At 70.3% G+C, this 102605-nt stretch carries 99 protein-coding genes and 1 riboswitch; of the genes, 43 read left to right on the top strand and 56 right to left on the bottom strand.

Going from position 1 to position 102605, the window contains the following annotated elements; translation table 11 throughout:
• Positions 1-286: 286 nt before the first annotated feature.
• Positions 287-2317 carry an ATP-dependent zinc metalloprotease FtsH gene (gene ftsH, locus G531_RS20895; RefSeq protein WP_081683881.1) on the top strand — a complete coding sequence of 677 codons (2031 nt, stop codon included), beginning with the start codon at positions 287-289 and terminating at the stop codon, positions 2315-2317.
• Between the two features lie 2 nt (positions 2318-2319).
• Entirely contained in the window at positions 2320-3066 is a 747-nt protein-coding gene (locus G531_RS0106230; protein WP_035757827.1) for a cobalt-precorrin-6A reductase, read from the top strand.
• Here the strand turns inward: G531_RS0106230 and G531_RS20890 are convergent.
• Positions 3038-5791: a cation-translocating P-type ATPase gene (locus G531_RS20890; protein ID WP_035757820.1), complete on the bottom strand. Its 2754-nt coding sequence runs from the start codon at positions 5789-5791 to the stop codon at positions 3038-3040. The genes G531_RS0106230 and G531_RS20890 overlap by 29 nt on opposite strands.
• 61 nt (positions 5792-5852) lie before the next feature.
• Here G531_RS20890 and G531_RS20885 point away from each other — a divergent pair, with 61 nt between their 5' ends.
• Entirely contained in the window at positions 5853-6563 is a 711-nt protein-coding gene (locus G531_RS20885; protein WP_162143151.1) for a TetR/AcrR family transcriptional regulator, read from the top strand.
• Here G531_RS20885 and G531_RS20880 read toward each other — a convergent pair.
• The 3 genes from G531_RS20880 to G531_RS20870 all read right to left on the bottom strand — a co-directional run bounded on the left by G531_RS20880 (position 6526) and on the right by G531_RS20870 (position 9675).
• Positions 6526-8118, bottom strand: a complete 1593-nt coding sequence (locus tag G531_RS20880; RefSeq protein ID WP_035757818.1) for an ABC transporter permease — start codon at positions 8116-8118, stop codon at positions 6526-6528. The two genes, G531_RS20885 and G531_RS20880, sit on opposite strands and share 38 nt — an antisense overlap.
• Positions 8115-9032 (bottom strand): ABC transporter ATP-binding protein, encoded by a 918-nt coding sequence (locus G531_RS20875; protein WP_035757817.1) that lies wholly within the window; start codon positions 9030-9032, stop codon positions 8115-8117. Before G531_RS20875 ends, G531_RS20880 begins: the two co-directional genes overlap by 4 nt.
• A gap of 64 nt (positions 9033-9096) precedes the next feature.
• On the bottom strand, positions 9097-9675 hold the full coding sequence (locus tag G531_RS20870) for a histidine phosphatase family protein (protein ID WP_051215135.1): 579 nt from the start codon (positions 9673-9675) through the stop codon (positions 9097-9099).
• A gap of 147 nt (positions 9676-9822) precedes the next feature.
• On the opposite strand from G531_RS20870, the gene bioB reads away from it, so the two are divergent.
• Positions 9823-10959 carry a biotin synthase BioB gene (gene bioB / locus G531_RS20865; protein WP_081683879.1) on the top strand — a complete coding sequence of 379 codons (1137 nt, stop codon included), beginning with the start codon at positions 9823-9825 and terminating at the stop codon, positions 10957-10959.
• 23 nt (positions 10960-10982) lie between these two features.
• Here the strand turns inward: bioB and crcB are convergent, their stop codons facing one another.
• The 6 genes from crcB to G531_RS0106170 form a co-directional block, all read right to left on the bottom strand.
• Complete coding sequence (crcB, locus tag G531_RS0106195) at positions 10983-11369, bottom strand: fluoride efflux transporter CrcB (protein ID WP_026926578.1); 387 nt, start codon at positions 11367-11369, stop codon at positions 10983-10985.
• Positions 11366-11836: a Fluc/FEX family fluoride channel gene (locus tag G531_RS0106190; protein WP_081683878.1), complete on the bottom strand. Its 471-nt coding sequence runs from the start codon at positions 11834-11836 to the stop codon at positions 11366-11368. Before G531_RS0106190 ends, crcB begins: the two co-directional genes overlap by 4 nt.
• 10 nt (positions 11837-11846) lie before the next feature.
• Positions 11847-12317, bottom strand: coding sequence for a universal stress protein (locus G531_RS20860; protein ID WP_051215134.1), 471 nt, complete (start codon positions 12315-12317; stop codon positions 11847-11849).
• 61 nt (positions 12318-12378) lie between these two features.
• Positions 12379-13140, bottom strand: a complete 762-nt coding sequence (gene cobA / locus G531_RS0106180) for a uroporphyrinogen-III C-methyltransferase (protein WP_245630433.1) — start codon at positions 13138-13140, stop codon at positions 12379-12381.
• A gap of 203 nt (positions 13141-13343) precedes the next feature.
• Complete coding sequence (locus G531_RS20855; RefSeq protein ID WP_035757815.1) at positions 13344-14735, bottom strand: cobyrinic acid a,c-diamide synthase CobB; 1392 nt, start codon at positions 14733-14735, stop codon at positions 13344-13346.
• Complete coding sequence (locus G531_RS0106170) at positions 14732-16786, bottom strand: putative cobaltochelatase (RefSeq protein ID WP_081683876.1); 2055 nt, start codon at positions 16784-16786, stop codon at positions 14732-14734. The genes G531_RS20855 and G531_RS0106170 overlap by 4 nt, the downstream gene beginning before the upstream one ends.
• A 123-nt stretch (positions 16787-16909) precedes the next feature.
• Between G531_RS0106170 and cbiE the strand changes: the two genes are divergently transcribed.
• The 3 genes from cbiE (at position 16910) to G531_RS20850 (ending at position 20443) form a co-directional block, all read left to right on the top strand.
• A complete protein-coding gene (gene cbiE, locus G531_RS0106165) occupies positions 16910-18166 on the top strand; it encodes a precorrin-6y C5,15-methyltransferase (decarboxylating) subunit CbiE (protein ID WP_026926574.1) in 1257 nt (418 codons plus the stop codon).
• Positions 18163-18915 (top strand): precorrin-4 C(11)-methyltransferase, encoded by a 753-nt coding sequence (gene cobM / locus G531_RS0106160; protein ID WP_026926573.1) that lies wholly within the window; start codon positions 18163-18165, stop codon positions 18913-18915. The genes cbiE and cobM overlap by 4 nt, the downstream gene beginning before the upstream one ends.
• Before the next feature lie 178 nt (positions 18916-19093).
• Positions 19094-20443 carry an MFS transporter gene (locus tag G531_RS20850; RefSeq protein WP_051215133.1) on the top strand — a complete coding sequence of 450 codons (1350 nt, stop codon included), beginning with the start codon at positions 19094-19096 and terminating at the stop codon, positions 20441-20443.
• Between the two features lie 20 nt (positions 20444-20463).
• Here the strand turns inward: G531_RS20850 and G531_RS0106150 are convergent, their stop codons facing one another.
• The 7 genes from G531_RS0106150 to G531_RS0106120 form a co-directional block, all read right to left on the bottom strand.
• Positions 20464-21279, bottom strand: coding sequence for an energy-coupling factor ABC transporter ATP-binding protein (locus tag G531_RS0106150; protein ID WP_051215140.1), 816 nt, complete (start codon positions 21277-21279; stop codon positions 20464-20466).
• 2 nt (positions 21280-21281) lie between these two features.
• Complete coding sequence (gene cbiQ, locus G531_RS0106145; protein WP_026926571.1) at positions 21282-22049, bottom strand: cobalt ECF transporter T component CbiQ; 768 nt, start codon at positions 22047-22049, stop codon at positions 21282-21284.
• Positions 22049-22486 (bottom strand): energy-coupling factor ABC transporter substrate-binding protein, encoded by a 438-nt coding sequence (locus G531_RS20845; RefSeq protein ID WP_081683875.1) that lies wholly within the window; start codon positions 22484-22486, stop codon positions 22049-22051. Before G531_RS20845 ends, cbiQ begins: the two co-directional genes overlap by 1 nt.
• Positions 22479-23180 carry an energy-coupling factor ABC transporter permease gene (locus tag G531_RS0106135; protein WP_026926570.1) on the bottom strand — a complete coding sequence of 234 codons (702 nt, stop codon included), beginning with the start codon at positions 23178-23180 and terminating at the stop codon, positions 22479-22481. Before G531_RS0106135 ends, G531_RS20845 begins: the two co-directional genes overlap by 8 nt.
• An 8-nt stretch (positions 23181-23188) precedes the next feature.
• Positions 23189-23334: riboswitch (adenosylcobalamin (AdoCbl) riboswitch) on the bottom strand.
• A gap of 53 nt (positions 23335-23387) precedes the next feature.
• Complete coding sequence (locus G531_RS0106130; protein WP_026926569.1) at positions 23388-24947, bottom strand: precorrin-2 C(20)-methyltransferase; 1560 nt, start codon at positions 24945-24947, stop codon at positions 23388-23390.
• Positions 24944-25600 (bottom strand): precorrin-8X methylmutase, encoded by a 657-nt coding sequence (locus tag G531_RS0106125; RefSeq protein WP_026926568.1) that lies wholly within the window; start codon positions 25598-25600, stop codon positions 24944-24946. The genes G531_RS0106130 and G531_RS0106125 overlap by 4 nt, the downstream gene beginning before the upstream one ends.
• Before the next feature lie 65 nt (positions 25601-25665).
• Positions 25666-26829, bottom strand: coding sequence for a hypothetical protein (locus tag G531_RS0106120; RefSeq protein ID WP_026926567.1), 1164 nt, complete (start codon positions 26827-26829; stop codon positions 25666-25668).
• Positions 26830-26966: 137 nt separating this feature from the next.
• Between G531_RS0106120 and cobN the strand changes: the two genes are divergently transcribed.
• Positions 26967-30599, top strand: a complete 3633-nt coding sequence (gene cobN, locus G531_RS0106115) for a cobaltochelatase subunit CobN (RefSeq protein ID WP_026926566.1) — start codon at positions 26967-26969, stop codon at positions 30597-30599.
• A 33-nt stretch (positions 30600-30632) separates the two neighbouring features.
• Here cobN and G531_RS24405 read toward each other — a convergent pair whose 3' ends face one another.
• Together G531_RS24405 and G531_RS0106105 are read right to left on the bottom strand one after the other, a co-directional pair.
• Complete coding sequence (locus G531_RS24405; RefSeq protein WP_051215132.1) at positions 30633-31502, bottom strand: DUF5808 domain-containing protein; 870 nt, start codon at positions 31500-31502, stop codon at positions 30633-30635.
• The gene (locus tag G531_RS0106105) at positions 31499-31846 is read right to left on the bottom strand and encodes a PadR family transcriptional regulator (RefSeq protein WP_051215131.1); all 348 of its coding nucleotides are present in this window, start codon (positions 31844-31846) and stop codon (positions 31499-31501) included. The genes G531_RS24405 and G531_RS0106105 overlap by 4 nt, the downstream gene beginning before the upstream one ends.
• A 270-nt stretch (positions 31847-32116) precedes the next feature.
• Here G531_RS0106105 and G531_RS20835 point away from each other — a divergent pair, with 270 nt between their 5' ends.
• Positions 32117-32503, top strand: a complete 387-nt coding sequence (locus G531_RS20835; RefSeq protein WP_051215130.1) for a VOC family protein — start codon at positions 32117-32119, stop codon at positions 32501-32503.
• Between the two features lie 19 nt (positions 32504-32522).
• Here the strand turns inward: G531_RS20835 and cobF are convergent, their stop codons facing one another.
• Positions 32523-33311, bottom strand: a complete 789-nt coding sequence (gene cobF / locus G531_RS0106095; RefSeq protein ID WP_026926564.1) for a precorrin-6A synthase (deacetylating) — start codon at positions 33309-33311, stop codon at positions 32523-32525.
• A gap of 94 nt (positions 33312-33405) precedes the next feature.
• Between cobF and folE the strand changes: the two genes are divergently transcribed.
• The 7 genes from folE (at position 33406) to G531_RS0106060 (ending at position 38393) form a co-directional block, all read left to right on the top strand.
• A complete protein-coding gene (folE, locus tag G531_RS0106090) occupies positions 33406-33975 on the top strand; it encodes a GTP cyclohydrolase I FolE (RefSeq protein WP_035757811.1) in 570 nt (189 codons plus the stop codon).
• A gap of 62 nt (positions 33976-34037) precedes the next feature.
• Positions 34038-35225: a cutinase family protein gene (locus tag G531_RS20830; RefSeq protein ID WP_051215129.1), complete on the top strand. Its 1188-nt coding sequence runs from the start codon at positions 34038-34040 to the stop codon at positions 35223-35225.
• Positions 35222-36064, top strand: a complete 843-nt coding sequence (gene folP / locus G531_RS0106080) for a dihydropteroate synthase (protein ID WP_026926562.1) — start codon at positions 35222-35224, stop codon at positions 36062-36064. The genes G531_RS20830 and folP overlap by 4 nt, the downstream gene beginning before the upstream one ends.
• Positions 36065-36128: 64 nt before the next feature.
• A complete protein-coding gene (folB, locus tag G531_RS0106075; RefSeq protein ID WP_026926561.1) occupies positions 36129-36509 on the top strand; it encodes a dihydroneopterin aldolase in 381 nt (126 codons plus the stop codon).
• The gene (gene folK / locus G531_RS0106070) at positions 36506-37060 is read left to right on the top strand and encodes a 2-amino-4-hydroxy-6-hydroxymethyldihydropteridine diphosphokinase (RefSeq protein WP_026926560.1); all 555 of its coding nucleotides are present in this window, start codon (positions 36506-36508) and stop codon (positions 37058-37060) included. The genes folB and folK overlap by 4 nt, the downstream gene beginning before the upstream one ends.
• A 14-nt stretch (positions 37061-37074) precedes the next feature.
• The gene (locus G531_RS20825; protein WP_051215128.1) at positions 37075-37578 is read left to right on the top strand and encodes a DUF3180 family protein; all 504 of its coding nucleotides are present in this window, start codon (positions 37075-37077) and stop codon (positions 37576-37578) included.
• A 131-nt stretch (positions 37579-37709) separates the two neighbouring features.
• Entirely contained in the window at positions 37710-38393 is a 684-nt protein-coding gene (locus G531_RS0106060; protein ID WP_145978592.1) for a hypothetical protein, read from the top strand.
• Between the two features lie 318 nt (positions 38394-38711).
• On the opposite strand, the gene G531_RS0106055 is transcribed toward G531_RS0106060, so the two are convergent.
• Positions 38712-39857, bottom strand: coding sequence for an NADH-quinone oxidoreductase subunit D-related protein (locus G531_RS0106055; protein WP_145978593.1), 1146 nt, complete (start codon positions 39855-39857; stop codon positions 38712-38714).
• A gap of 209 nt (positions 39858-40066) precedes the next feature.
• Here G531_RS0106055 and G531_RS0106050 point away from each other — a divergent pair, with 209 nt between their 5' ends.
• A complete protein-coding gene (locus G531_RS0106050) occupies positions 40067-40375 on the top strand; it encodes a histone-like nucleoid-structuring protein Lsr2 (protein WP_026926557.1) in 309 nt (102 codons plus the stop codon).
• Positions 40376-40384: 9 nt separating this feature from the next.
• Positions 40385-41308, top strand: a complete 924-nt coding sequence (locus G531_RS20820) for a hypothetical protein (RefSeq protein WP_051215126.1) — start codon at positions 40385-40387, stop codon at positions 41306-41308.
• Here the strand turns inward: G531_RS20820 and lepB are convergent.
• Both lepB and G531_RS0106035 read right to left on the bottom strand, forming a co-directional pair.
• Positions 41298-42068, bottom strand: coding sequence for a signal peptidase I (gene lepB, locus G531_RS0106040; protein ID WP_026926556.1), 771 nt, complete (start codon positions 42066-42068; stop codon positions 41298-41300). The two genes, G531_RS20820 and lepB, sit on opposite strands and share 11 nt — an antisense overlap.
• 47 nt (positions 42069-42115) lie before the next feature.
• Complete coding sequence (locus G531_RS0106035) at positions 42116-42502, bottom strand: hypothetical protein (protein ID WP_145978594.1); 387 nt, start codon at positions 42500-42502, stop codon at positions 42116-42118.
• 336 nt (positions 42503-42838) lie between these two features.
• On the opposite strand from G531_RS0106035, the gene G531_RS0106030 reads away from it, so the two are divergent.
• Together G531_RS0106030 and G531_RS0106025 are read left to right on the top strand one after the other, a co-directional pair.
• Positions 42839-45391, top strand: coding sequence for an ATP-dependent Clp protease ATP-binding subunit (locus tag G531_RS0106030; RefSeq protein ID WP_026926554.1), 2553 nt, complete (start codon positions 42839-42841; stop codon positions 45389-45391).
• An 89-nt stretch (positions 45392-45480) separates the two neighbouring features.
• Positions 45481-46008 (top strand): DUF3592 domain-containing protein, encoded by a 528-nt coding sequence (locus G531_RS0106025; RefSeq protein WP_026926553.1) that lies wholly within the window; start codon positions 45481-45483, stop codon positions 46006-46008.
• Here G531_RS0106025 and G531_RS0106020 read toward each other — a convergent pair.
• The 15 genes from G531_RS0106020 to G531_RS0105950 form a co-directional block, all read right to left on the bottom strand.
• The gene (locus G531_RS0106020; RefSeq protein WP_026926552.1) at positions 45999-47363 is read right to left on the bottom strand and encodes a tyrosine-protein kinase domain-containing protein; all 1365 of its coding nucleotides are present in this window, start codon (positions 47361-47363) and stop codon (positions 45999-46001) included. The genes G531_RS0106025 and G531_RS0106020 overlap by 10 nt on opposite strands.
• Positions 47364-47378: 15 nt before the next feature.
• Entirely contained in the window at positions 47379-48797 is a 1419-nt protein-coding gene (locus tag G531_RS0106015) for an O-antigen ligase family protein (RefSeq protein ID WP_145978595.1), read from the bottom strand.
• Between the two features lie 98 nt (positions 48798-48895).
• Entirely contained in the window at positions 48896-50170 is a 1275-nt protein-coding gene (locus tag G531_RS0106010) for a lipopolysaccharide biosynthesis protein (RefSeq protein ID WP_026926550.1), read from the bottom strand.
• Complete coding sequence (locus tag G531_RS0106005; RefSeq protein WP_026926549.1) at positions 50167-51219, bottom strand: glycosyltransferase; 1053 nt, start codon at positions 51217-51219, stop codon at positions 50167-50169. Before G531_RS0106005 ends, G531_RS0106010 begins: the two co-directional genes overlap by 4 nt.
• Positions 51216-51824, bottom strand: coding sequence for a sugar transferase (locus tag G531_RS0106000; protein ID WP_026926548.1), 609 nt, complete (start codon positions 51822-51824; stop codon positions 51216-51218). Before G531_RS0106000 ends, G531_RS0106005 begins: the two co-directional genes overlap by 4 nt.
• A 6-nt stretch (positions 51825-51830) precedes the next feature.
• Positions 51831-53000 (bottom strand): aminotransferase class I/II-fold pyridoxal phosphate-dependent enzyme, encoded by a 1170-nt coding sequence (locus tag G531_RS0105995; protein ID WP_026926547.1) that lies wholly within the window; start codon positions 52998-53000, stop codon positions 51831-51833.
• Positions 52997-54856, bottom strand: coding sequence for a polysaccharide biosynthesis protein (locus tag G531_RS20815; protein ID WP_051215125.1), 1860 nt, complete (start codon positions 54854-54856; stop codon positions 52997-52999). Before G531_RS20815 ends, G531_RS0105995 begins: the two co-directional genes overlap by 4 nt.
• 540 nt (positions 54857-55396) lie before the next feature.
• Complete coding sequence (locus tag G531_RS0105985) at positions 55397-56311, bottom strand: A/G-specific adenine glycosylase (protein ID WP_174522470.1); 915 nt, start codon at positions 56309-56311, stop codon at positions 55397-55399.
• Entirely contained in the window at positions 56304-57341 is a 1038-nt protein-coding gene (disA, locus tag G531_RS0105980; protein WP_051215124.1) for a DNA integrity scanning diadenylate cyclase DisA, read from the bottom strand. The genes G531_RS0105985 and disA overlap by 8 nt, the downstream gene beginning before the upstream one ends.
• A 111-nt stretch (positions 57342-57452) precedes the next feature.
• The gene (radA, locus tag G531_RS20810) at positions 57453-58859 is read right to left on the bottom strand and encodes a DNA repair protein RadA (protein WP_035757807.1); all 1407 of its coding nucleotides are present in this window, start codon (positions 58857-58859) and stop codon (positions 57453-57455) included.
• An 89-nt stretch (positions 58860-58948) separates the two neighbouring features.
• On the bottom strand, positions 58949-60097 hold the full coding sequence (locus tag G531_RS0105970; RefSeq protein WP_026926544.1) for an MFS transporter: 1149 nt from the start codon (positions 60095-60097) through the stop codon (positions 58949-58951).
• Positions 60098-60205: 108 nt separating this feature from the next.
• Positions 60206-61138 (bottom strand): LGFP repeat-containing protein, encoded by a 933-nt coding sequence (locus G531_RS20805; RefSeq protein ID WP_051215123.1) that lies wholly within the window; start codon positions 61136-61138, stop codon positions 60206-60208.
• A gap of 87 nt (positions 61139-61225) precedes the next feature.
• Positions 61226-62320 (bottom strand): histidinol-phosphate transaminase, encoded by a 1095-nt coding sequence (locus G531_RS0105960; RefSeq protein ID WP_026926543.1) that lies wholly within the window; start codon positions 62318-62320, stop codon positions 61226-61228.
• Entirely contained in the window at positions 62320-62952 is a 633-nt protein-coding gene (locus tag G531_RS0105955) for a VOC family protein (protein ID WP_026926542.1), read from the bottom strand. Before G531_RS0105955 ends, G531_RS0105960 begins: the two co-directional genes overlap by 1 nt.
• A 90-nt stretch (positions 62953-63042) precedes the next feature.
• Positions 63043-63837: a DUF3109 family protein gene (locus G531_RS0105950; RefSeq protein ID WP_026926541.1), complete on the bottom strand. Its 795-nt coding sequence runs from the start codon at positions 63835-63837 to the stop codon at positions 63043-63045.
• A 69-nt stretch (positions 63838-63906) separates the two neighbouring features.
• On the opposite strand from G531_RS0105950, the gene G531_RS20800 reads away from it, so the two are divergent.
• The 3 genes from G531_RS20800 to G531_RS0105935 are packed head-to-tail and all read left to right on the top strand — an operon-like array spanning position 63907 to position 65289.
• Positions 63907-64392 carry a DUF2975 domain-containing protein gene (locus tag G531_RS20800; protein ID WP_211221783.1) on the top strand — a complete coding sequence of 162 codons (486 nt, stop codon included), beginning with the start codon at positions 63907-63909 and terminating at the stop codon, positions 64390-64392.
• Positions 64392-64598: a helix-turn-helix domain-containing protein gene (locus G531_RS0105940; protein WP_026926540.1), complete on the top strand. Its 207-nt coding sequence runs from the start codon at positions 64392-64394 to the stop codon at positions 64596-64598. Before G531_RS20800 ends, G531_RS0105940 begins: the two co-directional genes overlap by 1 nt.
• A gap of 25 nt (positions 64599-64623) precedes the next feature.
• A complete protein-coding gene (locus G531_RS0105935; RefSeq protein WP_026926539.1) occupies positions 64624-65289 on the top strand; it encodes an IMPACT family protein in 666 nt (221 codons plus the stop codon).
• A 28-nt stretch (positions 65290-65317) separates the two neighbouring features.
• On the opposite strand, the gene G531_RS20795 is transcribed toward G531_RS0105935, so the two are convergent.
• Positions 65318-66037 (bottom strand): FadR/GntR family transcriptional regulator, encoded by a 720-nt coding sequence (locus G531_RS20795; RefSeq protein WP_051215122.1) that lies wholly within the window; start codon positions 66035-66037, stop codon positions 65318-65320.
• A 132-nt stretch (positions 66038-66169) separates the two neighbouring features.
• Here G531_RS20795 and G531_RS0105925 point away from each other — a divergent pair, with 132 nt between their 5' ends.
• The 6 genes from G531_RS0105925 to G531_RS0105900 all read left to right on the top strand — a co-directional run bounded on the left by G531_RS0105925 (position 66170) and on the right by G531_RS0105900 (position 71913).
• The gene (locus tag G531_RS0105925; RefSeq protein ID WP_026926538.1) at positions 66170-67015 is read left to right on the top strand and encodes an alpha/beta fold hydrolase; all 846 of its coding nucleotides are present in this window, start codon (positions 66170-66172) and stop codon (positions 67013-67015) included.
• Between the two features lie 18 nt (positions 67016-67033).
• Positions 67034-68563, top strand: coding sequence for a flavin-containing monooxygenase (locus tag G531_RS20790; RefSeq protein ID WP_051215121.1), 1530 nt, complete (start codon positions 67034-67036; stop codon positions 68561-68563).
• 111 nt (positions 68564-68674) lie between these two features.
• Positions 68675-69235 carry a maleylpyruvate isomerase N-terminal domain-containing protein gene (locus tag G531_RS20785; protein ID WP_051215120.1) on the top strand — a complete coding sequence of 187 codons (561 nt, stop codon included), beginning with the start codon at positions 68675-68677 and terminating at the stop codon, positions 69233-69235.
• Positions 69236-69263: 28 nt separating this feature from the next.
• Positions 69264-70244: a Ppx/GppA family phosphatase gene (locus G531_RS20780; RefSeq protein WP_081683870.1), complete on the top strand. Its 981-nt coding sequence runs from the start codon at positions 69264-69266 to the stop codon at positions 70242-70244.
• A 9-nt stretch (positions 70245-70253) separates the two neighbouring features.
• Positions 70254-71102 carry a sugar phosphate isomerase/epimerase family protein gene (locus G531_RS0105905; protein WP_035757803.1) on the top strand — a complete coding sequence of 283 codons (849 nt, stop codon included), beginning with the start codon at positions 70254-70256 and terminating at the stop codon, positions 71100-71102.
• Positions 71095-71913 carry a CPBP family intramembrane glutamic endopeptidase gene (locus tag G531_RS0105900; protein ID WP_245630427.1) on the top strand — a complete coding sequence of 273 codons (819 nt, stop codon included), beginning with the start codon at positions 71095-71097 and terminating at the stop codon, positions 71911-71913. The genes G531_RS0105905 and G531_RS0105900 overlap by 8 nt, the downstream gene beginning before the upstream one ends.
• Before the next feature lie 39 nt (positions 71914-71952).
• Here G531_RS0105900 and G531_RS20775 read toward each other — a convergent pair whose 3' ends face one another.
• The gene (locus tag G531_RS20775) at positions 71953-72954 is read right to left on the bottom strand and encodes a cation diffusion facilitator family transporter (RefSeq protein WP_245630428.1); all 1002 of its coding nucleotides are present in this window, start codon (positions 72952-72954) and stop codon (positions 71953-71955) included.
• A 96-nt stretch (positions 72955-73050) separates the two neighbouring features.
• Between G531_RS20775 and G531_RS0105890 the strand changes: the two genes are divergently transcribed.
• From G531_RS0105890 to G531_RS0105870, 5 genes are all read left to right on the top strand, one after another.
• Positions 73051-74085: an aspartate-semialdehyde dehydrogenase gene (locus G531_RS0105890; protein WP_026926535.1), complete on the top strand. Its 1035-nt coding sequence runs from the start codon at positions 73051-73053 to the stop codon at positions 74083-74085.
• Positions 74086-74087: 2 nt separating this feature from the next.
• Positions 74088-74879: a pyrroline-5-carboxylate reductase gene (gene proC, locus G531_RS0105885; protein ID WP_035757800.1), complete on the top strand. Its 792-nt coding sequence runs from the start codon at positions 74088-74090 to the stop codon at positions 74877-74879.
• Between the two features lie 42 nt (positions 74880-74921).
• Entirely contained in the window at positions 74922-75587 is a 666-nt protein-coding gene (locus tag G531_RS0105880; RefSeq protein ID WP_035757797.1) for a sirohydrochlorin chelatase, read from the top strand.
• Positions 75588-75635: 48 nt separating this feature from the next.
• Positions 75636-76787: an acetoin utilization protein AcuC gene (locus tag G531_RS0105875; RefSeq protein WP_026926532.1), complete on the top strand. Its 1152-nt coding sequence runs from the start codon at positions 75636-75638 to the stop codon at positions 76785-76787.
• A gap of 124 nt (positions 76788-76911) precedes the next feature.
• On the top strand, positions 76912-77160 hold the full coding sequence (locus G531_RS0105870) for a helix-turn-helix domain-containing protein (RefSeq protein ID WP_051215119.1): 249 nt from the start codon (positions 76912-76914) through the stop codon (positions 77158-77160).
• A 74-nt stretch (positions 77161-77234) separates the two neighbouring features.
• Here G531_RS0105870 and trhA read toward each other — a convergent pair whose 3' ends face one another.
• Positions 77235-77849, bottom strand: a complete 615-nt coding sequence (trhA, locus tag G531_RS20770; protein ID WP_211221781.1) for a PAQR family membrane homeostasis protein TrhA — start codon at positions 77847-77849, stop codon at positions 77235-77237.
• Between the two features lie 237 nt (positions 77850-78086).
• Between trhA and G531_RS0105860 the strand changes: the two genes are divergently transcribed.
• Positions 78087-78932 carry an isoprenyl transferase gene (locus G531_RS0105860; RefSeq protein WP_051215118.1) on the top strand — a complete coding sequence of 282 codons (846 nt, stop codon included), beginning with the start codon at positions 78087-78089 and terminating at the stop codon, positions 78930-78932.
• A 159-nt stretch (positions 78933-79091) separates the two neighbouring features.
• Here the strand turns inward: G531_RS0105860 and phoH2 are convergent, their stop codons facing one another.
• Both phoH2 and G531_RS0105850 read right to left on the bottom strand, forming a co-directional pair.
• Positions 79092-80405, bottom strand: a complete 1314-nt coding sequence (phoH2, locus tag G531_RS0105855; protein ID WP_245630429.1) for an RNA 5'-3' helicase PhoH2 — start codon at positions 80403-80405, stop codon at positions 79092-79094.
• Between the two features lie 379 nt (positions 80406-80784).
• A complete protein-coding gene (locus tag G531_RS0105850) occupies positions 80785-81327 on the bottom strand; it encodes a gamma carbonic anhydrase family protein (RefSeq protein ID WP_035757796.1) in 543 nt (180 codons plus the stop codon).
• A gap of 221 nt (positions 81328-81548) precedes the next feature.
• On the opposite strand from G531_RS0105850, the gene G531_RS20765 reads away from it, so the two are divergent.
• A complete protein-coding gene (locus G531_RS20765) occupies positions 81549-83942 on the top strand; it encodes an FtsX-like permease family protein (protein ID WP_145978597.1) in 2394 nt (797 codons plus the stop codon).
• A gap of 9 nt (positions 83943-83951) precedes the next feature.
• Entirely contained in the window at positions 83952-84746 is a 795-nt protein-coding gene (locus tag G531_RS0105840) for an ABC transporter ATP-binding protein (protein ID WP_081683867.1), read from the top strand.
• Here G531_RS0105840 and G531_RS20760 read toward each other — a convergent pair.
• The 6 genes from G531_RS20760 to G531_RS0105810 form a co-directional block, all read right to left on the bottom strand.
• Positions 84689-86248: a PH domain-containing protein gene (locus G531_RS20760; protein ID WP_081683866.1), complete on the bottom strand. Its 1560-nt coding sequence runs from the start codon at positions 86246-86248 to the stop codon at positions 84689-84691. The two genes, G531_RS0105840 and G531_RS20760, sit on opposite strands and share 58 nt — an antisense overlap.
• The gene (locus G531_RS0105830; protein WP_081683865.1) at positions 86245-86874 is read right to left on the bottom strand and encodes a PH domain-containing protein; all 630 of its coding nucleotides are present in this window, start codon (positions 86872-86874) and stop codon (positions 86245-86247) included. Before G531_RS0105830 ends, G531_RS20760 begins: the two co-directional genes overlap by 4 nt.
• Before the next feature lie 9 nt (positions 86875-86883).
• Positions 86884-87462 (bottom strand): TetR/AcrR family transcriptional regulator, encoded by a 579-nt coding sequence (locus G531_RS20755; protein ID WP_035757794.1) that lies wholly within the window; start codon positions 87460-87462, stop codon positions 86884-86886.
• Between the two features lie 69 nt (positions 87463-87531).
• Positions 87532-88422: a F510_1955 family glycosylhydrolase gene (locus G531_RS0105820; protein WP_026926525.1), complete on the bottom strand. Its 891-nt coding sequence runs from the start codon at positions 88420-88422 to the stop codon at positions 87532-87534.
• Entirely contained in the window at positions 88422-89918 is a 1497-nt protein-coding gene (locus G531_RS0105815) for a multicopper oxidase family protein (RefSeq protein ID WP_026926524.1), read from the bottom strand. The genes G531_RS0105820 and G531_RS0105815 overlap by 1 nt, the downstream gene beginning before the upstream one ends.
• A 24-nt stretch (positions 89919-89942) precedes the next feature.
• Entirely contained in the window at positions 89943-90167 is a 225-nt protein-coding gene (locus G531_RS0105810) for an SHOCT domain-containing protein (protein WP_026926523.1), read from the bottom strand.
• 160 nt (positions 90168-90327) lie between these two features.
• Here G531_RS0105810 and G531_RS0105805 point away from each other — a divergent pair, with 160 nt between their 5' ends.
• The 3 genes from G531_RS0105805 (at position 90328) to G531_RS0105795 (ending at position 92793) form a co-directional block, all read left to right on the top strand.
• Positions 90328-91041, top strand: coding sequence for a response regulator transcription factor (locus tag G531_RS0105805; protein WP_026926522.1), 714 nt, complete (start codon positions 90328-90330; stop codon positions 91039-91041).
• The gene (locus G531_RS0105800) at positions 91038-92141 is read left to right on the top strand and encodes a sensor histidine kinase (protein ID WP_026926521.1); all 1104 of its coding nucleotides are present in this window, start codon (positions 91038-91040) and stop codon (positions 92139-92141) included. The genes G531_RS0105805 and G531_RS0105800 overlap by 4 nt, the downstream gene beginning before the upstream one ends.
• A 97-nt stretch (positions 92142-92238) precedes the next feature.
• Complete coding sequence (locus G531_RS0105795) at positions 92239-92793, top strand: DUF4245 domain-containing protein (RefSeq protein ID WP_026926520.1); 555 nt, start codon at positions 92239-92241, stop codon at positions 92791-92793.
• A gap of 1 nt (position 92794) precedes the next feature.
• On the opposite strand, the gene G531_RS0105790 is transcribed toward G531_RS0105795, so the two are convergent.
• Genes G531_RS0105790 through xseA form a run of 3 tightly spaced genes read right to left on the bottom strand, consistent with a single transcriptional unit; the run spans position 92795 to position 94942 of the window.
• The gene (locus tag G531_RS0105790) at positions 92795-93451 is read right to left on the bottom strand and encodes an HAD hydrolase-like protein (protein ID WP_026926519.1); all 657 of its coding nucleotides are present in this window, start codon (positions 93449-93451) and stop codon (positions 92795-92797) included.
• Positions 93448-93684: an exodeoxyribonuclease VII small subunit gene (locus G531_RS0105785; protein WP_026926518.1), complete on the bottom strand. Its 237-nt coding sequence runs from the start codon at positions 93682-93684 to the stop codon at positions 93448-93450. The genes G531_RS0105790 and G531_RS0105785 overlap by 4 nt, the downstream gene beginning before the upstream one ends.
• Positions 93677-94942 (bottom strand): exodeoxyribonuclease VII large subunit, encoded by a 1266-nt coding sequence (gene xseA, locus G531_RS20750; protein ID WP_051215115.1) that lies wholly within the window; start codon positions 94940-94942, stop codon positions 93677-93679. The genes G531_RS0105785 and xseA overlap by 8 nt, the downstream gene beginning before the upstream one ends.
• Before the next feature lie 69 nt (positions 94943-95011).
• Here xseA and G531_RS0105775 point away from each other — a divergent pair, with 69 nt between their 5' ends.
• Positions 95012-95989, top strand: a complete 978-nt coding sequence (locus tag G531_RS0105775) for a 4-hydroxy-3-methylbut-2-enyl diphosphate reductase (RefSeq protein WP_026926517.1) — start codon at positions 95012-95014, stop codon at positions 95987-95989.
• A gap of 2 nt (positions 95990-95991) precedes the next feature.
• A complete protein-coding gene (locus tag G531_RS0105770; RefSeq protein ID WP_026926516.1) occupies positions 95992-96792 on the top strand; it encodes a carbon-nitrogen hydrolase family protein in 801 nt (266 codons plus the stop codon).
• Here the strand turns inward: G531_RS0105770 and G531_RS0105765 are convergent, their stop codons facing one another.
• The 4 genes from G531_RS0105765 to G531_RS26890 form a co-directional block, all read right to left on the bottom strand.
• Positions 96793-98199 carry an MFS transporter gene (locus G531_RS0105765; protein WP_026926515.1) on the bottom strand — a complete coding sequence of 469 codons (1407 nt, stop codon included), beginning with the start codon at positions 98197-98199 and terminating at the stop codon, positions 96793-96795.
• A 193-nt stretch (positions 98200-98392) separates the two neighbouring features.
• On the bottom strand, positions 98393-98995 hold the full coding sequence (locus tag G531_RS0105760) for a TetR/AcrR family transcriptional regulator (protein WP_051215114.1): 603 nt from the start codon (positions 98993-98995) through the stop codon (positions 98393-98395).
• A gap of 5 nt (positions 98996-99000) precedes the next feature.
• Positions 99001-100248, bottom strand: a complete 1248-nt coding sequence (ilvA, locus tag G531_RS0105755) for a threonine ammonia-lyase IlvA (RefSeq protein ID WP_245630430.1) — start codon at positions 100246-100248, stop codon at positions 99001-99003.
• Between the two features lie 91 nt (positions 100249-100339).
• Complete coding sequence (locus tag G531_RS26890) at positions 100340-101944, bottom strand: DNA recombination protein RmuC (RefSeq protein ID WP_051215113.1); 1605 nt, start codon at positions 101942-101944, stop codon at positions 100340-100342.
• Between the two features lie 378 nt (positions 101945-102322).
• Here G531_RS26890 and G531_RS0105745 point away from each other — a divergent pair.
• The coding region (locus G531_RS0105745) for a transposase (protein ID WP_035757792.1) at positions 102323-102605 on the top strand (283 nt) is incomplete at its 3' end.

Raw genomic sequence — 102605 nt, 5'->3', positions numbered from 1 at the left:
GGGTGCGCGGGTCCTGCAGGGGCCGCGGGAGGTACGCCGGCCCGCCGCACGGCACGCGGTCCCGCGAACAGCAGTTCGGCCCGCGGACAGGCACTCCTGCCCGCGTACCGCGCCCCGGGCCCGCGGACGGCACCCCGGCCCGCACACCGCACCCCGGCCCGCCCGGCCCCGGAGACCGCCAACACACCATCGCACCCGAGACACGACCAGCGTCAACCCCGGATTCGGCCGGTCTTGGCGCGGCCGGGTAGGGTCAACATGCCCCTAGTCGCCCAATAGGTAGGTCATGAACGCTTCCCGCATCTTCCGCGGCCCCACGGTCTGGATCATTCTGGCCGTGATCGCCGTGTTCGCCGGCTTCCAGCTGCTGAGTTCGGCCGACGGTTTCGAGGAGAAACCGACGTCGGAAGTCGTGGCGGTGATCAACGGCTCGGACAAGCTCCAGTCGGTCGAGCTGATCGACGGTGAGCAGCAGATCCGGGTGATCGGGGACGGCGGGAAGTTCCGCTACAAGGCGACCTGGGTCGGCACGCAGAGCGAACAGATCATCCCGCGGCTGCAGCAGCGGGTCGACGAGCACACCCTGGATTCGTGGAAGGGCACCAAACCGCAGCCGGGAGTCCTCGACTATGTCGTGCCCTTCCTGCTCCCCCTGCTGATCATCGGTGGCCTGTTCCTCTTCCTGATGAACTCCGTCCAGGGCGGCGGATCGCAGGTGATGCGGTTCGGCAAGTCCCGGGCCAAGGTGGCGAACAAGGACACCCCGAAGACGACCTTCGACGACGTTGCCGGCTGTGACGAGGCGATCGAGGAGTTGGAGGAGATCAAGGAATTCCTTGCCGATCCGGCCAAGTTCCAGGCCGTCGGCGCGAAGATCCCCAAGGGCGTGCTGCTGTACGGTCCGCCCGGCACCGGCAAGACCCTGCTGGCCCGCGCCGTCGCGGGGGAGGCCGGCGTACCGTTCTATTCGATCTCGGGGTCGGACTTCGTCGAAATGTTCGTCGGCGTCGGCGCCTCCCGAGTCCGCGACCTGTTCGAGCAGGCCAAGGACAACGCGCCCGCGATCGTGTTCATCGACGAGATCGACGCCGTCGGTCGGCATCGCGGCGCCGGAATGGGCGGCGGCCACGACGAGCGGGAGCAGACGCTGAACCAGCTCCTGGTCGAAATGGACGGCTTCGATGTACGCGGCGGGGTGATCCTGATCGCGGCGACGAACCGGCCCGACGTGCTGGACCCGGCCCTGCTGCGCCCCGGCCGGTTCGACCGGCAGATCCAGGTCGACTCGCCCGACATGGCGGGCCGGCTGGCGATCCTGAAGATCCATGCCCAGGGCAAGCCGATGGGCGATGTGGACCTCAAGGCGGTGGCCCGGCGTACCCCCGGGTTCACCGGCGCCGACCTGGCCAACGTGCTCAACGAGGCAGCCCTGCTGACCGCCCGCACCGACCAGACCGTGATCACCAATCAGGCCCTGGACGAGGCCATCGACCGGGTGATCGCCGGCCCGCAGCGCCGCACCCGCCTGATGAGCGACCGGGAGAAGCTGATCACCGCCTACCACGAGGGTGGCCATGCCCTGGTCGCCGCGGCGATGCCCGGCACCGATCCGGTGCAGAAGGTGACCATCCTCCCGCGCGGGCGGGCGCTGGGCTACACCATGGTGCTGCCCGAGGACGACAAGTACTCCAACACCCGCGGCGAATTGCTGGACCAGCTGGCGTATATGCTCGGTGGCCGGGCGGCGGAGGAGATGGTCTTCCACGACCCCACCACCGGAGCCTCCAACGACATCGAGAAGGCGACCAATGTGGCCCGCGCGATGGTGACCGAGTACGGCATGAGTGACCGGATCGGGGCGATCCGACTCGGCTCCGGGGACAAGGAACCGTTCCTGGGCCGCGAGATCGCCTCGGGGCACCGGGACTACTCCGAAGAAGTGGCCGCGGTCGTCGACGAGGAGGTCAAGACCCTCATCTCGAACGCCCATCAGGAGGCCTTCGACGTCCTGGAGACCAATCGCGCCATTCTCGATGAGCTGGTGCGGCAACTGTTCGAGCACGAAACCCTGGATCGGGCGCAGGTCGACCGGATCTTCGAGCCCATGCAACGCTGGCCGAAGCGGCCGGCCTGGACCGGGTCCGACTCCCGGCAGCCCTCCGACATTCCGCCGGTGATGCCGCCGCCCAGCCCGACCGAGGCCGAGGACGAGCCGCATCCGGCCGGCGGACTGGAGCTTCCGCCGGGCCAGCCGGGCAGTACCGAACTGCCGCCGGTGCCCGGGGACGGCCCGCAGCACCCCGGCCTCACCCACTGATCGTGCCGACCGGTCCCGCGGTCCTGATCCTCGGCGGCACCGGGGAGGCCCGGGCGCTCGCCCGAGCCCTGGTCGACCTCGGCGTACCGACGCTGTCCTCCCTCGCCGGCCGGGTCTCCCGGCCCGCGCTGCCGGTGGGCGCGGTCCGCAGCGGCGGGTTCGGCGGGGTGGCCGGCCTGGCCGAGTTCCTGCGGAGCAGCGCGACCCCGTTGGTGATCGACGCCACCCACCCGTTCGCCGCGACCATGTCCGAGCATGCCGTCGCCGCCAGTACACAGGCCGGCGTACCGCTGCTGCGGCTGTTACGACCCGGCTGGGAGACCGACCCCCGGGCCGTCTCCTGGACCTGGGTGCCGGACATCTCCGGGGCCTGCCCGGCGCTGGCCGAACTGGGCGAACGGCCATTCCTGACCACCGGCCGCCAGGGCCTGGCGCACTATCGGGCCTGGGCCGACCGCTGGGCACTGGTCCGGCTGGTCGAACCGCCCGACGAAGCCTGGCCGAACTGGACGATCCTGCAGCGCCGCGGCCCGTTCGACCACGCCGCCGAACGTTCGCTGTTCACCGAGTACGCCGTGGACGTCCTGGTCACCAAGAACTCCGGCGGCTCCCTGACCGCCGCCAAACTCGACGTGGCCGCCGAACTGGGCGTCCCGGTGGTCGTGGTCGACCGCCCGGCCGAGCCGGCGGCCGAGCGGGTCGCGACCGTCGAAGCGGCGGTCAGCTGGGTCCGGGCCCGGCTGGGCTGATCCGCCGCGAGGCTCGCCCGGGCAGGTGGCGCAGCACCGCCTTGACCGCTTCGGCGAGCAGGAACACCACGACCGCCAGGACCAGGGTGAGACCCCAGCCGTGAGGACCGATCGGGGTCGTCTCGAACCACAGGTTCATGAACGGGGCGTAGGTGAAGGTCAACTGCAGCACCAACAACAGCCCGGCGGAGATCCAAATGGCCCGATTGCCGACCAGCACCCGCCAGGTGAGCGCGGAATTGTGCAGGAAGCGGCAGTTGAACAGGAACGCCAACTGCCCCAGCGCCAGCATCAGCACCGCCGTGGTCTGGGCCACCGCATAGTTCCCGGTTCGGGCGAACTCCAGCAGATACACCCCCAACGTGGCCCCGCCGATCAGCACCGACGCGCTCAGCACCAGCGCCAACAAGCGCCCGGTCAGCACCGGTTCCCGCCGTGAGCGGGGCGGGCGGCGCATGATCCCCGCTTCGGCCGGTTCACCGGTCAGGGCCAGGGTGAGGGTCAAGGTGGTGACCAGATTCACCCACAGGATCTGCAGCGGCGACAGCGGCAGGGTGATCCCCAGCAGCACCGCCACGATCACCACCAGCGACTGGGAGCCGTTGGACGGCAGCAGGAAGACCACCGACTTGCGGATGTTGTCGTAGATCCGCCGCCCCTCGTGCACCGCCCGCTCGATGGTGGCGAAGTTGTCGTCGGCCAGCACGATGTCGGCGGCGTCCTTGGTCGCCTCGGTGCCCTTGATCCCCATCGCGACCCCGACATCGGCCCGGGTGATCGAGGGAGCGTCGTTGACCCCGTCGCCGGTCATCGCGACCACCTCGCCGTGCGACTGCAGCGCCCGGACGATGCGCAGCTTGTGCTCCGGTGAGGTACGCGCGTACACGTCGACCTCGCGGACCACCCGCCCCAGCCGGTCCTGGCTCAGCTGCGCCAGGTCGCTCCCGGTCAGCGCGGCAACCTCCCCGGTGGCCGGGGCGATCCCCAATTCGCGCGAGATCGCGATCGCGGTCCCGGGGTGGTCCCCGGTGATCATCTTCACCCGGATCCCGGCGCCGTGGGCCTCGGCGATCGCCGCGGTGGCCTCCGGTCGCGGGGGATCGAGGATCCCGACGATCCCGAGAAAGGTCAGGCCGCCCTCGAGTTCGACCGGAGTCAGCGTCGTGGTCTCCCCGGCCGGTTTCGCCGCGGCTGCCAGCACCCGCAGACCGCGGCCGGACAGATCCTCGATCCGGGCCTCCCAGGCGGGTCGGTCCAGCGGGACGGGGGCCGCGGTGGGGCCCTGCTGGGTGGCGCAGCGGTCGAGCAGCCGGTCCGGCGCCCCCACCAGGTGGATCAGCCGGCGGACCGGGGTGCCGGTGGGTCCGGGCAGTTCGGCCAGCGTCGCGGCGTACTTGTGCGCCGATTCGAACGGCAGATGGGCGATCCGGGCCGCCGCGTGCACCGGAGCGCCGGCCTTGCGGGCCAGTACCGCCAGGGCTCCCTCGGTGGGCTGGCCGACGACCCGCCAGCCGGTCTCGGTCTGCTCGAGCCGGGCATCGTTGCAGACCCCGACCGCCAGGGTGAGGGCGGCCAGCTGCGGATGGTCGGCGAGTTCGGCCGGCTCCCCGGCGGCGGTCAGGATCCGCCCCTCGGGCGCGTAGCCGGTGCCCTCCACGCGATAGCTCGCCGCGGCGGTGACCACGACCCGGGCGGTCATCTCGTTCTGGGTGAGCGTGCCGGTCTTGTCCGAGCAGATGGTGGTGACCGCGCCGAGGGTTTCCACCGCCGCCATCTTGCGGGTGATCGCCTGGTGCCGGGCCATCTGCTGCACCCCGAGGGCCAGGGTGATGGTGACCAGGGCGGGCAGCCCCTCCGGAACGGCGGCGACCGCGAACGCGATCGCCGCCGACAGCAGTTCCTCGCGCGGCCAGTCATGGGTGAGCCGGCCCACCAGCAGCATCACCGCGGCGAGCAGGCCGATGATGATCGACATCTGTTTGCCCAGCCGCCCGAGCTGGCGCGACAGCGGAGTGTCCAGCTGGTCCTGGGTGGCCACCAGCGCGGAGATGCGGCCGATCTCGGTGCCGGTCCCGGTCGCCACGACCACCCCGGCGCCCCGGCCGCCGGTGACGATCGTCCCGGCGTACAGCATGCCGCAGCGGTCACCGAGGCCGGCATCGGCCGACACCGGCGCCGGATCCTTGCTGCTCGGCTCGGCCTCCCCGGTGAGCGCGGACTCATCGAGCTGCAGATTGGTCGCGGTGTGCAGGCGTACGTCGGCCGGCACCCGGTCCCCACTGCGGACCCGGACGACATCACCGGGTACCAGAGTTGCCGCATCGACGATGCCCCAGGCCCGCTCCCGGCGTACCTGCGCATGCACCGATTGCAGTCGGTGCAGCCCGGCCAGGGCCGATTCGGCCCGGCCCTCCTGGATGAAGCCGATCAGTCCGGTGGCCAGGATCACCACGGTGATCACGGCGAAATCGATCCATTCCCCGGAGATCGCCTTGAGGACGGCCGCGCCGATCAGGATGTAGATCAGCACGTCGTCGAAGTGCTTGAGCAGGCGCCGCCACAGCGGCTGTCGGGCCGGTGGGGGCAACTCGTTGCGGCCGGTCCGGGCCAGCCGGGTGGCGGCCTCGGCCCGGGTCAACCCGTCGGCGGAACTGTCCAGCGAGGTCAGCACCTCGGTCGCGGACCGGGCCCAGGGTTCGCGCTGCGCGAATTCCGGCTGTTGCATGTGGCCCTCGTCACATAAGATATGGGACGTATCTTATGTCTTTGAGGGTAGCATCCCGAGAATGGCTGTACCGGGAAATCGCCCAGCCTCGCCGGAGGTCCGTACCCGCCGCCGCGGCGAGGCGCTGGTGGCCGCCATCCGGGCGGCCACCCGGGCCGAACTGGGCAGTCGCGGCTATTCCGGGGTGACCTTCGAGGGGGTGGCCCGCCGGCTGGGCACGAGCAAACCGGTGCTGTACCGGCGCTACCGGAACCGGGCGCACCTGGTCGCCGACGCGCTCGCCGCGGAGTTGGCGCCGGCGGTCGGAGCGTTGCCGCGGCCGGGATCCGGGAGTGCACCCTCGCTGCGCACCGACCTGCTCGCGCTGCTCGGCCGGAGCCTGGCCCGCCGGGAGGAGATCGGCCCGGACACACTGCGCGCGCTGCTCGGCGATGCCGACGCCGACCTGCGCGCCGACCTGGTGGACCGGTCCCGGCGCAATCTGCTCACCGCGCTGCGCGGGGTGGTGGACGCCGCCGTGGCCCGCGGCGACCTGGGGCCCGGACCGATCCCCGACCTGGTCCTGCTGACCCCGGTGACGCTCAGTCATGCCGAACTGACCGCGGCCGGGCGGGGCAGCGACCCGGAGTTCCTCGCCCGTGTGGTCGACGAGGTCGCGGTGCCGCTGTTCCGCGCGCACGCCGGACCGGCCCGACCCGAGGCCGGCCGGCCCGCCGAGCAGGCTCCGGCTGCGCTCAGGTCGCCGGGAGATCGCGGCGCCGAAACACGCTGAAGGCCAGCGCGAGGAAGGCCACCCCGATCACGATCAGGCCGAGTTCGGGGGCCCAGCGCATCGACTCCGCCGGGAGTTTCGGAACGTGCCGGAACGGGGAGAGACCGGCGATCCAGTCCGGCAGCTTCAGCAGCCCGACGAACTCGACCAGAATGATCGCCAGGGTGAGCGCACCCCAGCCGATCGCCGAGGCCAGCCGCGGCACCAGCGCGTACGCCGCCACGGTCAGCGCCGCCAGCACCCACGCGGCCGGGATCTGCACCCAGAACGCGGTCAGCGAGGCGACCAGGGAATGATCCTCACCGCCGGACAACCGCCCCAGATAGTCACCGACCGCGGCCAGTGTCAACATCACCGGTACGCCCACCACCGCGATCAGCAGGTGCGACAGCAACAGCGCGGTACGCCCGACCCCGGCGGCGAGCACCTGCTCGCTGTGCCCGTCGGCCTCCTCGGTCCGCAGCCGCAGCACGGCCCCGATCGCGAACGCCGCCGCCAGGTAGCCGGTGATCAGGGCGTACACCGAGGTCAGCAGCGCGGCCACGTCACCGGCGCCGCCCAGGCGCCGCAGCAGGTCGATGGTCTCGGGGGTGAGGAAGCTCCCGATGGTGCCCGACAGGCTGCCGACGACCAGGCCCATCGCGCTGAACACCAGCGCCCAACCGATCACCCCGCCGCGCTGCAACCGCCCCGCCAGGGCGTACGCCGAGCCGATCCGCGAATGCGCCGGTCCGGGGCGCTCGTGCAGCAGTCCCGAGCCGATGTCGCGGGTGGCCAGCAGCCGGTCGGCGACCAGCAGCGAGACCACCAGCAGGCCGAGGGTGAGCAGCAGCGGCCACCACCGCTCCCCGTTGTAGGGGCGCACCTGCTGCGCCCAACCCAGCGGGGACAGCCAGCGCAGGAACTCCCCGGGCCGGCCCTGCCGCAGATCGCCGACCATCCGCAGCAGAAATGCCAGCCCGAGCACGCTGAACGCGATCACCCCGCAGATGCGATTGCTGGCGCTCACCTGGACCGCGACCGCGGTGAGTCCGGTGAAGGCCCAACCGACGGCGGTGACGGCCAGCCCGAGCGCCCAGGCGCCGGTCCAGGGCAGGCCGGACAGGCCGACGAACAGACCGGAACCGAGCCCCAGGACCACCGAGACCAGCAGGGCCAGGCTCACCGCCGCGGCCAGCGGCGCGCGCCGCCCGACCGGGGTGCCGGCCAGCAGCTCGGTGCGTCCGGCCTCCTCGTCGGCCCGCGTGGTGCGGCGCACCAGGGCGATGACCAGGATTGCGATCACGATGAAGTCGATCATCTGCAGCTTCGCGGTGCCGAGGCCGCCGAGGGAATCGGGGAGGTCGACATGACCGTAGAAGGCGACCACACCGGTGGTGGCATTGCCGACGGCGTTGGCCAGAACGCGCTCGGCCTCGGTCGGATAGAGATCCACGGTGGCCACCCCGGAGGCCCAGGACAGCAGCCAGGTGCCGAGGGTGATGATCAGGATCAGCCAGCGGGAGCGGCGCAGGGCCTGCCGCAGCAGAATGCCGGTTCCGGCGAATCCGGTCATGACCGGCTCGGTTCGGGCAGCCGCGGCGTGGCCGGGGCGGGCGTCTCGTACTGGGCCAGGAAGAGCTCCTCCAGGCTGACCGGCTCGCAGGTCAGCGAGCGGATTCCGCGCACCGACAGCTCGGCGATCGCCCGATCGAGGGCATCGGTCGCGACGGTGAAGCCGACCTCGCCGTCGGTCTCCACCAGATCCTGGATGCCGGGGACTTCGGCCAGGCCGGGGCGCGGGTGGGCCAGCTCCGCCCGGACCCGGGTGTTGTGCAGATGCCGCAACTGCGCCAGGGAACCGGTCTCGATATTGCGGCCCGCCCGCAGCAGGGTGACCCGGTCGGCCAGGGCCTCCACCTCGGACAGGATGTGGCTGGACAGCAGAACGGTGCACCCCTCGGTCCGCAGGTCGCGGACGTAGTCGGCGAACACGGTTTCCATCAGCGGGTCCAGCCCGGAGGTCGGCTCGTCCACCAACAGGAGCTCGGCGTTGCTGGCCAGGGCGGCGATCAGGGCCACCTTCTGTCGGTTGCCCTTGGAGTAGGTGCGGGCCTTGCGGGTGGGGTCGAGGTCGAAGCGTTCCAGCAGGTCGGCCCGGCGCGCCGGGTCGAGGCCGCCGCGCAGGCGGCCGAGCAGATCGATGATCTGGCCGCCGGTCAGATTCGGCCACAGGCTGACATCACCGGGGACGTACGCCAGGCGGCGCTGGACCTCGGCCTGCCCCGGGCTCTGTCCGAAGATCCGGCAGGTCCCGGCGCTGGGGCGGACCAGCCCCAGCAGAATCCGCAGTGTGGTGGATTTCCCGGCCCCGTTCGGGCCGAGGAAACCGTGGATCTCTCCCGCGTGCACCGCGAGGTCGAGCCCGTCGAGGGCCCGGACGTGTCCGAAATTCTTGGTGAGACCGCTGATCTCGATGACCGTCGTCATGAAATTTACGGTACGCCGATCCGGCGCGCCCGGAGCGGTGACGTGTGCCTCAGTTGATGGGGCCTCAGTCGGTGGGGGCCGTGTTGTCGAAGGATTCGACCTGCCAGCCGGCGCCGACCCGCAGCAGGACGGCCCACGAGCAGGTCTCCACCTCCGGGGTGATTCCGGGGCGGATGCTGGTGAGCAGCGGGCGAATGACCGCATCGTGGGTGACCACGGCGACGGTGCCGGTGTCGGTGAGGGCATCGAGGCCGTGCCGGGCCCGGTCGAGCACCGCCGCGGTCGGCTCGACTCCGGGGGCGGCGTCGATGCTGCCCCACTGCTGGAGCACCTCCGAGCGGAGCCGACCGGTACAGGCACCGTAGTCGCGATCCAGATAGGCCGGATCGACCGACTGCGGTACGCCGGACTCCGTGGCGATGATCTGCCCGGTCCGCACGGCCCGCTGCAGCGGGCTCGTGACCACCCGGCCGAGCCGATACGCGCGCAGGGCCACGGCGGTCGCGTGCGCCTGTTGCAGGCCGACCTCGTTGAGCTCCGGATCGGCCCGGCCCCGGATGCGTCCCTCGGCGTTGAGGGCGGTCTGGGCGTGGCGTACCAGCAGGACGCGCAGTTGCTGGTCCGGTTCGGTCGTAGCGTTCATCGAAGTTCCTCTCGGCAGGATGGCCCGTGCCGAGTCTGCTCCACGGCTGCAAAGCGGCGTCGGCGGGATCCGCACAGCACGGATTGAACGGTGTTCAAAAACTGCTAGGGTGCCGACAAACACCGCTGCCGACCCGAAGGATGCTCGATGACCACGCTGCCCACCGCCCCCGCGAAACCGGCCGAACCGATCCAGTCGCGGGGCATCGCCGAGATCGTCGCCCGGCTGCTGAACGGTGGGGCGCCGCTGGATCGGGCGGAGGCACTGGCGGTGTTGGCCACCCCCGATGCCGACACCTTCGCGCTCGTCGCCGCGGCCGCGGCACTGCGGCGCCGGTACTTCGGAACGACGGTCAAGGTGAACTATCTGGTCAGCCTCAAGACCGGGCTGTGCCCGGAGGACTGCAGCTATTGCTCCCAGCGGCTCGGCAGCACCGCCGAGGTGCTGAAGTACTCCTGGCTGGACACCGCTGAGGCCGTTCGCCAGGCCGGGCTGGGCATCGCCGGTGGTGCCTCGCGGGTGTGCCTGGTCGCCTCCGGCACCGGCCCCTCGGATCGGGATGTCGCCCGGGTCGGCGCGCTGGTCGATGAGTTGAAGCAGCAGCATCCCCGGGTCGAGGTCTGTGCCTGCCTGGGGGCGCTGCGGGACGGGCAGGCCGAGACGCTGCGGGAGCACGGGGTCGACGCGTACAACCACAATCTGAACACCGCGGAGTCGCGGTATCCCGAGATCTGCACCAGCCACACCTACCAGGACCGGGTGGAGACCGTACGCCGGGCCGGCGCGGCCGGGTTGTCCTCCTGCTCGGGGTTGATCGCCGGCATGGGGGAGCGTGACGAGCAACTGGTCGAGGCCGTTCTCGCGCTGCGGGAGTTGGATTCGGACTCCATCCCGATCAACTTCCTGATGCCCTTCGACGGAACTCCGCTGCAGGGGCACTGGGAGCTGACGCCGCTGCGCTGCCTGCGGATCCTGGCGCTGGTCCGGCTGGCCTGCCCCGACAAGGAGGTCCGGATCGCCGGGGGCCGCGAACTGCATCTGCGTTCGCTGCAGCCGGTCGCCCTGCAGGTGGCGAACTCGATCTTCCTCGGGGACTACCTCACCTCCGAGGGCCGCGGCGCGCAGGAGGATCTGGAGATGATCCGCGACGCCGGCTTCACGGTCCTGGGCCAGGACGAAGCGGGGGCCGGTCCGGCCACGGGCGCCGGTGCGTCGGCCGCCGGGGCCACGACCCCGCCGATCCGGCGCCGCGGGGCCGGGACCGACCGGGACCCGAACGCCTGAGCCGCGTGCTCAGCCCAACCCGGTCAGCCCAACCCGTCCAGCCCGCCCAGCCACAGTCCCGCGGCGGCTGCCGCCGTCGCGAGGACCGGGACGCCCAGCCCGGTGAGCGCGGCGGCGCTCCACTGCCGCTGCTGCACCAGCCGGACGGTCTCGAAGCTGGCGGTGGAGAAGGTCGTGTAACCCCCGAGGAAACCGGTGCCGAGCACCAGCCGGACCGGTTCGGGGAGCACCTGAGCGGCGGCGAGCCCGAGCACCAGGCCGAGCAGGAACGACCCGGTCAGGTTGATCACGATGGTCCCCCAGGGCAGTGGACCGGTGCTCCGGGCGCGAATGGCGCCGTCCAGCAGCAGCCGGCAACAGGCGCCGAGTCCGCCGACCAGGGCGACCGCGACGAACAGCAGCGGGGTCATCGGGTGCGCCTGCCGCGCTGGGTCAGGGTCGCCAGGACGATCCCCAGCCCGGTGGCGAGCGCGCCGAGCAGCACCGTGGCCAGGGCGTACGCCGGGCCCGCGGCGGGGGTACTGCCGCCCAGCAGGGTCGCGGTATCGGTGGCCAGCCCGCTGTAGGTGGTGTAGCCGCCCAGGAGTCCGGTGCCCAGCAGCAGCCGGAGTCGGCGCCGATGTCCGGCGTCGGGGCCGCTGCGGGCGAGTGCGTCGAGCAGGAATCCGAGCAGGAACGCCCCGGTCACGTTGATCGCCAGGACCACCCAGGGGATTCCGCCGGGGACGGGCGGGAACACCAGCGAGAGGGCCTCCCGGATCGCGACGCCGACACTGCCGCCGACGAACACCAGCGTGAGCGAGGACAGCCGGCGATGCACCGGCGTGGGGGCGGCCGGCGTGGTCGGTACGGTCGGGGGCTCGGCGGAGGCGGCCATCGATGCGGGACTAGTCGGTGCCACCGCGCCGGGACAGGTCCGCGTCCACCGGGTGCTGCGGGATCACCACCACCGGGCGATGCTGGCGATGGGCGAGCTGGACCGCCACCGACCCGTTGATGACCTCCCGCAGCGATCCCCGCAGCCCGGCATTGCGGGTGCCGACGACGATCATCGTCGCGGCCAGTTCGGTGGCGATGCGGGAGAGCTCCTTGGCCGGGTTGCCGGCCAGCGCCCGGGTGCTCCAGCGGACCGGGCGTTGGGCCAGGACCTCGGCGATCCGGGTCCGGATGACCTCGTCGAAGTGGAGGACCCCGTCGTCGGCCAGGTCGGAGTCGATCGAGGCGGCGGTGACGGTGCCGTCGGGATGGCGTTCGATCGGGTAGCGGGAGGCATCGACGCTGACGCACACGAGTTCGGCGTCGAAGTGTTCGGCGAAGGTGGCCGCGCCGGCCACCACGTCGGGCGACTGCTTCGCCACGACTCCGACGATGACGTACCTGGGTGATCTCATTCTTGCCTGCCCCGGACCGCGGTGCGGCTCACTCCAGCCGGAGCCCGGCCACCGCCCCGATGATGGTGACTGCGGGAGCACCGAGGCCCTCTCGTTCCACGGTAGCGGCGATTTCCGCCAGCGGGGCCCGGATCGTTCGCATGCTCGGCAGCCCGGCGTCGGCGACGGTGATCGCCGGGGTGTCGGGGGACAGGCCGTGTTCGATCAGCGTGGCGCAGATCTTCGGCAGCGTACCGACCCCCATCAGGATCACCAGCGTGGTCCCGGTGCGGGCCAGCGCCGCCCAGTCCAGATCTCCGCGCGGATCCCCCGGGGCGACATGTCCGGAGACCACGGTGAAGCCCTGGCTCAGGCCGCGATGGGTGACCGGGACCCCGGCGAGTTCGGCGGCGGCGATGGCCGAGGAGATCCCGGGCACGGTGCGTACGCCGATCCCGGCCTCGGCGCAGGCCAGCCATTCCTCCCCGCCGCGGCCGAACACGAAGGAGTCGCCGCCCTTGAGCCGGACCACCTTCCGGCCGGCGGCGGCGTGCTCGATCAGCACCTGGTTGATCCGCTCCTGCGGGGTGAACTCGCCCCGGGGGATCTTCCCGACGTCGATCAGTTCGGCCGACAGCCCCTCGAGCAGCGCCAGCGGCGCGAGCCGGTCGTGCACGACGACCTCGGCGCTGCGCAGTTCGTGCAGCCCGGCGACGGTGATCAGGTCCGGATCGCCGATGCCGCCGCCGACCAGGACGACCTCGCCGCGCCCGGACGGGGGCGCCGGCGCCGCGACCGCCCGGGTCTTCAGCACCACATCGAACGCGGCGGGATCGGCGTCGGGGACGTGCGCGATCAGGCCCCGCTCGACCAGGTCCCGCACCGAGGTGGTGAGTTCGCCGGCGCGGACGCTCACCCGGGCACCGGCGGCCAGCAGCGACGAGATGGTGGCGATGGTCGCCGGGGTGCAGTCGGTGATCAGGACCTGGCGTCCGGCCACATCGACGTCGAGGCTCATCGGGATACTCCTGTGTTCTGGTGGGCGAAGACCGCCGTCGCGAAACGGTACGCCGACTGCGGGTGGCCGGCCCAATGGGTGTGCAGATAGCTGGCATGGACACTTGGTACGCCGGTGGGCGCCAGCGAGAAGCCCTCCGGGGTGCCGTCGAGCAGCCAGGCCGGATCGGGGCCGGCGCCGGGATCGGTGCGGGTGCGGTGGAACTCGTGCCCGCGGAGGCGTTCCCCGGCCCGGGCCACCAGGGTGTCCGCCGGCGCGATCGCGGTCCGGTAGCCCAGCGTCAGCCGGCGGTGCATCGCGGCGTCGGTGGGCAGGACGCCGGCCATCGGCTGCCGGTCCAGAGTGCGGCTGAGGTACAGCAGGCCGGCGCATTCGGCGACGGTGGGCAGACCCGCGGCGACCCGAGCGGCGATGGTGTCGGCCAGAGCGTGGTTGGCGCCGAGGGACTCGGCGTACACCTGGGGGAAGCCGCCGCCCAGGTAGAGCCCGCTGGTGCCCGCGGGCAGGTCGGGGTCGGTGAGCGGATCGAACTCGACCACCCGGCAGCCGGTCGCGGTCAGCAACTCGGTGGTCTCCGGGTAGCGGAAGGTGAAAGCCCGCCCGGCGGCGACCGCGACCACGGGGGCGGAGTCACCGATCCGGGCGACGGCCGCGGCCGGGTCCCACGGGGTACCGGTCAGCGGGGCCGCCTGCTGGGCGATCCGTTCCACGGCGGCCAGGTCGATCGCGCCGGCGATCTGCTCGGCCAGCAGCCCCAGCGACTCCTCCGCCCGGTCACGTTCGGCGACCGGAACCAGCCCCAGATGCCGCGACGGTGCGGTGATCCCGGCATCGCGCTGCAACACCCCCAGCACCGGTACGCCGGTGGCCGCCATCGCCGCGACCGCCTCGTCGCTGTGACGCACCGAGCCGGCCTTGTTGAAGATCACCCCGGCGATGTGCAGCCCCGGTTCGAAGGTGGCCAGGCCGTGCACCAGGGCAGCCACGGTGCGGGAGGTGTGTGAGATGTCGACGACCAGGATGATCGGGGATCCGGTGAGCTGGGCGATGTGCGCGGTCGAGGCGTACCCCTGGGTGCCGAGCTGGCCGTCGAACAGACCCATCACGCCCTCGATCACCGCCAGATCGGCCGGCTCGGGGGTGCGGCTGCCGTGCAGCAGCAGCGGGGTGATCAGGTCCCCGGGGCACAGCACCGGGTCGAGGTTGCGCCCGGCGCGCCCGGTGGCCAGGGTGTGGTAGCCCGGATCGATGTAGTCCGGGCCGACCTTGAACGGGGCGACGCTGCGCCCGCGCGCCCGCAGGGCGGCCATCAGGCCGGAGGCGACGGTGGTCTTGCCGTGTCCGGACGCCGGGGCGGCGATCACGAACCGGGGGAGCGGCCGGCTCATGCGGCCGGCCGGTGGGCGGCGACCGCCGAGAGGATCTGGTCGGCGCCGACCGATTCCAGGGCGACATGGTCCGCACCGAGTCGGTGGGCGAGGCGGCCGGCCAGGCCCAGCCGCAGCCGGCCGGACTCACAGTCGATCACCAGGCAGTCCACGTGCTGCTCGCGCAACAGGTCGGCCACCCGATCGGCCCGGGCCAGGGCGTCGGGGCCGCTGGTGGCCCGCCCGTCGGTGATCAGCACCAGCAACGGGCGTCGTTTCGGATCCCGGATCCGCTCGGTCCGCAGCACCTGTGCGGCCTGCCACAGACCTTCGGCCAGCGGCGTACGGCCACCGTGCGGGAGGTCGGCGAGGCGGCGCGCGGCGGCATCGACCGACCCGGTCGGCGGTAGCAGCAGTTCGGCGGTCGAGCCGCGGAAGCTGACCAGGGCGACCTTGTCCCGGCGCTGATAGGCGTCCAGCAGCAGGGACAGGGTCGCGGTCTTCACCGCCTCCATCCGGCGCCGGGCGGCCATCGATCCCGAGGCGTCGACGCAGAACAGGATCAGGTTCGATTCCCGGCCCTCGGTGATCGCCCGGCGCAGATCGGAATGGCGGAACAGCATCTGGGTCTGCCGGCCGCGCCGCTGCTGGTGCGGGGCCGCGGCGAGGATCGTGGCCGGCAGATGGACCGGGCCCTCGGCGTGGGTGGTGGCGCCGATCCGGCGGCCCCGGCTGGTCAGCGCCCGGGAACGGCGACCGGCCTGGCCCGAACCGATCCCGCGGGCGGTGAACAGCTTCGTCCGGTACGCCTGCCCGGGCGGCGCGATCCCGACCGGGACGGTGGCGCCGGCACCGGGCTCCGGGTCGCCGGACGTCGGCTGCTCAGCCGGTTCCGGACCCCGGTCGGCCGGGGATTCGGGTCGGGGACCGGCGGGGTCGGGTGCCCCGTCGGGGCGATCGCCGTCGGCGCCGTCAGTGGGGCCGGTCGGGTCGGGCTCGGTCGGGTCGGGCTCGGTCGGGTCGGGGGCGTCCGGCTCCGGTTCGGGCTCGGGGTCGGGCTCCGGGTCGTCGTCACCGAGCAGGCGATCCAGCAGATCCTCGTCCAACCCGGGGGCGTCGAAGGGGTTGCGCCGGCGCCGGTGCGGCAGGGCCAGTCGGGCCGCGGCCCGGATGTCAGCGCGGGTCACGGCGGTTCGTCCGGACCAGGCGGCGTGGGCCAGCGCGGCCCGGGCGGTCATGATGTCGGCGCGCATCCCGTCGACCTCGAAGCCGGCGCAGACCTCGGCGATCTTGATCAGTGCCGCCCCGGACAGCGTCACCTGCGGCAGCAGTTCCCGGGCCGTGGCGATCCGGGTCGCCAGGTCCTGTTGCGCCGGGGCGTACGCCGCGACGAACCCCTCGGGATCGGCGTCGAAGGCCATCCGCCGCCGGACCACCTCTGCGCGGACCGCCGGATCGCGCGGCGCGGACACCTCGACGGTCAGGCCGAAGCGATCCAGCAGCTGGGGGCGCAGTTCGCCCTCCTCGGGATTCATCGTGCCGACCAGCACGATCCGGGCCGCGTGGGAGACCGACACCCCGTCGCGTTCGACGGTGTTGCGGCCCATCGCGGCCGCGTCCAGCAGCAGATCGACCAGGTGGTCGTGCAGCAGGTTTACCTCGTCGACGTACAACAGGCCCCGGTGCGCCCGGGCGAGCAGGCCGGGTTCGAAACTGGCCCGGCCCTCCCCGAGGGCGGACTGCAGATCCAGCGACCCGATCACCCGGTCCTCGGTCGCGCCGACGGGCAGTTCCACCAGTTGGGCCGCGCGGCGGGTCGCGGGCGCGTCGGCGGGGTGCGGGCCGTCGGGGCAGCCGGGATCGGGGGCGGCCGGGTCACAGCCGAATCGGCAGCCGGTGACCACCTGTTGCGCCGGAAGCAGTTCGGCCAGGGCGCGGACCATCGTGGACTTCGCGGTGCCCTTCTCGCCCCGGACCAGCACGCCACCGACGCTCGGGGAAATGGTGGTCAGCAGAAGGGCCAGCGCCATGTCGTCGGCACCGACCACTGCGGCGAAGGGGAAGCGGGTCACTGGGCTCCTGATCTGTGATCACCGTGGCTCGGCGTTGCGGGATACCGCCGTCGATCTTCTCACTCCGGTTCCGCCGGTGTCAAACATGACCGGCGGGCGGCCGCGGGCCCGTAGGCTGTCGGGGTGCATGAAGAGGTCGGGATCGACGTGGTCGGAATCGGGGCCGATGGTCCGGACTCCCTGCGACCGGCGCAACGGCAGTTGCTCGAGCGCGCCGACGTGGTGATCGGCGGGGCCCGTCACTTGGCCATGCTGGCCCCGCGACCCGGCCGCGAAGACCTGCCCTGGCCCTCCCCGCTGCGGGCCGGGTTGCCCGATCTGCTGGCGCGGATCGGGGATCGCCGGGCGGTCGTCCTGGCCTCGGGCGACCCACTGATCTCCGGTATCGGCAGCACCCTGATCGAGTTCCTCGGCGCCGCGGCGGTGCGGATCCACCCGGGCATCTCCTCGGTCGCGTACGCCCGGGCCCGGATGGGCTGGTCGGCGGAGGAATCGGTCGTGGTCACCGTCGTCGGCCGGGATCCGCAGCGGATCCGCCGCCACTTGGCGCCGGGGGAGAAGTTGATCGTGCTGTCCACCGGCCCGCAGACCCCGGGCGAGTTGGCGGCGCTGTTGACCGAGGACGGCTACGGCGGATCGGCGCTGACGGTGCTCGGCGACCTCGCTACGCCCGCGGAATCCCGGCTCGACCTCCGGGCCGATGCCTGGTCCGCCGACGGTCCCGGAGTGCCGGCAATCCCGGGACTGAACATCGTCTGCGTGGACTGCCGCCTCGATGACCGGATCCCGCTGGGCAGTGCACCAGGACTGCCCGATGAGGTGTTCGACCATGACGGCCAACTGACCAAGCGGCAGGTCCGCGCCGGGGCGCTGGCGATGCTGCGACCGGGCCCGGGAGTGCTGTGGGACATCGGGGCCGGCGCCGGGTCGATCTCGATCGAGTGGTGCCGGGCGCATCCGCGCGCGATGGCCTACGGGATCGAGCGGAACCCGGACCGGGCCCGACGGGCCGAGGCGAACGCGCGACGGCTGGGCGTCGGTCACCAGGTGCGGATCGTCGACGCCGATGCCGGCGATCCGACCGCGCTGAGCGACCTGCCAGCACCGGATGCCGTCTTCGTCGGTGGGGGAGCCGGCAGCGAGCTGATCGAGCGCTGCTGGGCCGTGCTGCGGCCCGGTGGCCGGATCGTGGTGCACGCGGTCACCGTCGAGACCGAAGTGCTGCTGCACGAGTCCCAGGCCCGCCACGGCGGTGAGATCACCCGGATCGGGGTCGAACAGCTCGACCGGATCGGCCGCTACCACGGCTGGCGGCCGGCCCGCCCGGTCGTGCAGTGGTTCGCGACCCCCACCAGCAGCTCGAATCGGGAGGATTCATGACCGTCCACTTCATCGGTGCCGGACCCGGCGCCGCGGACCTGCTCACCCTGCGCGGGGCCCAACTGATCCGCACCAGCGAGGTCTGCGTGTACGCCGGCACCTATGTCCAGCACGCGCTGCAGCACTGCGGCCCGGACGCCGAACTGGTCGACTCCCAACACCTGAACCTCGACGCGATCATCGACGTGCTGGTCACCGCCCACCGGGCGGGGAAGGATGTGGCCCGGCTCTGCTCGGGGGATCCGTCGATCTACTCCGCGGTGGCCGAGCAGACCCGGCGCCTCGATGCCGCCGGGGTGCCCTGGGACATCACCCCGGGGGTGCCCGCCTATGCCGCGGCGGCGGCGCTGATCGGCAAGGAGCTGACCGTCCCCGAGGTCGCCCAATCGGTGGTGCTGACCCGGGCGCAGCGGGACTCCACGCAGATGCCGCCGACCGAGGTGCTGGAGAACTTCGCCGCCACCCGGGCCACCCTGGTGCTGCACCTGGCGATCCGGCGTACCCGCGAGTTGGCCGAGCGGCTCATTCCCGACTACGGCCCGAACTGTCCGGTGGTCGTGGTCGCCAACGCCACCCAGCCGAGCGAGCAGATCCTGCGCGGCACCCTGGCCGATATCGGCGAACAGGTCGAGGCCGTCGGGCTCACCCAGGCGGCGGTGATCCTGGTCGGCTGGGCGCTGGCCGCCGAGGACTTCGTCGAATCCCACCTCTACGCCAGCCGATCGGGCCGGGTTACTGACCCCGAGTGACAGGCAGCCGACAGCGGTTGCCGAAATCACCCCCGACACGCCGCGGGACAGCGCACGGATGTCGCCTCCCTGTCACTTGCCCGAGTAAAGGTTCCTCCACTGTCCGGTGAAGGGAGCCGGCTGGTGAACTCCTGCCGATCAATCGGGGCACCCCGCCCCGGGTGCGGCAAGGAGTGTCATGACAATCAACAACGAGGTTGAGGCGGTCGATCCCGGCACGGGAACGGTGCAGCCGGCCGAGCGGCGCAAGCAGGCGCAACGGGCCCGGGTTTCGGGCTTCATCGGCTCGACCATGGAGTCCTACGATTTCGGGCTGTATGCCGCTGCGGCGGGGCTGGTGTTTCCGAAGGTGTTCTTCGCGGGCCTCGAACCGGGCCTGGCCTACACCTTGTCCTTCGTGATCCTGCTGTCGGGCTACATCGCCCGCCCGTTGGGTGGCCTGTTGTTCGGCCACATCGGTGACACCCTCGGTCGCCGCAACGTGCTGGTGGTGACCCTGGGCCTGATGGGGGCCTCCTCGGTCGGCATCGGTCTGCTGCCGGGTTCGGATTCCTGGGGTGCGGCGGCCCCGATCCTGCTGGTGGTCCTCCGCGTCGTGCAGGGCCTGGCCTATGGCGGCGAGTACGGCGGTGCGGTGCTGATGTCGCTGGAGCATTCGTCCTCGGGCCGGCGGGGTTTCAGTGCCTCCCTGGCGATGGCCGGCGGACCCTTCGGTGCCGTTCTGGGCACCCTCTCCTTCGGCCTGGTCGCCCTGCTGCCGACCGAGCAGCTGATGTCGTGGGGCTGGCGGGTGCCGTTCCTGCTGTCTGCGGTCATCGTGATCTTCGGCCTCTACATCCGGCGCAAGCTGGAGGAATCCCCGGAGTTCACCAAGATCGTCGAGGAATCCGAGCAGGCCGTGGTGCCGGCCGGACTGGTGTTCACCAAGTACCCCCGCCAGGTCCTCCTGGGCGTGCTCGCCGGGACCTGTTCGCTGTTCGTCCAGGGCCTCCTCGGCAGCTACATGGTGCCCTTCCTGGTGAACAATCACGGCATGGACCGCAGTCAGGCGCTGCTGCTGCTGTCGCTGTCCTATGTCTTCCACACCGCGGCGATCCCGTTCTTCGCCTGGCTGTCCGACATCATCGGCCGGCAGCGGATGATGCTCATCGGCATGGGCGCCTCGCTGGTGCTGATCTGGCCGATGTTCGCGCTCTTCCGGCACGGCGGCACCCTGCCGGTGGCGCTCGGCTTCCTGCTCGGCAACGCGGTGATCCAGGCCTCGATGTTCGGCCCCCTCGGCGCCTTCCTCAGTGAAATGTTCGAGGTCCGGGCGCGCTACACCGGACTGTCACTGAGCTTCGTGCTGGCCACCGTCGCCGGGGCCGGGGTCGCCGCGCTGATCGCCCAGCAGTTGGTCGTCGGGCTGGACACGACCAAGCTGGCGCTCTACCTCAGCGGGCTGATCGTGCTCGGCCTGATCGCGGTCGCGCTCGCCGGCCGGTTCCTGCGCTTCACGCAGAACGAGGCGGTCACCGCGACACAGTGAACGCTCCGGCCCGGGTCGAATCAGTGCTCGGGGCCGGCGTCGAGAACGCTGATCACCTCTTCCAGGGTCCGCGGCCGAAGTCCCGGGGGGACCAGGCCGCGGACCGCGAGACGGGCACTGAGCTCCAGCGGCCAGGGGCGGTGCAGGCGGGCCCGGGTGAGCAGGTCGACGTCGTTGAGCAGTTCGGCCGCCGGGCCGTGCACCACCCCGCCCCCGCTCACCACCGCCGCCTGGTCGGCCCAGCCCAGCGCCAGGTCGACGTCATGGGTCGCCATCACCAGCATCGTCCCGTGCGCTTCGAGCCCGGCCAGCGTCGCCAGTAGTTCCCGCACCCCCTGCGGATCGAGCCCGGAGGTCGGCTCGTCCAGCAGCAGCACCTGCGGCCGCATCGCCACCGCCCCGGCGATCGCGGCCCGTTTGCGTTCCCCGTAGGACAACTGGTGGGTGGGCCGTTCGGCCAGGTGAGTGATCTGCAGCAACGCCAGCGCCTCGGCGACCCGGTCGTGCACCTCGGCTTCGGGCAGGCCCAGGTTGAGCGGACCGAAGGACACATCGGCGGCCACATCGGCGGAGAACAACTGGTCGTCGGGATCCTGCAGCACCAGCTGCACCTGCCGGCGATGGGCCCGCAGCCCGTCCCGGGTGTGCTTGAGCCGGGTCCCGCCCACCAACACCTCGCCGGCCAGCGGACGATGGGCTCCCGACAGCACCCGCAACAGGGTGGTCTTGCCCGAACCGTTCGCGCCCAGCAGCACCGTCCGCCCGGTCAGGCACAACGAGACCTGCGCGAGCACCGGATGATCCAGGTACGCCGCATCGATCCCGCGTACCTCCATCGTCACCGCCACGGCAGCACCGCCAGCACCACCAGGACCACCAGCAACCCGACCGACCCCGCGACGAAGCGGGCCGAGTGCCGTTTGGGGCGGGCCAGCGTACGCAGGGCCCCCTCGTAGCCCCGCCCGGCCAACCCGTCCTCCATCCGGCGAGCCTGGTCCCAGGACCGGAGCAGCGTGCTGGACAGCAGCGTGCCCAGCGACCGGTAGCCGCGCCGCAGCCCGTCATAGCCCAGCCGGGCCTCCTGGGAGGCCCGGATCGTGCCGGTCATCGCCGACAACAGGAACAGCAACCGATAGGTCAACGACGCCACCTCGAGCAAGGGATCCGGGATCCGCCACCGGCGCAGCGCCTGCAGCAGATCCACGATCGGGGTGGTCGTGGCCAGCAGCAGCACCGCGGCGGTCCCGGCGAAACCCCGGCACAGCAGCAGAAACCCGTCGCGTACGGTCTGCGCCGACACCGAGACCGGCCCCGCCTGCCACAGCGCGTCGGTCGGGGCAGCCCCCACGGCGAACAACACCGAGACCGCACCGATCCCGATGAACGTATAGGGCGCGGCGACCGAGCGGGCCCACAGCTGCGGGCGGATGCCGGCCGGTCCGAGCGCCAGCACGGACGCGATGAGCAGCACCGCCACCGCGACCGGCCACTGCGGCGCGGCGATCGCGACCGCCAGCAGCCCGAAGCACAGCAGGGCCTTGTCGCCGACGCTGCGCTGCCGCCACGGGCTGCTCCACGCGGCCCGATCGACCGCGGGGCCCGCCATCAGCGGTTCTCGGTCTCCGCAGCGAGCTCGGCCCGAACCGCGGCGACCGCCTGTTCGGTCCGCCGCCGGGCCGACAGCCGGCCAACCGCGATCCCGAGGATCAGGCCGCCGAGTCCGGCCTGCAGGGCGAACAGGCCGGACTCGATCTCGCCGCTGCCGAGGTTGATCAGCGGGGAGGCCCAGGGCGTGTAGCCCTGCTCCTCGACGAGCTGGCTGGCCGTGGCGTCGGTCCCGCCGAACCCTTCCTCACCGGCCGGGGGAGCGGGTGCTATCAGGAACGGGATCACCACCAGTGCGACCAGCGCGACCAGCAGCGCAATCGTCACCGCCCCCGAGTATTTGGCGCGGCCCGGCTGCGACTCGGTTCGCTCGGCCGGCCCACCCGTGGAAGGGGGCACCGCGACCGAGGGCTGCTGGGGCGAGGGCTGCTCAGGCATGCGCGGATTCCTTTCCGGTGGTTTCGGCGGCCGGCGGTTGCAGGAAGCCGATGCTGATCAGTTCGGGTCGGGCGATCCGGAAGAGGGCCCGGAGCAGCAGTACGCCGAGCACCCCTTCGGCCAGCGCCAGCGGAATCTGGGTGATCGCGAACAGGCTCGCGAACTTCACCAGCGCGCCGGCGAAACCGGAGGCCGCATCCGGATGGGCCAGGGCGAGCTGGACGGAGGTGACGCAGTAGGTCGACAGGTCGGACAGCGCGACCCCGAGGAAGACGCCGACCAGGTCCGGTGCCCGCAGGGCCCGGCACAGCCGGAAGATGCCGTACCCGACCCAGGGCCCGACCACCCCCATCGAGAAGACGTTCGCCCCCAGCGTCGTGATGCCGCCATGGGCCAGCAGCAGCGCCTGGAAGATCAGCACGATGGTGCTCAGGAAGGCCATCACCGGCGGCCGGAAGAGGATCGCGCCGATCCCGGTACCGGTGGGATGACTCGAGGAGCCGGTCACCGACGGCAGCTTGATTGCCGACAGAACGAAGGTGAATGCGCCGGCCGCGCCGAGCAGCAGGCGGGCTTCGGGCTTCTCGCGGACGAGCTTGACCACGCGGTACCCGCCGTGAATGACGAACGGGGCCGCCGCCACGGTCCAGGCCACGGCGTGCGCGGGGGGCAGGAACCCCTCGGCGATATGCATCTGTGCTCCCTACTCGGGATTTCGCGTCCCGATCTCACTGGGGCCCGGCGAGCGGAGTTCCTGACTTCCGGACCTGGGCGGTCCGGTCACAGTGGCGCGACCGTGCCGGAGTATCACCGGCTTCCTCGGCGCTCGCAGAGCATGATTGAAGTGAACGTAGCACTGCCGGATGCCGGGCGCCAGAGGCCCCGCGGCCGGTCCGGCGGCTCAGTGCGGGGCCACGACCTCGACGAACCGCGGGGTCCAGACCTGGCCGGCGGGGGTGACCCGGGTGCTGGCGGCCCCGATCAGGACCAGGCATTTCATGTCGACGGTCGCCGGGTCGAAATCGCCGAGGGTGGTCACCGTCAGCGATTCCTCGGCCCGCCCGATGTCGCGGCCGACCACCACGACGGTGTCGGGGGAGCGGACCTCCAGCAGGACCTCGCGGGCGTCGGCCAGCTGGGTGGGCCGGCTGCGCGAGCGCGGGTTGTACAGCGCGAGGACCAGGTCGGCCCGGGCCGCGGCGCGCAGCCGCTCGGCCAGGACCGGCCACGGTTTGAGCCGGTCGGACAGGGAGAGCACCGCGAAGTCGGCGCCCAGCGGCGCCCCGGCCCGGGCGGCGACCGCCTGGGCCGCGCTCACTCCGGGGAGCACCTCGACCCGCACGTGCGCGTACGCCGGGTCCGTGGCGGCCTCGAACACCGCCGAGGCCATGCCGAAGATCCCGGCATCGCCCCCGGAGACCACCGCGACCGCCTCGCCCCGGGCGGCCATCGCCAGCGCCGCACGGGCCCGGTCCACCTCGACGGTATTGCCCGAGGGGTGCCGCTGCAGCCCGGGGCGCTGCGGGACCCGGTCCACGTAGGGGGCGTAGCCGTAGACGTGGCCGACCTCGGCGAGGCGGGCGGCGGCCTCCGGGGTGAGCCAGTACGCCGGCCCCGGCCCCAGCCCGATCACACTCACCGTGCCGGCGCCGGACGAGGGGTGGCTTCCATTGTGGTTGCCGGCGTCGACACGTTTCGCACTTTCGGAACGACGGACCGCCCCGGAACGACCGGCACTGTCGGCCCGGTTGTCCCGCCCGACGACCACGATCATCGAGAAGTACGGCACCGTGGACTCGTCCACGTCGGCAACCGGTTGCACGCGTTCGCCGTCCTGGCTGGCCCGTTCCACGAACCAGGCATCCTCCAGTCGCCCGGCCTGCCGCAGCGCCTCGCGTACGCCGGGGAAGGTACGCCCCAACTTGAGCACCACCGCGGCATCGGTCTGGGCCAGCCGCCAGGCGAGGTCGGGCACCGGCAGGGTGCCGGGGAGCACGGTCAGCACGTCCTCGTGGCGGGCCAGTCCCTGGGCCAGGGCCGCGGTCGCGCCCTGCATCGAGGTGACCCCGGGCACGATCGTGGCCGGAAAGCGGGGCGCGAGCCGGTCGTGCAGGTACATGTAGGAGCCGTAGAACAGCGGATCGCCCTCGGCCAGCACCACCACATCGCGGCCGGCGCTCAGATGTGCGGCGAGTCGGTCGGCGGCGGCGTCGTAGAACTCCTCGATCGCGCCGTAGTAGCCCCCCTGGTGATCGGTGGTCCCGGTGGTGACCGGGTAGCGCAGCAGTTCCTCGATCGGCTCGCCGACGTAGGGATCGGCGATGCCGCGGGCGATGGAGGTCCCGCGCGGGCCGGAGAAGTACGCCAGCACGGGAGTCTGTCCGATCAGCCGGGCCGCCCGGACCGTCACCAGATCCGGGTCGCCGGGGCCGACGCCGACGGCGTACAGGTGGCCGGTCATGCCGGCAGCTCGTTCTCGTGGGCGAGAGCGTTGATCGCGGCCGCGGCCAGGGCCGAGCCGCCGCGGCGGCCGTGCACCACCAGCCAGGGGATGCCGAGGTCGCTCTCGGCCAGCGCCCGCTTGGATTCCGCGGCCCCGATGAAGCCGACCGGGACCCCGATGATGGCCGCCGGCCGGGGGCCGCCGTCGGCGATCAGTTCGAGCAGGTGGAACAGCGCGGTGGGGGCGTTTCCGATCACCGCGACCGCCCCGTCCAGCCGCTCTCCCCACAGCGAGACCGCGGCCGCGGAGCGGGTGGTGCCCCAGGCGGCCGCGACGTCCGGTGTCCGCGGATCGCGCAGGGTGCAGATGACCTCGTTGTCGGCCGGCAGCCGCTTGCGGGTGATCCCGGAGGCGAGCATGAAGGCGTCGGTGAAGATGGGCCGGCCGGCCCGCAGCGCGCCGCGGGCGGCGGGGACCAGGCCGGGGCCGGCTTCGATCACCTCGGCCAGGCCGGTGTCCCCGGCGGCGTGCACCATCCGCACCACGACGGTGGCGGTGTCGGGCTCGAAGCCACTCAGGTCGGTCTCGGCCCGGATCGTCGCGAAGGACCGGCGGTAGATCTCGGTTCCGTCGGTCTCATACGCGTAGCGACGGGTCGGGGCGGTCGGCATGGTCCTCCTTCGCGGGTCGGGCCCAGCTGCGGGCACAGCTCCGGCTCCAGGCAACCTACCCCGGCTCACAGGGCGCGCAGTGCCTCATCCACGCCGGCGGGGGCGACCAGGGTGACGTGTTCGCGGCTGGGCGTGCCGCAGGCCCGCTCGCAGCCGACCAGGTGGACCGACAGCCGGGGCGGTACCGGGAGGGCATCGACCAGCTGCTGGGCCAGGCGCAGGGTGTCGATGCTCGACTTGCGGCAGCCGGGCAGGCCGGTGCAGGCAGTCACCTGGGCCCAGGTGTCCTGCGGTGCGGTGATGAAGCCGGCCCGGCGCAGGACGCCCAGCCGGCTCGCGGCGACGCGGGGGACGACGAGGTTCTTCCACGGCGTGAGCACGACCTGCTCCCCGAACTCGGCCAGCAGGTCGATCTGCGGGCCGGTCAAGCGGCCCAGCGGTACGCCGAGCACCATCGCCGACCCGATCGGACCATCGGCCGGCTGCGGGCCGCACACCGGGGCGGGCACGGCGACCACGGCCTCACCGAGCACCGTCGGATCGGGCAGTTCCCGGACATGCCAGGGCGTCGGGGACAGCGTCGTGCGGACGCGTTGGAAGGCCCGGGCCAGCTCCAGCAGGGTGCTCGCCGCGGCCCCGACGGGCAGCCCGGGCACCCCGTGTCGGGGCCCGACCCGCAGCGTGCCGGTCTCGGCGTCGGTGGCTTCCCAGGCCAGATCCCAGTGTTCGGCGAGCACGTCGCCCCGGCCGTCGTCGAAGGCGAACAGGAACCGGCCGGGCAGCCGGGCCAGATCCGGGTCGGCGCGCAGCAGGCGGTCGGTCTCGATCACCAGCCGGCGTACATCGGGGGTCCGGGCGGCGGGCCCGGTCGGGGTGTTGCGCGGCTCGATCCCGGTCAGCGGGGAGCACAGCAGGTTCCGCATCCGCTCGTGGCTGGCCGACGGCACCAGTCCGGTCCGGTCCACGGCGGCGACCAGGTCCGGCCCGAGCGGGTCGGGCAGCCCGCGCAGTTGCAGGTTCCCGCGGGAGGTCAGTTGCAGGAAGGGGGCTCCGTGGGTCTCGGCGAGCTCGACCAGGCGGCGCAGCGTGGCCACCGCGACCAGGCCGCCGGGGGCGCGCAATCGGATGATCGCGCCGTCGGCTGCGGAGAACGGCGTCAGCACGCCGGGGCACAGGTCGCCCCGGGACCGGTCCGGGGCGCCATTGCCGCCGGGTAGGTTCGTCGCCATGGCTCCACTGTAGGTGCCCGGACCCCATTCACCCGAAACCGGCTAGGGTCCATATTCGGTCCGTGGGCTGTGATCTGTCCCACGTACCGGTGCAGGGCCGGGCCGGTCCCGCGTCCGCCGTTGTTCCAGGAGGCTCCATGTCCACTGTTCTGCTGCTGTCGACCTCGGACACCGATCTGCTGTCCGCGCGGGCGTGCGGGGCGGACTGGGCGTACGCGAATCCCACCCGGATCGGTCCCGAGCGGGCGGCGGAACTGGCCCGGGCGGCGGACCTGATCGTCTTCCGGTTCCTCGGCTCGGTGCAGGCCCTGCCGCCCACCTTCGAACCGGTGCGGGCGGCCGGCAAGCCGCTGGTCGTGCTGGGCGGCGAGCAATTGCCGGACGCCGCGCTGATGGAACTGTCCACCGTGCCCCGCAACGTCGGCGCGCAGGCCCACCTCTACCTGGCCCAGGGCGGCAAGGAGAACCTGGCCAATGCGCACGCGTTCCTGTGCGACACGGTGCTGCTGGACGGGGTCGGTTTCGAGCCGGTCCTCGAGCAACCGCTGTGGGGGGCGCTGGACCGCCCCGAACCGGTCGACCCGGCCCGACCGAAGGTCGCGGTGCTGTTCTACCGGGCCCAGTACGCCGCCGAGAACACCGCCTACGTGCAGGCCCTGGCCGACGCGATCGACGCGGCCGGGGGGATCGGCGTACCGATCTTCGTGACCTCGCTGCGGGAACCCCCGGCCGACCTGCTGACCCGGCTGGCCGACTACGACGCGCTGATCACCACGGTGCTCGCCGCCGGCGGCACCCGACCGGCGCAAGCCCAGGCCGGCGGCGACGATGAGTCCTGGGACGTGCAGGCGCTGGCCGCGCTGGACGTGCCGATCCTGCAGGCGCTGTGTCTCACCTGGGACCGGGCGACCTGGGAGGCCTCCGCTGAGGGGATGAGCCCGCTGGATGTGGCCACCCAGGTCGCGGTGCCCGAGTTCGACGGGCGGATCATCGGGGTCCCGATCTCGTTCAAGGAGACCGACGCCGACGGGCTGCCGCACTACGTGCCCGATCCCGAACGCTGCGCCCGAATGGCACGCCTGGCGGTCAAGTACGCCCGACTGCGCCACATCCCGGTCGGCGAGCGCAAGGTGGCCCTGGTGCTCTCGGCGTACCCGACCAAGCATTCCCGGATCGGCAATGCGGTCGGGCTGGACACCCCGGCCTCGCTGATCCGGCTGCTGTTCGCGATGCACGAGGCCGGCTACGACATCGGCGCGGCCGGGGAGATTCCGGGCACCGGCGCGATCGAGCAGGTGCCGGGGGAGTCGCTGCTGACCACTCGCGGCAACCAGTTGATGCATGCGCTGATCGCCGCCGGCGGCCAGGACGAGGAGTGGCTGACCAGTGAGCAGTTGGCCGGCCAGCCGGTGCGGATCACCGCGAGCCAGTACGCCGCCTGGACCGCCGACCTGCCGGCCGCGCTGCTGGAGCGGATCACCGACGCCTGGGGGCCGGCGCCGGGATCGGTGTTCGTCGACGACTCCGGTGCGGAACCCGAACTCGTCGCGGCCGCGCTGCGGGCCGGGAATGTGGTGATCCTGGTCCAGCCGCCGCGGGGCTTCGGGGAGAACCCGATCGCGATCTACCACGATCCGGAGTTGCCGCCGACCCATCACTACCTCGCGGTCTACCGCTGGCTGGAGGAGGGCTTCGGCGCCGACGCGATCGTGCACGTCGGCAAGCACGGCAACCTGGAGTGGCTGCCCGGCAAGAACCTGGCCCTCGGCGCGGACTCCGGGCCCGACGCCGCGCTCGGCTCGGTCCCGCTGATCTACCCGTTCCTGATCAACGACCCCGGCGAGGGGACGCAGGCCAAGCGGCGGGCCCACGCCACGATCGTGGACCACCTGGTGCCGCCGATGGCGCGGGCGGAGACCTACGGCGACATCGCCCGGTTGGAGCAGTTGCTCGATGAGTACGGCAACGTCTCGGCGATGGACCCGGCCAAGGCGCCCGCGCTGCGCGGGGAGATCTGGACGCTGATCCAGGCGGCCAAGCTGGACCATGACCTGGGACTGGACCAGCGCCCCACCGACGACGACTTCGACGACTTCGTCATGCACGTCGACGGCTGGCTGTGCGAGATCAAGGATGTCCAGATCCGCGACGGGCTGCACACCCTCGGCGTGGCCCCGACCGGGCAGGAACTGGTCAACCTGGTGCTGGCGATCCTGCGGGCCAACCAGATCTTCTCCGGCGGCGGCGATCCGGTGCCCGGGTTGCGGGTCGCGCTCGGGCTGCCGGCCGGGGACGCGCCGGAGGACCGGGCCCGCACCGATCAGGTCGAGCAGACCGCGCGGAACCTGGTCACCGCGCTGGCCGCGACCGGGTGGCAGGCCGAGATGATCGACCCCCTGGTGTCCCGCCTCGACGCGCCGGATCCGGCCGGGGTGGCGGCCGCGCTGCGATTCGCCGTCGAGCACGTGGTGCCGCGGTTGGCGCAGACCAGCGGCGAGATCGATGCGGTGTTGCACGCGCTCGCGGGTGGCTACATTCCGGCCGGGCCGTCCGGGTCGCCGCTGCGCGGGCTGGTCAACGTGCTGCCGACCGGGCGGAACTTCTACTCGGTGGATCCCAAGGCGATCCCGTCGCGGCTGGCGTACGAGACCGGTCGGGCGATGGCGGATTCGTTGCTGGCGCGCTATCTGGAGGAGACCGGGGAGTATCCGCGCTCGGTCGGGCTGTCGGTGTGGGGGACCTCGGCGATGCGGACCTCCGGGGACGACATCGCCGAGATCCTGGCGCTGCTCGGGGTGGTCCCGGTCTGGGACGAGGCGTCCCGGCGGATCACCGGGCTGGAGGTCATCCCGACCGCCGAGCTCGGCCGCCCGCGGATCGATGTGACCGTCCGCATCTCCGGGTTCTTCCGGGACGCGTTCCCGCACGTGCTCGATCTGCTCGACGATGCCGTACGCCGGGTCGCCGCCCTCGATGAGCCCGAGGAGGTCAACTTCGTCCGGGCCAACGCGCAGGCCGACCTGGCCGCCGGCGGGGACGAGCGCCGGGCCACCACGCGGATCTTCGGGTCGAAGCCGGGGTCCTACGGGGCGGGCATCCTGCCGCTGGTGGAGGCGGGGAATTGGCGCTCGGATGCCGATCTGGCCGAGGTGTACGCCACCTGGGGCGGATTCGCGTACGGGCGCGGGATGAACGGCGTTCCGGCCCGGGAGACGATGGAGAACAACTATCGCCGGATCCAGGTCGCGGCCAAGAACATCGACACCCGCGAGCACGACATCGCCGACTCCGACGACTACTACCAGTACCACGGCGGCATGGTCGCGATGGTGCGCTCGTTGACCGGGCAGGCCCCGAAGGCGTACGTCGGGGACTCCACCACCCCGGAGGCGGTGAAGACCCGCACCCTGGCCGAGGAGACCACCCGGGTCTTCCGGGCCCGGGTGGTCAACCCGCGGTGGATCGCGGCGATGCGCCGACACGGCTACAAGGGCGCCTTCGAGCTGGCCGCGACGGTGGACTACCTGTTCGGGTTCGACGCGACCGCCGGGGTGGTGCCGGACTGGATGTACGAACAGTTGGCGGCCAGCTATGTGCTGGACGAGACCACCCAGGAGTTCCTGCGGCAGGCGAACCCGTGGGCGCTGCGCGGGATCATCGAGAAGCTGCACGAGGCGGCCGAGCGGGAACTCTGGGAGCAGCCCGATCCGGCGCTGCTGCAGCAGTTGCAGCAGGTCTACCTGGATGTCGAGGGCGACCTGGAGGACTGAGCCGCCGGTACGCCGGGCTCGCCAGTGCGGCCGTCAGTGCGGCCCGGACAGGTCGCGATCCTGTTCGGCGCGCCGGCCGCGGCGGGCCTGGGTGAGCAGAATCCCGAAGACCGACCCGGCCGCGGCCAGGATCGCGGCCGGTCCGACCCAGGGTTGCGGACGTCCACTGCGGGCCCGGATCACCACCCCCAGCCAATCGACGGCGGTCCCGGTCGCCATGGCGGTGGCGACCACCACCGCGCCGGCGCGGTTGCGGCGCTGCGCCGGTGTTGTCCCGGCACCCGCGGCGAGGGCCGCGGCCACCGCCGCGGTCGGGCCCGCGGTCCAGCCGATCGATCCGGCGATCGCGCGCGCCCGGGAACCCACCTGCTTGGGTGTGCCGTCCACGCGCCAGCCGCGGCCCACCCGATCCGGCAGGGACCGGCCGAGCACGGCCGCCGAGCCGAGCACCGCCATGGTGGCGACCGCGGCCGGGAGGATCGCGGCAGGACTCAGCGGGGCGGTAGTAAGCGGATCATCCTCCGCATCGGGCTCGATCAGGCCCAGCCGGGCCGCGATGGCGCCCAGGTTCGGGGTCCAGCCGATCCCGAACAGGTGCGGTTGCCAGATCCGCGGGTCGGCGGGGTTCCAGGTCCGGGAGATGATCTTGTCCCAGGTGGGGGCGGTGAAGTCGTAGGGGATGCCGAGCAGCCGGCCGCGCAGGCCTCGGCGCGCGGTGCCGTCCCCGATCGGTCCCAGGGCAGCGATAACGCTACGCACGTCGGCGTCGGTGGCCGCGGGGGACAGTGAGTCGAGCAGGTGTGCCCGGAGGTCGTCGCGGAGGTCGGCGGGGGTGGTGGACAGAAATTCCTCGGCGGTACGGCGGGCGCTCGGGGACAGGTCGGCGAGGTCGGTGATGCTCATGATCCCTCCTGCAGGATGCGGTTGAGTGTGCTGGTGACTTCGGCCCAGGCGTCGGTCATCGCGGTCAGGGCGGTCCGGCCGGTCGGGGTCAGGGCGTAGTACTTGCGGGGTGGTCCGACCGGGGACTCGGCCCAGGTGGACTCGATCAGGCCGGCCTTGCGCAGCCGGGACAGCAGCGGATAGATCGTGCCCGCGCTGATCGCCAGGGCCGGATAGTGGGCCAGGTCGTCGACCAGTTGGGAGCCGTAGCGCGGCTCGGCGGCCAGCAGGCCGAGCACGGCCAGTTCCACGACCCCCTTGCGGATCTGGGAGCCCCAGGCTTCGGTCTCACGATTGTTCGGCACGCCTTCAGTTTAAAACAAGGTACCTTGTTGTGCAAGCTACCTGGTGTATCGAGATAGCGGGCATATCGAGATAGCGGGCATATCGAGATAGCGGGCATATCGAGATTGCGGGTGTATCGAGATAGCGGGTGTATCGAGATAGCGGAAGTTCTGGACAGCTGGTGCTGGCCCTTGCACCTCACGTAACGCGAGGTTCTAGCGTGGGAGGCGAGGTTCCGGCGTGGGACCGGGGCGGTCGCCCGACCGTCCGCACGGGGGAAGGAGAACCTGATGACACGGCTGATTCCGTACCTGACGGTGCATGACGGGGTGGCTGCGGTGGCGTTCTATGCCGCGGCCTTCGGGGCCCAGGAGACCGGGGAGCGCTACGACGAGGAGGACGGGAGGATCGGTCACATCACGCTGCGGATCGGCGACGACCTGTTCTTCCTGTCCGATGAGTATCACGAGTACGGGGCGTACGCGCCGGCGACGCTGGGCCACAGCACGGTGGCGATGGTGCTCGCGGTGGACGATGTCGACGCGGCGTACGCCCGGGCGATCGCGGCCGGCGCCACCGCCGACCGGGAGCCGAGCGATCAGGACACCGGCGAGCGGCGGGGCTGGCTGATCGATCCGTTCGGGCACCGGTGGGGCCTGCACCAGCCCCGGAACTGACCCGACCGACGCAGCGCGGTTACGGGGTGGGGCCCGCCGGGGTGATCGGGCGCAGCAGATAGGTGTCCATGATCCAGCCGTGCGCGGCGCGCAACCGGGCCCGCAGGTCGACGATCTCGTCGATCACCGCGTCCAGTCGCCCCCGGCGCAGTACCTGCTCGGGCGCGCCCAAATACGCCCCCCAGAAGATCTCCAGCGGCTCGGCGCGCAGTTCTCGGCAGGTCAGCGCGCCGTCCAGCATCACCACCAGGTCGCCGAGGTCGCTGCCGTACGCCCGGTAGTCGGCGACCAGCCGCCGGCCGGTGGTGATGTGGATGGGTTGCCCGATCCGGTTCAGCACCGTGCGGTGCTCGCCGGCCAGCAGTTGGATCGCCGAGATCCCGGGCACCACCGTGACCTCGAACTCCAGCCCGTCGGCCTGCAGGGTGTCCAGGATCCGCAGAGTCGAGTCGTAGAAGGCCGGGTCCCCCCAGACCAGGAACCCGGCGTCGGCCTCGGGCAGCCCGGTGAGCAGTTCGGCGTACCGATCGGCCCGGGCGCGGTGCCAGTCCCGGACCCCGCCGGCGTACTGGTCGGCGCTGCGCTCGGCATCGGGTCCGCGCTCGGGGTCGGGGACCTCGATGATCCGGTAATCATGATCGATGTAGGTCGCGCAGATCTGCTCCCGCAGCGCCACCAGATCGTGCTTGGCCGCGCCCTTGTCGGGCACCAGGAAAACCTCGACCCGATTCAGCGCGCGAATCGCCGCCACGGTCACCTGGTCGATGCCGCCGGGGCCGATTCCGATCACCCACACCCGTTTCACCACGGGCCGACCCTAACCGGCGGCCGCGGGGTGCGGCAGTCTCGCCGAACAGCGGGACTCGCTCACGAATCCTCGGCACTGTGCCATTCTTCGCGGTATGACTGGGTTCGATCATGACCGCATCGCCGCCGCCGTGCGCGAAATTCTCATCGGGATCGGTGAGGATCCGGATCGGGACGGACTCCAGGAGACACCGGACCGGGTGGCGCGCGCCTACGCCGAGATGTACGCCGGGCTGCACCAGGATCCGGCCGACGTGCTGGACAAGACCTTCGACGTCGCCCACGACGAGATGGTGCTGGTCAAGGACATCGAACTGTGGAGCTCCTGCGAGCACCATCTGGTGCCCTTCACCGGCGTGGCCCATGTCGGCTACATCCCCAGTGCCTCCGGCCGGGTTGCCGGGCTGAGCAAGTTGGCCCGCCTGGTCGATGTGTATGCCCGCCGCCCCCAGGTCCAGGAACGGTTGACCACCCAGGTGGCCGATGCGTTGATGAAGTTCCTGCAGCCGCGCGGGGTGATCGTGGTGGTCCAGGCCGAGCACATGTGCATGACGATGCGCGGGGTGCGCAAGCAGGGGTCGAAGACGGTGACCAGTGCGGTGCGCGGCCAGTTGCGCGATCCCGCCACCCGGGCCGAGGCGATGAGCCTGATCCTGGGCGGCTGAGCCGCCGGATCGGCCGTCGTCGGGATCGGCGGGGGGAGGCGTCCCGCCTATCCTGGGACCCGATGAAACGGCTTCCCCTTCTGCTGCTGTCCCTGGCCCTGCTCCTGGGCCTGCTGCCCACCCCCGCGTACGCGGTTCCGGTCGGCGGACTGACCTGGGCCCCGGACCCGGTCGCCTCCGGCGCGACGGCCGAGCAACCCTGCGCGGACCTGCTGTTCGTGGGTGCCCGGGGCTCGGGGGAACAGGCGCCCTACGGGCCCACGGTCACCACCGTGCGCGACCAACTGGTCGGCCAGACCGCCGCGCCGCAGGGGACCCCGACCGGCACCGTCCGGCAGGTCTATCTCGACTATCCGGCGACCGCGCCCCAGGTGCTGCTGACACTCGGGCTGGACAAACTGCTGTTCAACGATCCGCTGCCGGCCAATGCCTACACCGATTCGGTCGCCACCGGGGTGACCCGGCTGAGCGAGGTGCTCGCCGACTCCCGGGCGCGCTGCCCGGGGGAGCGCTGGGTCCTGGCCGGCTTCTCCCAGGGGGCGCAGATCGTCAACGAAGTCATCGCCGGCCTGCCCGGCACCGAGGGCACGGATCGACTGGCCGGGGCGGTCCTGGTCGGCAATCCGGCCCACTACGCCGGTCAGCGACTGACCCGGCTCGGGGACTCCACCGAGACCTCGACCGGCTTGATGCCGAGCCTGTACTACCTGCGCGAGGCCGCCGCCCAGGCCCGGCAGCAGGGCCAGTTCGGCCCGGTCGCGGCCGCCCTGGCCGCCAAGCAACTCGGCGACGGCAGCGCCGACACCGCCCAGTTGTCCTCCATCGCCACCCGCTACCGGTACGCCGTGGGCGGCGACACCGCGCGGATGTTCACCGTCTGTGCCTCCGGCGACCTGGTCTGCGATTCCGGCGCGGGACTGTGGCGGGTGCTGACCAATGCGGTCACCGTGGACCAGGAACTCAGCCGCACCCGGCCGATCCACGGGGGCTATACCGGCGAGCAGCTCGCGCCGGCCACCGCGGCGATCGGGCAGTACCTGCGTGACACCCTGCCGGAGGCGCCGCCGGCGCCGGTCCCGCCGGTGCTGCCGTGGGTGATCGGCGGTGGGGTGGTGTTGGCCCTGGTGGTGGCCGCGCTGTTGGTGCTGCGGGCCCGGCGGCGTACCGCGGCGGCGGGGGACTCGGCCGCCGGGACCGGGCCGCAATCGGATGGCTCGGCCCCGATCGATCGCACTAGGGTGGGCCAATGATCCCCAGCCAGGACCGGACGATGGTCATGAGCATCGTCAACGTCACCCCGGATTCCTTCTCCGACGGCGGCGACTGGTACGACTACGAGCGGGCCATCCACCACGCCGAGTCGCTGGTCGCCGAGGGGGCCGACCTGATCGATGTGGGCGGCGAATCCACCCGACCCGGAATCACCCGGACCGAGCCCGCCGAGGAACTGCGTCGGATCCTGCCGGTGGTCCGAGCCCTGGCTACCGCCGGGGTGACGGTGTCGGTGGACACCATGCGGGCCGAAGTGGCCGAGGCGACGTTGCAGGCCGGGGCGAAGATCATCAACGACGTCTCCGGCGGACTCGCCGACCCCCGGATGCTGCCGCTGGTCGCCGATCATGACGCCGGCTACATCTCGATGCACTGGCGCGCCCACTCCGTCACGATGGACGCCGCCGCCCGCTACCGCGATGTGGTCGCCGATGTCCGCGACGAAATGAGCGCCCGGATCGAGGCCGCCCTGGCCGCCGGCGTACGCGAGGAGAACCTGGTGATCGATCCGGGACTCGGCTTCGCCAAGACCGGGGCGCACAACTGGGATCTGCTGCGCCACCTCGATATTTTTGCCGCGCTCGGGTTCCCGGTGCTGATCGGCGCCTCCCGCAAGCAATTCCTGGGCCGGCTGTTGGCCGATGAGGACCGCCTGCGCCCGCCGCGACAGCGCGATGTGGCCACGGTGGCGCTCACCACACTGCTCGCGGTACGCCGGATCTGGGCGGTCCGGACCCACACCGCACGGCCGCATCGGGACGCGATCGCGGTGGTCGAGGCGATGCGTCCGGAGTCCGAAGTTGCCGATCGGGGATGATATCGAACCGAAACCGCGTTACTGTCTGCGGCAGTGATGAGAGACCGCTAAGGACAGGAGTGGGATGGATCGCATCCGACTGACCGGAGTCAAGGCCTTCGGCTATCACGGCGTGCTGGACTCCGAGCGCGAATCCGGGCAGGACTTCTACCTCGATGTCTGCCTCGGGATCGACATCGCCGATGCTGCGGCCGGTGATGACCTGACCCGTACGGTCGACTATGCCGAGCTGTCGGCAGCCCTGGTGGCCGACGTGGCCGGTGATCCCGTCAATCTGATCGAGACGCTCGCCGAGCGGCTCGCTGCAACCTGCCTCGCCCGCCCCCGCGTGGTGGAGGCCGAAGTGACCGTACACAAACCCCACGCCCCCGTGGCGGTGGAGCTGAGTGACATCAGCGTGACGATCGTGCGGCATCGCGCCGCCGAAGAAGGAGCAGCCCTGTGAGCACCATTCCCGGCGCGTTCGACGTCGACACCCTCAGTGGCATGAAGCCGTTGACCCAGGTCGTGTATTCTGTCGGCTCCAACCTGGGCGACCGGTTGGAGAATCTGCAGGCGGCGGTCGCCGCCCTGCGCGACACCCCCGATCTGATGATCGCCGCGGTCTCCCCGGTCTATGAGACCGCCCCGGTCGATGCCCCGGCCGGCAGTCCCGACTTCCTGAACATCGTCGTGGTCGGGGACACCACCCAGGAGCCGTTGACGCTGCTGGACCGCGCCCAGGCGATCGAGGAGGCCTTCGGCCGGGTCCGGACCATCGAGCACGCCCCGCGCACCCTCGATGTGGATCTGGTCATGGTCGGGCGGCGCACCGTGGACACCGACCGGCTGGTGCTGCCGCACCCGGACGCCCATCAGCGCGCGTTCGTGCTGATCCCGTGGCTGGCCGTCGATCCCGAGGCCGAACTGCCGGGCAAGGGCCGGGTCGCCGATCTGATCGCCGCGACCCCGGACCAGGGCGTACGCCTGCGCGCCGACCTGGTCATCGAGGACTGAAGCCACCGCGCCCGGTGAGCGAGCCCGTCGGCACCGTTCGGCCCACGCGTCCCCGGCACCTGCTGCTCGCGGCGGCCCTGGGTGCGGTGTTCGGCGGGCTGGTCCTGACCGCCACGCAGGTGGTGAGCGGCCCCCCGCAGTTGCCCTGGCTCGGGGCGCTGTGGATCGGTTTCATTGCCCTGCTGGTCGCCGGGATCGCCTGGGGTGCCCGCAATCGGATCCAGGTGCGCCGGGAGCCGGTGGAACCCCGCCAAGCGGTGATCTACCTGGTCCTGGGGAAGGCGGCCGGTCTCGGCGGGGCGGCGGTGTTCGGCGGCTACCTGGCGGTGGTGCTGCTCACCCTGCCCGATCTCGGTGCCCCCGGCCCGTTGCAGCGGGTGTTGGTTGCGGCGGTCTCCGCGCTGGCTGCTGCGGCCCTGTCGGCGGCCGGGCTGGTCCTGGAGCACTACTGCAAGGTTCCCGAACCACCCGACGGGGAATCCGGCGGGGAATCCGACGCCGGCGACGGGGCGTACTGACCCGGTGCGGGGCCGGTCCGCGGCCCCGATCCTCGCCCGACACGCCCGGGCGGCACGAGCCGGCAGGAAACATGTCCCAACACGCCGGATACCTGCGGGGAAGTCGCTGGGTGCTCTCATAGAGTCGGCGTGTGAGCGAATCCACCAAAACTAAGCAGTCCGGCGTCAACGCTCTGCGACGCGCCGGGATCATCACTCTGGCAGCTGGTGCCGTTGTGGCCATCGCGGCGGCTTTCGGGCCGGTGTGGGTGGTTCGTGCGGGCATCGCGATCGCCCTGGTGGCCGGTCTGGTCGCCCTGCAGTTCGCCTGGAAGGCCGTCCGCCGGTCCCAGGCCGAGGCTCGCGCGGAGATCCGGGAGTCCATGCAGACCCAGGGCCAGCACCTGAGCGTCGAGCGCCAGCACAACGGCGAGGTCCTCTCGGTGATGAAGTCCTACAACGACCGCGCCGACGGCAAGCTGGCCGCGCTGCACGGTGACATCGACCGGCTGCGCACCGAGATCAACGCGCTGCTCGGTGAGAAGGCCCATCTGCAGGCCGACGTCATCGAGCGCGACCTGACCATCAGCCGGCTCAAGCGGGAGCTGTCCCGCGCCGAGGCCGAGCTCAAGAAGCTGCGCCAGGCCGAGGAAGCCGAATCCGCCGACCGGGCCGAGGTCGTCTCGATGCCGCGGTACGCGATGTCGGAATCGCAGTGGGCGGCCCTGCCCACCGCCGCGGAGCTGTGGAACACCGGTGAACACCCCAGCATCTCCAGCCTGGAGCAGCTGGCGTTCCCCGGCCACACCGACAGTGAGGCACGCAAGCAGGCCTGACCTGCTCCCCAACACGCCACCGCGAAAGCCCGATCCGTCCGGATCGGGCTTTCGTGATTCCTCAACAAATAATCGGTGTTTTGACAAGATGTCACACAATGGGACATGAGTTCTTGATAACACACGATATGTCTCAATGCAAAAGACTGCCCACGAAAGTGGAAAGCCTCGTATCCTGCGGCGAGGTGGAGTCGTGGGGGTCCGAAAGGCCCCCAAAATCAATGGGTCAACTCAACGGGTCAACTTAACGGGTCGACCATTCGGTACGCGCCTGTATTCATTGTTGAGGCATTCCAATAAAAAGGGAAATGGTGCGGCCTATTTGGCCACGTCGCCGATCACATATCCCAGTGAGCACAGAATCGGCAGCACCTGGTCGGGGTCGGCCCCGAGCAGCGCCGACTCCAGCGCGGCCACATTGCGGGAGCTGGGCGTACGCAATTGGAGCCGGGCGGGAGTCTTCTGCCCGGTCGACACCAGATGGACCCCGGCCTGCCCCCAGGGGGCAGCGGTGGCCACGTAGCAGTCTCCGACCGGGAGCTTCAGGATCTTCGGCAGCGTCACCGTGATCACCCCGCCGGGGGCCTGCTCGGCACAGGCCCGGATCAACGCCGCGGAGGCGGGCAGTTCGGCGGCCACCGCGCTCAGTCGGGCCCGGGCATCCCTGGTGGTCTCCGGGGCGGTGGGCAGCAAGTCCGCCAACTCGGCGTAGGCCAGGTAGGGCCGCCGGCGACGCAGGTCCCGGTCCACCCCGCTGGCGGCGCTCACCGGGCCGCTGAGGCCCCAGGAGTCCACTTGGGCGGGGGAGAGGATGCCGAGCCCGGTGGGGAGCTCCTGGAGGGCTCCGGACAGTTCGGCGGCGAACGCGGCGACCTCGTCGGCCAGGGCCACCTCGGTGGCCAGCCACTGGCTGCCGACATCGGCGATGACGCCGCCGATGCGGACCACCATCGGGTGGATGCGATTACCGGTCCAGCGCCGCAGTTGCTCACGCAACCGCTCCCGCAGGGCCCGCAAGTGGCCCAGCCGCTGCGGCGGGGCGAGCCAGCTGAGCGAGCCCAGGTGACTGACCAGGCGCGTGTGTTCGGACAGCAACGTGCGCAGCCACACCGCGCGGCGGGGTACCTCCAGTCCGAGCAGCTGCTCCGCGGCCAGGGCCACCGCCAGCTCCCCGAACGCCGGCGCCTGCCAGTCATGGCGGTTGGCCAGGGACAGGATCTGGCGATAGTCGCGAACCTCGAAGAGCTTTTCCACCCCCCGGTGCAACAACCCGATCGACACTTCGGCGGTGCTGATCCGGCCGGCGGCGTCATAATCCACGGCCAGGGTGAGTACGCCGGCCCGACTCGGGTGCTCCGGACCGGGATCCAGGTGCCGCACCGAGGCCGCGGTCGGCAGGGCGGTGGCCGGGGACCCCACGGTGAATCGGGTGGGCAACGACCGAATGGCGGGGATCGGTGGCATGTTCTGCACGATAGCTCAGCCCTCGCTCCGAACTACCATAAGTAAATCCGGTGGACCCGGATGATTCCGCTCGGGATTCGCTGGTGAATCCATAAATCATTGCTCGGGTCCATCGTTACCGAATCGGAATACTCTGGTCTTTTGTGGTACCCGGAATAGTGTGGCTATTCTTGGGGTACCCCCAATCAGTAGGAATAAAGGAGTTTGAAATGGCTCAGCGGGTGATCCTCGAAGACGACCTGGACGGCACTACGCCGGCTGAGACCCTGCGGTTCTCCATCGATGGCGCCGATTACGAGATCGATTTGTCCAACGACAATGCGAAGCGGCTGCGTGAAGCGATGGATCCGTGGGTACGCAATGCGCGCCGCGACGGTCGCAAGCGGGCGGTGCGCACTCGTGCCGAGCAGGGGACGCCGACCGATATCCGGGCCTGGGCCCGAGCCAACGGCTGGCCGGTCAATGACCGCGGCCGCGTGCCCCAGGAAATTCGCGAGGCTTACGAGCGCGCGAACTGACCCGATCGGGTGCGTGACCTCACTGCCCGGATCGCTCGCCTGTACGCGGGGGATCCGGGCGCTTTCGTCACCGGGCGCACCGCATTGGCGAAAGAGGCAAAGCTGGCCGGGCAGCCCGAGGTTGCCAAGGCCGTGGCCGCTTTGCGCAAACCCACCCGCGGGGCCTGGCTGGTGAATCTGCTGGCCGCCGAGCACCCGAGTGAGTTGGCCGACCTGCTCGTGTTGGCCGAGGCGCTGCGGGAGGCGCACGCCGACCTGGCCGCCGATCAACTGCGCACGCTGTCGACCGAACGGAACCGAGTGCTGGCGGCACTGGCCCGGCTGGCGGTCGAGGCGGGGGAGCAGCGCGGCTACCACGCCACCGCGGCGGTGCGGCAGGAGGTGGTGCAGACCCTGCAGGCCGGGATGAGCGATGCCGAACTCGGCACCGCGATCGGCGCGGGAATCCTGGCGCAGACCGCGCAGCCGACCGGCTTCGGCCCGCTGCGGCTGACCGAGCTCGCGCCGATGGCCGAGGTGGTGGCGCTGCGCCCGGCCGGGGCCGCCAGTGGAAGCGCGGAACCGACCGATGTCGATCCCGGGGCGGTACACGAAGTCGATCCCGCGGCGGTACGCGAGGTCGATCCCGCGGCGGTACGCCGGGCCGAGCGGGCCCTGGCGCGCGCTGATCTGGACCTCGCCGATGCCGAGGACGCCGCCGCAGCCGCTGCGGCCGCGCTGACCGAGACCGAGCAGGCCGCGACGACCGCGAGCGCAGAGGTGGCCCGGCTGCGGGCCGCAGTGGTCGCCGCGGAACAGGTCGAGGCAGAGCGGGTGGCGGCCCTGGCGCGCCTGCGGGAAGAATTGGAACGGGCCACCCGGGCGCGGGATTCCGCGCGGGTGGCCCGATCGACGGCCGAGCAGGCCCTCGGCGACCTCGGCGTCAGCAGCTGATCCGGGTATCGATGTAGGGCTCGGCCGGTGCCGGTTGGGCCGGGGGCGGTACGCCGTCGAAGGTGGTGGGTGTCTTCAACTGCTGGAACCGGTCCAGTGGGGCGACGATCAGACCCACCGGTCCGACCACATTCTGAATCGGGACGAAGGCGTTGTCGCCGGTATTGCCGCCGGGCACCGGCTGGGTGAGGTGGCAGCGGGAATCGGCCGAGGCGTTGCGGTGGTCGCCCATGACGAACAGTTTTCCGGCCGGCACGATCACATCGAACGGCTGGTCCGACGGCTTCACCCGTTGCCCGTTGGGCTCGGTATAGAGATAGTCCTCGGTCAGCGGATATCCGTTGACGGTGATCCGGCCCTGGACATCGCAGCAACTGACCCGGTCACCGGGAGTCCCGATGACCCGCTTGGTCAGGTAATCCTGCGAGCTGTTCGGCAGGACGCCGATGAATTCCAGGGCACTGGAGACCGGATTGGTGTTCGGCTGGTGCTCGGTCCGGCTGACCCAATGGCCCGGATCCCGGAAAATGATCACGTCGCCGCGTTTGAACTCGGTGAGTTTCTGCGCCACGACCTTGTCGCTGACCTCCAGGGTCTGCTGCATCGAGCCGGAAGGAATGACGAAGGGCTCGAACACGAACGCGCGCAGCAGCGCCGAGACGATCAACGCCCCGATCAGCACGATCGCGAGCTCTTTCACGAAGCGCCACAGGCGGGCCCCCCATGAGATCCGGTTCCCGGCGTCGCTGTGCTCGGGCATGGCGGTCTCCTCGGGTAGGTCGGTTGTGCGGGTGTGCCGGCGTACGCTCAGGCGCGGACGGGCTTGCGGATGGCGAGGGTGGCCAGGGCCACGCTGCCCACCAGGAACAGCACCCCGATGACGATGTGGACGATCTCTACGCCCATCTCCCCGAGGGCGAATTGGATCACTGCGAGCACCACCATGCCGATGGCGTGGTAGAGGAGGCCCTTCGACCCACCCTTGCGGCTCCACAGGATCGCCACCACCGCGGTCACCACGGTCAGCACCAGGATGATCGTCGCGGTGCCGGCATGGCTCGCGCGAATCGCTCCCGCCGCCAGATTCACCGAAAGGACGGAGCCGAGGGCGGTCTGGGCGATCGCGGCCACGGCGGTGATGACAGCAAGCACGCGCAGGGCGGTCAGGACGGGAGATTTCGCGGGTGTAGTCACGCGGGTCAGCGTACCCGCGAGTTGTGGTCGGTTCGGCATTCGAACCGGCGTTCGGGCTGTGCTGGACCCGATCCGCGCCCTGATTCGCTCGTTCGCTGTGGGCGTACGCCCGCGCGCACAGATCGCCCCGGAGGCGGAATGCCGGGGCCCTCGGGTGCGTTGTTGAGTCAGTAACGCTCAACTTCGGTGATCCGCGGGTGCCGGGACTCCTGTGCCAGCTGGGTTGCATTGACTAGAGTTGAGGAACGACAGATCTCCGGTGTCCGGGGACACGGTGGACTGGTGCAGTCCGCGGTGCCAAGGGCGGCAAGCCGGAATCAGGTGAGGAGACACGCAATGTTCGAGCGGTTCACTGACCGGGCACGCCGAGTGGTGGTGCTCGCCCAGGACGAGGCCCGCTTGCTCAATCACAATTACATCGGCACCGAGCACATCCTGCTCGGACTGATCCATGAGGGTGAAGGAGTTGCCGCCAAAGCGCTTGAGTCGCTGGGTATCTCCCTGGAGCAGGTGCGGGAAAAGGTCGAAGAGATCATCGGCCACGGTCAGCAGTCGCCGACCGGGCACATTCCGTTCACCCCCCGGGCCAAGAAGGTCCTGGAGCTGAGCCTGCGCGAAGCGCTGCAACTCAACCACTCCTACATCGGGACCGAGCACATCCTGCTCGGCCTGATCCGCGAGGGTGAGGGCGTGGCCGCGCAGGTGCTGGTCAAGCTCGGTGCCGACCTGAACCGGGTCCGTAACACCGTGCTGCAGCTGGTCTCCGGTTTCCAGGCCGGTCAGGGCGGCGACCCGGCCGGGGTCGGCGGTGGCAAGCCGGAGCAGGGGCAGACCAGCCCCTCCTCCTCCACGGTGCTGGACCAGTTCGGTCGCAACCTGACCCAGGCCGCGCGGGAGAACAAACTCGACCCGGTGATCGGTCGCGAGACCGAGATCGAGCGCGTGATGACCGTGCTCAGCCGGCGTACCAAGAACAACCCGGTGCTGATCGGTGAACCGGGCGTCGGCAAGACTGCCGTCGTCGAGGGCCTGGCCCAGTCGATCGTCCGGGGCGACGTGCCCGAGACGCTGCGCGACAAGCAGATCTACACGCTGGATCTGGGTGCGCTGGTCGCGGGTTCGCGATACCGCGGTGATTTCGAGGAGCGCCTGAAGAAGGTGCTCAAGGAGATCAAGACCCGCGGCGACATCATCCTGTTCATCGACGAGATCCACACCCTGGTCGGTGCGGGTGCCGCCGAGGGCGCGATCGATGCCGCTTCCATCCTCAAGCCGATGCTGGCTCGAGGCGAACTGCAGACCATCGGTGCGACCACCCTCGATGAGTACCGCAAGTACATCGAGAAGGATGCCGCCCTGGAACGTCGGTTCCAGCCGATCCAGGTGGCCGAGCCGTCGATCGCGCTGACGATCGACATCCTGCGCGGCCTGCGGGATCGCTACGAGGCGCACCACCGGATCACCATCACCGATGAGGCCCTGACCGCGGCGGCCAACTTGGCCGACCGCTACATCCAGGACCGGTTCCTGCCGGACAAGGCGATCGACCTGATCGACGAGGCCGGTGCCCGGTTGCGGATCAAGCGGATGACCGCTCCGCCGGACCTGCGCGAGTTCGATGAGAAGATCGCGGCGGTGCGGCTGGAGAAGGAAGCCGCCATCGACGCCCAGGACTTCGAGCGGGCTGCCGGACTGCGCGACGATGAGAAGAAGCTCATCGCCCAGCGTTCGCAGCGCGAGGACGCCTGGAAGAAGGGCGACTCCGATGTGCTCGCCTCGGTCGATGAGGAGACGATCGCCGAAGTGCTCAGCTCGGCCACCGGCATCCCGGTGTTCAAGCTGACCGAGGAGGAGTCCCAGCGGCTGCTCAAGATGGAGGAAGAGATCGGCAAGCGCTACATCGGGCAGGAGGACGCCGTGAAGGCGCTCTCCCGGTCGATCCGGCGTACCCGGGCCGGCCTGAAGGACCCCAAGCGGCCCTCGGGTTCGTTCATCTTCGCCGGTCCGTCCGGTGTCGGTAAGACCGAGCTGACCAAGGCGCTGACCGAGTTCCTGTTCGGGGACGAGGACGCGCTGATCCAGCTCGACATGTCGGAGTACTCCGAGAAGCACACCGCTTCGCGGATGTTCGGTTCCCCGCCCGGCTACGTCGGCTACGAAGAGGGCGGGCAGCTGACCGAGAAGGTGCGGCGCAAGCCGTTCTCGGTGGTGCTGTTCGACGAGATCGAGAAGGCTCACCCCGACATCTTCAACTCGCTGCTGCAGATTCTGGACGAAGGTCGACTGACCGACGCCCAGGGCCGGGTGGTCGACTTCAAGAACACCGTGATCGTGATGACCACCAACCTGGGCAGCCGCGACATCAACAAGACGGTGAACCTGGGCTTCTCGAAGTCCGGGGACGAGGAGTCCAGCTACGAGAAGATGAAGGCCAAGGTCGCCGACGAGCTCAAGCAGCACTTCCGTCCGGAGTTCCTGAACCGGATCGACGAGATCGTGGTGTTCCACCAGCTCTCGCCGGAGAACATCCTGAAGATCGTCGACCTGATGGTCGCCCAGATCGAGGACCGGCTCAAGGACAAGGACATGGGCATCGAGCTCACCCAGGCCGCCAAGGAACTCATCGCCAAGCGCGGCTTCGATCCGGTGCTGGGAGCGCGTCCGTTGCGTCGGGCGATCCAGCGCGACATCGAGGACGTGCTGGCCGAGAAGATCCTCTTCGGCGAGGTCGCTGCCGGCGACATCGTCGTGGTGGATGTGAACTCCGGTTCGGACTCGGCGGAGAATCCGTTCGTGTTCACCGGGAACAAGCGGGCCGAACTGCCGGAGACCCCGGCGGCCGTGCTGACCGGGGGCGAGTCCGACGACTCGGCCAGCAACGCCGGCTGATTCTGGATCCACTCCGGAATCCGACTCGACCGGGCCCTGCCGCACTGCGGCGGGGCCCGGTTTTTTCGTTGATGTTCTAGGCTGAACCGGTGACCGAGACCGACCACCGAGCCCGGCGTACCCGGGCCCGGCTGACCCGCTGGTTGGGCACCCGACGTCGGGTGGCCGGCCTGATCGCCGGGGTGCTGGCGGTGGCCATGTTCGGGGTCGGCATCGTGTTCACCGTCAATGTGCTCGGCTTCCTGATCGGATCGGTCGGGGCCACCGGCGAGGTGGTCGCGGTGGAGACGGTGCGTACCCCCGACGGTCGGGAGCAGCCCCAGGTGGTGGTGGAGTATCCCGATCGCAACGGTCTGTTCCGCCGCGTCACCGCGGAGTCGCCGAGCGAGCCCCCGCCGGAGGTCGGGACCGATCTCGGGGTCCTGTACGATCCGGACCGGCCCAGCGAGGCGGTGATCAATGACCCGTCCCAGTTGTGGCGCGGCGTCGTCGCCTCCGGCTCGCTGGCCTTTGTGCTCGGCGTGCTGGCCGAGGAATTGTTGCGCGGCTCCCGCCGGGTCGGGGCCGAGCCGAAGGTCCCGGACCCGACCCGGCCGCCGGTTGCGGGTCAGGCCTGACCGATCGGTTCCGGCTGTGCGGCGAGATGGTGCCAGGGAATCGGGTCGCTCGGGTCGACCCGGGTGAGCACGATCCCGAGCAGCGGGGCAGGGGAGACCTCGATGGTCTCCAGGGTGTCGGAGATGTCGGACGGGCCGGGGATCCCGGGCGAGACCACCAGCACCACCCCGTCGGCGGCGCCGACCAGCCCGAGGGAATCGGCATAGGGGACGAGCGGAGCCGCGTCCACGATCACGACGTCGTACGCCGCCCGCGCCGCCACCAGCAACTCCTCCAGGGCCTTGCCGCCGAGCAACTCACTGGGCGCCTCGGTCCGGGGTCCGCACAGCAGCACATCCACTCCGGGCAGGGCGCTGTGCCGGACCACCTGGGCCAGCGGGGCAAACCCGCCGAGCACCGTCGCCAGCCCGGCGACATGGGTGACGTCCTCGGCCGTGGTGGAAAAGTCGTGGCTGAGTTGCGGATCGCGCAGGTTCGCATCGATCAGCAGCACCCGTACGCCGGCCTCGCCGTTGTGCGCGGCCAGGTGCCGGGCAGTGGTGGTGACCCCCTCCCCGGGGGTGGCGGCGGTGACCACGATCGCGGTCGGCCCGGCCTCGGGCAGGCTGACCTGCAGATTGGCCCGGACCCGCCGGTAGGCCTCGGTGCGCTGCGCATCCAGCTCGGCCGCCGAGGGCGTACGCCGACCGATCCGGCGGTGCGGCACCCCGGGGATCCGGCCCAGCAGCGGCGCCTGCGTCGAGGTGGCCAGTTGCTGCACCGTCCGGCGGCGTCGATCGTTCGTGTGGCGCAGCAGCACGATGGCGATTCCCACCACCAGCCCGAGCGCCGCCCCGATCGACAGGTTGACCGTGCGGCTGGGCGAGATCGGCCGCTCACTGGGTACCGCCGAGGAAATGATCTCGCCGCGGATGATGTCACCGGGGGTCAGGTTGGTCACCGTGGAGCGCAACTCCTCGGTGATCGCGTTCGCGAGCTGCGCCGCCCGGGCCCGGCTGTCGAATTTGACGGTGATCTCGATCAGCGCGGTCCCCGGCGGGACCAGGGCGGTCACCTGCCGGCTCAGATCCGCACCGCTCATCGGCAGCGCGACCCGCTGGGCCACCCGGTCCAGCAGGCCGGCCGAGGTGGAGATTTCGGCATAGGAAGCGAGCTGGCTCTGGATGTAGCTGCCGGTTGCGCCGAGCCCGTCGGGGGATCCGCCGCGGGCGACGAACATGATCGAGGCCGTGGAGGAATACGTGGGCGGAATGAGCATGGTCACCCCGGTTGCTGCCAGTATCCCGATCACGATACTGAGCAGGATGGTCAACCAGCCACGACGCAGGCTGACCAGCACTTCACTGAGTTCCACTGCGGGATTCTCCTGTCATGAGGGGCTCCGGTAGTCGGAGCACAGAGTTGCCAGCATCAACACAAGGCCGGCGAACGCCCACAGCGGGCGGAAGTTTTCCAGGCTCAGCGAGAACGTACAGATCGTCACGCCGACCACGGAGAAGATCAGGGCCGCGGCGACATCGACCCCGCCGATGCGGATCCGGCCGGCGATGACCGCGATCATCAGCCATCCGCCGACCGCCACGGCGAGACCGATCAGGCCGGTCTCGGTGAGGAACCCCAGGAAGGTGTTGTGGACCACATTGGACACGTCCGCGCCGCCCACCGGGGGGATGGATTGCGGGAACTGGCCGACGCCGATCCCGGTGATCGGGTGGGCGCTCCACTCCTGGATCGCGTGGTCCCAGTACATGAAGCGGGGATCGGCGGTGAGCGAGCCACCCTTTCCCGACAGCCGGGCGATCAGGTCGTCGAACACGCCGGCCGGTGCGATCGGCAGCGCCACCAGGCCGACCAGCAGCAGGACCCCGGCCAACAGCAGCAGCCGGCCCAGCAGCCGGGACGCCGAGGGCCGGGTGAAAGTGAGAATCGGGGCGAGAACGACCGCTCCGGCCACGGCGATCAGCAGGCCCCGGGAACCGGTCAGCACGATGCCGATGACCAGCAGCACCACCGGGACCAGCGCCCACGGCCGACCGTAGGCCATCCAGTAGGCGAGGGCTATCCCGATCGACATCAACAGATAGGTGCCGGCGGCATTGGGATCCTCGAAGGGCCCGGTCAACCGGAAGTAGTAGCTGATGCCCAGGTGGATCCCGCGGGAATACAGCCAGATCCCCAGGCTGCCGGTGACCACCACCCCCACGGCGGCGAACACCCAGCAGTAGAGCAGCCGGCGTACCCGGTCGGGGTCGGGTCGGGAACCGGAGAACCAGAGCAGATAGCCGCCGACCAACATGATCTTGGCCACCGCGATCACCCCGACCAGCCCACTGCGCAGGGTCTGCTGCGCCGCGGCGACCAGCAGGGAGACCAGCATCACCCCGATCAGCAGCAGCAGGAACCCGAGGGCCCCGCGATGCACCCGGATCGGCTGCCCGCCCCGAACCAGCCGGAACACCAGCGCCACTGCGACTGCGGCAAGCACCACGTCGGCCAGGGACACATTGAACGTCACCCCGAGCGGGGCATAGAACGTGATCGGCATCAGGATCACGCACCACTCCAGCGGCCGCAGCCGGTACGCCGCCACGGTGATGATGCCCACGACCAGCCCGCCGGCCCAGAACACCACCGCCAGCGGCAACTGGCCGGTCGCCAGCGATCCGCCACCGAGGGAGAGCAGCAGGATCAGCAGGACGATCGCCACGGCCAGGCCCCGGTGCCGCAGGGTGGGCGCCGGACGGGTGGCCGTGACGGAACCCGCGGGAACCACTGCGTACCCTGCCATGCTGGTGACCCTACTCGGTCCGGTTCGGTGCGGCGCGGCGTGGCCGGTGGTCCCGGCCGGTCCCCGCGCCGCGGGCCGGAGCGGGTGCGGAACGGGTCTCAAGCGCGTGCGGCCCGCCGGACCTGGGACACTACGATCCGCAGGCTGAGCACGACCCGGGTGCCCACGCCGATCATCGCCATCAGGGTCGCCGACAGCAGATGGGGTGCGCCGGCGCTGAGCAGGATGATCCCGCTCAGCACCGCGGCCGCGGTGGAGACCGCCCCGATCACGAACTGGGCCCGGTAGCTGTTCATGATCAGCAACATCGAGTTCAGCACGTAGACCGGAATGGTGATCGCAGCCGCGATCGCCAGCGGGGTCAGTTCGATCCGGTCGAGCCGGAAGGCCGGTCCGTAGACCCATTCCAGGACCGGTGGGCCGAAGGCGACCGCGATCGTCGCGCCGAACACGCCCAGGGCACCCAGCCACAGGCCCAGCCGGCGGGCCCGGGGGACCACCGCCCGCAGTCCCTCGGTCTCGGCGATCCGGCGGAAACCGGGCAGGGTGACCGTGGTCATCGAGCCGCCGATCAGGTTGGCCAGCACGACGAGGTAGGAGGCGCCGGAGAAGATGCCGACCTCGGCGGTGGTGCCCCAGATGCCGAGCAGGAACACCGGCACGTACGCCAGGGCCGCCATCAACGCCTCGAAGGCAGCGGTCGGCGCCGCGGAGGCCAGGATGGTCCGATAACCGGCCTCGGTCGAATCCGGCTCGGGGGCCGGCACCCGCTGCGCCCACCGCATCCCCCACACCATGGTGATCACCGAACTGAGCGCGGCACTCCAGACCCCCAGCTCGACCCGCCCGGTCAGCAGGGTCACCACGCTCACCAGGACAATGCTGATGACCGGGCTGGTGGCCGACAGCGTACCCAGCCGGATCAGCTCCTCCGCCCGCTGGATCCGGGCGCCGTAGAGGTTGCTGATCCCGTCGGCCACCTTGAATGCGACGACGCCGAGGGTCAGCAGCAGGGGCATCCCCGACATCAGGCCGAGGCCGAGCAGAACGACCGCGGCCACCGCCATCCCGATGACACGCAACTGCAGGTAGGTGCGCCAGGGGAAGTGGCGGGTCAGGGTGAGGTAGACATCGCGCAGGCCGAGTTGCCCGAGCAGGAAGGTCGGCGTGGCCAGCGCCAGCAGGGTCGAGTAGGACCCGACCCCGACCGGCCCGCCCACCCGGGCGAACAGCCAGATGATGTACCACTGGGTCATCGCGGTGCCGAAGGTCCCGGCCATGATCAGGACCGCGGCGAGACCGCGATTGTCCCGCCGCGGCGGGGCGCTCACCGAGGGGTCCTCGCGGACCCCGGCGACCGGGCGGCCGGTCATCGTTGGATCGCCGTTCCCGGTGCCATCGACCCGTCGGCGATGGCACCGGCGAACTCGGCAATGGCATCGGCGCAATGGGCGTACGCCAGGTCATCGGGCTGCGGCAGGGCCGGGTGGAGGTCCCGGACACCGGCGAGAGCGGCGGCCATCGCGGCGATGTCCCCCTCGGGGACAACCGTGACGCCGGGGATGTCACGGACGCCCTTGACGTCGAAGCCGACCATCGGACGACCCACGGCGGCGGCCTCCAGCAGGACTCGCGGCAGTCCTTCCCAGTGCGCGGTGTGCACCACCGCGTCGCAGTTGCGCAGGTACTCCAGCGGCTCGGCCGCTCCGACGATGTGCAGCCGCTGGCCGAGGTCGGCACCCGCGGCGCGAATCTCTTCCAGCAGTTCCCCGGAGCCGAGCATGTGGATCCGGAAGCCGATCCCGTCGGCACGCAGCCGGCGGGCCACCCGGAGCAGGGCGTGCGGGTTCTTGCGCGGGGTGTATTCGCCGATCCAGACCAGGTCCAGCGCGCCGCTGCGGATCGGGCGCGGGCTGCGCGGGAACTGCTCCACATCCAGCCCCACCCCGTGCAGCAGCCGCAGTCGGGGGATCTTGGGGGCGTGGCGGGCGAACCACTGCTCATCGTGGGAGTTGATGCAGACCACGCCCGCGGTCCGCGGCAGCAGGGCCGATTCGGCCAGTTGGGGAGCCCACGCGTTGGGTCCGGTGCCGTTCCAGTGCAGGCCGTGGCAGAAGTAGATCACCGGCGTGCCGACCGGGGACAGCCGGACCAGAGCCGAGGCGGTGGCGGTGTTGGTCAGGATCACCTGGAGGTCGTGCTCGGTGGCCCAGGAACGCAGGTTGCCCAGGGCGCGCAGCCCCCGCGGGGTGGGACGCCGGGTCAGGGCCTCGATCACGGTCGCGCCGCCCATGTCGGCCGGCGTACCGGCGGCGGGAAAGACCTCGATCCCTTCGCGGCGCCAGGAATGCACGATCTCGGGGAAGAAGGCATCCAGGGTGCCGCCGATGCTGGTCAGCAGCCCCAGCCGTAACGAGTTCATGATGCATCGCTCCCCAGGAACTCCGGGCACGGCTCGGTGTCGTTGCGGTGCGGATCGACCAGCAGGGCCAGGGTGTCCCGGACGATCTGCAGGTCCAGCGGGAGGCTGCGGCGGTTCACGTAGTCCACATCCAGGTCGAATCGGGTCTCCCAGGCCACCGCATTGCGGCCCTTCACCTGGGCCAATCCGGTGATCCCGGGGCGGATCTCGTGCCGCCGGGCCTGGTGCGGGGAATAGCGGGGGAGATAGCGCGGGTGCAGCGGGCGCGGGCCGATCAGACTCATCTGGCCGCGCAGTACGTGCCACAGCTGGGGCAACTCGTCGATGCTGGTGGAGCGCAGCACCCGGCCGAGCGCGGTGATCCGGTCGGCGTCGTCCTCCTCGGGATCGGTCGGCGGGCGCATGGTGCGGAACTTGTACATCGTGAACACCCGGTCGTGGCGGCCGACCCGCTCCTGGCGGAACAGTGCCGGACCGCCCTCGGTGGCGTACAGGCCGGCGGCGGCAGCGAGTTGGATCGGCACCGTGAGCACCAGCAGGGTCGCCGCCCCCACGATGTCGATCGCGCGTTTCAGCGGGTCGTAGGTGTTGCCTGTTTCGGTCATCGGCGGTCAGCCTCGTTCTGCGAATCGGGTGATGGTGTCGGTGACCCGCGCGAACTGACCCTCGGTCAGCGCGGATCCGCTCGGCAGGGAGAGCCCGGTGGCGAACAACCGGTCGCTGGTTCCGTCCAGATAACTGCGGTGGTGGGCGAAGACCGGCTGGGCATGCATCGGCTTCCACAGCGGCCGGGATTCGATCTGCTCGGCCGCCAGCGCCAGGCGCAACTGCGCGGCGTCGAAGCCGGCCTGCGCGGGGTCGATCAGGACCGAGGTCAGCCAGCAGTTGTCCCGGGTGGGCGCCGCGGGATCATCGGCACCGTCGGGGGCACCGAGCAGTCGCACCCCGGGCAACTCGGCGACCAGAGCGGCATAGCCGCGCCGCCACCGCCGGCGGCGCTCCAGCATCTCCTCCAGCCGTTCCAGCTGGGCCCGTCCCAGCCCGGCCAGCAGGTTCGACAGGCGGTAGTTGTAGCCGATCTCGGAGTGCTCGTAATGCGCCGCGGGCAGTTTGGCCTGGGTCGCGAGATAGCGCGTGCGGGCCGCGAACTCGGCATCGTCGGTGAGCAGGGCACCGCCGCCGGAGGTGGTCATGATCTTGTTCCCGTTGAACGAGACCGCCGCCGCCACCCCGTACGCCGGGGCGGGGCGCCCGGCCCGGGTCGCCCCCAGCGATTCGGCGGCATCGGAGAGCACCGGCAGCCCGGCTCTGGCGGCGATCGCCCCGATCGCGGCGTGGTCGACCACTTTGCCGAACAGATCGACCGGCACGATCGCGGTGACCTCGCTGCCCCGAGCCTGTTCGGCGCTCAGCGCGGCGGCCAGCAGTTCGGGATTCATCGACCCGGTGGCATCGGCGTCCACGAACACCGGTTCGGCGCCGGTGTAGTGGATCGCGTTGGTGGTGGCGGCGAAGGTCAGCGTCGAGGTCAGCACGACCTGCCCGGGACCGACCCCGAGATTGAGCAGCCCGAGATGCAGGGCGGCGGTTCCCGAGGACAGGGCCACTGCCTCCCGACGCCCGCACCGGGCGGCCAGCTCGGCCTCGAAAGCATCCACCTCCGGACCCAGTGGGGCGATCCAGCCACTGCGGAAGGCCCGCAGCAGGGCTGCTTCCTCCGCGGCGCCGACATCCGGTGGTGACAGCAGGATGGGCCCCGCGGATTGCAGCACTGTGGTCATGCCTGCACCACCAACTGGGCCGGCTCCGCGGTGATCGGTGAACTCGCGCGCGGCGCCGCCGCGACCGGCATCGCCGCAGCTCGCAGCGGCATGCTGGGTACCCCGATGGCGGCCGGCTCGCCATCGGCGGGCCGGCGGTCCAGGACGTGCCGATCCAGCGCCGCCGGCGCCCGCGGCGGCACCTGTACCCGGGAGATCAGCTCGTGGCTGGTGGGGGAGTGGTCCTCGGCCCCGCTGAACAGCACCTCGTTGAGCTTTTCGCCCGGGCGCAGCCCGGTGAAGGTGATCGCGATGTCCTGCCCGGACTGGGCGATCAACCGGCGGGCGATGTCGAGGATGCGGACCGGCTCGCCCATGTCGAGCACGAGCACATCGCCGGGGTCGCCGATCGCCCCGGCCTGCAGGGTCAGCTCGCACGCCTCGGGGATCGTCATGAAGAAGCGGGTGACCTCCGGGTCGGTCACCGTCACCGGTCCGCCGCGTTCGATCTGCTGGGTGAAGGTGTGCAGCATGGAGCCACGCGAGCCCAGCACATTTCCGAAGCGCACCGAGACCGCGCCACCGGACAGCTGGGGCGAGAAGTGCGCGGTCAGTTCCTCGGCCTGCCGCTTGGACTTGCCCAGCACACTGGTCGGGGCGGCGGCCTTGTCGGTGGAGATGTTGACCACCCGGGAAACCCCGAACCGGACCGCGGCCTGCAGCACGTTGCGCGTGCCCAGCACGTTGGTCTTCCAGGCCTCGTCGGGGTACTGCTCCAGCATCGGCAGGTGCTTCAGCGCGGCCGCGTGGAAGACCACGTCGGGCCGGTGCAGGTCGAAGACCTGTTCCAGCGCCTCGATGTCGCGGATGTCGCACAGGACCATGTCCGGGGTGTCCAACAGGCCCGAGCCGTACACCGAGAGCTGGGTGCCGTGCAGGCCGGATTCGTCGCGGTCCAGCATGATCAGTTCCTTGGGCCCGAACTTGTGGACCTGCCGGCAGATCTCCGACCCGATGCTGCCGCCGGCACCGGTGACCAGGACCACCCGGCCGCTCAGGTACGCCTGCACCGCGGCCAGGTCGGTGTGCACCTGGGGGCGGCCCAGGACATCGGCCAGATTCACCTGTTGCAGTCCGCTGAGGGTGATCTTCTCCGCGGAGTCGACCGCGGCATCGAAGGGCGGCAGCTTTAACAGCGTGAGTCCCGCCTCGTCCAGGCCCGCCGCCAGGACCCGCAGGTTTTCCGGGGCGAGATCGCGGATCGCGACGATGACGGTCTTCGCGCCGGTCTGGGCGGCGATCCGGGCGGCGTGGGTGCCGGTCCCCAGGACATGCTTGCCGCCGATCCGGCGGAACTTGAGGCGGACGTCGTCATCGAGGAAACCCACGACCCGATATGGGGATTCGGGGTCGAACGTGATCAGCTTGGCCACCTGGGCGCCGACCTCGCCGGCACCGTAGATCAGGACGGGTTCCGCGTCGGTGGCACAACGGGGCCGTTGGCTGGTCCGGATTGCCCGGCCGAGCAGCCGTCCGGCGGCCATCGCCAGCAGTGCGGCGAAGGGGACGGTCACCAGCAGCCAGACCGGACGCTGCGGGCCACCCAGCAGGAAGGGGACGCCCACGCCGACCACGATCAGGGCGGTGATCACCGCCAGGGTCAGCGCCTCATCCAGCGAACCGAGTTGGTGGCGGGATTGATAGATCCGCAGGATCCAACCGAGCACCAGGTGGACCACCACACAGGTCAGGGTGAAGGCTCCCGCTACGGCCCACTGATCGGCGGTGAGGGAGAGGTCGTAGCGTCCCCCGATGGCCAGCAGTGCTGCGGCCAGCCAACTCCCGATGTCCCACACGATCAGGAAAGCCGGTCGCACGCGAAACGGCTGATGACGTCTTTGCATCGGAACTTACCCCCGTGGTCCGTTCAATACCTCGCTGACGACAATATGCTTCCCGGCCCGCGTAATGCAAAGGTTATGTTTCACTTACGGCACGGCGGCTTGCTGAATATCTCTGGGGGAATAAGAAGCGCTCCAGAATCCGCGTCGGAACCGACGTCGGGGGGCGGGATCGGCGGGCGACATATCTCCCAGCCAGCCGGGGGGCCGGTCGCTCGGATGGATGACTTCCCTTGTCAAAGCGCAGTTCTACAGCCTTGGTGGCACGGTCGGGGTTCGTCGGGAAATGAAAATACTCTCACGGGACACTCGATCACTAAGTACTCAATCAGAAGAAAAGTGAACACCGGATTCAGCGGGCCACTGTGCGTTGGTGGCAGGGTTGTCCTCAGGTAAATGGACGCCGATCTCGGCCGTGCGATCCGGCTCACCGGAAGTCCTTAGGATCTGTCAGCAATTTTTAGGAAATTCCGTCGGCCGGTCCCAGGGGTGTCCGTCAAAGTTGGGACGTAGAAATCAACGGGGCAGGCCGTAGTGATTGTCCCCGATTCGGATGGCCAGCCCGTCGTCGACCAGCGACCCCAGGGCCCGCTCCCGCTGGACGGAATCGGCCCACACCGCGTCCAGGGTCGGTGCTTCGACCGGCCCGTCATGCTCCCGCAGGACCCCGAGCAGCAGGCCGCGGACCTGCCGATCGGTGCCGGCGTACGCCTGGCCGCGGCGCGGGGGACCGGCGTACGCCGGACGGCCCAGGAGCACCCAGCGACACCGGTCCCGCAGCGGGCAGGCAGCACAGTCCGGGCCGGTGGCGGTGCATACGAGCGCACCCAGTTCCATCGACGCCGCTGCCCAGCCGGCGGGATCCGCCGCGGGGATCAGGCTCTCGGCCAGGGCGCGCTCGGCGACGGTGGGGGAGGGCGGCGGCTGGGCGCTGCCGGCGACGGCGCGGGCGATCACCCGCCGCACATTGGTGTCCAGGACCACGGCCTGGCGACCGTGGGCGAAGCTGGCGATCGCGGCCGCGGTGTACGCCCCGACCCCCGGCAACGCGCGCAGCTCGGCCTCCTCGGCCGGGACCACCCCGTCGTGCCGCTCGACGATCTCGGTGGCGGCGGCATGCAGGCGCAGCGCCCGCCGGGGGTAGCCCAGCCGGCCCCAGGCCCGGACGGCCTCGCCGGCGGGGGCCAGGGCGAGGTCGATCGGCTGGGGCCAGCGCGTCAGCCACTGCTGCCACGGTTCGAGCACCCGCGCCACCGGGGTCTGTTGGAGCATGAACTCCGAGACCATCACGCCCCAGGCGGTGCGATCCGCGCGGCGCCAGGGCAGGTCACGGGCCGCGGCGGCGTACCAGGCGAGGACCGGGCCGGTGATGGCGGCCGCGGTGGCGGGGGTGATGATGGTGGGGGACTCGATCCTCGGCCCCTTACTCATCTGCCTCGTCGGCCAGACGCATCAGGCCGTCGCGGATGAGTCGGGCCCGGATCGGGCCGATGCCCTCGATGTTGGCCAGTTCGGTCCGGTCGGCGCCGAGCAGGCCCTGCAGGTTGCCGAACTCTTCGACCAGCCGCTCGTGCAGCGCACCGGGGATCTGCTCCAACGCGGCGAGCTGCCGGTAGCCCCGCGGGCTCACCGTCGCATCCAGCGAACCGGTGAAGCCCATCACCGAGGCCACCGTCGCCGGGCGCAGCAGGTCGCCCTCGGGCAGGGTGTCCAGGCCGACCACGGGGGTTTCGGCGACGGCGTGGGCGTAGTCCAGGCGCAGCAGCTCCGGCAGAGCTTCGCGATCGGCGGCGAGCTCGAGCAGCTGCAGTTGCAGCATCCGGCCGTCGGTGCCGAGGTGGCGGATCTGTTCGTCGACCTCGGCCAGCAGCCGGAGCACCATCTGGACGCGGGCGACCGTGGCGGCGACATCGCGCACGGTCACCTGGTCGTGGAACTCGAGGTTGGACAGCCGTTGCAACTCGGTGTTGAGCCGGTCGGAGTAGCTCTCCAGGGTCTGGATCGCGAGGGCGGCGCGGGCGATGATCGTCTCGGAATCCTCGATCAGGGTGCGGGTGCCGTTGAGGAACAACGAAATGGTCGACATCGAGGCCGACACCGTCACCGCCGCGCACTCGGCCTGCTGTGCCACCCGGTCCGCGGTGCGGTGCCGGGTCCCGGTCTCCACCGTCGGATAGTGCGGATCGGGCATCAGGTGGACTCCGGCGCGCAGGATCTGGCCGGCGTCGGCCGACAGCACGATCGCACCGTCCATCTTGGCCAGTTCGCGCAGCGCGGTCGGGGTGAAGTCGGCATTGATGCAGAAGCCGCCGGTGCACATCCGGTCCACTTCGGCATCGTCGCCCAGCACGACCAGGGCGCCGGTATGCCCGCGCCTGATGCGCTCGAGGCCGTCCCGCAAGGGGGTGCCGGGCGCCAGCAGGTCACGATAATGGCGCAGTTCGGATCCGGGGTCGGTCACGTTCCTCCTCCGCGGGCAGTGCGAACTCTGCCCACCCTACCCAGCGCAGGTTCGTTCGCTGCTGTCCCGGCCGCGGACCGGCGTGGCGGGATCGGCTGCTCGCCCGCCGGGTCAGCCGCGCGCGGCGGCGTACACCCCGGCCTCGAAGAGCGCCTGGGCCAGGGTGGCCGCGGGCAGCACGCGGATGCCCTGCACCGAGCGGCCCAGCCCGCTGCCACCCCGCTCAGCGGGCACGATCGCGGTGTCGAAGCCCAGCCGGGCGGCCTCGGCGATCCGGCGGTCCAGCCCGGGCACCCGACGCAGCTCCCCGGCCAGGCCCACCTCGCCGAGCGCGATCAGTCGGTGCTGCCCCGAACCCTGTCCGGCCGCGGCGTGGTCGAGGGCCGCCGAGGCGACCGAGACCGCCACCGCGAGGTCCACCGCGGGATCGGTCACCTTGGCTCCGCCGACGGTAGACACGAAGATGTCCTTGGACCCCAGAGCGATCCGGGAGCGACGCTCCAGCACCGCGGTCACCATCGCGACCCGGCCGGAGTCGACCCCGTTGGTGGTGCGGCGAGGATTCTGCATCGCGCTGGGCGCGACCAGGGCCTGGATCTCGGCCAGCATCGGGCGGCGGCCCTCCATGGTGACGGTGACACAGGTGCCGGGCACCGGGTCGACATGCTCGGAGGTGAACAGACCGGACGGGTCGGGCACCTCGACGATCCCGCGATCCGACATCTCGAAGCAGCCCACCTCGTCGGCCGGGCCGAAGCGGTTCTTGGTGGCCCGGACCATTCGGAAGCCGGAGTGCCGGTCGCCCTCGAAGCTGAGCACCACGTCGACCAGGTGCTCCATCGTCCGCGGGCCGGCGATGCTGCCCTCCTTGGTGACATGCCCGACGATCACGCAGGCCATCCCGCGGCGCTTGGCGACCCGGACCAGCCCGGCGGTGGTTTCGCGGACCTGGGCGACGCCGCCGGGGGAGCCGTCGGTCTGGCTGGTGCTGACCGTCTGCACCGAGTCCAGCACCATCAATGACGGCTCGACCTCCTCGATGTGGCCGAGGATGGTGCCCAGATCGTTCTCGGCAGCCAGGTAGAGGTCGTCGGCCAGGGCATGCGTACGCCCGGCGCGCAGCCGCACCTGCGCGGCGGACTCCTCACCGGTGACATACAACGTACGCCGTTGCGCCCGGGCCCAACGGGCGGCGACCTCGAGCAGCAGGGTCGACTTGCCGACCCCGGGCTCACCGGCCAGCAGCACGACCGCGCCGGGGACCAGACCGCCGCCCAGCACCCGGTCGAGCTCCCCGATCCCGGTCAGTCCGCGGGTGGCCTCGGCCGCGCTGACCTGCTGGATCGGGACTGCCTTCTGCACCGGGGCCGCGGTGCGTACCTCGGTCAGCCGCGCGGCGCCGTCCTCCACCACCGACCCCCAGGCCTGGCATTCGCCGCAGCGGCCGACCCAGCGTACGGTCGTCCAACCGCACTCGGTGCAGTGGTAGCCCGCACGGGCGCTTGTCGCCTTGGCCATGCTTCTCCTCCGGTCGGGATTCGATCCGGTCAGCACCCTATGCTCGACCACCGACAGATTCCGCCCCGTCCGGTTCTGCCCCGTCCGGGTCAGCCGCGGGGACGCATCCGCGGGATGGTGACCAGGAACAGGATCAGCAGGGCGCCGACGCCCAGCACCGCGACCCCGGCCAGGCTGGCCCGGTAGCCGTACGCGTCGGCGACCCCACCCACGAAGAAGCCCCCGACCAGCAGCCCGAAGTCCAGCGCCATGGTCAGGGTGGCCACGATCGCGGCACGCTCGCGGGGTTCGGTGTTGCGGACCGCCATGGTGAGCAGGGAGGGGTACTGCATGCTCATCCCGGCCGACAGCACCGCGACCCCGAGCAGCAGCAGCGCCCCGTTCGGCGCGAACGCGCACACGGCCATCCCGACCACGATCAGGACGCCGGCCAGCACCGCGGTCCGCTCGGCGCCGAAGCGGTCCGGCAGCCAGCCCAGGCCGAGCCGGATCGCCAGCATGACCCCGGAGTAGGTCAGGAAGATCCACTCCGTCGGCAGTGCCAGCTCGGGGGCGAACTGCGGCATGATCGCGTTCAGCGCCATGATCGGGGTCGCGCCCAGGGTCAGCACCAACGCCGCGGGCAGCGCGCGCAGGGAGACCTTGGGGACCTTGCTGCCGGTGTCGCGGATGTGCCGGTAGCGCAGTCCGGCGACCGGGATCGCACCGAGGATGGGCAGCACGGCAGCCAACAGCATCACCCGACCCTCCCCGATCACGGCCGCGAGCGGGAGGCTGAACAACGGTCCGAGCGCGGTCCCCAGGTAGGGGCCCAGGGAGATGTAGGAGGCCGCCTCGCTCTGTCGCGACGGCGGTGCCTGCAGGGTGAGGTGGGAGATCACCGCCACCATCAGGACGCCGTGACAGGCGCCGGTGACCAGGCGGAGCAGACCGAGCACCCAGAGGTTGTCGGTGAGCCCGTAGCCGGCGAAGGTGAGGCCACTGACGATTCCGGCGACCATGATGACCTTGGGCGCACCCCAGCGCGCGGTCCAGCCCCCGACCAGCGGGCGCAGCGCGATCGACGCGGCGGCCATGATCCCGACAATGATCCCGACTGCCAGGTCGTTGCCGCCCATCCCCTTCACGTACGCCGGGAGCAGTGGCGTGGTCGCACCGTAGGCGATGAAGTAGCTGAAGGCGGCCCCCACCAGGGTCAAGAACTCGCGGGTGATCAGCCGATCCTTGTCGCGCGCCACTGTGGGTTCCTCCGGTTCGCCTGTTCCTCTCTGCGGGACAGCGTTCGCTCGGACTCTACGCCCTCGGGAAGCCGAGCGTGTGGCCAACGGCCGGACGGCGGCTCCGGATCACGGCCAGCGCAGGACGCCGCCCTGGAACTGCTGCTCGCAGATGCCCGACCAGCACAGTTCCTCGGAGGTCGGATAGCCCAGCCAGCCGTTCTCGGCGCCGTTGGCCTGCCACTTGGCCCGCAGGCCGTTGCGGCTGGAGTGCACCCCGGAACCGTTCGACCACAGCAGGGCGCCGCCCTGGAAGAGCTGGTAGCAGCCGCCGTCCTTGAGGCCGCAGATCTCGTCGCCGGTCGGGTAGCCCAGCGGGCTGTACTCCGCGCCCATCTGGTCCCACTTCCAGCCCAGCGCGCCCCACAGGGCGTAGGAGCCGAGATCGGTGGTCCACACGATCCGGCCGCCCTGGAAAGACTGGGTGCACGAGCCCCGGCTGCAGTATTCATCGGTGGTGGGGTAGCCCAGGCGACCGTTCTCCGAACCGGTCCCGGCCCACTTGGCGCGGATCCCGCCCATGCTGTAGATAGCGCCGGTGTCGCGGGACCAGACGATCGCGCCGTGCTGGAACATCTGGTAGCAGCCGCCATCCTTGAGGCCGCAGATCTCGTCCCCGGTCGGGTAGCCGACCGGCGAGAGGTAGTACCACTTCGCGCCGATCGCGCCCCACACCACCCAGGTGCCGGCGTTGGAGTTGAAGATGATGCCGCCCTCGAAGACCTGCTGGCAGGAACCCTGCTCCGCCCAGCACCAGGCGACGCCCTTGGCCGGGCCGAGCCGTCGGGCGTCCTCGGTCGACAGCGAGGCGACCTTGGCATCGATCGCGGACTCCGAGCGCGGGTCGGCGCTGACGGTCGCCTGCGGATCGGGCTGGTCGGTCGAGCTCGGATTACTGGGTGCCGAGCTCGGGGTCGGGTCCTCCGCGTGGGCCGGGACGGCGGAGAGGGCTCCGACGGTTCCGGCCAGGACGGTCAACAGGACGACAATCGCGCGACGCATGCGAGCTCCCGGGGTCAGGTATGGGCGAGGCCCACAGTAAGGACCCGGGCCCGCCCTGCCGCGGAGAATCGCCGGAGCGGGCGCGATTCAGCGGCGTACCTGGGCCGCGATCGCCAGCACCCGGTCGGTCGCCTCGGCATCGGCGACACTGATCCGGATTCCGTCGAACGGGTCGCCGTTGGTGAAGGCCCGCACCATCAGCCCGTCGGCGATGAACGGTGCGGCCACCTCGGCGGTACGCGCCCCGGTGTCGAGCCAGACGAAGTTCGCCTGCGAGTCGGGGACCTCCCAGCCGATCTCGCGGAGGCCGGCCAGCAGCCGGTCCCGCTCGATGGTCACCTCGCGCACCCGCTGGCGGAGTTCGTCCACCGCGGCGAAGGAGGCGATCGCCGCTGCCTGGGCCACCTGCGGAACCCCGAACGGGACCGCAATCTTGCGCAGTGACCCGGCGATCTCCGGCGTACTGATGGCGTACCCCACCCGGAGCCCGGCCAGCCCGTACGCCTTGGAGAAGGTACGCATCACCACCACGTTCGGCCGGTCCAGGAAGTCCTCGCCCCGGCCCACGTCCGGATCGGTGGCGAACTCCAGGTACGCCTCGTCGAGCACCAGCAACACCGACGGGTCGATGGCGTCGAGGAAGTCCCGCAGTTCGGTGGCGGTCAGCGCCGGCCCGGTCGGGTTGTTCGGCGTACACACCAGCACCGCGCGGGTGCGCTCGGTGATCGCGGCGAGCATCCCCGCCAGATCGTGGCGACCATCGGCGCGAACCGGGATCGGGACCGGGGTCGCGCCGGAGGCCATCACGGCAATCGGGTACGCCTCGAACGAGCGCCACGGGTAGACGACCTCGTCACCGGCGGTGGCAACCAGCCGCAGCAGGTCGTAGAGGATGGCGGAGGATCCGGTGCCGAATGCGAGCTGGTCGGTGCCGATCGGGTGGCCCTGATCGCTCCAGAAGGCCGCGACGGTCTCGCTCAACTGCGTGGCGAACATGTCCGGATACCGGTTCATCTCGCGCAGGGCCTGCTCGGCGGCCGCGAGGACGCCCGGCAGCGGGTCGAAGTGCACCTCGTTGCTGGACAGTTTCCAGGAGCGGCCGTCGGGGCCGGCGGTGGGGGCCTGGCCCGGCTTGTACCCGGGCAGGGAGGCGACGGCGGTCCGGATCTTCGGTGCGGTCATCAGACGCGCACCATGCCGCGGTCGGTGTTGAAGTGAGCGGCGATGATGCCCGGCTGGCCGTTCGGTGCGGTCCAGACCACGTCGATGTCGACCAGGTCCTCGGTGGAGGTGCCCAGCCAGTCCTCCAGGCGTTGCCGGTCGCCGGCGACCTCGAGGCGGACCAGTTCGACGGTGCCGGCCAGCGCCCGGGGCAGCACCGATTCCTCGCTGAGCCACTTGATGAAGAAGGGCAACTGCGGATCGGCCTGGGTGCCCTTGATGCCCAATTGCTTCCACTCCAGCAGCCGGCCGTCGGGGAAGTGCCGCGACCCGTCCACGGCTTGCCGGCCGAGGCGCTGCTCGAAGGGAACCATGTCGTCGACCTCCAGGGCCCAGCCGAGCCAGCCGCCGCCGGCCTCGCTGCGGGCGCGGACGACCTGGCCGAACGGGGCCTTCTCCGCGGCCGGGTGATCGAGCACTTCGACGACCTCGATATAGCGCCCACCGGCCAACGAGATGATCCGGTTCCGGGTCCCGAAGCGTGGGTGGAACCCGCCGTCACGGGAGGTGGTGCCCAACTGCTCCGACAACTTGTCGGCAGCGTCCTGCAACCCTTCGTGGCCAGCGGCAAAAACTAGATGGTCGACGCGCATGCGCTCCATTCTGGCTGGTATCGGGAGTGCAACTGGTCATGGGGGTGAGTTCGGACACACCCGTCTGGCGGGTATCGTGGATGCTTTGCCCTATTTTTTGGCGGTCCTGCGGGAGCGGGCCTGGCGGGTCGCCGGATGTCGGTGCGCGGCCTGTCGTCCGGCCGCGTAATCGGCGCACAACTCGGCCAACCGGTCGTACGCCGCGGCACCCATCAGCTCGACCAGTTCGGCCCGCGCGGAGAGGTAGACCGGCTCGGCTGCGGTGTGCGCCTCGGTGTTGGAGGTGCAGTACCAGTCCAGGTCATGGCCGCCGGGTCCCCAGCCGGCCCGGCCGTATTCGCCGATGGTGACCTCGGTGTAGCTGGTCTCGTCGGGACGACGCACGCTGCGATAGGTACGCCGCAGCGGCAACTGCCAGCACACGTCCGGCTTGGTCTGCACCACGCTCACCCCTTCCGCGCGGGCGAGCAGGTGCAACGCGCAGCCGGCCCCGGCGGGGAAGCCGGGCCGGTTCAGGAAGATGCAGGCACCGTCGATCCGGCGGGTCTGCCGGCCCGGGGCGCTGCCGGGGGAGACCGTCTCCGGGGATTCCGGTTCCGCCCAGCCCCCGCGTACCCCCTCGGCGTGGAACTGCCACTGCTCGGGGCGCAGCCGGGCCGCGGCCGCCGCGACCCGGGCCTCGTCGGCGGCATCGGCGAAATGGGCCCCCAGGGTGCAGCAGCCGTCGTCGGGCCGGTCGGCATAGATGCCCCGGCAGCCGGCGCCGAAGATGCACTGCCAGCGGGAGGTGAGCCAGGTCAGGTCGCAGCGGAAGACCTGTTCCGCGTCGGCCGGGTCGTTGAACTCGGCCCAGATCCGCGGGAAGGCGGTGAGAATTTCCGGCACCGAGACACCTTACCGCCGGTGGCAACAGCCCGTGCCTATTGATAAACGATAGAAAACTCGCCATGATCGATTTATGAATCTGGCGAACCGGCTCGTGTTCCTGCTCCGAGCGCTCCTGGCTGTCCGCTTTGCCGTACTGGTCGTCTTCCAGTTCTGAGCTTCCCCGGGCAGTTCGCGTACCGGGCACAGCAGGATCCGGGCTTCGCCGGGCTGCGCTGGCCGCTGACGGTGTTCGTCTTCCTCGAACTGCTCTGTGTCCAGGTCGTCATCGTCGCCATATGGCGCCTGCTCGGGCTGGTCCGCACCGATCGGATCTTCAGCCGACAGGCCTTCGGCTGGGTGGATGCGATCGTGGCCGCACTGGGCGCGGGGTGGCTGATGTTCGCCGGCCTGTCGGCCTGGCTGGTGCTCGCGTACGCCGACGACCCCGGCACTGCGATGCTGCTGTTCGCCCTCGTGATCGTCGGGGCGGTGGTTACCCTGCTGATGGTCGTGATGCGGGCCCTGCTGCACCGCGCGACGCGACTGAACACCGAGCTCGAAGGGGTCATCTGATGCCGATCGTGGTCCGGCTGGATGTGGAGCTGGCCAAGCGCAAGATGTCGGTCGGTGACTTCGCCGAGCAGGTCGGGCTCTCCCCGGCCAATGTCGCGGTGCTCAAGAACGGTCGCGCCAAGGCGGTCCGCTTCTCCACCCTGGAGGCGATGTGTCGGGTGCTGGAGTGCCAGCCCGGCGACCTTCTGGAGTGGGTGGCCGAATGACCCCGCCGACGGAGGAGGCAATCCAGTGAAGAGCGGGCCATCGGCGTACACGGTGCTGGGGACCCGGGAGGTCGTCACCGAGATCGAGATCAAGCGCTCGATCTTCCGCGCCCACCTGCGCCGGGTCGGTGACGAGGACGGGGCGCGCGAACTGGTCGCCGAACTGCGGCGGACCCACCACGACGCCCGCCACCACTGTTCGGCCTTCGTCCTGGGGCCCGGTCGCGACGTGCAGCGCTCGAACGACGACGGCGAACCCGCCGGGACCGCCGGTATCCCGATGCTGGAGGCGCTGACCAAACGGATCACCCCCGAGGGGCAGGCCGACCTGTCCGATGTCTGTGCGGTGGTGGTGCGCTGGTTCGGCGGGATCAAGCTGGGTGCCGGCGGGCTGGTCCGGGCGTACACGGAGGCGGTGACCACGGCGCTGGACGCCGCGCCGCTTGTCCGCCGGGTCCGCAGTCGGCTGTTCACCCTGGATCTCGGGTACCCCGAACTCGGCACCCTCGAGGCGCAGCTGCGCAACGCGCTGACCGTGGCCGATGTCGCGTACGGACCCGAGTCGGCCCGGCTGACGCTGAGCGTGCCGGATGCCGACGATGCGATCGCCGAGGCGGTGCGAACTGTGGCGGCGCTGACCGCCGGGGCGTACGCACTCACCGAGGCGGGCACCACCTGGCAGGACACCTGAGCGCGGTGCCGGCGCACCGGGCGTGCGATCAACCAGCGGCGCCGGGATCGAGTGACCCATCCCGGCGATATGGGGTCCAACCGATCGCGGCCTCGGCAATCACGGCGTAGGCGGCAGCAAGATCGCGATGTTCCAGGGCCTTGGTCATCCGGGTGAACAGGGCCAGGCGTGCTTGCAGGCCCGGTCTGCTCTGGTCTCCGCCGGCCACCAAGGGGGTCGCCTCCTTCTCGAGGAAGGTGAGCACGGTCCCGAGTACCGAGCGCAGCATCGCGTTGGGGGACAGCGACAGCAGGTGGCGCTGGTAATCGACCATGCCGGCGACGAAGGCGTTGAGATCCTCGCTGTTCGCAGAAAGTTCCATGGCTCGTTCAAAGCTGCGCAGGGTGTGGATGTCGGACATGGTTGCATGCTCGAGCGCATCGGTGATCAGCAGAGGATCCAGCGAGTTCCGCATCCGGAAGGCATCGCGGACGCTGGGATCGCTGACGTCCATCGTCAGCAGTTCGTCGCCGAGGGTACGCAGCAGGGTCGGTTCGGCAGCGAAGATCCCACCCTGCGGTCCGCGCCGGACCGTGACGACCCCACGGGCCTCGGCGAGCTTGAGCCCTTCGTTGAACGAGCCGATGGAGGCACCCACCAGGTCCCGCAGGTCGGCCTTCTGCCCAAGCCGTTCTCCGGGCTGGGCCGCCCGTGACCTCTCGGCCAGCGCCTGGGCCACTTCGTGGGCCCGGCTCGGCTGCGCTGCCATGGCAACTCCCGTCGTTCGGCTGATTGCCACAGCATAGGACTTGCATCGAAACACTATGGCCTATAGCCTATATATCATGATGAATACATACACATCGTGATGTATTTGCTTCCAATCCCCAAAGGACAATCAATGGAGACTGTTCAGCTGGTTCCGGCAGGCACTGTGACACTCGGTGATCTGACCGTTGCGTATTACGACTCCGGCACTGAGGCGCCGGACACCGACCCGATTGTGCTGGTGCACGGATCGGCCGGCAGCACGGCCGAGCACTTCGGCTTCCTCTTCCCCCTGCTCGGGGCCCGACGCCGGGTCATCTCGGTGGACCTGTGCGTGCCGGTCGATCGTGACCTGTCCGTCGAGCTCCTGCAGCAGCAGGTCGAGGCGGTGATCGATGAAGTCCTGCCGAGCCGGCCGGTGACCGTGGTCGGCTACTCCCTGGGTGCCGTGGTGGCCGCTGCCGTCGCCGCGGCCCGGCCCGCGACGGTACGTCAGCTCGTGCTCGTCGCCGGTTGGCTGCGGACCGACAACGAGCAGGTGCTGTTCAACTCTGTGCTGTGGGAACTGCTCGGCTCCCGGTCGCCGAAGCTGGCGGTCCATCTGTTCGGCAACTTCCTCAGTGGGGAGTTCCTGGCGGCCCAGCCCATGGAGTTGCTGGAAGAGATGATGCAGATGGGACGCTTCGACGAGACCGTGGTACGGCAGTTCGAACTCAACGAGCGCGTCGATATCAGTGACCGGGTCGAGGCCATCACCGCGCAGACTCTCGTGATCGGTTGTCGACACGACCGCATGGCGCCGGTACGCCAGAGCCTGCAACTCTTCGGCGCCATCGAGAATGCCCGCTTCACCGAGGTCGATTCCGGCCACGCCATCTTCATTGAACGTCCCGCCGAGGCGCTGAGGCTGATCGAGCACTTCACCGCACGGCCCGACCAATATCCCGCGGGGTCGGTCATTCCCGCCCATCGTCCCTGAGCCTCCGGAGTAACTGACATGAGCACCACTTTCACCCGACACGCCGACCGTCCGTTCACCGCAGACCCTGTCGAGGAGGCTGACGTCATCATCGTCGGCTCCGGCTTTGCGGGGCTCGGCCTGGCCATGCAACTTGAGCGCGATCAGAACCAGTCGTATCTGGTGCTGGAACGTGCCGACGATGTGGGCGGCACCTGGCGCGACAACACGTACCCGGGGGTCTATTGCGACGTGCCCTCGCACCTGTACTCGTACTCTTTCCGACCCAATCCCGACTGGTCGATGGTTCGCTCGCCCGGTCACGAGATCTACGAGTATCTGCAGACTGCGGCCCGGGAGGAGGGCGTGCTGCCGCAGGTGCGCTTCGGGACGACAGTGCTCGACGCGGCCTGGGACGAGGTGTCGGCCACCTGGCTGGTCACCACGAACAAGGGCACCTTCCGCGGGCGATTCTTTGTACCCGCAATGGGTCTGCTGTCCGACAGCAAGGTCCCGGAGATCCCGGGGATGGAGACCTTCGGGGGAGAGCTCTTCCACTCTGCGGCCTGGGACCATGACCTGCCGCTGACCGGTAAGCGGGTTGCGATCATCGGCACCGGTGCCACCGCGATCCAACTCGTTCCAGAATTGGCCGAGGTGGCCGCGGAACTGGTGGTGTTCCAACGCTCGGCCGCACACGTCCTGCCGCGACGCAATCGCGCCTATACCCCTGCCGAACGGCGGATGTTCGCCCGCGTTCCCGAGAGTCGGCAGGGCCTGCGTTCGGCGATGTTCTGGTTCACCGAGTCCACGTTCGGGGAGCGCCGACGGCTGCCCCAGTCGGTGGCTCAGGTCAAGGCCGCGGTGGACTCCTTCCGCGAGGCCGAGGTGCCCGATCAGGCGCTGCGGGCGGCGCTGACCCCGGACTACGAGATCGGCTGTAAGCGGCTGCTCTACTCCGACGACTATTACGCGACGTTCGGGCGCGACCACGTCAGTCTGGAGACCTCGGCGCTGGCGCGGATCGAGGGGAACACCGTCATCGGCGCCTCGGGCAATGCCTATGAGGTGGATGTGATCGTGATGGCCACGGGCTTCGCTGCGGCCCGACCGCCGTTTGCCAACATCATCCGCGGTCGCGAGGGTGTCCTGTTGGCCGATCATTGGGCAACCGGGATGGAGGCCTACCAGACGATCACGGTGTCCTCCTTCCCGAACATGTTCCTGCTGTCGGCACCGAGTGCGGCGACCGGGCACACGTCGGCGGTCTACACCATCGAGGCCCAGGTGCAGAATGTGATGGAGGCACTGGATTGGGTCCGGGCCAACGACTGCGCGGTTCTTGAAGTGCGCGCCGATGCCGAGGCCGAATTTGTCGACGGGGTCGACCGGCGCGGACAAGGGACAGTGTGGACCGAAGGCGGATGCAACAGCTGGTACCTGGATCCGGGCAGCGGCAAGCTCACCCTGATCTGGCCCGACCTGGCCTACCGGTTCGCTGACGAGATCAGCCACTTCACGCCAGCGGCCTATGTCGCCACCCCACATCGGCCCCGGACTGATCGCTGAGCGGGGTCCGGCCTGAGGGCGGATCGGCGGCCGGCAGGGGGCCTCCTGCCGGCCGCATCGCGGTCCGGGGTGATCAGTACGCTGGTCCCACCCTCGCTCGATCGGAGACCGATGAATCCCAAAGCAGCCTTCCTGTCCGCCGGCGGCACCTTCGTGGACCTGGTGCACCGTATCGACGGGAACTGGGACGGTCCGGGCCTGGACCGCTGGACCCTGCGCGAACTGGTCGGCCACACCAACCGGGCCCTGGTCACCGTGGTGGAGTACCTGGCCGAGTCCGGGAAGTCGGCCGGGCCGGCGGAGTTGACCAGCGCCGCCCGCTACTACCTGATCACCCGGAACCAGCCCGACAGTGACGAGTCGATCTATCAGCGCGGGGTCAGTGCCGGGGTGGAACTGGGACCCGATCCGTACGCCACCGTGCAGCACACCCAGGCCGCGGCCCGGGACGCCGTGCTGGCGGCCAAGGGCGATCCGGTGCTGCCGACCCGGTTCGGCGGCATCCCCCTGTCGGCGTACCTGCACACCCGAACCTTCGAGCTGGTCGCCCACTCCTATGACATCGCCCACGCCACCGGCCTCGAGGTGAGCTTCGTGCCGGCCGCCCGCCGTGATGCCGAGGACACCGCGATCGCGATCAATGAAATGACCGGCTGGACACGGGACTTCTGAGTGCGCCACCCGCGTTAGATTTCCGCTCATGCGTCTGGGTGTCCTCGATGTCGGTTCCAATACCGTCCATCTGCTCGTTGTCGATGCGCGGGTCGGTGGAGCGCCGATTCCTGCCGCCTCGCACAAAGCCGAACTGCGATTGGCCGAACACATCACCGACGACGGATCGATGAGTCGGGAGGGCGCCGACAGTCTGATCCGGATGATCGCCTCCTGCCGGCAGTTCGCCGAGGACACCGGCTGTTCCTCGGTGCTGCCCTTCGTCACCTCCGCGCTGCGGGAGGCGACCAATTGCGATGAGATCATCGCGCGCTGCAAGACCGAGACCGGGGTGGAACTGCGGGTGCTGTCGGGGACCGAGGAGGCCCGAGCGACCTTCCTGGCGGCCCGGCGCTGGTACGGCTGGTCGGCCGGCACCCTGGCCGTGTTCGACATCGGCGGCGGCTCCCTGGAGATCGCGGTCGGCCGGGACGAGGAACCCGAGATCGCCCTGTCGGTGCCGGTCGGGGCCGGCCGAATGACCCGCCGCTTCGGCTCCGACAACGTCAGCGAGATGCGTCGCTACGTGCGGGCCGAGATCGGGGCGGTGATCGGGGACGTGCTGCGGCGCGGCCCCTTCGACAAGGCGGTCGGTACCTCGAAGACCTTCCGGACCCTGGGCCGGATCACCGGAACCGCCCCCAATGCCGAAGGTCAGTTCGTCAACCGCGTGCTGAACAAGGACAAGCTCGGTGCCGCCGCGCTGCAGATGAAAGAGATGAAGGTCAGCGAGCGCTCGTCCCTGCCCGGGGTCTCCGAGGGCCGGGCGCCGCAGATCCTGGCCGGGGCCGTGGTGGCCAAGGCCGCGATGGACCTGGCCGGGATCGACAACCTGGAACTGTGTCCGTGGGCGTTGCGCGAGGGCATCATCGTGAACTACCTGGACCACCTGGACTACTTCCCCGACGGATCCCCCAAGGAACGCCGGATCGTCCCGCGGCATACTGCCAAGGGGCTGCCCGCCCGTTAGGCTGGAACGGTGAACAGCGAGCAGACCGTCCCGGACCCCCCTCTGCCCAAGATTGCGCTGAGCACCACCTCGGTGTTCCCCGAGCCGACCGCGGTCGGCTTCGAGGTGGCCGCAAAAGTGGGCTACGACGGGGTCGAACTGATGGTGGGGCTGGATTCCACCTCGGCCAAGATCGACGTGGTCAAGCAGTTGTCGGCCGATCACGGGATGCCGGTGCTCGCCGTGCATGCCCCGGTGCTGCTGGTGATGCAGCGGGTCTGGGGCTCCGACCCCTGGGACAAGCTGCGGCGTTCGGCCGAGGCCGCCCACGAGCTGGGGGCACGCACGGTCGTGGTGCATCCGCCGTTTCGCTGGCAGGGCACCTACGCCGGGGCGTTCGTCGACGGGATCCGGGAACTGAACGAGACCACCGGAATCACCTTCTGCGTGGAGAACATGTACCCGTGGCGGGTGCCGCGCCGCTCGAACGAGTTCAAGGCGTACTCCCCGGGCTGGGATCCCAGCGAACTCGACTACGACCACCTGTGCCTGGACCTGTCCCATGCCTCCACCGCCCAGCAGAGTTCGCTGGAACTGGCGCAGGCGTGGGGCTCGAAGCTGCAACACATCCACCTCACCGACGGCCGCGGCTCGTTCAAGGACGAGCATCTGCTGCCCGGTCACGGCGACCAGCAGGCCGATCAGCTCCTGCAGTACGCCGCCGCGAGCGGATTCGGCGGACATGTGGTGCTCGAGGTGAGCACCCGGGGCAACAGCCGCGCTGCCAAGGAACTGTTGCTGCGCGAGGCGCTGGAGTTCACCCGGGCCAATCTGGCCGCCGGGCTGCCCAGCGATCAGGTCGCCGCCGCAGGTGAATGAGACCGTCGATCAACTGAATGAGACCGTCGAGCAGCGGCCCCGGTGGCTGCTCGGCGTCGAGGTCGTCCTCGTCCTCGGGGTCTCGCTGGGCCGATCCGCGGTGTACGCGATCCTGTCGCTGATCGACAAAGCCACCCAGGGGACTCCGCTCAACGAGCAGACCACCACCCTCAACACCTCGCAGACCCCCGACCGGCCCTGGCTGGACCTGGCGTACCAACTGGCCGGGAACCTGCTCCCGCTGGTGCCGGTAGCCCTGGCGTTCTATCTGTTGGCGGTGTACGTCGGGCCGCGGGTGTGGGACCTGCGCCGGGGGCGGACCGGCGGCTGGGCGATGGGCTTCGACCTGACCCGGCGCCGTTTCGACCTCGGCTGGGGGTTCGTGATCGCCGCCGGGATCGGAGTCCCCGGCCTGCTGTTCTATCTCGCCGCCCGGGACCTCGGCTTCAACACCCAGGTGCAACCGGCCAACCTGGCCGAGAACTGGTGGACGATTCCGGTCTATGTGCTCAACGCAGCGATGAACGGGATCGTCGAAGAGGTGCTCGTGGTCGGCTACCTGTTCATCCGGCTGCGCCAACTGGGCTGGTCCACCGTGGCGGTCCTGTTCACCAGCGCCCTGGTGCGCGGCTCCTACCACCTCTATCAGGGCGTCGGGGCTTTCTTCGGCAACGTCGTGATGGGCCTGGCGTTCGGGCTGATCTGGTTGCGCTGGAAGCGGGTCGGCCCGCTGGTGGTGGCCCATACCCTGATCGACATCGTCGCGTTCGTCGGGTCCGCCCTGCTGGCCGGCTCGGTCTCCTGGCTGTGAGGGCGCCTGCGGTGCCCGCCGGGGTCGGGCGCGGTCGGGTCAGGCGTCGGCGGGACCCGGCGTACCGGGCGGGGTGGCGGGGCTGATCCCGTCGGCGCGCAACTCCATCAGGTCGGCGTCGTACTCCTCATAGGCGCTGGGGTCCTCGATCGGCTCCAGGTGGGTGACCACCTGCAGCCGGGGCAGCGCCGCGATGAGTTCGCGTTCCACCGATTCGACCAGGTCGTGGCCGCGCTGGACAGTCCAGTGGCCCGGGACCAGCACGTGCACGCTGGAGAACTGCAGGTGGCCCGATTCCCGGGTGCGCAGGCCGTGGAAGTTGACCTCCTCGGTGGTGTGGGCGTCGAGGATGTCCAGGATGGCTTTGTTGTCCGCGCGGCTCAGTGTCTTGTCCAGCAGGCCCTCGACCGATTCCCGGATCAGCTTGGTGCCGGTCCAGATGATGTTCAGCCCGGCCAGGAAGGCCACGATCGGGTCCAGCCGGTCCCAGCCGGTGAGCAGGACCAGGCCCACGCCCACAAGGACGGCGGCCGAGGTGACCACATCGGTCAGCAGGTGCTTGCCGTCGGCGCGCAGGGTGATCGAGTTGTGCTGCTTGCCGACCCGGATCAGCAGCAGGCCGGTGGCGCCGTTCAGGATCGAGGCGATCGTCGAGATCGCCAGGCCGAGCAGGCCGTTCTCCACCGGCTGCGGGTGCAGGAAGCGCTCCACCGAGGAGACCAGGATCACCGCGGCGGCGACGAAGATCATCATCCCCTCCACCAGGGCGGAGAAGTACTCCGCCTTGGTGCGGCCGAAGTGGTACTTCAGCGAGGCCGGCTTCGCGGCGGCCTGCAGGGCGACCAGGGCGACCACCGCCGCGACCAGGTTCACCACCGATTCGGCGGCGTCGGACAACAGACCGACCGAGCCGGTGATGCTCCAGGCGCCGGCCTTCAGGGTGATGGTGGCGATCGCCACGGCGATCGAGAGCCAGGCGTACTTGGTGAGATTGACAGGCTTGTCGACAGTGCCGGACGCGCCGGTCTTGGCTGGGGTCACACCGCCCATCGTAGGGAGCGCAGCTATTGACAAGAGAATTCCGGGCGCCAACGCGTAACCTTGAGCAGGCAACTCGTCAAGCAAGGAGCAAAGCAGATGCGTGTTGGAGTGTTCGGGGCTACCGGCCAGGTGGGAAATGTCATGCGTGACCTCCTGCTGGAGCGGAAGTTCCCGGTGGACGACATCCGGTTCTTCGCCTCGGCCCGGTCGGCCGGCAAGACCCTGGCGTTCGGCGACAAGCAGGTCGTGGTCGAGGACACCGCGACCGCCGACTTCTCCGGCATCGACATCGCGCTGTTCTCCGCCGGCAAGACCATGTCGAAGGAGTACGCCCCCAAGGTCGCGGCCGCGGGTGCGATCGTGATCGACAACTCCTCCGGTTGGCGGATGGATCCCGAGGTGCCGCTGGTGGTCTCCGAGGTCAACCCCGAGGACACCGTCAACCCGCCCAAGGGGATTATCGCCAACCCGAACTGCACCACGATGGCGATCATGCCGGTGCTCAAGCCGCTGGATCAGGCTGCGGGGCTGAGCCGACTGAAGGTCGCCACCTACCAGGCCGTCTCCGGCTCGGGCGCGGCAGCGGTGACCGCGTTCGCGAACATGGCCCGGGAAACCCCGGATCTGGAGGGCCTGGCCCGAGACGGTCGCATCGACGAGGTCGCCGATCCGGCCCCTTACGTGAAGCCGATCGCGTTCAACGTGCTGGCGCTGGCCGGCGCGCTGGTCGATGACGGCTCCGGGGAGACCGACGAGGAGCAGAAGCTGCGCAACGAGTCGCGCAAGATCCTGCACCTGCCGGACCTGCCGGTCGCCGGAACCTGCGTCCGGGTGCCGGTGTTCACCGGGCACTCGCTGGCCGTGCACGCCGAGTTCGATCGGGCGATCACTCCGGAGGAGGCCATCGAGGTGCTCAAGCAGGCGCCCGGGGTGGAACTGATGGATGTGCCGACCCCGCGGGATGCCGCCGGCGCCGACCCGTCCTACGTCGGCCGGATGCGGGTGGACCAGTCGGTGCCCGACGGCAAGGGGCTGATCTTCTTCGTCTCCAACGACAACCTGCGCAAGGGTGCCGCGCTGAACGCGGTCCAGCTCGCCGAGGTCGTCGCCCAGCAGCTCGCGAAGGCCTGAGCATGACCTTCGCGCTGATCGGGGCCGGGGCGATGGGCGAGGGCATCCTCGCCGGAGTGCTGCGCGGCGGTGTCGCCGGCGACTCCGTCCGAGTCGTCGAGCACCGGGCCGAGCGGGCCGCCGAACTCGCCGAGCGCTACGGCGTCCAGGTGGTCGACAGCGTCACCGCGGCCCAGGCCGCCGACGAGCTCGCGCTGGTGGTCAAGCCGAAGGACGCTGCCGGCGTCCTCGCCGAGATCGGGCCGCACCTGCGGCCGGGCACGCTGCTGATCAGCTTCGTCGCGGGGCTGACCACCGCCACGATCGAGGCGGCGCTGCCGGGGGACACCCCGGTGGTCCGGGTGATGCCGAACACCCCGGCGATGTACGGCCAGGGGATGGCGGCGGCGTCGGCGGGCAGTCACGCCCAGCCGGCGCACCTGGACCGGGTCCGGGAGCTGCTGGCCGGCACCGGCGCGGTCGTCGTGGTGCCCGAATCCCAGCAGGATGCCGTCACCGCGGTCTCCGGGTCGGGACCGGCGTACATCTTCCTGGTGGCCGAGGCGATGATCGAGGCCGGGGTGCAGCTGGGGCTGGCCCGGGACGTGGCGACCACGCTGACCAACCAGACCATCCTCGGCGCGGCCACCATGCTGACCGAGTCGGCCGATTCGGCGACCGTGCTGCGGGAGCGGGTCACCTCGCCCGGCGGCACCACCGCCGCAGCGCTGCGGATGCTGGAAGCGCACAGCCTGCGGGCCGCGTTCAGCGATGCGATCGAGGCTTCGTACGAGAAGTCCCGCGCGCTCGGCTGACCGGCCGGTTCCCACGGTGGCGATGCTGATCCGGCGGGGCCGATGCTGATCCACGCGGTCTCCCACGGCACCCGATCGGCGGCGGCCCGGACGGCGATCACCGGCCTGGTCGAGGCCGTTGCGGCCGCGCTGCCGGGCGACGAGCTCCGCGAGGCCTTCGTCGACGTGCAGCAGCCTGCGATCGGCGACGCCCTGCGGCAGGACGCGGGGGAGTGCGTCGTGGTGCCGCTGCTGCTGTCGGCCGGCTATCACCTCTACACCGACCTGGTGGCCGCGACCCGGAATCGTCCCGGGGCGCGGCTGGCCGCCGCGCTCGGCCCCGATGCCCGCATGGTGGAGGTGCTCGCCGCCCGGGTCACCGCCGCCGGGCCCGGACCGGTGGTACTGGCCTGTGCCGGATCCTCCGATCCCCGGGCGATCGCCGATTGCGACCAGACCGCCGTCGCCCTGGCCGAGCGGCTGGGTCGGCCGGTCCGCCCGGCGTACCTCTCCGCGGCGCAGCCGACCCCCGGGCAGGCCGTCGCCGAGGCGGGGGAGGGCGCGATCGTGCTGCCCTACCTGCTCGCCCCCGGCTATCTCCACTCCCGGTTGGACGCGGTTCCGGCCACCGTGCTGGACCCGCTGTGCCGGCCCGACCGGGCCCCCGATCCGCTGCTGGTGGAAGTGGTCATAAGCCGCATCCGGGCGGCATTGCAGCAGGTACCGTAGGGCCAACCGCCACCGACGGCGGGGAGCGTACCGGAGAGGGGCCCGGAGATGACCCAGGGGCGAGGACAGGTCATTCATGCCGATGAGCTGACCCACTACGACTTCGGGGCGGGGCACCCGATGGGGCCGAACCGGGTCAAATGGGCCATCGAGTTGGCCCGGGAACTCGGCGTGATGGACCAGCTCGACGTGATCCCGCCGCCGCCGGCCGACGACGACCTGGTCCGCCTGGTGCACACCGACGACTACATCGAAGCGGTGAAGGCCGAACTGCCCAATCCCCGCTACGGGCTGGGCACCGAGGACAACCCGATCTTCCACGGCATGCATCACGTCGCCTCCCAGGTGGTCACCGCCACCGTCGCGGCCGCGCGGCAGGTGTGGACCGGGCAGACCAAGCGCGTGGCGAACATCTCCGGCGGGCTGCACCATGCGATGCCCGCGGCCACCTCGGGGTTCTGTGTCTACAACGACATCGCGGTCGCGATCCGCTGGCTGCAGCGGGAGGGGGCCGGGCGCATCGTGTACCTCGACGTGGACGCCCACCATGGCGACGGCGTCCAGGAGATCTTCTACCACGACCCGAACGTGCTCACCATCAGCCTGCACGAGTCGCCGATCCACCTGTTCCCGGGCACCGGGTACGCCTCGGAGACCGGCGCCAAGGACGCGCGCGGCAGCGCGGTGAACGTGGCGCTGCCGCCGCACACCACCGACGCGGAATGGCTGCGCGCCTTCGACGCGATCGTGCCCGACGTGATCGCCGCGTTCGGTCCGGAGATCATCGTGTCCCAGCACGGGTGTGACTCCCACCGGTTGGACCCGCTGGCCGATCTGCAGCTCAGTGTGGACGGGCAGCGCGAGTCGTACCTGATGGTCGCCGACCTGGCCGACCGGTACGCCGGGGGGCGTTGGATCGCCACCGGAGGCGGCGGCTACAGCACCGACTCGGTGGTGCCGCGCGCGTGGGCCCATCTGCTGGCGATCGTGGCCGGACATCCGATTCCGGTGGATACCCCGACCCCGCAGGCCTGGCGGGATCAGCTGGGGCCGGAGGCGCCGCTGACCATGGGCGACGGCCGCGGTGTCGGCTTCGAATCGGTGGCCTGGGGATACAACCCCAGCAGCCGGTTGGACCAGGCGATCATCGCCACCCGCCGCGCCGTTTTCCCCGAGTTGGGCCTCGATCCGGACTTCTGATCCTGCCCCGGGATCGCCGCCGGCGGTTGCTCCGTACACCCTCGAGCCACTACTGTCACACTCGACACGCGCAACACATCGGAGGGGAAGCCGATGGTTTGGCGCGTGCAGAAATGAGTGTCTGATGAGCGCTTCCGAGGACAAGCCCGAGAACAAGGGCGCGGACAAGGTTGCCCACCTCGGGGACAACCTGGCCGGGGTGAAGTTCCTGACCGTCGCCGAGGTGGCGGCGATCATGCGGGTTTCGAAGATGTCGGTCTACCGGTTGATTCACGGTGGCGATCTGGAGGCCGTCCGGTTCGGGCGCAGTTTCCGGGTCCCCGAGACCGCCGTGAACGACTACCTGAAGGGTTCCTACTACGACGTCGGCTGAGCCGCCGACGACCGAACTGCCCGGTGACCCTCGACGAGGTCTGACCCGTGATAGGTCTGGCCGGGCGACCAGGGTCAGGCGAACGTGGCGATCGTGATCGCCGCGAAATGGCAGGCCGACGCCAGCACCGTGCAGGCGTGGAACACCTCGTGGAAGCCGAATACCGAGGGGATCGGGTTCGGCTTCTTCAGCGCGTACGCGATCGCCCCGGCGGAGTAGATCACGCCACCGGCGAGCACCAGACCCACCACCACCGGCCCGCCGTTGTGCCAGAATTCGCCGAGCCAGCCCAGCGCGGTCCAGCCCATCGCCAGGTACAGGATCGTGTACAACCAGCGGGGTGCGCCCAGCCACAGGATCCGGAACGCCAGCCCGAGCAGCGCGGTGACCCAGATCACCGTCAGCAGCAGCACCCGGGAGTTGCCCGTGGTGAGTTGCAGGGCCAGCGGCGTATACGTGGCCGCGATGAAGACGAAGATGTTGGAGTGGTCCCAGCGGCGCAGCAGGGCAGTGGCCCGCGGGCTCCAATTCCCGCGGTGGTAGACCGCGCTGGTCCCGAACAGCATCACCGAGCCCAGCAGCCAGACCGCGGCGCCGATCCGGCCGGTCAGGTCGGGCGCGGTGACGGTCAGCCACAGGCCGGCGATCAGGGTCACCGGGGCCCAGATCGCATGGAACCAGCCGCGCAGCAGTGGTTTGGGTTCGCGGGCGGGCGCCGGCGCGAGCGTCGCCGCGGCAGCGGAGCTGTCCGTGCCGGAGGCATCGAGGGTGCTGGAGGATTCGGTCACGACTGCTCCTACGAATTAGTAACCTACGGGCACGTAAGAACGGTACTCCCGGGAGGGCACCGACACCAACGCCGGCCCACACCGACCCGATCGACCGGCGCGACCCGCGCCGGGCACAGAATCAGTAGGCTGACGCCCATGGCGCGACAGGCTCGACTCACTCGGCTCAGGGCATGGCTGAAGAACCTCACCAAAGCCGAGGCCCTGGACCGGTTGCACCCCTCCGGGCTGCTGTACTCCACCTACGAGCAACGCCTGACCGCCGAACTGTCCGGGATGCAGCGCCCCGCCCACGTTGCGGTGATGGCCGACGGAAACCGGCGCTGGGCCCGGCAGAACGCGCCCGGCAAACCGCTGGTGGTGGGGTATCGGGCCGGGGCCCGCAAACTCGAGGACTTCGTCGGCTGGTGCGACGAACTCGGGATCAAGGTGGTCACGCTGTGGGTGCTGTCCACCGACAACTTCAAACGCGGCACCACCGAGGAACTGACCCCGCTGCTGGAGGTGATCGCGACCATGGTCAGCGACCTGGCCCGGACCCGGCGCTGGCGCGTGAAACTGGTCGGCGACCTCGACCTGCTGCCGGCAGACCTGGCCGCCCGGATGCGCGCGGCGGCCGACTCGACCGCGTCGGTGGACGGGATGCACGTCAACATCGCGGTGGCCTACGGCGGCCGGCACGAACTGCGTGATGCCGTACGCTCCCTGCTCGCGGCCGAGGCAGCGCGGGGGAACACGTTGGAACAATTGGCGCAGACCGTGGAGATGGAGGACATCGCCGCCCACCTCTACACCGCCGGGCAGCCGGATCCGGACCTGGTGATCCGGACCTCCGGGGAACAGCGGCTGTCGGGATTCCTGATCTGGCAGTCCGCGCACAGCGAGTTCTACTTCTGCGAGGCGCTGTGGCCGGATTTCCGGAAGGTCGATTTCCTGCGCGCGCTGCGTTCGTACGCCCAGCGGGAGCGCCGCTTCGGCAAGTGAGCACCGATCCGGGGCGGCCCGTAGCGGCGTCCACCGGTGACGTCCAGAAAATGCGCTGCCGGCCAGAAAGTTGATGTGGGCGAGGAAGAGGACCAGTCTGTCACCCCTCCCCGCCCACGCCTGTGGGCCCGCGTGCGCGGTAGCGCACGCTCGGGCGGGTCAGCCGACCTGGTCCTCGAGCAACTCGGTAACCAGCGCGGCGATCGGCGAGCGCTCGGACCGAGTCAGGGTCACGTGCGCGAACAGGGGATGCCCCTTGAGCTTCTCAACCACCGCGACCACGCCGTCGTGACGACCAACCCGCAGATTATCGCGCTGGGCAATGTCATGTGTCAACACCACCCGCGAGTTCTGCCCGATCCGGCTGAGCACGGTGAGCAGCACCCCGCGCTCCAGCGACTGCGCCTCATCGACGATGACGAAGGCATCGTGCAACGAGCGACCGCGAATATGCGTCAGCGGGAGGACCTCCAGCAGGCCCCGATCCATCACCTCGTCGATCACGTTCTTGTGGGTGACCGCCCCGAGGGTGTCGAAGACCGCCTGGGCCCAGGGCGCCATCTTCTCGCCCTCGCTGCCGGGCAGGTACCCGAGTTCCTGGCCACCGACGGCGTAGATCGGGCGGAAGACGACCACCTTGGAATGCTGCCGGCGCTCCAGCACCGACTCCAGGCCGGCGCACAGGGCCAGCGCGGACTTACCGGTCCCGGCCCGACCGCCCAACGACAGGATGCCCACCGCGGGATCCAGCAGCAGATCCAGCGCGATCCGCTGTTCGGCCGAGCGGCCGTGCAGCCCGAAGGCGTCCTGATCCTTCTTGACCAGGCGTACCTGCTTGTCGGCGGTGACCCGGCCGAGCGCGGAGGAACCGCCGCCCAGCAGCACCACCCCCTGGTTGCAGTGCAGGTTGCGGATCGCCTCGTTCTCCAGGAAGCCGGACTCGTAGAGCTGGTCGATCTCCTCGGCACCCACCTGGAGCTCGGTCATCCCCGTGTAGCCGGTCTCGATCACACCGTCGGCCCGGTACTCCTCGGCCGGCAGCGCCACCGAGGAGGCCTTCACCCGCATCGGCAGGTCCTTGGAGACCAGCACGACATCGGCGCCCTCGGCGCGGTAGTTCAGCGCGACCGCCAGGATCCGGGAGTCGTTGTCGCCCAGCCGGAAGCCCGGGGGCAATATCTCGGGATTGCTGTGATTGAGCTCGACGTGCAGGGTTCCGCCCTGGTCATTGACCGGGATCGGCTCGTTCAACCGGCCGTGCTCGACGCGCAGGTCGTCCAGGTGACGCAACGCGGTGCGGGCGAAGTAGCCGAGTTCGGGGTGATGCCGCTTGCCTTCGAGTTCGGTGATCACGACGATCGGCAGAACGACGTCGTGCTCGGCGAATCGGCGCAGCGCGTGAGGATCGCTGAGCAGGACCGAGGTATCGATCACGTAGGTGCGGCGACCCGAACGGGTGTCGGTGTTGGACACGAGCATTCCTTTTCGCGAGGCCGCACGCCGCCACGTCCGGCCCCACCTGGCTAGGTGTTAGGCCGGCGACCTCCCGGGCCCACTACGGGCCCTCGGGGACATGTCCCCGACGTTGGCGGTACGCATCGTTGTGCCTCCGGTCCCGGACGGCTTCCCCTCCGTCCGTTGGGACCGACGCTAGAACACCGGATGGCCCCCGACCATCTGTCCACGCCGATTTTGGACGGGAATCCGAGCCGGGTTCCGAGACTTTTCGGATCGTTCACCGAAGGTACGCCGACTCGCCGCTCGAGGGGTCTGGCGGGGCGGGGGAGGCCGGCGTACCATCAGCGCCCGGATATTCCGGCCGAAATCGGCCTCCCGATCAGGCGTTTCCGGGTCACGCCAGGGACTGCCGGTGCCGGTCGGCGAGCCCGACGTAGGTGTCGGCCGAGCGCAGCAGCCGGGCCTGCTCCTCGTCGGTCAGCGCGCGGCGTACCTTCGCCGGCATCCCGGCCACCAGGGAGCCGGGCGGCACCTCGGTGCCCTCCAGCACCACTGCGCCGGCGGCCACCAGTGACCCGGCACCGATCACGGCATGGTTCATCACCACCGAGCCCATCCCGATCAGGCAGCCGTCCTCGATCGTGCAGCCGTGGACCACCGCGCGGTGACCGATGGTGACATTCGCCCCGATCGTCAGCGGCGCCCCGGGATCGGCGTGCAGGGCGGAGTTGTCCTGGACATTGGAGCGCGCGCCCAGGGTGATGGTGGTCGTGTCACCACGAACCGAGGTGCCGTACCAGATCGAGGCCTCCGGGCCGACCCGGACGTCGCCGGTGACGAAGGTGCCGGGGGCCAGGAAGGCGGTGTCGTCGATCTGGGGCGTGTGCTCGCCGATCGGGTGGACGAAGGGTGCGGTGCCGGGCGCAGAAGTGCTCATTGGACCTTGCTACCACGAGGGTGGCGACGTTGTCAGGCACTCCGGTCGCGGCGCTGCCGACCGCCTCGGGTGGAGCCCGGACACCCTGCCGCCGATCCCGGAGGGGTGAACTCGGGGGTCGCTGGGGGAGTTCCCGATCCGGGCGCGGGCCCACCATTTATAGGGTCGAAATGAAAGCGGAATCACCAAAGAGAATTCGCCGAAGAAGTGGGGGAGCACGAATGCCTGGGGCGCGCGAACTGCGTACGCTGACCCGAAATGCGTTGCGGCGCAGCGGCGTGAGCGCGGTGATCCTGGTCGCTTTCGTGGCCCTGGCGGCGATGCTGGCCGGCGCGGCCGCCGCGCTGGTGGTCTCGGCCACCGGGGCCACCGAGGCACTGATGCAACGGGCCCGGACCCCGCACTACCTGCAGATGCACACCGGACCCGTCGACCGGGACCGGATGGCCGCCTTCGCCGAGCAGAACCCGCTGGTCGCCCAGTGGGCGGTGGTGCCGATGCTCACCGTCGACGGGGCCGCGGTGCGGATCAGCGGTCCCGGCGTCGACACCACCCTGGCCGACTCGTTGCAGGACAACTCCTTCGTCACCCAGAATGCGGAGTTCGATTTCCTGCTGGACACCGACGATCGGGTCATCCAGCCGGCCCCGGGGACGGTCTGGCTGCCGCTGTTCTACCGCGAGGAACTCGGTCTGGCGACCGGCAACGTGGTCACGGTGACCGGACCCGGGGCCACTGCGGGAACACCCGCGCAGACCCGGCTCGTGGTCGCCGGATTCCTGCGTGACTCGCAGATGAACTCCTCCTACGCCTCCTCCAAGCGGCTCCTGGTCGCCCCCGACGACCTGGCGGCGGTGCAGCGTACGGTGGCCGAGACCGGCACCATCGAGCAGCTGATCCAGTTCCGGCTGACCGACCCGGCCGCGGTCGGCACCTTCGAGGTCCAGTACCGCGAAGCCGGTCTCGAGGCCGGCGGGCCCACGATCACCTGGTCGCTGTTCACCCTGGTCAACTCACTGTCGGAGGGGATCACCGCGGCCATCGTGATCCTGGTGACCGTGCTCCTGGTCGCGATCGCGCTGCTGTGCGTCCGGTTCACCCTGCTCACCACGATCGAGCAGGACCAGCGCCAGATCGGGGTCCTGAAGGCGGTCGGCGTCCGCGGCCGCGACCTGCGCCGGCTCTACACCGGTCGCTACCTGGCGCTGGCCGTCGCGGGTGCGCTGCTCGGCGTCGCGCTGGCGCCCCTGCTCAGCCGCAGCCTGCTGGCCCGGGTGGACCTGTTCATGGGGCCCTCCGGGCGCGGAGGGTGGGCCCTGCTGGTGGGTTGGGTCCTGGCCGCCGGCATCGTGGCGGTGGTGGGGCTGTCGGTGCGGCGTACGCTGCGGGCCCTGGATCGGGTCTCCCCGGTCGAGGCGCTGCGGTCCGGGACCGCCGCCGCGGGCCGCGTCCGGCGTACCCCGCGCTGGCTGTCGGTCTCCCGCGGCCGGCTGGGGGCGAATCTTTCGCTGGGCCTGGCGGACCTGGGCCGCCGGCCCGGAATGTACGCGGTGCCCCTGGTGATCTTCACCCTCGCCTCGTTCATCCTGATCGTGCCGCAGAACCTCTACAGCACCGTCACCGCGCCCGGTTTCATCACCCACATGGGAGCCGGGGTCAGCGACCTGCGCATCGACATCCGGCAGACCGCCGATCCGCGCCGGGCCGGGGAACTCGACGCGGCCCTGGCCGGCGATCCCCAGGTGGCCCGACACAGCCTGCTGGTCACCGCGGACTACGCCGCGACGGCCGCCGATGGCACCGACGTGCGGTTGAAGATCGAATCGGGGGACCTGGCGATGTTCCCGATCCGCTACGCCACCGGGCAGCAGCCGAGCGCCCCGGACCAGTTGGCGCTGTCGACGATGCAGGCCCAGCAACTCGGGGCCCGGGTCGGGGACCCGGTGGTGGTCCGCCCGCCCGGCGGCGGGCAGCCGCTGGCGCTCACCGTCGTCGGTATCTATTCCGATGTCACCAATGGCGGCCGCACCGCCAAGATGGTGGCCCCGCACACCAGCACCCAGGTGATGTGGAGCACCCTGCTCGCCGATGTCGTCCCGGGCGCCGATCCGGCCGCCGTGGTGGGGGCGTACGCCGCGGCGAACCCAGACCTGCGGGTGAGTTCGGTCGACGACTACGTCCAGGCCACGATGGGCGGGACCGCCCAGGTACTGCGGGATGCGTCGGTGATCTCGCTGCTGGTCGGGCTGGCGATCGCCGCCCTGATCACCGCCCTGTTCCTGCGGCTGCTGCTCACCGCCGACAGTGCGCGGGTGGCCACGCTGCGGGCGCTCGGGTTCCGTGACGGCCAGATCCGGGCGCAGTACGCGATCCGGACCGTCGTGCTGCTGCTGGTCGGGGTGGTGCTCGGCGCGGTGCTGGCCAACACCGTCGGCGGGCTGCTCGCCGGGCTGCTGCTGTCCGGTGTCGGGCTGACCCGGCTGGACCTGATCGCCAACCCCCTGCTGGCCTGGCTGGCCACGCCGGCGGTGCTGCTGCTGACCGTCGCGGTAACCGCGTACGCCAGCACCCGGCCCGGCGCCGACCAATCGATAACCGCCACGATGAAGGAATGAGGCCCTGACATGGACAAGCTCAGCACTGCCGAGCGGACGGAGCAGCCGGGGCCGGCCGAGCGGACGGGGCCGGCCCCCGCCCTGGTCGCCACCGGGATCCGCAAGGCGTACGGGGACACCGAGATCCTGCACGGGATCGACCTGACCGTGGCCGAGGGCGAATTCGTCGCGGTGATGGGGCCGTCCGGGTCGGGCAAATCGACCCTGCTGCACTGCCTGGCCGGCCTGGACCGGGTCGACGCCGGCTCGGTGCGGTTGGCCGGGATCGAGCTGACCGGGCTGTCGGCCGACGAGTTGGCCGATCGGCGCCGGGAGCTGATGGGCTTCGTGTTCCAGCAGCCGACCCTGCTGCGGGACCTGACCCTGCTGGACAACATCGTGCTGACGGGCGCCCTGGACCGCATCGGGACGCCGGCCGAGCGGACCGCGCACGCGGAGGCCCTGATGGCCCGGGCCGGGATCGCCGAGCTGCGGGACCGGATGCCGGGAGAGGTGTCCGGCGGGCAGCTCCAGCGGGCCGGGGTCTGCCGCGCGCTGCAGCGCGATCCGCGGATTGTCTACGGTGACGAGCCGACCGGGGCGCTGAACAGTTCCGCGGCCCGGGAGGTGATGGACCTGCTGGTGGAGTTCAACCGCGACGGCACCACGCTGGTCGTGGTCACCCATGACGCCGCCGTGGCGGCCCGGGCGCACCGGGTGGTCTTTCTGCGCGACGGTGCGGTGGCCGAGGAACTGCTGCTCGGTGGTCAGCCCGCCGAACGGGTCACCGATGTGGTGGATGCGATGCGGGCCGTGGGGGTGTGAGCCGGTACCCGGAGGTGGTCCCAGACCGGGCCGGCGGTGTCCATCAGCGTTCGGGCCTGGTCGGCGTCCACGTCCGGGAGGCGGAACGCGCCGGGCCCGCCGGCGGAGGTGGCGATCACCGAGGCCAGGCCGAGCCGGCGCTGGAACGGGCTCTGGGTCAGGTTCCAGCCGAGCAGACCCTCGCGGAACAGGGCGTCGGTGCTGCGGAACATGCCGCCGCGGCGCAGGTAGATCCGGTCGGGGTCGATCCGGTGGCCCAGTCCCCGGGCGTTGTCCAGGGCCAGCGGGAAGGCAATCGCGGCCGCGACGGCGGCGGTGAGCGGGGCGATCCACCACACCACGGGCCACAGCAGAGCGACCACGCCGCCGACGACCAGCCCGGCCAGGGTGATCCAGCCGGCGCGGTTCAGCCGGCGCCGTCGGGCCCCGGGCGGATGGGCGGTGAGGGTGTCCGGCCACGGCACGCCGAGGATCGCCTCGGCTACGGTGACCGGGACCTCGCGGGGGGAGGCGGGGACCAGGGCGGGGCTCTGCTTCTCCTCCTCCGGACCGGCGGCCGCGTCGCCCTTGACCCCGACCGCGATCACATCGAGCCGGGCGGCACCGGCCAGGCGTTGCCCCAGCGGTTCCTGGAGGCGGACCCCGCGGACCCGTTCGCCCTGGAAGTGGGTGGTGCGATTCATCAGCAGACCGCGGTGCAGTTCCAGGCTGCCGTCGGTGCGGCGTTCCAGGCGATAGCGCCACCAGCCCTCGATGAAGCCGGCCGCGGTGGCGATCATTCCGACCAGCACGGCGAGCACCAGCCCGCCGATCACCAGCAGGGCCGGGTGGACCTCGCCGAGCCGGTCGCGCAGCCAGCCGATCACGGTGGGGACCGCGGAGAACCAGTCGGCCACCTGCAACACGATCCCGTACGCCGCCAGGCCCAGCAGCGGTGTCGCGATGGTCAGCGGCGCGAACCGGACCCAGCCCGGGTGGAAGCGGGCGAGTTCGCCGGAGGCCATCGTGGCCCGATCACCGAGCAGGTCGACACGCAGGGCCTCGGCGGTGCGCCGGTCCAGGGCCTGGAGCTTGAACCGCTCGCCCTCGCCGTCACCGGTGGCCAGGCGTACCTCCACGATGCCGAGCAGGCGCTGCACCACGTCAGCGGCGAGTTCGACGTTGCGGATGCGGTCGCGCGCCAGCGAGGTGTGCGTACTGCCGATGAAATCCAGTCGGCGTTCGATCCGGTCGGCGTCGAGCCGGTAGCTGGTGACGCGCACCCGGATGGACTCACCGACAAACGTGGCCAGTGCAAGCACCAGCACGCTGCCGAGGGTCCAGAACAGGCTCCAGCCCGGGGAAGTGCCGGCGAGCAGCAGGCCGATCAGTACGGGGATGGCGGGGATCGCCACCATCCCGGCCATCGCCAGGGTGCTCGCCGCGACGGTACGCCGGTCCAGCGGTTGCCAGTCGCCGGTCGGGGTGGTGGGGGTCGGGTCGGGGGTAGTCGGGCCGGTCATGTCGCGTCCTGCGCGTCGGCCTCGGTGAGGTGGGTGAGCCGGTGGACGAGGTCGGTGGCCTGCTCGGCGTCGAGGGCCTTGATGTGCACCGCGCCCCGGGATGAGGCGGTGGTGACCGAGACCGTGGCCAGGCCGAACCGGCGCTGCAGCGGGCCGCGGTCGAGATCGACAGTCTGGACCCGGGACAGGGGGGCGGCCCGCCACTCCCTCCACCAGAAGCCGGATCGGCTGTAGACGGCCTGATCGGTCACCTCCCAGCGATGGACCCGCCACCGCACCGGCGGCACGATCAGCACGAGCGGAATCGCGATCACCAGCAGGCCGAGGGCCGGCCCCAGCAGCCACCAGCGGGCGGGGGCAATCAGCAGCCCCACGACGGCCAGGGTCAGGATCGGCACGCTGAAGAAGACGATGATCTGGGTTGCCCACCAGCCTCGGCAGCGAGGATCGACCCGATGCCTCGGTGGGCGCAGCCCGAAGGTGGTGCGCTCGCTGCCGGGCAGGTCGGCCGGGCCCGGCTCCGGCGGGTGGTCCGCGGGCGGGTCGCTCGGGAGCGAGACGTTCGGGGGCACGGTCGGGGGCAGGGTGGGCGGGGGGAGTGAGCTGCTTGCTGAAGGGGTGGGCATGACACCTTCCTAGGGGCTGAGCAGGTGGTCGACCATGCCGGCGAGATCGTCGCCGGCGCGGATCAGGTCGTAGGTGGGATCGGTCAGGGCGCGCCCGACCAGGGAATCGATGGCGCCGGAGAGGGCAATCGCCAGCACCTCGGGGTCGGGCACCTTCGTGCTGCCGGTCTCGCTGACGGCGGCGCTGAGCAGATCGGTCAGCACCTGCCAGCGGCGGGCCGAGTCATCGGCGTTCTGCGACTGGGCCAGGAACGCCTCGAACATCAGGCGTACTTCCTCGCGATGCTCGTCCAGGTAGCCGATCAGCGCGGTCACATACCGGCTGATGGCATCGCGGGCCGAGGTCGCGGCGGCCAGGGCGGCACCCATGTGGGCGGCGATGCGTCCGTAGACCTGCTCCAGGGCCGCGGCGACCAGGTCGTCGCGGCTGGTGAAGTGGTACAGGATGCTGCCCTTGCTCACCTCGATCCGCTCGGCGATCCGGGCCAGCGAGGAGTCCCGCAGGCCGTGCTCGGCGACCGTCCGGATGGTGGCCGAGATGATCTGCTCCCGCCGGGCGAGGTGGGTGAACGAGTGGGTTGACCGCACGGTCAGAAGTTTACCCCGTTGGTCAGATCCGCGCCAGGGTAACGACCGCGTCCTTGCGCCGGCTCCGGGTTACCGGAGGAGGTCGGCAGTGGTGACCCCATAGTCGCTGGTCCGCAGGACGGTGCCTGCGAACGCGACGATGACCTCGACCTGGCCGTCGGTGCTCCGGTGGGCGTGGATCGCCTCCGCAGACTCCGCATCGCCCATGGGCCCGGGGTGAAGGGTCCAGGTGACGCCCCGATCGTTACTGGTCATGAGACGGCCGGACGTGGTCAGCGCGACGATCGTGGTGTCGTCGGCCCAGTCGACCAACAGGGCGGGCTCCAGTGGCGTGAGCGACGCCCAGGTGGCACCGTCATCGTCGCTGACCAGCATCCCGGCTCGGGTGGTTGCCAGGAGCCGACCCGTCCCCGGTGCTGCGGTCAGCACCCGCGGTGGGGCAGGGATCTGCCGAGTCGTCCAGTTCGTTCGGTCGACGGTGGTGCGCAGGGCCCCGTCGAATCCGGTCACTGCGGTCGGTCCGGCGGTAAGGGCATGGAAGTCGGACTCGCCGCCGCGGGAGAGGACCTGCCAGGTGTTCCCACCGTCGGCAGAACTGATGAGCCCGACCGGCTGCGGCAGGTCGACGCCGCTGCCCGGGTGGCCCGAGGCATACATCGTCCCGTCGGGGGCAACGGCAAAGCCCATCAGGTCGATGATCGGTCCCTGCTGGTGCAGACCGCCGTCGGTCACGCGGAACAAGCCTTGGTGGGTGGCCAGCAGCACCTCTCCGCGCGGATCACGGGCGATTGCGTGAATGTGGGTGCTGACCGCTGCCTGCGTCGCAGCGGTCGACGCGCCGGCGGAAGGGGATCGAGCGGGGCCGGATCCGCAGGCAGTGAGGGCCACCAGGGACAGTGCGGTGAGAGTTGCACCAAGGACGTGCCGGACCCGGCGCGGTGTTGGGCGTACGGCGGTCATCAGGCGTACTTCAGGGCGATCATCATCCCTGCCTCGGCGTGGTAGATATTGTGGCAGTGGATCATCCAGTCCCCGGGATTGTCGGCCTCGAGGTCGATGGCGAGCGACTGCATCGGAGCCATCAGGACGGTGTCCTTGCGCAGCCCCGAGGGGAGGGCGAAGGTGTGCCCATGCAGGTGCACCGGGTGGGTCATCATCGTGGCGTTCTGCACGTTTATCCGCATACGCTGCCCCTGCTTCACGGTCAGCGGCTTGTTGGCCCCGTAGGCCGCACCGTTCATTCCCCACTGATAGGGCTGCATCGATCCATCCAGGGACAGACCCACCGTCACGTCGGGAGCCCTGCTCGGGAGCTTGGCCGACTCGGCCGGCGACAGTTGCGACCCGATGAGCACATTGCCGGCGAGCTCGGTCGCAGTGGCGTCAGCGTCGGGTGCAGAGCCGCTCCCGGTACGAACCACTGCCATCGCCTGGCCGCCACTCGTCTTGCCGAACGGCCGGGCCACCAGCGGGAAGGCGCCGTCGCCGAGGGTCACGATAGCGTCGTACCGTTCCCCCATGCCGATGTAGAAGGCGCCGACCTCGGTGGGATTCACGGCGTGCCCATCGGCATGCGTGATCGTCATCCGGTGCCCGCCCAGGGCCACTGAGAAGATCGTGTCGGAGGCCGCATTGATGAACCGGAGCCGAACCTTCTGGTAGGGAGTGGCGGTCAGGACCTGAGGATCCTTGGGCGGTCGGCCATTGATCAGGAAGTGTGGGTAGGTCACGTCCCCGGCGTCGCCCCACGGCGCGGTCCCCATGGCGCCGTGATTCATCCCCCCGTGGCCCATGCCGCTCATCCCGCCGGCGGTAGGGCCGCCGTCAGCAATAAGCTTTGCCAGTACGTCGTCCGGGGTTGTCCCCGTTCCGTCGATCCAGTCGTCGAGCACGATGACCCATTCGGCGTCGTAGTTGCCCGGCTCGTGGGGGTCGTCGATGATCAGCGGGGCGTAGAGCCCACGATCGAGTTGGACACCGGTGTGGGGGTGGAAGAAGTAGGTGCCCGGGTCCGGGGCGGTGAACTCGTAGACGTACTTCTCCCCGGCCCTGATCGGATCCTGGGTCACCCCGGGGACGCCATCGGCGGCGTTGCGCAGGCGGATCCCGTGCCAGTGGATCGACGTGTCGGCCGGCAGTTGGTTGTCCAGGGTGATCCGGAGGAAATCGCCGGCGTTGGCCCGGAGCAGCGGGCCCGGGAACGCATCACCGTAGGCCCACGTCGACACCTGCTGTCCGGCCAGGTCCACCGTGGTCTGCCGGGCCACCAGGCTGTTCTCGACCACCTGCTGGCCGGCCGAGGGCTGGATTGGCGCGGGCGCCCCGAACGGCCGGGTGACGGCTGGGGTGGGGCCCGTTTGGCTGCTCCCTCCCGAGCAGGCCGCCAGTGCGGCGGTCGCCGCGACTCCCAAGGAGCCGATCAGCAGGTTGCGGCGGGAAAGCCTGGGTGAAGTCATGATGCCTTTCGAATCGGGGAGTGCTCAGTAGCCGTCGACGATGCGGCGTCGGCGGTGCTCGTATTCGGCGTCGGTCAGCTCGCCGCGGGCGAACTGTCGGTTCAGGCCCTCGAGGGGGTCCGCCGGTGGGCGCGAGGCGCCGTTGTGTGCTGTCGGGAGGATTGCCCGAACCACGAACACCACGGCGATCCAGAAGGCGATGGTGCCGACAACCATCACGGGCCACATCCACCAGCCCATCTCGCTCATCGTTGGTCTCCTTCGGCGCGCCGCGACAATCCCAGGATTGATCCTGCCGGTCACGGCTCAAGGTCGGATCGTGGTGACATTGAGGTTTGATGAAGCTCTGTTCGTTCGTGGCGGAGCGGGCACGGGCACGGTGTTCGGGAGCAGGGGGGAGACTGGGCGGGTGAGCCCGACACATCCGCCCGCACGTCAGAAGGTGCTCATCGTGGAGGACGAGGAGACCCTCGCCGCGATGATCGCTGCCTACCTCGAACGGGGTGGATTCCAGACTTTTGTGGTCCACAACGGCCCGGATGGGGTGCAGGCCGTGCACGACCGGGCACCCGACGTCGTCATACTCGATCTGGGTCTGCCGGGACTGGATGGGATCGAGGTCTGTCGCCGGATCCGGACCTTCACCGACTGCTACGTCATCGTGGTGACCGCGCGAAGTGATGAGGTCGACACCCTGATCGGTCTGGCGGTCGGTGCCGACGACTACCTGACCAAGCCGTTCAGCGTACGTGAACTCGTCGCCCGGGTTCAGGCGGTGCTGCGCCGACCGCGCAGCACGGGAGGTCAGGCCCCCCGATCCCGGGCGTGGGAGTTCGGTGATCTCCGCGTGGACGCTGACGCTCAGCGGGTCCATCTCACCGGTGTCGAAGTTGCGCTCACTCCCACCGAACGGGACCTGTTGATGACGCTGGCGCGGCGTCCGTCGATGGCGTTCTCACGGCGTCAGCTGATAGCCGAGATCTGGGGTCCGGACTGGGGTGGTGACGAGCACTTGGTCGATGTGCATGTGGCGCATCTGCGCCGCAAGCTGGGAGATGATCCCGAGACCGGCCGCTACGTCACGACGGTACGTGGCGTCGGCTACCGAATGGGGCAGGGATGAGGGTGCGACCGCAGCGCTCCCCGGGCATCGCGGCCCGGATCCTGGCCGGGCAGAGCATCGTGCTGGCTGCCGGGGCGATCACGGTCGGACTGGTCGCCATGCTGGTCGGACCCGCGCTGTTCCATCAGCACCTGCTGGAAGCGGGCCACTCGCCGGAGTCGCCCGAGCTGCTGCACATCGAGATCGCCTACCGGGATGCGTCCCTCATCTCGCTCGGTGTCGGTGTGATCATTTCGATGTTCGCCGCGGGCACGGTCACCTGGTCCCTGACGCGACGTCTTCGTCGGTCGATGGCCGAACTCACCGGTGCGGCGCGCGATCTGAGCGAGGGGAAGTACGCCACCCGGTTTCCGCCGGTTGATTTCGGCACCGAGTTCGAAACGCTCGCCGCCGCATTCAACACGATGGCCGCCCGGCTCGAAGGTGTCGAGGACACCCGGCGACGGATGCTCTCCGATCTGGCACACGAACTGCGGACCCCGATTGCGGCCCTGAGCGCCTATCACGAGGGTCTGCATGACGGCATCGTCGTTCTGGGGCCGGAGTCACGGAGTGTCCTGAACACCCAGATAGAACGCCTGGCGCGCTTGGCCGACGATATCGATGACGTTTCCCGAGCCGAGGAGGGCCGGCTGGATCTGGATCTCGTCGAGGTCACGGTCCCCGACCTGGTGCTGTCGACGATGGACAGGGTCCGCGACGCCTACGACGCAAAAGGAGTCACGCTCACCCTGGATGACAGCTCCGGGCCCGGTCACACCCTCTGTGTGGATCGCAACCGGATGGGGCAGGTGCTGCACAACCTGCTGTCGAATGCACTGCGACACACCCCTGCGGGCGGAGCCGTGGCGGTCGCTGTTGGCCGCTATCAGGACGGCAACGTCGTGACCGTGCACGACAACGGAGAGGGCATCGCACCCGAACAATTGGAGCACGTCTTCGAGCGCTTCTATCGCGGCGACAGCGCCCGCACCCGGGACCGCACCGGATCCGGGATCGGATTGACGATCAGCAAAGCCATCGTCGAGGCACACGGGGGCAGGCTCATCGCGTCAAGCCCGGGGGCAGGAAAGGGCTCGACCTTCACCATCCAACTCTGATGCCCGGTCAACAGCGCCTCCGATCGACCGGACAACCCGGCATGGCGCACATTGGGGCTAGGATTGCGCGGTGGCGAAAGCGGAGCGGCAAGAATCCATGAAGAAGTCGACGTCCTTGGACATGGTCAAGGCGTTGCTGCTGATCGCGCTGCCGATCCTGTTGATCGTGTGGTTCTTCACCGACATGAAGGAGCCGCCGCCGCAGCGGGTCGACTGGGAGCCGATGCACGCGCAGGCGGTTCGGGAGGCGCCCTTCCAGGTGGTGCTGCCGCAGAATCTGCCCGAGCAGGCCGGGACCGGCTGGATCCCGACCCGGGCGACCTGGACCAAGCAGGGGCAGACCACGCTGAATGCCGAGATCGCCACCCGGAACACCTGGCGGATCGGCTACGTCGGCCCGGACGGCATCTACTACGAGGTCAACCAGGCCGACGGGGAACCGCGTACCTTCATCGCCCAGGTCTCCCGGGACGCCCGGCCGGTCGGCGAGGTGCAGGTGGGTGAGCGGACCTGGCAGGAATATCGGACCACTGATGGCCGGACCCGGGCGCTGACCTACCAGGCCTCGGACTCGACCATCGCGGTGGTCGCCGACACCGGGACCCAGTCGCTGCAGAACTTCGCCTCGACCCTGGTGATCCCGCAGGGCTGAGTCAGACGGTGAGCAGCGCCGCGAGTTCGGCGACGCTGTCCACGTGTGCGTACGCCTCCGGCGTCTCGGCCCGGGAGCCGTACCCCCATCCCACCACGATCGTCGGTACGCCGTGCTCGGCCGCCCCCGCCACATCGTGTTCCCGGTCGCCGATCATCACCGGTCGGGACACGTCGACCCCGGCGGTACGCAACTCGGCCAGCGCGTCGGCGATGATGTCGGCCTTGCGGGCCCGGGACTCGTCGGCCGACGCACCGCGGATACTGACGAAGTACTGGGCCAAGCCCAAGTCCGTCAGCATCGCCCGGGCGTTGGATTCCTTCTTGGAGGTGGCGATCGCCATCGCGGCGCCGGCGCCGGCCAGGGAGCCGATCAGGTCGGGGACGCCGGGATAGGTGGGGGTGTCGTGCATCATCGTGACGTAGATGCCGCGGTAGTGGGCGACGATCTCGGCCAGCCGGGCCGGGTCGGTGACCCCGGTCAGTTCCCGGATCGTCTGCGGCAGCGGTGGCCCGATGAAGGTGCTCAGGTCACGGCCGGCGATGTCGAAGCCGTAGTCGGCCAGGGCAGGCACCATGGCGGCGGCGATGATCGGCCCGGACTCGCAGATGGTCCCGTCCAGATCCCACAGCAGCGTCGACCAGCGCGAGCGGGTCACTGGTCCTCCGTCCGCGCGGCCCGGGCCGCCTCGATCCGCTGCTTGGCGCCGTCGAGCCAGCGCTGGCAGACCTCGGCGAGGTGTTCGCCGCGCTCCCACAACTGCAGTGATTCCGCCAGCGTGCCGCCCCCGGCCTCGAGTTGCTGGACGATCTTGATCAGTTCCTCGCGGGCCGCCTCGTAGCTGAGTTCGGCGGCCTCGGCCGGGGGTCGGTCGGGGCTGTGGTCAGGCATCGAAACCCTCCTCGGGGTCGGCGTACAGGTCGGAATCGGGGCGGGTCGCGTCGTCGACATCGCGGACCTCGACGATCAGGTCACCGTCGGCGAGGTGGACCTGCAGATCGTCACCGGGATCGACCTCGGTGACCGAGGTGACCCCCTGCCCCGCCCCATCGAGCAGGATGGCGTACCCGCGCTCCAGGGTCCGCTTGGGGGAGAGGGTGCGGATGGTCTGCAGGGCGTGGTCGAGCCGGGTCTGCTCGGCGCGGGCCCGTTGCTCCACTGCCCGCAGGCCGCGATCGCGCAGCGCGGTCACCTCGGCATGGCGCAGGTCGAACCCGTAGAGCGGATTGGTCAGCGCGGGGCGCGAGCGCAGGTGGGTGAGCTGGCGCAGCTCGGTGGAGACCAGCGAGATGATCGCCCGCTCCAGCCGGTCGTGGATCTGTGCCAGACCGGCGGACTCTTCACGGACGTCGGGCACGATCCGGCGGGCGGCGTCGGTCGGGGTGGAGGCACGGACATCGGCGACCAGGTCGAGGATCGGGGTGTCGGACTCGTGCCCGATCGCCGAGACCACCGGCGTACGCGCGGCGAAGACGGTCCGGGCGAGCCCCTCGTCGGAGAAGGGCAGCAGATCCTCCAGGGCGCCGCCGCCGCGGGCGACCACGATCACGTCGACCTCGGGCATCCGGTCCAGCGCATGCACCGCTTCCATCACCTGCTCGGCGGCGCGCGGTCCCTGGACCAGGCAGTGCCGGACCTCGAAGACCGCGGCCGGCCACCGGCGGCGGACGTTCTCGATCACGTCGCGCTCGGCGTCGGAATCCCGCCCGGCCACCAGGCCGATCCGCCGGGGCAGGAACGGCAGCCGCTTCTTCAGGGTCCGGTCGAACAGGCCCTCCTGCTGCAGGCTGCGTTTGCGCTGCTCGAGCTGGGCCAGCAGGCGGCCCTCGCCGGCCGGGCGCAGATCCTGGCAGACGAAGGACAGCGAACCGCTCTTGGCGAACACGTTGGGGCGCAGTTCACAGACCACCGTCGCGCCCTCGGTCAACGGCCCGGCCGCATCGAGCACCGCGGTCGTGACCGTCACGGTGACCGAGACCTCCGCGTGCCGGTCGCGCAGGGTCAGAAAGTGCAGCTGGCCGGCCCGGCGCTTGATCTGGATCACCTGCCCCTCGACCCAGATCCAGCCCAAGCGCTCGACCCAGCCCTTGACCGCCTGCACCACCGCGCGCAGCGGCTGGGGTTGCTCGGGGGAACTGGTCATCGCCACGGGGAACACCTTAGGCGGCGGGACCGACAGTTTTCGGCGCGTCTGCGCCCGCGACCTACACTGGTCGCCATGACGATCAGCGAGCAGACCCGCCCGAACGCCAAGCAGGTGGTGGTCGCCTCCCCGCGTGGCTACTGCGCCGGGGTCGACCGGGCCGTGGTGACGGTGGAGAAGGCGCTGGAGCACTACGGGCCGCCGGTCTATGTCCGCAAGCAGATCGTGCACAACAAGCATGTGGTGGAGAACCTGGAGAGCCGCGGGGCGATCTTTGTCGACGAGCTGGACGAGGTGCCCGAGGGGGCCATCACGGTGTTCTCCGCGCACGGGGTGGCGCCGGCGGTCAAGGAGGACGCCAAGCGGCGCCACCTGCAGACCATCGACGCGACCTGCCCGCTGGTGACCAAGGTGCACCACGAGGCGGTGCGATTCGCCCGGGAAGGGATGCAGATCCTGCTGATCGGCCACGGCGGCCACGAGGAGGTCGAGGGCACCTCCGGCGAGGCGCCGGAGAACATCATTCTGGTCGAGTCGCCGGAGGATGCCGACGCCGTCGAGGTCCGCGATCCCGACCGGCTCGCCTGGCTGTCGCAGACCACCCTGAGCGTGGACGAGACGATGACGATCGTGCGGCGGCTGCGGGAGCGGTTCCCCAACCTGATCGATCCGCCCAGCGACGACATCTGCTATGCCACCTCCAACCGGCAGGCCGCGGTGAAGCAGATCGCCTCGCACTCGGACCTGGTGATCGTGGTCGGTTCGGCGAACTCCTCCAACTCCGTACGTCTGGTCGAGGTCGCCCTGGCGGCCGGGGCCAAGGCGTCCTACCGGGTCGACAACGCCGGCGAGATCCAGGACGCGTGGCTCGAGGGAGTGAACAGTGTCGGGGTGACCAGCGGGGCGTCGGTGCCCGAGGCGTTGGTCCAGGGGGTGCTGGAGGCCCTGGCCGAGCGCGGCTTCCCGCAGGCCACCGAAGAGGTGCTGACCGAGGAGAGCCTGACGTTCGCGCTGCCGCCGGAGCTGCGCAAGGCGGTCGGCAAGGGGCGCTGAGCGTGCGCGTCGCGCTGGCCCAGATCTGTTCCACCGGCGACGTGGCCGGCAACGGCGCGCTGGTGGCCGAACAGGTGCGCGCCGCGGCGGGACGGGGAGCGGAACTGGTGGTGTTCCCCGAGGCGACCATGCGGGCCTTCGGGCACAACCTGACCCGGATCGCCGAGCCGCTGGACGGGCCGTGGGCCAGTGGCGTACGCGCGGTCGCGGCCGAGTGCGGGGTCACCGTGGTGGCGGGCATGTTCACGCCGGGGGACACTCCCGACCGGGTCCGCAACACCCTGCTGGTCACCGGTCCGGGGATCGAGGCCGCGTACACCAAGGTGCATCTGTATGACGCGTTCGGGTACGCGGAGTCCCGGACCGTCGAACCGGGGACCGAGCCGGTCGTGGTGACCATCGGCGGAATCCGCTTCGGCCTGGCGATCTGTTACGACATCCGGTTTCCGCGATTGTTCACCACGCTGGCCGAGCGCGGGGCCGAGGCGATCCTGGTGCCGACCTCCTGGGGCGCGGGGCCGGGGAAGATCGAGCAGTGGGACCTGTTGGTGCAGGCTCGCGGGCTGGACGCGACGGCGTACATCCTGGCCAGCGCCCAGGCCGATCCGGCCGCGGCGGGGGTCGAGGCCCGGGCGGGCGCGCCGACCGGGATCGGTCGCTCCGCGGTGATCGGGCCCCAGGGGCGGGTGCTGGTTCGGGCCGGGGACGCGCCGGAACTGCTGGTGTACGACCTCGACGTCAGCGACGTGGCGGCGGTACGCCAGCAGATTCCGGTGCTGGACAATACGGTTCATTTCGTCTGATCAGGCACCCGCCGCGGCGGGCTCGGGCCGGCGGGGGCGGGCGAGGACCAGGAAGCCGACGGCGGCGGCGACCACCGCGACGGCGGCGGCGAACCAGTAGCCCTGCCCGAAGGCGGCGAACCCGGGAGCGATCACCGCGGCCGCGGCGACGCTGGAGACCGCCGAGACGCCGGTGGCGGCCCCGAACTCGTGGAAGGTGCTCAGCGCACCGGAGGCGACGCCGGCCTCCTGCGGCTGGATCGCGGAGAACATGCTGACCGAGGCGGCCACGAACACCGCTCCCACGCCGAACCCGGCCACGCTGGTGGCGATGATCAGCGCGGTCATCGAGAAGATCGTGGCGGCGGCGACCAGGCCGCCCCCGGCGATCAGCAGGCCCAGGACCGCGATGGCCCGGACTCCCCACCGGGTCGCGAGCCGACCGGCGATGTTGGAGCCGAGGATGGTGCCGATGGCGACCGGGAGGAACGACAGCCCGGTCTCCAGGGCGCTGAATCGGTGCAGGTTCTGCAGGGAGAACGAGCCGAGGAAGAACACCGAGATCATCAGCGCGGTCGCGACGAAGATCAGGGCCAGGCCGTTGCGGATCGCGGGGCGGCGCAGCATGTCCGGCTGGATCAGCGGTTCGGCGGTACGCCGGATCCACCGGGCGAAGGCGGCGTACCCGACCAGGCCGACCGCGATGGGGATCAGGGTGTACCAGTCGAGCCAGCCGCGATCGCCGGCGCTGACCAGACCGAAGACGATGCCGGTGGTGGACACGGTGACCAGGATCGCGCCGGTCACATCCAGGTGGCCGCCGCTGCCCGGCAGCGGCTTCAGCGAGACCGCCAGCCAGATCAACAGGACCAGACCGACCGGGACATTGACGAAGAACACCCAGGGCCAGCCCGGACCGGAGGTGAGCAGCCCGCCGACCAGGACGCCCAGGGCGGCCCCGGCGCCACCGAGGGAGGACCAGATGCCGAGTGCCTTGGGCAGTTCCTCGCCGGGGAAGATCCGGGCGATCACCGACAGGGCGGCCGGCGACATGGCGGCGGCCCCGACCCCCTGCAGGGCCCGGGCGAGCAGCAGGACCTCCGCGCCGGGGGCCAGTCCGGCGAGCAGGGAGGCGCCCAGGAACACGGTCAGCCCGGCGATCACCAGGCGTCGGGGGCCGAAGACGTCGGCCGCCTTGCCGCCGAGCAGCATCAGTCCGCCGAAGACCAGGGCGTACAGGCTGGCCACCCAGGTGATGCCGGCGCGGTCCATGCCGAGGTCGGCGCCGATGTGGGGCAGGGCGATCGCGACGACGGTGACGTCCACGATCAGCATGAGTTGGGCGATTCCGAGCAGGGCGAGCGTACGCCAGCGGTGCGGGTCGGGTGGGGCGGCGGATTCGGGAGTGAGGGGTTCTGACGCAGTCATGACGACTCCTTAAGTTGAACACATCTGTACAACTAAGGTAAGTCGAACACTTGTGTACGACAAGAGGGTGCGGGTACCCGAAAAAGGGGACACCGAAGCGCTCGAGCGCTGGGCGCAGCTCGCGGAGGGGGATCCGGCGGGTCTGCCGGTCGGGCAGGCGCGCCTGCCGGAGGGGCGTCGGCCCGGAGGGGGATCAGGCGGCGAGGGCCGCCAGGACGGTGTCGCGGACCAGGGCAGGAGCCTCGTCCGCGCTGATTTCGCCGCGGTAGACCGAGGCCGAGGCCATGTGCACGATCGCCTGCACCAGGCTGACCTGCCATTCGATCGGTACGCCGGCGCGGAACTCGCCGACCTCGCGACCGCGCAGGATCAGGTCGCGGACCCGGGCGGCCGGCTCGTCGTGGGCGCGGCGTACCTGTTCGGGGGAGAGCACCGATCCGGCGGCGACGATCAGGGCGCCGTAGCGATGGGTCAGGTGCCAGGTGGATTCCAACAGGCGGCCGAGGGCTTCGCGTGGGGTGCCGCTGAGGTCCATCTGGGCCAGGGCATGTTCGCTGTCGGCGATGGCCCGGTCGATCACCTCGCTGATCAGGGCCGCCCGGGAGTCGAAGTGGCCGTACAGGGTGACCCGACCGACCCCGGCGGCCTTGGCGATGGCACTGATGCTGGCGTCCGGGTCGACCGCGAGCAGGCGGGTCGCCGCGGCCACGATCGCCTCGATGTTGCGTCGGGCGTCGGCGCGTTTGGTGCCGTTGCTGCGGGCGGTCGGGTCGCCGGGTGGGGTGGGATCGGTCACGGGGTTCAGATCAGGAAGCGGTACATCGGGCTGTTCGGATCGATCTTCTCGGCCTGCAGGTTGGAGCGCTCCATCCGCTCCATCAGGGCGCGCAGTTCGGCCGGGTTGCCGAGCTCCAGACCGATCAGGGCGGGCCCGATCTCCCGGTTGTCGCGCTTGACGTACTCGAACAGGGTCACGTCGTCGTCCGGGCCGAGCACTTCGTCGAGGAAGCGGCGCAGGGCGCCGGGTTCCTGGGGGAAGGAGACCAGGAAGTAGTGTTTGCGGCCCTCCCAGATCAGCGCCCGTTCCACGATCTCGGCATAGCGGGAGACGTCGTTGTTGCCACCGGACAGGATCGCGACGGCGGTCTGGCCGGGATTGAGGCGCACCTGGCGGCCGAGGGCGGCCAGGGCCAGCGCCCCGGCCGGCTCGGCGATGATGCCGTCGACCTGGTAGAGGTCGAGCATTTCGTGGCAGACCTGGCCCTCGGGCACCGAGATCAGTTCGACCCCGTGCGCGGCGACCAGTTGGTAGGGCTCGTCCCCGGCGCGGCTGACCGCGGCGCCGTCGACGAAGGTGTCGATGTCATCCAGTTCCACCGGGTGTCCGGCGGTGATCGCGGCCTGCAGGCAGGCCGCCCCCGCGGGTTCGATCCCGATCACCCGGGTTGCCGGGTAGTTGGCGCGGAACCAGGTCAGGCAGCCGGCCAGCAGTCCGCCGCCGCCGACCGGGACCAGCAGGACGTCGGGAGCCTTGCCCAGTTGGTAGACGATCTCCCCGGCGACGGTGCCCTGCCCGGCGATCACCCGCGGGTCGTCGAAGGCGGGGACCAGGACCGCTCCTGACTCGGCCGCGTCGAGCTTGGCGGCCTTGGACGCCTGATCGTAGGTCTCCCCGGTCACCACCAGGGTGATGTACTCCCCGCCGAGCTTGATCATCCGATCCCGCTTCTGGCGCGGGGTGGTGGTCGGCACAAAGATTCGGGCCTTGATCTTCAGCCGGGCGCAGGCGTACGCGACCCCCTGGCCGTGATTTCCGGCGCTGGCCGCAACGACCCCGAGCCGGGTCTCCTCCGCACTGAGTTGACTGATCATGTTGTACGCCCCGCGCAGCTTGTAGGAGCGCACCGGCTGCAGATCCTCGCGTTTGATCAGCACCGATCCGCCGGCGAGTTCACTGAGCCGGGCATTGGCCTGCAGTGGGGTGCGCCGCACCACATCGGCGAGATTCGTGGCGGCGGCATCGATGTCGGCGGCGGTCAGTTCGGTCACCGACCCATTGTGCACCGAATCAATGGGCGCCGAACCGGGACGGCCGGGTCGGCCGGCGCCCGCGGGATCCGGATTCATGCCGGCACCGGTGTCAGCTGCTGCGCCGCTGCCGCTGCGGCGCCTCGGTGTCGAGCATGTCCATCAGGTCGGGCTCGGCCCGGACCAGATGCTCGCGCTCGGGCAGCTGATCGCTGCCGCGGCCGATCATCGGGGGCACCTCGGCGGCATCCTCGACCAACTCGAAGGCGGTGATCGAGCGAGCCTCGGTCTCGGCCGGCTTCAGCTCCTCCAACGGGGCATCGACGACCTGATAGTCGCGGAACTTTCGTGCGGTCACCAGGACGCGGGTCTCCATCGAGGCGACCGTCGCGTTGTACGCCATGACCGCCGAGTTGAGCATCCGGCCGGTCTTGTTGAAGTGCTTGCCCATCGTGGTCAGCCGGTCATAGAGCTCGCGGCCCAGCTCGAAGACCTCCTTGGCGGACTCGGCGAGGGCGGCCTGCTTCCACCCGTACGCGATCGAGCGGAGCATCGCGATCAATGTGTTCGGCGTGGCCAGCACGACATCCTTGCGGGCGGCGTACTCCTGCAGATCGGGCAACTGCTCGAGCGCGGTGAACAGGAACTGCTCATTGGGCAGGAACATCACCACGAACTCCGGGGTGGCGCTGCCCGAGCGCCAATACTGCTTGCTCGACAACTGGTCGATGTGGCTGCGCACATTTTTGGCGAACAGGTCCAGCTTCTCGGCCCGGACCCGCTCGTCGTCGGTCTCGTAGGCATCCAGAAAGGCACTCAGCGGCACCTTGGAATCGACGTAGACGTACTTGCCCTGGCTCAGATTCACCTTCATGTCGGGCCGGATCGTCCGGTCCTGGGCCGTCGTGGTGGTGGCCTGCTCCTCGAAGTCGCAGCGGTCGACCATGCCGGCGTACTCGGCGATGCGGCGCAGCTGCAGCTCCCCCCAGGCGCCCCGGATCTGCGGCTTGCGCAGGGCGGTGGACAGCGCCCGGGTCTCGCTGCGCAGGTGCTCGCCGGTGCTCTGCACCACCTGCACCTGGTTGCGCAGCTCGGCGGCCATGGCATGCCGGTCCTTCTCGACGGCGGCGAGCCGGTCGGCGAAGCGCACCATCAGATCGGTCAGCGGGGTGAGCAGTTGCTCGGTCTTGGCCAGCCGGTCGTCGGCAGCCTTGTCGGCGCGCTTGCCCTGGGCGTCGAGGGTCTCCCCGCTGAGCACCTTGAACTGGTCGACCAGGCTCTGCCGATCGGCCGCCAGAGCCTTGGCCTGCTCCGCGGCGGCATCGCGTTCGGCCAGCGCGGCGGCCAGCCGGGCCTCGATCTCGGCGGCCTCGGCGCGGGCGGTGGTGGCCTCCTGCCGGGCCGTGGCGGCGCGTTCGTCGGCCCGGGCGATCTGGTGGGTCGCTTCCTCACGGGTCTGCGCGAGTTGCCCGCGGGCCTCGGCGACCTCGCCCCGGGCCTGCGCCGCCTCGGCCCGGGCATCGGCGGCCTGCTCCCGGGCCAGGGACACATCGGACTTCGCCGCGGTCAGCTCGGCCCGGCTGCGCTCGGTCGCCGCGGAGTCGTTGGCCGCATGCGCCGACAACCGGGCTCGCAGCACCTGCCACATGCAGAGGGCGCCGGCGACCAGGCCGACGATGAGCGCGACGGTGAGCAGAAGCACCACGTTCAGATCCATGCTTCGATCCTGCCGGAGGCCACTGACACTTTTTGCGCACGACGCTCGGTGCCGACCGGTTCCCCTGCGCGACCGAAACCCGTCGGAGCACAAAAGGAGAGCCATAAGAATTCCTTTGAGGGCCCAAACCTCTTCGTCCTTCCGCATCCGCCCGTGACGCTGCATGCTGTTTTGGTCATGTTGACCCTGTCCGGTGCTGCCCGAAAGTCCCGGACGAGGTTCCCACTCATCCAGGAGGTCCGGACGTGAAGCGTTCCTCTGCCATCGGTCGCGTCGTCGCAGCCATCCTCACTACCCTCACCCTGATCGTGACCGGTTGCAGTGTGAAGCGCCCTGAGATTGTTGGAGGCTCCTGACCTTGGAAACGAGGATGGAGTTATGCCGAAGGAACTGGCGTCGGGGAAGCCGACGACGCGTCGCTACTCGAGCGAGGAGAAGGCCGCCGCGGTGCGGATGGTGAGGGCGCTGCGCGCCGAGCTGGGCTTCACGCAAGGGACCGTGCAGCGGGTCGCGACGCAGCTCGGATACGGGGTCGAGTCCGTGCGGATGTGGGTCAAGCAGGCCGACATCGACGACGGCGTCACGCCCGGTATCAGCACTGCGGAGGCGCAGCGGGTGCGAGAGCTTGAGCAGGAGAACCGGGAGCTTCGACGGGCCAACG

Origin of the sequence: Granulicoccus phenolivorans DSM 17626 = NBRC 107789 = JCM 15570 (genome assembly GCF_000423085.1) — a bacterium.
Classification (GTDB): Bacteria; Actinomycetota; Actinomycetes; order Propionibacteriales; family Propionibacteriaceae; genus Granulicoccus; species Granulicoccus phenolivorans.
Note: the sequence above shows the minus strand (reverse complement) of the source record. Positions and strands in the feature narration are given on the sequence as shown.

Coding starts and splice junctions, on each gene's coding strand:
- G531_RS0105940 (WP_026926540.1), top strand. CDS start 64,392: ATGCCGATCGTGGTCCGGCTGGATGTGGAGCTGGCCAAGCGCAAGATG.
- crcB (WP_026926578.1), bottom strand. CDS start 11,369: ATGACCCCGCTGCTGTTCGTCGCGGTCGCCCTGGTCGGCGGACTCGGC.
- G531_RS0106055 (WP_145978593.1), bottom strand. CDS start 39,857: ATGCCACCGATCCCCGCCATTCGGTCGTTGCCCACCCGATTCACCGTG.
- ftsH (WP_081683881.1), top strand. CDS start 287: ATGAACGCTTCCCGCATCTTCCGCGGCCCCACGGTCTGGATCATTCTG.
- G531_RS0106000 (WP_026926548.1), bottom strand. CDS start 51,824: ATGACCGAAACAGGCAACACCTACGACCCGCTGAAACGCGCGATCGAC.
- G531_RS0106130 (WP_026926569.1), bottom strand. CDS start 24,947: ATGACCGGCCACCTGTACGCCGTCGGCGTCGGCCCCGGCGACCCGGAT.
- G531_RS0106135 (WP_026926570.1), bottom strand. CDS start 23,180: ATGCATATCGCCGAGGGGTTCCTGCCCCCCGCGCACGCCGTGGCCTGG.
- lepB (WP_026926556.1), bottom strand. CDS start 42,068: ATGCCCGAGCACAGCGACGCCGGGAACCGGATCTCATGGGGGGCCCGC.
- G531_RS20855 (WP_035757815.1), bottom strand. CDS start 14,735: ATGAGCCGGCCGCTCCCCCGGTTCGTGATCGCCGCCCCGGCGTCCGGA.
- G531_RS0105765 (WP_026926515.1), bottom strand. CDS start 98,199: ATGACTGCGTCAGAACCCCTCACTCCCGAATCCGCCGCCCCACCCGAC.
- G531_RS26890 (WP_051215113.1), bottom strand. CDS start 101,944: ATGGATCTGAACGTGGTGCTTCTGCTCACCGTCGCGCTCATCGTCGGC.
- G531_RS20790 (WP_051215121.1), top strand. CDS start 67,034: ATGAGCACCACTTTCACCCGACACGCCGACCGTCCGTTCACCGCAGAC.
- G531_RS24405 (WP_051215132.1), bottom strand. CDS start 31,502: ATGAGCATCACCGACCTCGCCGACCTGTCCCCGAGCGCCCGCCGTACC.
- G531_RS0106125 (WP_026926568.1), bottom strand. CDS start 25,600: ATGCCGACCGCCCCGACCCGTCGCTACGCGTATGAGACCGACGGAACC.
- G531_RS20780 (WP_081683870.1), top strand. CDS start 69,264: ATGCGTCTGGGTGTCCTCGATGTCGGTTCCAATACCGTCCATCTGCTC.
- G531_RS20875 (WP_035757817.1), bottom strand. CDS start 9,032: ATGACGACGGTCATCGAGATCAGCGGTCTCACCAAGAATTTCGGACAC.
- folP (WP_026926562.1), top strand. CDS start 35,222: ATGATCCCCAGCCAGGACCGGACGATGGTCATGAGCATCGTCAACGTC.
- G531_RS0105840 (WP_081683867.1), top strand. CDS start 83,952: ATGGACAAGCTCAGCACTGCCGAGCGGACGGAGCAGCCGGGGCCGGCC.
- G531_RS0105775 (WP_026926517.1), top strand. CDS start 95,012: ATGACGATCAGCGAGCAGACCCGCCCGAACGCCAAGCAGGTGGTGGTC.
- folB (WP_026926561.1), top strand. CDS start 36,129: ATGGATCGCATCCGACTGACCGGAGTCAAGGCCTTCGGCTATCACGGC.
- G531_RS0105960 (WP_026926543.1), bottom strand. CDS start 62,320: ATGACCGCACCGAAGATCCGGACCGCCGTCGCCTCCCTGCCCGGGTAC.
- G531_RS0105890 (WP_026926535.1), top strand. CDS start 73,051: ATGCGTGTTGGAGTGTTCGGGGCTACCGGCCAGGTGGGAAATGTCATG.
- G531_RS0106150 (WP_051215140.1), bottom strand. CDS start 21,279: ATGGAGGTACGCGGGATCGATGCGGCGTACCTGGATCATCCGGTGCTC.
- G531_RS0106030 (WP_026926554.1), top strand. CDS start 42,839: ATGTTCGAGCGGTTCACTGACCGGGCACGCCGAGTGGTGGTGCTCGCC.
- G531_RS20890 (WP_035757820.1), bottom strand. CDS start 5,791: ATGCAACAGCCGGAATTCGCGCAGCGCGAACCCTGGGCCCGGTCCGCG.
- cbiQ (WP_026926571.1), bottom strand. CDS start 22,049: ATGGCGGGCCCCGCGGTCGATCGGGCCGCGTGGAGCAGCCCGTGGCGG.
- G531_RS0105800 (WP_026926521.1), top strand. CDS start 91,038: ATGAGGGTGCGACCGCAGCGCTCCCCGGGCATCGCGGCCCGGATCCTG.
- G531_RS0106015 (WP_145978595.1), bottom strand. CDS start 48,797: ATGGCAGGGTACGCAGTGGTTCCCGCGGGTTCCGTCACGGCCACCCGT.
- G531_RS0105985 (WP_174522470.1), bottom strand. CDS start 56,311: ATGAGTAAGGGGCCGAGGATCGAGTCCCCCACCATCATCACCCCCGCC.
- G531_RS0105860 (WP_051215118.1), top strand. CDS start 78,087: ATGGCGCGACAGGCTCGACTCACTCGGCTCAGGGCATGGCTGAAGAAC.
- G531_RS20765 (WP_145978597.1), top strand. CDS start 81,549: ATGCCTGGGGCGCGCGAACTGCGTACGCTGACCCGAAATGCGTTGCGG.
- radA (WP_035757807.1), bottom strand. CDS start 58,859: ATGGCCAAGGCGACAAGCGCCCGTGCGGGCTACCACTGCACCGAGTGC.
- G531_RS0105955 (WP_026926542.1), bottom strand. CDS start 62,952: ATGCGCGTCGACCATCTAGTTTTTGCCGCTGGCCACGAAGGGTTGCAG.
- bioB (WP_081683879.1), top strand. CDS start 9,823: ATGACCACGCTGCCCACCGCCCCCGCGAAACCGGCCGAACCGATCCAG.
- G531_RS0105785 (WP_026926518.1), bottom strand. CDS start 93,684: ATGCCTGACCACAGCCCCGACCGACCCCCGGCCGAGGCCGCCGAACTC.
- G531_RS0105815 (WP_026926524.1), bottom strand. CDS start 89,918: ATGACTTCACCCAGGCTTTCCCGCCGCAACCTGCTGATCGGCTCCTTG.
- G531_RS0106120 (WP_026926567.1), bottom strand. CDS start 26,829: ATGGCGACGAACCTACCCGGCGGCAATGGCGCCCCGGACCGGTCCCGG.
- proC (WP_035757800.1), top strand. CDS start 74,088: ATGACCTTCGCGCTGATCGGGGCCGGGGCGATGGGCGAGGGCATCCTC.
- G531_RS0105830 (WP_081683865.1), bottom strand. CDS start 86,874: ATGCCCACCCCTTCAGCAAGCAGCTCACTCCCCCCGCCCACCCTGCCC.
- G531_RS20805 (WP_051215123.1), bottom strand. CDS start 61,138: ATGCGTCGCGCGATTGTCGTCCTGTTGACCGTCCTGGCCGGAACCGTC.
- G531_RS20785 (WP_051215120.1), top strand. CDS start 68,675: ATGAATCCCAAAGCAGCCTTCCTGTCCGCCGGCGGCACCTTCGTGGAC.
- G531_RS0105995 (WP_026926547.1), bottom strand. CDS start 53,000: ATGACCACAGTGCTGCAATCCGCGGGGCCCATCCTGCTGTCACCACCG.
- G531_RS0106190 (WP_081683878.1), bottom strand. CDS start 11,836: ATGGCCGCCTCCGCCGAGCCCCCGACCGTACCGACCACGCCGGCCGCC.
- cobN (WP_026926566.1), top strand. CDS start 26,967: ATGTCCACTGTTCTGCTGCTGTCGACCTCGGACACCGATCTGCTGTCC.
- G531_RS0105925 (WP_026926538.1), top strand. CDS start 66,170: ATGGAGACTGTTCAGCTGGTTCCGGCAGGCACTGTGACACTCGGTGAT.
- G531_RS0105820 (WP_026926525.1), bottom strand. CDS start 88,422: ATGACCGCCGTACGCCCAACACCGCGCCGGGTCCGGCACGTCCTTGGT.
- G531_RS0105880 (WP_035757797.1), top strand. CDS start 74,922: ATGCTGATCCACGCGGTCTCCCACGGCACCCGATCGGCGGCGGCCCGG.
- G531_RS0105850 (WP_035757796.1), bottom strand. CDS start 81,327: ATGAGCACTTCTGCGCCCGGCACCGCACCCTTCGTCCACCCGATCGGC.
- G531_RS20870 (WP_051215135.1), bottom strand. CDS start 9,675: ATGAACGCTACGACCGAACCGGACCAGCAACTGCGCGTCCTGCTGGTA.
- G531_RS0106050 (WP_026926557.1), top strand. CDS start 40,067: ATGGCTCAGCGGGTGATCCTCGAAGACGACCTGGACGGCACTACGCCG.
- G531_RS0106005 (WP_026926549.1), bottom strand. CDS start 51,219: ATGAACTCGTTACGGCTGGGGCTGCTGACCAGCATCGGCGGCACCCTG.
- G531_RS20880 (WP_035757818.1), bottom strand. CDS start 8,118: ATGACCGGATTCGCCGGAACCGGCATTCTGCTGCGGCAGGCCCTGCGC.
- G531_RS0105795 (WP_026926520.1), top strand. CDS start 92,239: ATGAAGAAGTCGACGTCCTTGGACATGGTCAAGGCGTTGCTGCTGATC.
- G531_RS20835 (WP_051215130.1), top strand. CDS start 32,117: ATGACACGGCTGATTCCGTACCTGACGGTGCATGACGGGGTGGCTGCG.
- G531_RS20845 (WP_081683875.1), bottom strand. CDS start 22,486: ATGCCTGAGCAGCCCTCGCCCCAGCAGCCCTCGGTCGCGGTGCCCCCT.
- G531_RS20760 (WP_081683866.1), bottom strand. CDS start 86,248: ATGACCGGCCCGACTACCCCCGACCCGACCCCCACCACCCCGACCGGC.
- G531_RS0105870 (WP_051215119.1), top strand. CDS start 76,912: ATGAGCGCTTCCGAGGACAAGCCCGAGAACAAGGGCGCGGACAAGGTT.
- G531_RS20795 (WP_051215122.1), bottom strand. CDS start 66,037: ATGGCAGCGCAGCCGAGCCGGGCCCACGAAGTGGCCCAGGCGCTGGCC.
- cobM (WP_026926573.1), top strand. CDS start 18,163: ATGACCGTCCACTTCATCGGTGCCGGACCCGGCGCCGCGGACCTGCTC.
- folE (WP_035757811.1), top strand. CDS start 33,406: ATGACTGGGTTCGATCATGACCGCATCGCCGCCGCCGTGCGCGAAATT.
- G531_RS0105875 (WP_026926532.1), top strand. CDS start 75,636: ATGACCCAGGGGCGAGGACAGGTCATTCATGCCGATGAGCTGACCCAC.
- G531_RS0106010 (WP_026926550.1), bottom strand. CDS start 50,170: ATGACCGGCCGCCCGGTCGCCGGGGTCCGCGAGGACCCCTCGGTGAGC.
- G531_RS20850 (WP_051215133.1), top strand. CDS start 19,094: ATGACAATCAACAACGAGGTTGAGGCGGTCGATCCCGGCACGGGAACG.
- G531_RS20885 (WP_162143151.1), top strand. CDS start 5,853: ATGGCTGTACCGGGAAATCGCCCAGCCTCGCCGGAGGTCCGTACCCGC.
- G531_RS20830 (WP_051215129.1), top strand. CDS start 34,038: ATGAAACGGCTTCCCCTTCTGCTGCTGTCCCTGGCCCTGCTCCTGGGC.
- G531_RS0105810 (WP_026926523.1), bottom strand. CDS start 90,167: ATGAGCGAGATGGGCTGGTGGATGTGGCCCGTGATGGTTGTCGGCACC.